Below are 115343 nucleotides of genomic sequence, written 5' to 3'. Positions count from 1 at the left end.
AATGAGGACATGAACCCCCGGTCGGGTCTCTCCGGGGCCTGGGGCAGTGCGACCGCAACGCCCTGCGAAGTCAGGGCCAAAGCGAAGGCGGTCGTCGACACGACCGCCGAACCCCATCTGTACCGAGCTTTCCGCTGCATCAACGGGTACCCTCCCTGCGCAGTGGACAACGTTGTCACCTTCAATGCGCAAGGACCAGTAGTTGCTCAAGTGCCGGGGTGTGTCAAGGGTGTTGCCTGTGGCATTCGGGGGCGACGACCGGGATTTTTCCGCCGTGAAACACACAGGCCGCGCATACTTCCGCTAGGTCTCAACTCGGATAAGACCCGCGGCCAACCTTGTGTTCGATCTTGATCCGCTGGCGGGAAGTGGACTATACCTGTCGGGCGCTTCACACGATCCGCACGTCACCACCCGCACTTTCCTGCACGACCCAGCGTGACCCGATCGCGGTGCCGGCAAGGATCCGGTTCACCGCCTGAGTCCTGGAGAAGGCGAGGACTTGAGCATGGGATCCACTTCCGCCGAGAACCGCGGCACCGAGGGTGTCGGCCGCCGTGACCTGATCAAACGATCCGCCGCGCTCGGGCTGATCTCCGTCCCCACCATGAGCTTCCTGTCCGCCTGTGCGAGCAGCGGCGGCGACGACAGCGGGGACAAGGCCAAGGCGGGCAAGAAGACCGCGAAGAACCCGCTCGCCGTCAACGACACGGCCGGCATGGAATTCGTCCTGTTCGACGGCGGTTTCGGCAAGGAGTACGCCGAGGACGCCGTGAAGATCTACGAGAAGAACTTCCCCAAGGCCTCGGTGAAGTTCTCCGCCACCCAGAAGATCCAGTCCACGCTCCAGCCCCGCTTCAACCAGGGCACCCCGCCGGACCTCATCGACAACTCCGGCGCCGAGCAGATGGACATGGGCGTCCTGGTCGGCAAGAACCAGCTCACCGACCTCACCCCGCTGCTGGACGCGCCGTCCTACGACGACCCGGCCAAGAAGGTCCGCGACACACTGCGCCCCGGCATCGTGGAGATGGGCCAGTTCGACGGCGAGAAGGTCTGGATCCTGTACTACGCCTACACGGTGTACGGCGTCTGGTACTCGCAGAAGGCCCTGGACTCGCTCGACGAGCAGTACCCGGAGACCTGGGACCAGATGCTCGCGGTCTGCGCCAAGGCCAAGAAGAAGGGCATGGCGGGCTGGACGTACGCGGGCAAGTACCCGTACTACATCCCCTTCTCGCTGTACCCGATGATCGGCAAGGTCGGCGGGCGCGAAGTCCTCGACGCCATCGACAACCTGGAGCCGAACGCCTGGAAGCACCCGGCCGTCAAGGCCTGTTTCGAGGCCTACTACGAGCTCTACAAGAAGGGCTACGTCCTCAAGGGCACCCCGGGCCTGGACCACATCCAGTCGCAGACCGCCTGGGCCGAGGGCAAGGCGCTGTTCATCCCGAACGGCTCCTGGGTGGAGAACGAGTCGGCGAACGTCATCCCGAAGGACTTCGACCTGGCGGTCTCCGCGCCGACCGGCCTGGACTCCTCGGACAAGCTGCCCTTCGGCACGATCTGGGCCTCCGGCGGCGAGCCGTTCATCGTCCCGGCCAAGGCGAAGAACGCCCCCGGCGGCATGGAGCAGCTGCGCATCATGCTCAGCGAGGCCTCCTCGAAGAACTTCACCAGCAAGGTGAAGTCGCTGACCGCGTACAACGGCGGCACCGACGGCATCGCGCTCACCCCCGGTCTCAAGTCGGGCGTCGCGGCGCTGGAGAAGGCCGGCGAGAACGTGGTGAACCCCCGACTGCAGGACTGGTACGTGCAGTTGCAGAAGGAGAAGATCGGTGTCTCCGGCCTCGGCGAGATGATGGCCGGCCGCCTCACTCCCGCCGAAGCCATCAACAAGATCCAGGGCTTCGCCGACGAGGCCGCCAAGGACGACTCCATCAAGCACTACAAGCACCAGTAACGGCACCGGAAACCCAATTTCCGCAACGGCACCGGAGTGGCGATGCAGCACGGCAAGTACCGGTTCATCGTGGGCTTCCTCGCGCTGCCCCTGGGACTGTACGCGCTCTTCGTGATCTGGCCGTTCATCCAGTCCATCTATTACTCGTTCACGGACTGGACCGGCCTGAGTCCCGAATTCAAGATGGTCGGTTTCGACAACTACAGCCGGATGCTGGACGACGACATCTTCTGGAAGTCGTTGCAGCACAGCCTGCTGTTCGCCCTCCTGCTGCCGGTGGTGACGATCGGCCTCGCGCTGTTCTTCGCCTTCATGATCAACGTGGGCGGCAGAAAGAGAAAGAACGGCCCGGTCGTCACCGGTGTCCGCGGCTCCTCCTTCTACAAGATCGTCTACTTCTTCCCGCAGGTCCTCTCGATCGCCATCGTCGCGCTGCTGTTCGCGTTCGCGTACAACCCGGACAGTGGCGCGATCAACTCGGTCCTGCGCGGCATCGGCCTCGGCGACGTCCAGCCGCTCTGGCTGGGCGACCCCGATCTGGCCCTCTGGGCGGTGATGGCGGTCCTCGTCTGGTCCACGGTCGGCTTCTTCGTGGTCCTCTTCTCCGCGGGCATGGCCTCCATCCCGGCGGACATGTACGAGGCGGCCCTGCTGGACGGCGCGAACCGCTTCACCACGTTCTTCCGGATCACCCTGCCCCTGTTGTGGGACACGGTGCAGTCCGGCTGGGTCTACATGGGCATCCTCGCCCTGGGCGCCGAGTCGTTCGCGGTCGTGCAGATCATGACGACCGGGCCGGGCGGCCCCGACTACTCGACCACCGTCATGGTCCTGTACGTCTACCAGAAGGCGTTCCGGGACGGGCAGGCCGCCTACGCCACCACCATCGGCGTCGCCCTGCTCGTCGTCACGCTGGCCTTCGCCGCCGTGGTGATGCGGCTGGGCCGTCGCGAGCGGCTGGAGTACTGATGAAGACCACCGAGACCCCCGCTCCGCTCCCGGCCGAGTCCGGCGCCCCCCTGGCCAAGGAGGACCTCCCGCCGGCCGCGCCGCCCGAGGAGAAGAAGGAGGGCACGGTCCTCAACGTCTTCTCCCACGGCGTCCTGGTCCTCTGGGCGATCATGGTGGTCATGCCGCTGCTCTGGGCGGTCATGACGTCGTTCAAGGACGACCGCTCCATCTTCAGCTCGCCCTGGTCGCTCCCGGACTCGCTGCACTTCGACAACTGGTCGCGGGCGTGGACCGAGGCCAACATGAGCGACTACTTCCTCAACACGGTCCTCGTGGTCGGCGGATCGCTCATCGGCACGCTCGTCCTGGGCTCCATGGCGGCCTACGTCCTGGCCCGCTTCGACTTCCCGGGCAACCGCTTCATCTACTACCTGTTCATCGGCGGCATGAGCTTCCCGATCATGCTGGCCCTGGTCCCGCTGTTCTACGTCGTGAACAACATGGGCCTGCTGAACACCATCCACGGCCTGATCCTGGTCTACATCGCCTACTCGCTGCCGTTCACCGTCTTCTTCCTGACGGCGTTCTTCCGCACCCTGCCCACGTCGATCGCCGAGGCGGCCTTCGTCGACGGCGCCTCCCACAGCCGCACGTTCTTCCAGATCATGCTGCCCATGGCCAAGCCGGGCCTGATCAGCGTCGGCATCTTCAACTTCCTGGGCCAGTGGAACCAGTACATGCTCCCCACGGTCCTGAACACCGACCCCGACAAGCGGGTCCTCACCCAGGGCCTGGTGCAGCTGGCGGTGAGCCAGGGCTACAAGGGCGACTGGTCGGGCCTGTTCGCGGGCCTGGTCATGGCGATGCTGCCGGTACTCGCCGCGTACATCGTCTTCCAGCGGCAGGTGGTGCAGGGACTCACCGCCGGGGCGCTGAAGTAACCCGGACCGCAGCCGGCATGGCCCGGCGCCCGCGGCGGCACGCCCGTGTGGCGTCAGCCGGGACGGACCCGCACCCGCCGACGCACGGAAGGGGCCGTGCCGGGGGGTGTCCGCCCGCAGCGGTTGGCGCGTCAACGGACAGTGAGTCGGCACGCACGTCGATCGCGCCGTTCCGAGGACGGACACCCCCCGGCGCGGCCCCGACCCACCGCCCGGCGTCACGCGCCACGCGCACCCCCGGAGCAGCCGCGCAGGCCGCCGCAGGCAGAAAGCGCGTACCCCCGCATAGCGCTCCGCAACGACCCGCGTACGGCCCGGAATCAGTTCAACCTCTTGACGGGAGGCAACCCGAACGGCTCAGCTTAGAGTTCACTAGTTGGACATAGACGGGGCCTCATCGATGCGGCCCCGTGCGCAGGAGGTCGTCGTGGAGACTCCGGGGTCGCAGTCGTCGCTGCACCGAGCCAACCTGGAGCGGGTCGTACGAGCCGTGCGCCTGGCGGGCTCCCTCACCCAGGCCGAGATCGCGCGGACGACGGGCCTGTCCGCGGCGACGGTGTCCAACATCGTCCGGGAGTTGAAGGACGGCGGCACGGTCGAGGTCACCCCGACCTCCGCCGGCGGCCGCCGCGCCCGCAGCGTGTCGCTCAGCGGCGACGCCGGCATCGTCATCGGCGTCGACTTCGGCCACACCCACCTCCGCGTCGCCATCGGCAACCTCGCCCACCAGGTGCTGGCCGAGGAGTCCGAGCCCCTCGACGTCGACGCCTCGTCGACCCAGGGCTTCGACCGCGCGGAACAGCTGGTCACCCGTCTGGTCGAAGCCACCGGCGTCGACCGTTCCAAGATCGCCGGGATCGGCCTCGGCGTGCCCGGCCCCATCGACGTGGAGTCCGGCACGCTCGGCTCCACCGCCATCCTCCCGGGCTGGACCGGCACCAAACCCGCCGAGGAGCTGCGCGACCGCCTCGGCGTCCCCGTCCACGTCGACAACGACGCCAATCTCGGCGCCCTCGGCGAGATGGTCTGGGGCAGCGGCCGGGGCGTGCGGGACCTGGCGTACATCAAGGTCGCCAGCGGTGTCGGAGCCGGCCTGGTGATCAGCGGGAAGATCTACCGGGGCCCCGGAGGCACCGCCGGAGAAATCGGACATATTACACTCGACGAATCCGGCCCGGTCTGCCGCTGCGGCAACCGCGGCTGCCTGGAGACCTTCGCGGCCGCGCGCTACGTGCTCCCGCTCCTCCAGTCCAGCCACGGCACCGATCTGACCATGGAGCGCGTCGTGCGGCTCGCCCGGGACGGAGACCCTGGCTGCCGTCGGGTGATCGCCGACGTCGGCCGCCACATCGGCAGTGGAGTCGCCAATCTCTGCAACCTGCTGAACCCGAGCCGGGTGGTCCTCGGCGGTGATCTCGCCGAGGCCGGTGAGCTGGTGCTCGGGCCCATCCGGGAGTCCGTCGGCCGCTATGCCATCCCCAGTGCGGCGCGCCAGCTGTCCGTTCTCCCCGGGGCCCTCGGCGGCCGTGCGGAGGTGCTCGGAGCGCTCGCTCTCGCGCTCAGCGAGATGGGCGATTCGACCCTTTTGGACGGGACGGTCGCAGGCCCTCTGAAGGCCGTCACCCCTGCCTTCACTTAGAGAACGGATGGCACCGTTGCCATCTCGTTAAGGATTTACTTCTTGACGTCGCACGTGCGGCCGAGTTGACTTCCAGCCACCTCGGCCGCAATGTCGCGGCCTCGTCAGGGAGGTTTCTGAAGTGAACACGCGTATGCGTCGCGCCGCCGTTGCTGTGGCCGCCGGTGTGATGGCTGTTTCGCTTGCTGCCTGTGGCAGCGCCAAGGAGTCCGGCGACAACGCCGACTCCACCGCGGGGTCCGCCAAGAAGGGCGACGACATCAAGGTCGGTCTGCTCCTTCCCGAGAACGCGACCGCCCGTTACGAGAAGTTCGACCGGCCGCTCATCGAGAAGAAGGTCAAGGAACTCACCAACGGCAAGGGCGAGGTCGTCTACGCCAACGCCAAGCAGGACGCCAGCACGCAGAACCAGCAGGTCGACACGATGGTGACCAACAAGGTCGACGTGCTGATCGTGGACGCGGTGGACTCCAAGGCCATCGCCGGCTCGGTGAAGAAGGCCAAGGACGCGGGCATCCCCGTCGTCGCCTACGACCGCCTGGCCGAGGGCCCGATCGACGCCTACACCTCGTTCGACAACGAGACGGTCGGCAAGACCCAGGGCGAGGCCCTGCTGAAGGCGCTGGGCGACAAGGCCAAGGACGGCCAGATCGTCATGATGAACGGGTCCTCCACCGACCCGAACGCCGCCCAGTTCAAGAAGGGCGCGCACTCCGTGCTCGACGGCAAGGTGAAGATCGGCCGCGAGTACGACACCAAGGAGTGGAAGCCGGAGAACGCCAACGCCAACATGGAGGGCGCCATCTCGGCCCTCGGCAAGGACAAGATCGTCGGCGTCTACTCCGCCAACGACGGCATGGCGGGCGGCATCATCACCGCCCTGAAGGCCGCCGGCATCGCCGACATCCCGGTCACCGGCCAGGACGCCGAGCTCGCGGGCGTGCAGCGCATCGTCACCGGTGAGCAGTACATGAGCGTCTACAAGCCCTACCCCCAGGAGGCGGACGTCGCGGCCGAGATGGCCGTCGCCCTCGCCCAGGGCAAGTCGCTCGACTCGATCGCCAAGGACAAGGTCGACAGCCCGACCACCAAGGCCATCCCGTCCGTCCTGGTCCCGGTCGTCTCGCTGACCAAGGACAACATCAAGGACACCGTCATCAAGGACGGCATCTACACCGTGAACGAGATCTGCGCGGGCAAGTTCAAGGCCGCCTGCGACAAGGCCGGTCTCAACTAAGCAGCCGTCAGGTCCGCCGGGGCGCGGGAGTCCACCCGGACTCCCGTGAACCCGGCCCCGGACCGGCTGTCCCCGAGTTCCTCCGGCGCCTCGCCACACCAGCCCCGCAAGCTCCGCGGGGCGCCGGAGTGATCACTCCTCCCACACTTCTGCACAACCTCCCGCCGGGTCAGGCGGCGAAGGAGATGGTTCACGTGTCCGCTACGCCCGTGCTGGCGTTGCGCGGGGTCTCCAAGCGGTTCGGTGCCGTACAGGCGCTCACCGACGTAGAGCTTGAGGTCCACGCCGGTGAGGTGGTCGCCCTGGTGGGCGACAACGGCGCCGGAAAGTCCACGCTGGTCAAGACGATCGCCGGCGTGCACCCCATCGATGAGGGCGTCATCGAATGGGACGGCAGGTCCGTCCAGATCAACAAGCCGCACGACGCCCAGAACCTCGGCATCGCGACCGTCTACCAGGACCTCGCGCTGTGCGACAACATCGACGTCGTCGGCAACCTCTACCTGGGCCGGGAGCTGCGCAAGCGCGGTGTCCTGGACGAGGTGGAGATGGAGCGCCGCTCGCGCGAGCTCCTCGACACGCTGTCGATCCGCATCCCCAGCGTGCGCATCCCGATCGCCTCGCTCTCCGGCGGCCAGCGCCAGACCGTGGCCATCGCCCGGTCCATGCTCGGAGAGCCCAAGCTGGTCATCCTCGACGAGCCCACCGCCGCGCTCGGCGTCGAGCAGACCGCCCAGGTCCTCGACCTGGTCGAGCGGCTGCGCGAACGCGGCCACGCCGTGATCCTGATCAGCCACAACATGGCCGACGTCAAGGCCGTGGCGGACAAGGTCGCCGTGCTGCGCCTCGGGCGCAACAACGGCGTCTTCGAGGTCAAGTCGACCTCGCAGGAAGAGATCATCTCCGCCATCACCGGCGCCACCGACAACGCCGTGACCCGCCGTGCGGCGCGCACGAACGGGGAGGTTTCCAAGTGAGCATCGACAAGACCTCCGCGGCTCCGGGATCCGAAGAGCACGTCGTGGAGAACCCCGAGGCGGCCAAGGCCGCCGTCACGGTGGTCGACCCGCGGCTGCTGGTGCGCGAGCAGGGCCTCGCGGGCTACGTCACCGAGTTCAAGCGCAAGATGAAGTCCGGTGACCTGGGGTCCATCCCGGTCGTCATCGGCCTGGCGATCATCTGGCTCATCTTCACGAGCCTGAACTCCAACTTCCTCACCGCGGGCAACCTGTCCGACATGTCCGTCGCCATGGTCGGCACGGGCATGATCGCCGTCGGCATCGTCTTCGTGCTGCTGCTCGGCGAGATCGACCTGTCGGTCGGCTCGGTGTCCGGTGTCGCCGGTGCGACCTTCGCGGTGCTGAACGTCACCAACGGCATGAACGAGTGGCTCGCCTTCGTGCTGGCCATCCTCACCGGCACGGTCGCCGGCGTGCTGCACGGCTTCTTCTTCGCGAAGATCGGCGTCCCCGCCTTCGCCGTGACCCTGGCCGGTCTGCTGTTCTGGAACGGCTTCATGCTCCAGATCCTGGGCGACAACGGCACCATCAACCTCGACCCGGACGGGGTCGTGGCCCAGCTGACCAGCTACTACTTCTCCGACGTGGCCGCCGCGTACGCGCTGGCCGCGGTGGTGACCGCCGGGTACTTCCTCAGCTCCTTCTACGGCAACCGCCGCCGCGAGGCCGCGGGTGTGCCGTCCCGGCCGCTGAGCGAGACCATCGTGCGCACGGTGCTGCTGGCGGTCCTCGCCTTCGCCGTCGCCATCGTCTTCAACCAGTACAAGGGCCTGCCGCTCGCCGTGGTGATCTTCATCGCGGTGCTGCTGGTCACGGACTTCGTGCTGCGGCGCACGGCCTACGGCCGCAAGGTGTTCGCGCTCGGCGGCAGCGTCGAGGCCTCGCGCCGGGCCGGCATCAACGTGGAGATGGTCCGGATCTCGGTCTTCGCGATCTCCGGCACCTTCGCCGCGGTGGGCGGTCTGTTCATCGCCTCGAAGATCGCGGCGGCCAATCAGGGCGCCGGTGGCGGTGACCTGCTGATGAACGCGATCGCCGCCGCGGTGATCGGCGGCACGTCCCTCTTCGGCGGCCGCGGCCGCACGTGGAACGCGCTGCTCGGTGTGCTGGTGATCGTCTCGATCCAGTACGGCCTCGCCCTGGAGGGCATCGCCTCCCCGGTGCAGTACATGATCACCGGTGGTGTGCTCCTCGCCACGGTCGTCATCGACGCGGTGACGCGCAAGACGCAGAAGACCGCGGGTCGCGCGTAGCGCCGAAGACCCACCCTGTGCCCGGCACCGGCAGGTGCCGGGCACAGTCGTGTCGTAGGCGGGGCCCAAGTTGGGTACAGCCGAATGCGTGACGTATGACGCACGGCCTCGGCGCAGTCCTCCAGGGCGGAACATTAGACTCGACACGCCCGGCAACAGCTCGATCAGCTCTACTGCAAGGAGGCACGGGTGCCGCTGCTGACCCGCATCACGGGACCGCGCGATCTGGACCGGCTCAGCCTGGAGGAGCTGAACCAGCTGGCGGAGGAGATCCGCACCTTCCTCGTCGAAGCGGTCTCCAAGACCGGCGGTCACCTGGGCCCCAACCTCGGCGTGGTGGAGCTCACCATCGCCCTGCACCGGGTCTTCGAATCGCCCCGGGACAAGGTGCTCTGGGACACCGGCCACCAGTCCTACGTCCACAAGCTGCTCACCGGCCGTCAGGACTTCTCCCGGCTGAAGATGAAGGGCGGCCTGTCCGGCTACCCCTCGCAGGCCGAGTCCGAGCACGACGTCATCGAGAACTCGCACGCCTCGACCGTCCTCGGCTGGGCCGACGGCATCGCCAAGGCCAACCAGCTGATGAAACGCGACGACCACGTCGTGGCCGTCATCGGCGACGGCGCCCTGACCGGCGGCATGGCCTGGGAGGCGCTCAACAACATCGCCGACGCCAAGGACCGCCCGCTCGTCATCGTCGTCAACGACAACGAGCGCTCCTACGCGCCCACCATCGGCGGCCTCGCCAACCACCTGGCGACCCTGCGCACCACCGACGGCTACGAGCGCTTCCTGGCCCGCACCAAGGAGGTCCTGGAGCGCACCCCGGTCGTCGGCCGGCCGCTCTACGACACCCTGCACGGCGCGAAGAAGGGCCTGAAGGACTTCATCGCCCCGCAGGGCATGTTCGAGGACCTGGGCCTGAAGTACGTCGGCCCCATCGACGGCCACGACATCGAGGCCCTGGAGTCCGCCCTGGCCCGGGCCAAGCGGTTCGGCGGGCCGGTCATCGTGCACTGCCTCACCGAGAAGGGCCGCGGCTACCAGCCCGCCCTCCAGGACGAGGCGGACCGCTTCCACGCCGTCGGCAAGATCCACCCCGACACGGGCCTGCCGATCGCCAGCTCCGGCGCCGACTGGACCTCGGTCTTCGGCGAGGAGATGGTGAAGCTCGGCGAGGAGCGCGAGGACATCGTCGCCATCACCGCCGCCATGCTCCAGCCGGTCGGCCTGGACAAGTTCGCCAAGCGCTTCCCGGAGCGGGTCTACGACGTCGGCATCGCCGAGCAGCACGGCGCGGTCTCCGCGGCCGGCCTCGCCACGGGCGGCGTGCACCCGGTGTTCGCCGTCTACGCCACGTTCCTCAACCGCGCCTTCGACCAGGTGCTGATGGACGTGGCGCTGCACAAGTGCGGTGTCACCTTCGTCCTGGACCGGGCCGGGATCACCGGCACCGACGGGGCCTCCCACAACGGCATGTGGGACATGTCGATCCTGCAGGTGGTGCCCGGGCTGCGGCTGGCCGCGCCGCGCGACGCCGACCAGGTCCGCGCCCAGCTGCGCGAGGCCGTCGCCGTCGAGGACGCGCCGACCGTGGTCCGCTTCTCCAAGGGCGCCGTCGGCCCCGCCGTACCGGCCGTGCGCCGCGTCGGCGGGATGGACGTGCTGCGCGAGCCCGGCACCGACCGGCCGGACGTGCTGCTGGTCTCCGTCGGCGCCCTGGCGCCGATGTGCCTGGAGATCGCCGGACTGCTGGACAAGCAGGGCATCTCCACGACCGTCGTCGACCCGCGCTGGGTCAAGCCCGTCGACGAGGCCATGGCCCCGCTCGCCGAGCGGCACCGCGTGGTCGTCACCGTCGAGGACAACAGCCGGGTCGGCGGGGTCGGCTCGGCGATCGCGCAGGCGCTGCGCGACGCGGGCGTCGACGTGCCGCTGCGCGACTTCGGCATCCCGCCGCGCTTCCTCGACCACGCCTCGCGCGCCGAGGTGCTCGCCGAGATCGGCCTGACCGCGCCGGACATCGCCCGGCAGGTGACCGGCCTGGTCGCCAAGCTGGACGGACGCTACGAGCGGGCCACGGTCGACTCCGTGGAGTCCGCGCGCGACTGACGCCCACCCCGGTACCGCTGAATGGGCCGGTTTCACCCCCGTCAAGGGTGGTGAAATCGGCCCATTGGCGTGATTCCATCGCTGTCGGGGCATATGGAGGACGCCCCCTCTCGATCATGTCGAGGACGACAAGCGTGGGAGGTACCCCGTGAGCAGCACCCTCTTCCGGACGAAGAAGGTCGAGCAGTCCATCCTCGATACCGAGGAGCCAGAGCACGCGCTCAAGAAGTCCTTGTCCGCGCTGGATCTGACCGTCTTCGGCGTCGGTGTCATCATCGGCACCGGCATCTTCGTCCTCACCGGCACCGTCGCCAAGGACAACGCCGGGCCGGCGGTGGCCCTGGCGTTCGTGGCGGCCGGCATCGCCTGTGCGCTGGCCGCGCTCTGCTACGCCGAGTTCGCCTCCACGGTCCCGGTCGCCGGGTCCGCCTACACGTTCTCGTACGCCTCCCTCGGGGAACTGCCCGCCTGGATCATCGGCTGGGACCTGGTCCTGGAGTTCGCGCTCGGGACGGCGGTGGTGGCCGTCGGCTGGTCCGGGTACATCCAGTCGCTCATGGACAACGCCGGCTGGCAGATGCCGGCGGCGCTGGGCAGCCGGGAGGGCGCCGACGGCTTCGGCTTCGACATCCTCGCCGCGGTGCTGGTCCTGGTCCTCACGGTCATCCTCGTCCTCGGCATGAAACTGTCGGCGCGCATCACCTCGCTCGTCGTCGCCATCAAGGTCACGGTCGTGCTCGTGGTGATCATCGCGGGCGCGTTCCTCATCAAGGGCGAGAACTACGACCCGTTCATCCCGAAGGCGAAGCCGGTGGAGGCCGGGGCGAGTCTCGACTCGCCGCTGATCCAGCTGATGTTCGGCTGGGCGCCGTCGAACTTCGGCGTGATGGGCATCTTCACCGCCGCCTCGGTCGTGTTCTTCGCCTTCATCGGCTTCGACGTCGTGGCCACGGCCGCCGAGGAGACGCGCAACCCGCAGCGCGACATGCCGCGCGGCATCCTCGGCTCCCTGCTGATCTGCACCACGCTGTACGTGCTCGTCTCGATCGTGGTCACCGGCATGCAGCACTACACCCGGCTGTCCGTGGACGCGCCGCTGGCCGACGCGTTCAAGGAGACCGGACACCCCTGGTACGCGGGCTTCATCAGCTTCGGGGCCGCGGTCGGTCTGACGACGGTGTGCATGATCCTGCTGCTGGGCCAGACCCGGGTGTTCTTCGCGATGAGCCGGGACGGGCTGCTGCCGCGGTTCTTCTCCCGCGTCCACCCCCGGTTCAAGACGCCGCACCGGCCGACCATCCTGCTCGGTGTGATCATCGCGATCCTGGCCGGGTTCACGCCGCTGACGGAACTCGCCGCCCTGGTGAACATCGGCACGCTGTTCGCCTTCGTGGTCGTCGCGATCGGCGTGATCATCCTGCGCCGGACCCGCCCCGACCTGCCCCGGTCCTTCCGCACCCCGTGGGTCCCGGTCATCCCGATCCTGTCGGTGTGCGCCTCGCTGTGGCTGATGATCAACCTGCCGGCCGAGACCTGGGTCCGGTTCGGCATCTGGATGGCGGCCGGCTTCCTCGTGTACTTCCTCTACGGCCGCACCCACAGCCGCCTGGCCCGCGCCTCGGCGGCCGAGGAACGACCGACCGCGGGCGGCACCCCGACGCCCTGACCCCCGCCGGCACACCGGGCCGCGCAGGCCGGCCCGGCCACCACGACCGCCCGAGCCACACCGGCCCGTGACCCACACCGCACGGGCCGGTCCCGGACCGCGGGCCGGCGCGCCTCGCCGGCCGGGGCGGGAGGGCGAGCCGGGGCGCTACGGGCGTACCGTGCGCGGGCCGGCCACCTCGGCGCCCAGGGTGCCGACCCGGTCGCGGAGTTCGCGGTCGGCCGTGACCACCAGGACGGCGCGGTCGCCGGCCGACGCCACCACCTCGACGATCTGGTCGTCCCCGCTGCCCGGCGCCGACGACACCCGGACCCCGGGCACCGACTCCACCCCCCGGGCCGCCCCCTCCACGACGAGGACGATCTCCACCGGCCCGGACACGCCCGGCACCCCGTCCGCCGCCAGCCGGTCCCGCAGCCGCTCCGCGGCCCCCCGCCGGTCCCGCCACCATCCGTCCGGCACCGATCCGACGACATTCGCGGCGTCCACCACGACGAGGAGAGGCTCAGCGGCGTTCATGCGGCCAGGGTCGCACGACGGGCGCCCGGCACGCGGGGGTGGGCCGCGGCGGGTCACCGCGCCCGCATAAAGTGAACTGGTGAACGGCGACTGGCTCCTGCGCGGCCGTGACGGCCGCCTCACCGTCTACCTGCCCTCCGGCGAAGCCGTCCTGTGCCGGGCGGAACGCGGCCCCGGCGGCCCCTGGGAGGCGACCCCGCGCACCGTCGGCGGCACCCAGAAGCTGCACCCCGGCGCGGCGGTCGGCCAGGGCGCCGACCGCTACGCCCACCTGGCGGCCTGGCGGCCCACCGTGCCGGGGGAGTCGGGGCTGGTGCACACCACCCACTTCCGGCCCCTGCTGGCCCCCCTGGACTGGGTGCCGATCGGGCACCCCGACAAGAAGGGCGACCGGACCGGGCCACCGGCCGTGGCCGTCGACGGCCCGGGGCGCGGCTACGTCTTCGTCCGCAACGCGGGCGGCGGGGTGAGCCTGCGCAACCAGAAGGTGAAGGGCGGCTGGGGCGGCTGGCTGGACCTCGGGGGCCAGGACGTCGCGGAGCAGCTGGCTCCGGTGGCGGCGGAGTCGGGGCGGGTCGAGCTGTACGCCTGCGCGCCCGGCGCGCTCCTGCACTGGCATCAGGAGGGCGACGGGAAGAAGCCGGTGCGGGCCGGCGAGGTGGAGGCCGCCGTGCGGCCCGGCACCCTGCGCGCGCTCGCCACGTCCGCCGAGCACACCACCGTCTTCTTCACGGACCTGTCCGGGGACCTGTGCGCCTGGCGGCCCGGTGAGAAGCCGGTGCCCCTCCTGGCGGCCGCCGGGCCCGGGCCGGTCGCCGCGGTGCGCTGTGTCATCGAGGGGCACGACTGCACCGTGCTCGCCCAGCGCTCCTCGAGCGGCCGGGTCGCCTTCGCCGCGTACCCGACCGAGCAGGAGTCGGCGGGGGCCTGGTGGACGGAGTCCGGCCCGCAGCTGCCGTCCGACGCCCTGGTCGCGCTGGCGCTGGACGAGCACGGGGAGGTCGTCGCGGCCTCGCTCTCGCCGTCCAGCGGAACCCTGCTCCTGACCCGCCGCAAGGACGAGCCCGGGCTCGCGCTGGAGGCCTGGCGGGAGATCTGACGCCAGGGACGCCCGGCCGGAAACGGAAGGGAGCCCTTCATTCCGAGGCTCCTGACGCACCAGACACATGAAGTGTGCCGAGGGTTGTACTGATGCGTGCGTGACAAGGCGCACCTCGGATGAACATGGTCAAAAAGTGAAGATCTTGTTAGCCTCCTTTGACTTGTTCGATTTTGCTCGGGGGGCCGGTTGCTGCTGCGTCTGGCCGACGCCGTGGCAACGGGGTTGGGGAATGATGTCGTGAGCAGATCCTCCACGGTGGATCTTGTCGTTGTCGGGCTCGGTTACGTGGGACTGCCGCTGGCCAGATCCGCCGCCGCGGCGGGTCTGAAGGTGGTCGGTCTCGACCGCAGCCGGCGCGTGGTCGACGGACTGAACGCGGGCCGTTCGCACGTCGACGACATCACCGACGCCGATGTGCGCACCATGCTGGAGCAGGGCTTCCGGGCCGTCGACGAGGCGGGCGTCATCGCCGACGCCGCCGCGGTGGTCGTGTGCGTGCCGACCCCGCTCACCGACCACGGCGCCCCCGACCTCGGCGCGGTGCACGCCGCCGTCGACGACATCGCCGCCCACCTCACGGCCGGCACGCTCGTCGTGCTGGAGTCGACGACGTACCCGGGCACGACCGACGAGGTCGTCCGCCCGCGCCTGGAGGCCGGCGGACTGCGCGTCGGCGTCGACTTCCACCTCGCCTTCTCCCCGGAGCGCATCGACCCGGGCAACGCCTCCTTCGGCCTGGAGAACACCCCCAAGGTCGTCGGCGGCGTCACGGCCGACTGCACCAAGGCCGCCCGTGCCCTGTACGAGCGTTTCGTGCAGCGCGTCGTCGAAGCCAAGGGCACCCGCGAGGCCGAGATGGCCAAGCTGCTGGAGAACACCTACCGGCACGTCAACATCGCGCTCGTCAACGAGATGTCGATGTTCTGCCGGGAGATCGGCGTCGACCTGTGGGACGCCATCCGCTGCGCCTCGACGAAGCCGTTCGGGTTCGCGCCCTTCTACCCCGGCCCCGGAGTCGGCGGGCACTGCATCCCGATCGACCCCAACTACCTGTCGTACAAGGTGCGTTCGCTGGGCATCCCGTTCCGGTTCGTGGAGCTGGCGCAGGAGATCAACCAGCGCATGCCCGTGCATGTCGTCAACCGCGCGGCGGACCTGCTGAACGACCAGGGCAAGGCCGTGCGCGGCTCCCGGGTGCTGCTGCTCGGCGTGACGTACAAGCCGGACATCTCCGACCAGCGGGAGAGCCCCGCGCTGGCCGTCGCCGAGAACCTCCTCGCGCGCGGCGCCGAACTCGTCTACTTCGACCCGCGGGTCGAGGACTGGCGGGTCGGGGGCGCGTCCGTCGAGCGGGCCGGGGACTACCTCGCCGCCGCCGAGGCCGCCGACCTCACCATCCTGCTCCAGCCGCACCGCGAGATCGACCTGGACGCGCTCGCCGACCGCGCCCGGTCGCTGTTCGACACCCGGGGCAAGTCCGCCGACCATCCGCGGGTGGTCAAGCTGTGACTGCCGACGATACGTACATACCGGGAGCCGTCGACTCCGGTGGCCGTCGGGCCCACCGCAAGCGGCGGCACCTGAAGGTCTCGTACTTCGTCTTCCTGGGCCTGGCCGCGCTGATCGCCACCCGGCTCGACGCCGGCTCCCTCCACCTGTACTCGATGGGCGCCATGGGCCTGCTGGCCCTGAAGATGTTCGGCGCCCTGTTCTACCGTCCGGCCAAGGCCGGGCGGGAGGAACTGGAGTACCTGGAGAACGCCTGGGTCACCGCGGTCATCCCGATCTACAACGAGGACCCGGTGATGTTCGAGCAGGGCATGCGCAGCCTCCTCGCGCAGAGCCGCCTGCCGAACGAGATCCACATCATCGACGACGCCAGCGCCAACGACTCCGGCATCCGCGCGGCCAAGAAGCTGCGCCGCGAGTTCGAGGCCAAGGGCGTCAAGTACACCGTCAGCGTCCAGCCCGAGAACAAGGGCAAGCGCGAGGCGCTGGCGCTGGGCTTCGAGGCCGCGCCGTACTCCGACATCTTCCTGTGCGTCGACTCGGACACCGTGCTGTCCCGGGACACCGTGCGCGAGCTGCTGCTGCCGCTGGCCGACGAGAAGATCATGGCCTCGACCGGCATGGTGCTGGCGCTCAACCACGACAGCAACATCTTCACGCGCCTGCAGGACCTGCGCTACGGCAACTCGTTCCTCTTCGAGCGGGCCGCCTACTCGCGGCTGAAGTCGGTGCTGTGCTGCTGCGGCGCGCTCTCCGCCTACCGCGGCACGCTGGTGCGCAAGTACCTGCCGGACTTCCTCAACCAGCAGTTCCTGGGCAAGCCGGCCGTCTTCGGCGACGACCGCCGCATGACCAACTACTGCCTGATGGAAGGCCAGGTCGTCTTCCAGGAGACCGCCGTCGGCTACACGGCCGTCCCCGAGAAGCTGCCGCACTTCCTGCGCCAGCAGGTGCGCTGGAACAAGTCCTTCTTCCGCGAGTCCCTGTGGGCCTTCCGCCACCAGAAGAAGTACCGCCCGGCCTTCTGGCTGACCTGCATGGAGCTCGCGCTCTGGCTGGTCTTCGGCTCGGCGATGTTCTACTCGATGGTCATCCTGCCCATCATGAAGCCGCAGCAGTTCCTGAACCACATCGGGGACTACCTGATCTTCATGGTCCTCATGGGCTACCTGCGCAACGTCCGCTACCTGGACTTCCCGCGCCGCGGCATGGGCTTCGTCAAGCGCTTCGGCATGTTCCTGCTCGCGCCGATCTACGGCGTGATCCAGCTGACGCTGCTCACCCCGCTGCGCTTCTACGCCCTGTTCACCCTGCACAAGGGCAGCTGGGGCACCCGCCAGGGCGGTGTCGAGGTGTCCGTGGCCGGTGACCACGAGCACGACGTGACGGAGATCTTCGAGGAAGAGGACCCGTACTCGGACAAGAAGGTCACCGAGACGCTCCAGCTGATGCGCCTGGAGGGCGTGGCCCTGCGCACCCGCCCCCGCCCCGCGGGCGGCATCCCCTCCCAGCCGCAGCCGATCCCGGGCTACGACGAGCAGCACCACCCGGCGGTCCCGCAGCAGCGGGTGTCGTGGGGAGCCCCGGCACCGGCCGGCCAGCAGCAGTGGCAGGGCGGCCACCCCGGTCACCCCGACCCGTACCAGCAGCAGTACCCGGGCCAGGGCTACGACCCGCAGCACGGCGGCCATCCGTACCCGGACCCCTCCTGGCCGCAGGGCCAGGGACAAGGCCAGGGCCAGGGCTACGGGCAGGGCGGCGGCTGGTAGCGCCGCGACGGCACGAAGAGACGAAGAGAGGGGCGGCCGGGGGGCCGCCCCTTACTCGTGTGTCCGTGGTTCCGGGCCTCAGGTGTAGGAGGCCATCGCTTCCTCGACCGTCAGTACCGGGATGTCCCGTTCGTCGATCGCCTTCATCAGGGTCTCCAGACCGGCCTTGCCGATCTCGGTGCTGGTCGCCGGGGGACCCTCGGTGACCTTGTGCAGGCAGAGGATCAGCCAGTCGCCGCTGTTCACGCACCGGTCGAGCTTGCCGCCCGCGCCCGTGAGCTTCGACAGCGCCGTGCCGCCGATGCCCGTGCCGTCGTTGATGCCGGTCAGCGCCTTGAGGCGGTAGGGCATCGCCGGGGCGAACGACTCGATGGTCTCGGAGATGATCGACCGGGCGGTGGTGAAGTGCCGGCTGGCGATCTGGTCGACCGGCACGCCGTCGGACGTCTTCTGGAACGCGCCGTGCGGGTAGGCGAAGTGCTCGCTGGTGAAGCCGTTGGACACCAGCCACTCGCGCAGCTTGCGGAAGTCGTCGTCGGCCTGCTCGGCGGTCAGTTTGGGGTAGCTGGCCGTGTGCACGGCGTTGGCGTACGAGTGGCCCGCCATCTCCCAGCCGGAGAAGTCCTGCATGGAACGCATCTGACCCAGCGTCAGGAAGCTGCCGGTGCCGATGGCGTCGGCGATGTTGTAGACCGTGCCGGGGAAGCCGAAGCGGTCCATGACCGGCCGGGCCAGGTCGTGGATCGACTTGTGGGAGTCGTCGAAGGTGATGGAGACGACGCCCTTGGGGAAGACCGAGACGGTGTCCGGGATCAGCTCCACCGCCTGCAGCCGGTAGGTCACCGGCCCGCCCGCGTTGTCGTAGACCGCGAACGACATGTCGGTGAAGCCGGTCTTCGTCGACGGCTTGCCGTCGGCGCCGATGGAGTACGTCCCGGCCGCCGCGCTGACGTCCGCCCACTGGAGGTGGACCGTGACCCACTCGCCGGACTGCACGTAGTTGGCCGACGTCTTGGAGTGGACGTGGAAGCTCCAGGCGAAGTGGTTCGCCAGCGAGCCGCTGCCCAGGTAGAAGACCATCTTGGCCAGGTTGGTGACGTCGTCCACGCGGAAGACGAGCCGGATCATCTTGCCGCTCAGGCTCATCGCGGTCATGCCGGTCCTGCGGACGTAGGACTGCTTGCCGGTGCCGTTGGTGGTCACCCGGACCGCCTGCGTGCCGCGGACGAACTGGGCCGTGTCGTTCGCCTCGGCCGAGGCCGTGCCCGCCCCGCCGGGCGTCCAGCCGTGGCCCGACTGGAACTGCTGGGACCAACTGGCCCGGCGGTACTTGGGGCGGCGCCCGGAGGGGGCGTACAGGGGAGGCGTGGTGAGGCCTCCGATGGCGCCCTCGGCGGCGGGGGCGGCGGCCGGCTGGGCCATCACCTTGCCCATCCACGCGCCGGCCCCGGCCATCGCGACGCCCCCCGCGCCGCCCATCAGCAGCGCGGAACGCCTGCTCACCACCGGTTTGTCCTCCGTTGCCTCGGCAGCGTGCCTGTGGGCGCCGGACCGCCTGTTCCTCACCGGGTCTCCCGAACCGTGTCGAAGTAGTTCCTGCCCTCGCCGGTGAAGCCGGCCACCTGGGCCTGGACCTCCGCCGCCGACAGCGTGTCGTTCGCGTTGTAGTAGAGCCAGTCGACCTTCATGTCCCAGGCGCGTTCGCCCTTGAACGGCAGGTCGATGAACCAGTGGTTGAAGTTCACGGACATGTCCGCGCGCGGCGCGTACTTGCCGTTGCTCAGGAAGAGCTTCTTGCCGTCGAGCCAGTAGGCGACCACGCCGTCCTTCACCCGGATCAGCACGGTGTGCCAGGCGTCGAGGCTCTTGTTGGTCGTCTCGTAGACCCGGTCGTTGCTCTCGTGGTCGTACCAGGTGACCGTGTCGAGCTTGGGGCCGGGCCGGCCCCAGCCGCCGTTGGGCATGTACTCGTTGTCCAGCTCGCTGTACGTCGGGCCCTTGCCGCCGATGGTGTAGAAGGTCTGGTTGACGTGATCGCCGGCGTCGCCGGTGGACGGCCCGTCGCTGAAGTGGATGCGGGCCGCGTAGGTGCCGTCGCGGAACTTGCTCGCGGCCGTGCCGAGACTCGCCTGCTTCGTCCCGGCCTTCGTGCCGTCCGTGCTCGCCCGCAGGTTGAGCACCTGGCCGTCGGCGTGGGAGCCCTCGGCGGTGGGGAAGCTGACGCCCTGGGCCGACCAGGTGTTCTCGATGCCGGGGCCGCCCTTGCTGGTGCGCACCAGCCAGCCGTGCTTGAACAGGGCGGGGTCCTTGGGCCCCAGGTAGCTGAAGTCGTCGAACAGCACCCCGGACGGCGGGGCGGGCAGCGCCTCGGGCGCCGTCTTCGCCGTGGCCTTCTCCTCGTCGCTCGCCTTCGAGCCGTCCGGCTCCTCACCCCAGGCGAGGACGCCCCGCTTGTACGCGGTGACCTCCTCGGCCTCCTTGTAGGACGTCTTCTCCGCGTCGAAGGAGCGGTCGTCGGACTGCTGCAGCTTCTCGTGGTCGGTGCGGAACAGCTGGACGTCGATGCCCTTGCTGTTGGCACCGGGCTTCAGGTCGCCGGCGCCCTCGGTGAACCTCAGCTCCAGGTAGTGGTCGGCGGTGTCGGTGGGCTTGTCCATCGCGACGATCCGCCCGGCCACGTTCGAGCAGCCGAAGACGGCGTTCACACAGTTGTAGGCATAGGCGGCACCGTCCTCGGCGGTGAACCAGTACCGGAGCGTGACATCGCTCAACGGCAGGGGCCTGCCGGTGTCGTTGAAGACCTCCAGCGACGGCTTCGCCACCGCGGCCGTGGCCGGGGTGTCGGTGCGGTAGCGGACCTTCAGCTCGGGCGGGTCCGGGTTGGCCGCCTTCCACACCGGGTAGAGCGCGGTTCCGCCGGCCGCCACCACGGCCACCAGGAGCAGGAGCCTGATCTTGGGCCACACCCGTCGTCCGGACGGTCGGCGGCGGGAGGACGCCACGGAAGACTCCTTCGAAGACACCGGCGGCCCTGGTGGAGACCGCCGGAGCCGGGTAAACAATGGTCGGATTGTGTGAGGATCCTATCCGTGCAGGCATACGCAGAGGGGGGCGGGTGCACGGATTGTTACCGTACGCCCCACCCCCCTCAGGGGTAACGCCTTACGCCGGGACGCTCGCCACGCCCGGAGCCAGGAACCTCTTGCCGTTGACGCGCTCGGAGACGCCCTCGCGGTCCAGGTACGGCGTGATGCCGCCCAGGTGGAACGGCCAGCCGGCGCCCGTGATCAGGCACAGGTCGATGTCCTGCGCCTCGGCGACGACGCCCTCGTCGAGCATCAGCCCGATCTCCTGCGCGACCGCGTCGAGCACCCGCTCGCGCACCTGCTCCTCCGTCAGGACGGTGTCGCCCTGCTTCAGCAGCGCGGCGACCTCCGGGTCCAGCTCCGGCTTGCCGGAGTCGTAGACGTAGAAGCCGCGCTTGCCGGCCTCGACGACCGCCTTGAGGTTCGGGGAGACCGTGAAGCGGTCCGGGAAGGCCCGGTTGAGCGTCTCGGAGACGTGCAGACCGATGGCCGGGCCGACCAGCTCCAGCAGGACCAGCGGCGACATCGGCAGGCCGAGCGGCTCGACGGCCTTCTCGGCGACCTCGACGGGGGTGCCCTCGTCGATGACGTTCTGGATCTCGCCCATGAAGCGGGTCAGGATGCGGTTCACGACGAACGCCGGGGCGTCCTTGACCAGCACCGCGGTCTTCTTCAGCTTCTTGGCGACGCCGAACGCCGTGGCCAGGGAGGCGTCGTCGGTCCGCTCACCGCGGACGATCTCCAGCAGCGGCAGCACGGCGACCGGGTTGAAGAAGTGGAAGCCGACGACCCGCTCGGGGTGCTTCAGCTTCGACGCCATCTCCGACACCGACAGCGAGGAGGTGTTGGTGGCGAGGATCGCGTGCGCCGGGGCGACCGCCTCGACCTCCGCGAACACCTTCTGCTTGACGCCCATCTCCTCGAACACGGCCTCGATGATGAAGTCCGCGTCCGCGAAGCCCTCGGCCTTGTCCAGGACACCGGTCACCAGCGCCTTGAGGCGGTTGGCCTTGTCCTGGTTGATGCGGCCCTTGCCGAGCAGCTTGTCGATCTCGGCGTGGACGTAGCCCACACCCTTGTCGACGCGCTCCTGGTCGATGTCGGTCAGCACGACCGGCACCTCCAGGCGGCGCAGGAACAGCAGCGCGAGCTGGGAGGCCATCAGACCGGCGCCGACGACACCGACCTTGGTGACCGGGCGGGCCAGGGACTTGTCCGGGGCGCCGGCGGGGCGCTTGCCGCGCTTCTGCACCAGGTTGAAGGCGTAGATGCCGGCGCGCAGTTCGCCGCCCATGATCAGGTCGGCGAGCGCCTGGTCCTCGGCGTCGTAGCCCTGCTGCAGGTCGCCGTTCTTGGCGGCGGCGATGATGTCCAGGGCGCGGTAGGCGGCCGGGGCGGCGCCGTGCACCTTGGAGTCGGCGATGAAGCGGCCCTTGGCGACGGCCTGGTCCCAGGCCTCGCCGCGGTCGATCACCGGACGCTCGATCTTCAGCTCGCCCTTGAGGACGGTCGCGGTCCAGATCAGCGACTGCTCCAGGAAGTCCGCGCCCTCGAAGATCGCGTCGGCGATCCCGAGCTCGTAGACCTGCTTGCCCTTGAGCTGCTTGTTCTGGTTGAGGCTGTTCTCGATGATCACCGAGACGGCCTTCTCCGGGCCGATCAGGTTCGGCAGCAGCGTGCAGCCGCCCCAGCCGGGGACCAGGCCGAGGAAGACCTCGGGCAGGGAGAACGCCGGCACGGCCGCGGAGACGGTGCGGTAGGTGCAGTGCAGGCCGACCTCGACACCGCCGCCCATGGCGGCGCCGTTGTAGTACGCGAAGGTCGGCACGGCCAGCTGCGACAGCCGCTTGAAGACCTCGTGGCCGCCCTTGCCGATGGCGAGGGCGTGCTCGTGCTCCTTGAGGATCTCCACGCCCTTGAGGTCGGCGCCGACCGCGAAGATGAACGGCTTGCCGGTGATGCCGGCGCCGACGATCTCGCCGTCCGCCGCCTCCTTCTCGACCTGGTCGATCGCGGCGTTCAGGTTCGCCAGCGAGGCCGGGCCGAAGGTGGTCGGCTTGGTGTGGTCGTGGCCGTTGTCCAGGGTGATCAGGGCGAAGCGCCCGGCACCGAGGGGGAGGTCGAAGTGGCGCACGTGCGCGGTGGTGACGACCTCGTCCGGGAACAGTTCGGAAGCCTGCTTCAGAAGCTCGGCGGTGGTGCTCACTTGTCCCCCTCGAAGTGCGGGTTCTCCCAGATGACCGTCGCGCCCATGCCGAAGCCGACGCACATGGTGGTCAGGCCGTAGCGGACGTGCGGCTGCTCCTCGAACTGGCGGGCCAGCTGCGTCATCAGGCGGACGCCGGAGGAGGCCAGCGGGTGGCCGAACGCGATGGCGCCGCCGTACTGGTTGACGCGCTCGTCGTCGTCGGCGATGCCGTAGTGGTCGAGGAAGGCCAGCACCTGGACGGCGAAGGCCTCGTTGATCTCGAACAGGCCGATGTCGGAGATCGACAGACCGGCCTGGGCCAGCGCCTTCTCCGTGGCCGGGATCGGGCCGTAGCCCATGACCTCCGGCTCCACGCCCGCGAAGGAGTAGGAGACCAGGCGCATCTTCACCGGGAGGCCGTTCTCCCGGGCGAAGTCCTCGGAGGCGATCAGCGAGGCGGTGGCGCCGTCGTTCAGACCGGCCGCGTTGCCCGCGGTGACCCGGCCGTGGACACGGAACGGGGTCTTCAGGTTCTGCAGGTTCTCCAGGGTCGTGCCCGGGCGCATCGGCTCGTCGGCGGTGACCAGGCCCCAGCCCGTCTCACCGGCCTCGGCGTTGGTGCGGCGGACCGAGATCGGCACCAGGTCGGCCTGGATCTTGCCGTTGGCGTACGCCTTGGCGGCCTTCTCCTGGGAGCGCACGGCGTACTCGTCGGCGCGCAGCTTGGTGATCTGCGGGTAACGGTCGTGCAGGTTCTCGGCGGTCATGCCCATGAAGAGGGCGGACTCGTCGACCAGCTTCTCGGAGACGAACCGCGGGTTGGGGTCGACGCCCTCACCCATGGGGTGGCGGCCCATGTGCTCCACACCGCCGGCGATGGCGATGTCGTAGGCGCCGAAGGCGACGGAACCGGCGACCGTGGTGACGGCGGTCAGGGCGCCGGCGCACATGCGGTCGATGCTGTAGCCCGGTACGGACTGCGGCAGGCCCGCGAGGATCCCGGCGGTGCGGCCGATGGTCAGGCCCTGGTCACCGATCTGCGTGGTCGCGGCGATGGCGACCTCGTCGATCTTCTTCGGGTCCAGGCCGGGGTTGCGGCGCAGCAGCTCCCGGATCGCCTTCACGACGAGGTCGTCGGCGCGGGTCTCGTGGTAGATGCCCTTCGGGCCCGCCTTGCCGAACGGGGTGCGGACGCCGTCGACGAAGACGACGTCCCTGACGGTACGAGGCACGATGGCTCTCCTCCAGGGTCAGGATTGCGGTGCTGCTGCGACGCGCTGAGCGCGCGCTCAGTCCCCATGCTACTTATGAGTAACGTGGCTGCACAGTCCTGACAGGCACAGCGGTGAAGGTCACACCTTCGGCGGCGCCGTGGACCCCCGGGGCGTCAGGACGGGCGTGGGCACCGGATGCGAGACCACCCCTTCCCCGCCGGCGATCACCGAGAACAGCGTCCGGGCCACCTCCGCCCCGAATCCGTGCACGTCATGGCTCATCGCGGACAGCGTCGGATGCGTCAGCCGGCACAGCTGCGAGTCGTCCCACGCCAGCAGCGACACGTCCTGCGGCACCCGCAGCCCCATCTCCGCCGCCACCGAAAGACCGGCCACCGCCATGATGTCGTTGTCGTACACGATCGCCGTCGGCCGGTCCGGCGGCGCGGCCGCCAGCAGCGACCGGGTGGCCCGCGCCCCCGCGTCCCCCGAGAAGTCCGTCGCCACCTGCCACGCCCCGGCCAGCGCCAGCGAGCCCGCCGCCTCGTCGAACGCCGCCGTCCGGATCGAGGTGTGCCCGAGGTCAGCCGCCCCGCCCACCCGGGCGATCCGCCGGTGCCCCAGCGCGGCCAGATACCGCACCGCCTCCGTCACGGCCGAGGCGTCGTCCGTCCACACCGAGGTGAGACCCCCGGTCAGCGAGGGGTGCCCGACCGCGACGGCCGGCAGCCCGAGCCGCTGCACCAGGCCCATCCGGGGATCGTCGGCCCGGAAGTCGACCAGGATCGACCCGCCGACCTGCCGCCCTCGCCACCACCCCTCCTGGACGCCCACCTCCTCGTCCAGGCTCCGCACGAGGCGCAGCAGCAGCGAGCAGGAGTGCTCGGCCAGCACGCTCTCCACGCCCGACACGAACTCCATGTACCAGGGCTCGAGACCGAGCATCCGGGCCGGCCGGCACACCGCGAGCCCCACCACGTCCACCCGCGACCCGGCCAGCGTCCGGGCCGTGAGACTCGGCGCCCAGCCGAGCTCCCGCGCCGCCCGGAAGATCCGCTCCCGGGTCGCCTCGGACAGCCCCGGCTTGCGGTTGAAGGCCAGGGACACGGCACCCTTGGACACGCCGGCGCGCGCGGCGACGTCCTTGATGGTGACGCGGGGGGTCGGCGTTGCCGTCATCGGGTGGGCTCCACGCAGTACAGGGCCGATCGAGCACGTTCCGCGTCCGGAGTCTTCCAGCCGCGCACCCCGATGGTCACCTCCTCGCCCGGCAGCAGCGTGACCAGCCCCCGGTCGGCCCGCGCCGACGGATCGAGCCGGTCGGCCTGCAGGAGCAGGTCCCGCACCAGCGTACGGGCGGTCACCGTGATCCCCTCCGGGGCGAGCGCGACCTCGAACTGCGGCCGCGGATAGGCGACTTCCCAGTCGGGCACCGGGAAGTGCACCGCCCGCAGCCCGTCCGCGTCGGCGACCAGGAACTCACCGGGGCCCGCCGGCACCAGTGAGTCGGGCACCCCGACCCGTGCCACGCTGCGCGCCCCGGCCGCCAGGGACACGGAGCGCCGCCCCAGCACCTCGCCCCCGACGGACATCCGCCGCAGGGTCAGCGTCCCCGTCCAGTCCCCGGCCGCCTGGTTCACCGCGGCCAGCTCCAGCCGCCCGTCCCGCGTCCGCAGGATCACCGGCAACCGGTCCGCGTAGAGCCGTTTCAGCTCGTGGAACAGCGGCTTCTCGCGCCCGTCCCCGTCGATCGCCGCCCAGGAGGTCACCGGCCAGCAGTCGTTGAGCTGCCAGAGGACCGTGCCCGCGCACACCGGCCAGTGCGCGCGCCAGTGCTCGATCCCGGCCGCGACCGCCCGGGCCTGGTTGACCTGGGTGAGGTAGTGCCAGCGGTCGAAGTCGCCCTGCGGCACCGTGAAGTGCCGGGCCAGGCCGCGCTCCAGCTTGCCGTTGCCGTCGTCGGCCTTCTGGTGGTGCAGCATGCCGGGGGAGTCCGGCGCGAGATCCTCGCCGGGCAGCGCGCGGCGCAGCGTGGCGTACGCGGGCGGCGCCTGCCAGCCGAACTCGGCGACGAACCGGGGCACGCTGCGCCGGTAGCCGGCGTAGTCCTCGCGGTTCCACACCTCCCACGAGTGGTGCGTGCCGTGCGCCGGGTCGTTCGGATGGTGCCGCCACGACCCGGACCAGGGGCTGCCCGCCGTGTAGGGCCGGGTCGGGTCCAGCTCGGCCACCACCCGCGGGAGCAGGCCCAGGTAGTAGCCCTCGCCCCAGGAGTCCCCGGCCAGTTGCGGCTCCCACCCCCAGTCGCGAAAGCCCCACAGGTTCTCGTTGTTGCCGTTCCACAGCACCAGCGACGGGTGCGGCATCAGCCGGACGACGTTCTCCCGCGCCTCGGCCTCCACCTCCCCGCGCAGCGGCTGCTCCTCCGGGTAGGCCGCGCAGGCGAACGGGAAGTCCTGCCAGACCAGCAGGCCGAGTTCGTCGCAGGCGTCGTAGAAGTCCGCGCTCTCGTACAGGCCGCCGCCCCAGACGCGTACGAGGTCCACGCCCGCGTCGGCGGCCTGCTCCAGCCGCTCCCGGTAGCGGGCGCGGGTGATCCGGGACGGGAAGACGTCGTCCGGGATCCAGTTGACGCCCCGGGCGAAGAGCCGCTCGCCGTTCACGACGAGGGTGAAACCGGTGCCGTGCGCATCGACCCGCCGGTCCAGCCCGACGGTTCTGAAGCCGATCCGCCGCCGCCACACGTCCAGCTCCTCGTCGCCGTGCAGCAGCGTCAACTCCACGTCGTACAAGGGCTGCTCGCCGTAGCCGCGGGGCCACCACAGCGCCGGGTCCGGCACCCGCAGACGAACCGTCCCGCCCGTCCCCCCGATCTCCGCACGGGCCCGCACCCCGGCCACGGACGCCCGCACGGCGAGCGGTGCCTCCACCCGCGTCCGCTCGACGTCCACGGCCAGCTCGACGACCCCGGTGCCCTCCTCGACGGTCACCAGGGGCCGCACCCGGGCGATCCGGGCCGTCGACCAGTGCTCCAGGCGCACCGGCCGCCAGATCCCGGCCGTGACCAGGGCCGGCCCCCAGTCCCAGCCGAAGGAGCAGGCCATCTTGCGCACGTACTGGTACGGCTCGGCGTAGGCGGCCGGCCGCTCGCCCAGCCGGTTCCGCACGGTCTCGGCCTCCGCGTAAGCGGAGCGGAACCGCACCGACAGCCGCCCGGACAGGCCCGTGACGTCGAACCGGTGGGAGCGGTGCATGTTCCGCACGGTCCCCAGCGGCCGCCCGTCCAGGGAGATCTCGGCGACCGTGTCGAGCCCGTCGAAGACCAGGTCGGTCTGCTCCTGCGCCGACGAGCCGTCCAGTTCCCGCTCGTAGGTCCAGTCCCGGCGCCCCACCCAGGCCACCTCGGTCTCGTTCCGGCCGAGGAACGGGTCCGGGATCACCCCTGCCGCCATCAGGTCGGTGTGCACGCAGCCCGGCACGGCGGCCGGCAGCGCGTCCGGGCCGTGCCGCAGGATCCATCCCTCGCCGAGCGGTGTGACCTCCAGCATGCGCACTCCCTTTACCGGTTGAGTCCAGAGCCGATCGTCGGTTTCGCATCGTTGGCGGGATTGGGACTTTACCGGTTGAGCAAGCGCTGCCAGAGTGCCGAACCAGCCATACCGCACGTGCTCGTCCGTCCCGAGTCCCCCTCCGCGAACGGAGCTGATGCACATGAACCGCCGTACCGTCCTCGCCCTCACCGTCGGAGCGGCCCTGCTGGCCTCCGGCTGCACCGGCACCGGAGGCAGCGCGCAAGGCGCGGATGCCGAGGCGCCCGACGACCCCTCCGAGGTCTCCGGGACCATCACGGTCCTCACCCACCGCACCGACCTCGTGCAGGACGGGACGATGAAGAAGTACGCCGCCGAGTTCCGCAGGACGTACCCCGGTGTGCGGGTCGAGTTCGACGCCGTGACCGACTACGAGGGCGAAGTGAAGATCCGGATGAACACGGAGAACTACGGCGACGTCCTGATGATCCCGGGCGTGATCGAGAAGAAGGACTACCCGAGGTTCTTCGCGTCCCTGGGCAGCCGGGCCGAGCGCAGCGAGAAGTACCGCTTCACCGACTACACCACCGTCGGCGGCAAGGTCTACGGCCAGAGCCCGCTCGGCGCGGTCCCCGGGTTCGTCTACAACAAGAGGGTCTGGCAACGCGCCGGCGTCACCGGCTGGCCGAAGACCCCGGCCGAGTTCCTCGCCGGCCTGGAGGCGATCAAGGAGAGGACCGACGCCGTCCCGTACTACACCAACTTCAAGGACGGGTGGCCGCTCACCCAGTGGACCCAGGTCAACGGCTCGGTCAGCTGCGACGAGCGGGCCACCACCCGGCTCGCCGAGGGCAACCCCTGGGCCGAGGGCTCCGACCTGCGGACCGCCGACACCCTGCTGTACGACGTCGTGCGCCGGGGACTCGCCGAGAAGGACCCGACCACCACCAACTGGGAGGCCTCCAAGGCCCGGCTGGCCAAGGGCGAGATCGCCACCATGTGGCTCGGCTCCTGGGCCGTCATCCAGCTGCGGGGCGCCGCGCGGCAGGCGGGCGCGAACCCCGACGACATCGGGTTCATGCCCTTCCCGGCGCAGCGCGACGGCAGGTTCTGCGCGGTCGCGCTGCCCGACTACAACCAGGCCGTCAACATCCACTCCGACCACAAGGCCGCGGCCCGCGCCTGGATCGACTGGTTCACCGACGAGTCCGGCTACGCCGAGGACAACCTGGCCCTGTCCCCGCTGAAGGACGACCCGCTGCCCGGCGTCCTCGAACCCTACGAGCAGGCCGGCGTGAAGCTCCTCGACCTCGACGACTCCAAGGGCGCCGAGGTGAAGTCCATCGACAACGCGTCCGAGGTCGGCATCAACAAGCCCGACTACCGCCAGGACCTCGTCGACCTGGCCCGCGGCGCCACCGAGGGCAGCCTGGACGACTTCCTGGACGGCCTGGCGAGGAAGTGGACCGAGACCCGGAAGTCGCTGGGGTCCTGATGACGGACACCACCGAGAAGGCGGCCGCCCGGCCCGTCCCCGGCCCGGCCGCCCCACGACCGGCCCCGGCCCCGCGCGCGGCACGCCTGTGGGGCGGGATCACCCCCTGGCTGTTCCTGCTCGCCCCGCTCACGCTCCTGATCGTCTTCACCTACGCGCCGATCGCCAACATGATCGCGTACAGCTTCACCGACTGGGACGGCGTCAGCCCCGGGCTGCGCTACACGGGCGCCGGGAACTACACCGAACTGTTCACCCGCTCCGACCTGTTCGAGGTCTTCTGGGTCAGCGGCTACTACCTGGCCGCCTCCGTCTTCCAGATCGCCGCCGCGCTGTACTTCGCCACCGTCCTGAGCTTCGACGTCCGCTTCCGGAACTTCTTCAAGGGCGTGCTGTTCTTCCCGTACCTGATCAACGGGGTGGCGATCGGCTTCGTCTTCCTCTACTTCTTCCAGGACGGCGGCACCCTCGACTCGCTCCTCGGCCTGTTCGGCGCGGAGACCGATCGCGCCTGGCTGGGCACCCCGGAGTCGGCGAACACCTCCCTGGCGGCCGTCTCGGTCTGGCGCCACCTGGGCCTGAACTTCGTCCTCTTCCTCGGCGCGATCCAGTCGATCCCCGCGGACCTCTACGAGGCGGCCGAACTGGACGGCGCCAACCGCTGGCACCAGTTCCGCCACATCATCGCGCCCGGCATCAAGCCGGTCCTGTCGCTGACCGTGATCCTGTCGATCTCCGGCTCCCTGTCGGTCTTCGAGATCCCGTACATCATGACCGGCGGCGCGACCGGCACCGAGACCTTCGTGATCCAGACCGTGAAGCTGGCCTTCCAGTTCAACAAGACGGGGCTCGCCTCGGCGGCCGCGGTCGTGCTGCTGCTGATCGTCCTGGCCGTGACCTGGCTGCAGCGGCGCCTCGTCCCCGACGACAAGGTGGACCTCACATGACGCGCCGCGCAGTCGCCCGCGCCCTGATGTACGCGTCGCTGCTCACCGCGACCGCGGTGGTGCTGCTCCCGCCGGCGGCCGTCCTGCTGACGTCCCTGAAGTCCGAGCGGGAGATGGCCAACGGCAGCGAAGCCCTGGCGCTTCCCGACGACCCGTTCCACCTCGGCAACTACGCGACCGCGTTCCAGGACGGCCGGATGCTCGCCGCGTTCGCCAACACCGCGTTCATCCTGGTCTTCGCCATCGGCGGCACGGTCCTGATCGGCTCCATGACGGCCTATGCGATCGACCGCTTCAGCTTCCGCTGCAAGAGGCCGGTCCTGGCCCTGTTTTTGATCGCCGCCCTGGTCCCCGGCGTCACGACGCAGGTGGCGACCTTCCAGATCGTGAACAGCTTCGGCATGTTCGACAGCCTCTGGGCGCCGATCGCCCTCTACATGGGCACGGACATCGTCTCGATCTACATCTTCCTGCAGTTCGTGCGGTCCATCCCCACCTCCCTGGACGAGGCGGCCCGGCTGGACGGCGCCAACGCCTTCACGATCTACCGCAGGATCATCTTCCCGCTGCTGAAACCGGCGATCGCGACGGTGGTGATCGTGAAGGGCATCACGACCTACAACGACTTCTACATCCCGTTCCTGTACATGCCGTCGGAAGATCTTGGCGTGATCTCGACGTCCCTGTTCCGCTTCAAGGGTCCGTTCGGAGCCCACTGGGAGACGATCTCGGCGGGGACGATCCTGGTGATCCTCCCGACCCTGATCGTCTTCCTGAGCCTCCAGCGGTACATCTACAACGGCTTCACCCAGGGGGCGACCCGGTGAGGAGGCACCCGCCGGCTACGGCGCCTCGGCGGACAGGGCGGTCACCAGCACCGGCGTGACCTGCTCCACCTGCCACGGGCGGGCCCCGTACCCGGCCAGCGCCGCCGCGACGGACTCCGCGTCCACCACCGCCGGCGGCTCCCAGCACACCCGCCGCACCGTGTCCGGCGTGATCAGGTTCTCCTGCGGCATGGTGAGTTCCTCGGCGAGCGCGGACACCCCGGCCCGGGCGGCGGACAGCCGCGCCGCCGCCGCGGGGTCCTTGTCGGCCCAGGCCCGGGGCGGCGGCGGCCCGGTCACCGGCTGCCCCGGCTGCGGCAGCTGCGCCTCGCTCAGCGCCTTCGCCCGGTCCACCGCCGCCTGCCACTGCTCCAGCTGCCGCTTGCCCATCCGGTGCCCGAAGCCGTTCAGCGCGGCCAGCGCGTGCACGTTGGCCGGAAGGGCGAGCGCGGCCTCCACGATGGCCGCGTCCCCGAGCACCTTGCCGGGCGAGACGTCCCGCCGCTGCGCGATCCGGTCCCGCGTCTGCCACAGCTCGCGCACGACCGCCAGCTGCCGCCGCCGGCGCACCTTGTGCATGCCGGACGTGCGCCGCCAGGGGTCCTTGCGGGGTTCGGGCGGCGGGGCGGAGGCGATCGCGTCGAACTCCTGGCGGGCCCAGTCCAGCTTGCCCTGCCGGTCCAGCTCCTTCTCCAGCGCGTCGCGCAGGTCGACCAGCAGCTCCACGTCCAGCGCCGCGTAGCGCAGCCAGGGCTCGGGCAGCGGCCGGGTGGACCAGTCGACGGCGGAGTGGCCCTTCTCCAGGACGAAGCCCAGCACGCTCTCGACCATCGCGCCGAGGCCGACCCGCGGGAACCCGGCGAGCCGCCCGGCCAGCTCCGTGTCGAACAGCCGCGTCGGCACCATGCCTATCTCGCGCAGACACGGCAGGTCCTGCGTGGCCGCGTGCAGCACCCACTCCACGCCGGACAGGGCCTCGCCCAGCGCCGACAGGTCGGGGCAGGCCACGGGGTCGATCAGCGCCGTGCCGGCACCCTCGCGGCGCAGCTGCACCAGGTAGGCGCGCTGGCCGTAGCGGTAGCCGGACGCCCGCTCGGCGTCGACGGCGACCGGGCCGGAGCCCGCCTCGAAGGCGGCGATGACCCGGGCCAGGGCGGCCTCGTCCGCGACGACGGGCGGAATGCCCTCGCGCGGCTCCAGCAGGGGGATCGGCGCCTCCGCAGCAGAAGATCCGCCGTCGTCCGGAGGGGCGCCTCCGGTGGTTCGCAGTGGGCTGTCTGCTGCGGTGTCGTGGGCGTCGGTCACCTGTCAAGGGTATCCATGTATGGACAGCGCCCGCCGACGGAACGTTCCGTCGACGGGCGCTCGAGGGTCGCAAACCAGTCATGTCGGGGAAGTGACGGGTCGGCGAGCCGCGTGGGAAGGGAAGGGACCGAGCGGCCGGTCCCGTTCACGTGAGTGAAGGATCACTGAGGGTCGATCACCGAGGGTCGATCACCGAGGGTCGGTCACGGAGTCGGGGCGGAGCGGATCGGGTGATCCGCGGGCGGCCGGCGGGCGGGGTCAGTGGATGATGCCGGTGCGCAGGGCCACCGCCACCATCCCGGCGCGGTCGCCCGTGCCGAGCTTGCGGGCGATGCGGGCGAGGTGGCTCTTGACGGTCAGCGCGGACAGGCCCATCGAGACGCCGATCGCCTTGTTCGACTGGCCTTCGGCGACCAGCCGCAGCACCTCGACCTCGCGGCCGGACAGTTCGCGGTAGCCGCCCGGGTGGCTCGGGGCACCCGGGGGGCGGCGGTGCAGACGCGCGGCGGCGGCGCCGATGGGGGCGGCGCCCGGCCGGGTGGGGAGCCCGACGTTGGTGCGGGTGCCGGTGACCACGTAGCCCTTCACACCGCCGGCGAGCGCGTTGCGCACGGCGCCGATGTCGTCGGCCGCGGAGAGGGCGAGGCCGTTGGGCCAGCCCGCGGCGCGGGTCTCGGACAGCAGGGTGAGGCCGGAGCCATCCGGCAGGTGGACGTCGGCGACGCAGATGTCGCGGGGGTTGCCGATGCGGGGACGAGCCTCCGCGATGGACGAGGCCTCGATGACATCGCGCACACCGAGCGCCCACAGGTGGCGGGTGACGGTGGAACGGACGCGCGGGTCGGCCACGACCACCATGGCGGTCGGCTTGTTCGGGCGGTAGGCGACCAGGCTTGCGGGCTGCTCGAGGAGAACGGACACCAGGCCTCCTGGGGTGCGGGACGGGGCCGGCTCGTGGGGATGAAGCCGGGACGAACCGTGCTTTCAAGGTCACTGAGGTCTTCGGCAGCCGCCCCGTCCGCCTTTAGAGAATGATCACGATTCAGTGATAACAATCAGTGCAATTCGGACAGGCGGTCGATCATTCGAAGGCCGGACGGTTTCGGTCTGCGTCGGTACGCGGTCGAAAGTGGCCGTATCGACAAAGTGATTCGGCCAAGAGGGGGACGCAGGTGTGATCGTCGGCAGGGCAGCGTTGACCACCCCGTACAAGTTCGATCAGTACGGGGTGGGAAGGGGTTCGATCAGTGGGACTGGGGCCCGCGCCGCTGGGGCAGCGTCACCACGGACGCGTCGCCGGGCCCGGCCGGGGGCAGCCCCGCGACCTGGGCCAGCAGGTCGCACCAGGACGCCAGGTGCGCGGCCGTGTCCGGCACCCCGCCCAGGCCCTCGCGCGGCGTCCACGAAGCGCGGATCTCGATCTGCGAGGCGGCGGGGCGGGCGGACAGCCCGCCGAAGTAGTGGGAGCTCGCCCGCGTGACCGTGCCGCTCGGCTCCCCGTAGGTGAGCCCGCGCGTCTGCAGCGCGCCGGTCAGCCAGGACCAGCACACCTCCGGCAGCAGCGGGTCCGCGGCCATCTCCGGCTCCAGCTCGGCGCGCACCAGCGTCACCAGCCGGAAGGTACCCCGCCAGGCGTCGTGCCCGGCCGGATCGTGCAGCAGCACCAGGCGGCCGTCCGCCAGGTCCTGGTCGCCGTCGACGACCGCGGCCTCCAGGGCGTAGGAGTACGGGGCGAGCCGCTTGGGCGCCGGCGTCGGCTCCACCTCGATCTGGGGTCGCAGCCGCGCCGTCCTGAGCGCGTCGACAGCGGCCCGGAAGGGCAGCGGGGAAGAGTCCGCCTCCCGCCGGTCGTCCTCGGTGTCCTTCGCTTCGTCCATTCCGCCAGCGCCGTCCGACAGTCGTCCCTGAGCCGCAGCCATGCGGGAAGATTACGGGGACCGGAGCCCGGGTGCCGGGCTAGACACCCCGCGCCCGTCCAGGGGCTGGATCGCGCTGTCCGGCGGCGTGCGAAACTTGGCCCGTGAGTGCCAACGACGCCCCCCGGGCCCCGCAGCCGTCCGCCCCGTACGACTCCGCCTTCCTCAGGGCGTGCCGGCGCGAGCCCGTGCCGCACACGCCGGTGTGGTTCATGCGGCAGGCCGGGCGTTCGCTGCCGGAGTACCGCAAGGTGCGCGAGGGCATCCCCATGCTGGAGTCCTGCATGCGGCCCGAGCTGGTCACCGAGATCACGCTCCAGCCGGTCCGCCGGCACGGCGTGGACGCGGCGATCTACTTCAGCGACATCGTCGTCCCGCTCAAGGCCATCGGCATCGACCTCGACATCAAGCCCGGCGTCGGCCCGGTGGTGGAGAGCCCGGTCCGCACCCGCGCCGACCTCGCCCGGCTGCGCGACCTCACCCCCGAGGACGTCTCCTACGTCACCGAGGCCATCGGCCTGCTCACCGCCGAACTCGGCGCGACCCCGCTCATCGGGTTCGCGGGCGCCCCCTTCACCCTCGCCAGCTACCTCGTCGAGGGCGGCCCGTCCCGCACCTACGAGAACGCCAAGGCGATGATGTACGGCGACCCGGAGCTGTGGGCCGACCTGCTCGACCGCCTCGCGGACATCACGGCCGCCTTCCTGAAGGTGCAGATCGAGGCGGGCGCCTCGGCCGTCCAGCTGTTCGACTCCTGGGCCGGTGCGCTGGCCCCCGTCGACTACCGGCGCTCGGTGCTGCCGGCATCGGCGAAGGTCTTCCAGGCCGTGGCCGGCTACGGCGTCCCGCGCATCCACTTCGGCGTCGGCACCGGCGAGCTGCTGGGCCTCATGGGCGAGGCCGGCGCGGACGTCGTCGGCGTCGACTGGCGCGTCCCGATGGACGAGGCCGCCCGCCGCGTCGGCCCCGGCAAGGCGCTCCAGGGCAACCTCGACCCGACCGTGCTGTTCGCCCCCACCGAGGCCGTCGAGGCCAAGACCCGGGAGGTCCTGGAGTCGGCCGCGGGCCTGGAGGGCCACGTGTTCAACCTCGGCCACGGCGTCATGCCGGCCACGGACCCCGACGCGCTGACCCGGCTCGTGGAGTACGTCCACACGCACACCGCCCGCTGAGCCCGTCCGGCCCGGGAGTCACCACCCGGGCCGGGCCCGCCTGCCGAACAGGATGCCGCGCGGCTGTGGAGGGGGCGGTGTGCCGGGGCGCAGCGGCAGGGCGATCAGCAGGCCGACGACGAACCCGGCGACGTGCGCCGCGTACGCCACCGTGCCGGCGTCGGAGACGCCCGCGCCGGAGGAGTACACCGCCTGCAGCACGAACCACAGGCCCAGCACGATCCAGGCCGGCAGCCGCAGCGGCAGGAAGACCAGGAACGGGACCAGCACCCACACCCGGGCCTTCGGGTACAGCACCAGATAGGCACCCAGAACGCCGGCGATCGCCCCCGAGGCGCCGATCAGCGGGGCGCCGGAGCCGGCGTTGAGGAGCGCGAAGGCGTAGGCGGCGGCGATGCCGCAGACGCCGTAGAAGAGCAGGAAGCGCAGGTGGCCCATGCGGTCCTCGATGTTGTTGCCGAAGATCCACAGGAACAGCATGTTGCCCAGCAGGTGCAGCCAGCCGCCGTGCAGGAACATCGCCGTCAGCACGCTGAGCTCGGGCGACTTGTCGTAGGACGGCGGGCCGACCACACAGCCCGGCCCCTGCGGGCCCACGCCCACGTCGCCGGTGGGCACCAGACGCGGCATCCGATGGTGGATCAGCTCCTGCGGCACGGCCGCCCAGTGGTCGAGGAACGCCTGGAGGTGGCACAGCTGGGCCAGGCTGCTCCCGCCCGTGAGGGAGCCGGCCATGCCGGGGGTGAGCAGGAACACGACGACGTTGGCCGCCAGCAGCGCGTACGTGACCCAGGGGGTGCGCCGCACCGGGTTCACGTCATGGACGGGGATCACCACACCGCCCGTGTGCCCGGAGCGCCGCCGGTGAATCGGTGACGCGTGTGAACGCGGCCGCACGGGCGTGCGTATGTGTCGGCAACCGCCCGCGGCGCGGGGAAGGCGGGTCGCGGGGCCGACGTGAGGAACAGGCGATGAACGACCGAGTGACTCCTCCGATGCACGCCCTGCCCGACGGCGAGGCGGAGCTGACGCTGGTGGTGAGGCTGCCCTGGGAGGACGTGGCGCGCCTCGGCCAGGACGCGGGGCGGCTGGCCGCGCAGTGGCGGCGGCCGGTGACGCTGGAGGAGGCGGTGAGCCACCGGCTGCGGTCCTCGCGGCCGGCCGCGCACGCCAAGCCGGCGGGGGAGCAGCCGCCGGCGGTGACCGCGGGGGCCGCGTCGGTGTCGTCCTTGCCGTCGAGGCCGCCGGCCGAGCAGGCACGGCAGGCCATCGACCGGATCAACGGGACGGCCGGGACCGCGTAGGGCCGCAGGGCCGCCGGGTGCGGGCGGGCCGCCGGGCGCGGGTCCGGCGTGGTTCCCCGCGCCCACGCGGCGCGGACGCGCGGCGGCACGGCCCCGCGTCCCGTCGGTGCGCGGTCAACCGCGCACCTTCGCCGCCGCCTTGCGGGCCGCCACCAGGACCGGGTCCCAGACCGGGGAGAACGGCGGGGCGTAGCCCAGGTCCAGGGTCGTCATCTGCTCCACCGTCATGCCCGCCGTGAGCGCGACCGCCGCGATGTCGACGCGTTTGCCCGCGCCCTCCCGGCCGACGATCTGCACGCCGAGCAGGCGGCCGGTGCGCAGTTCGGCGAGCATCTTGACCGTCATGGGAGAGGCGTTCGGGTAGTAGCCGGCGCGGCTGGTCGACTCGATGGTGACCGCCTCGAACCGGAGCCCCACGCGGTGGGCGTCCTTCTCGCGCAGGCCGGTGCGGGCGATCTCCAGGTCGCAGACCTTGCTGACCGCCGTCCCGACCACGCCCGGGAACGTGGCGTAGCCGCCGCCGGCGTTGGTGCCGATGACCTGGCCGTGCTTGTTGGCGTGGGTGCCGAGCGGGATGTGCCGCAACTGGCCCGAGACCAGGTCGAGGACCTCCACGCAGTCGCCGCCGGCCCAGACGTCCTCGTGGCCGCGCACCCGCATCGAACGGTCCGTGAGCAGGCCGCCGTGGATGCCGAGGGGGAGCCCGGCCGCCCTCGCGAGCTGCGTCTCGGGGCGCACGCCGATGCCGAGCACGACCACGTCCGCGGGGAACTCCCGGTCCTGTGTGGCCACCGCCCGGACCCGGCCGTCGTCCCCGGTCAGGATCTTCGTGACCTCGGCGTCGTTCACCATCGTGATGCCCAGGCCCTCCATGGCCTCGTGCACCAGGCGCCCCATGTCGGGGTCGAGGGTCGACATGGGCTCGCTGCCCCGGTTGACCACCGTGACCTCGTAGCCGCGGTTGATGAGCGCCTCGGCCATCTCCACGCCGATGTACCCCGCCCCGACCACCACCGCCCGCCGGCCGCGCGTGCCCGCCAGCGTGTCGAGCAGGGCCTGGCCGTCGTCCAGCGTCTGCACGCCGTGCACCCCGGGCGCGTCGGCCCCGGGCAGGTCGGGACGGATCGGCCGGGCCCCGGTCGCGATCACCAGCTTGTCGTACGGCGTCCAGGACTCGTCGCCCGTATCGAGGTCCCGGGCGCGCACCCGCCGCCCGTCCAGGTCCAGCTCGGTGACCTCGGTGCGCAGCCGCAGGTCGATGTCGCGCGCGCGGTGCTCCTGCGGGGTGCGGGCGATGAGCCGGTCCCGGTCGGTGACCTCGCCGCCCACCCAGTAGGGGATGCCGCACGCCGAGTACGACGTGAAGTGACCCCGTTCGAACGCCACGATCTCCAGCTCGCCGGGGCCCTTCAGGCGGCGGGCCTGCGACGCCGCGGACATGCCCGCGGCGTCGCCGCCGATGACGACCAGTCGCTCCCTGCGCGTACGGCTCAAGTTCATGCGAACACGCTACGGGAGCAGGGCATTTCAGTCCCGCTCGCCCGGGGTCCGCGGCTGCGCCGCCTCCGGCGCCGGGCGGGCCGTCGGCAGCGGGCCCGGCGTGGCCGCCGCGGGCGCCGGCCGGGGCCGGCGCGGCAGCCGGGGACGCACGACGCGCAGCCACAGCAGCGCCAGCAGGGCCGCCACCGCCGCGAACGGCAGGACGGCGCCCAGCACGACCGCGAGCCAGCGCAGCATCGTCACGAAGGCGTGCCAGCCGCCCGCGAGCGCGTCCAGGAACCCCGGGTCGTCGTCCTTGGCCTCCTTCTCCACCGGCGTCTCGGACAGCGTCAGGGTGATGGTGGCCAGGCTCGTGCGCTCCTTCAGGGACGCCTGCCGGGCGAGCAGCGCCTCCAGGTCGGCCTGCCGGGTGCTCAGCTCGCCCTCCAGGGTCACCACGTCGCTCAGCCGGGTCGCCCGGTCCATCAGCTCCCGGATCCGGGCCACGCTGGCCCGCTGCGAGGTGATCCGGCTCTCCACGTCCACCACCTGGTCGGTGACGTCCTCGGCCTTCGCGCTGCGGTCCAGGAGCTTGCCGGCGCCCTCCAGGCCGGCCAGGACGGCGTCGTACTTCTCGGCCGGCACGCGCAGCACGACCCGGGTGCGCTCGCGGCCCTCCTCGTCCCGGGTGGTGGTCTCGTCGCCGATGTAGCCGCCCGCGTTCTCGGTGCTCGCGCGGGCGTGGTCCAGGGCCTTGGGGACGTCCTTGACCTGCACGGTCAGCGAGGCGGTGCGGATGATGCGCTGCGTGGGCAGCTTCGCCGGCGCGGTCGCCCGGGCGCCGCTTCCGGTGCCGCCGGGCGCGGCCTCCTTCGCCCCGCCACCGTCATGGGCGAGACCGCGGTCGGCGGCCGTGCTCCCGGCGGAGTCGTCGCCGGCGCCGCTGCACCCGGTGAGCGCGAGGGCGGCGGCCAGCAGGAGGGCCGCCACGGCCGGGGCGGGGCGGCGGGTGGATCGTCGTGTGCGCATGCGGGCATCCCCCGAGGGTCGATTCTGCTGACGCTTCTTCGACGCGCGAACCGCGCCGGACGTTTGGCCCGGGACGGTTCCGATGCGGTCACGGTCGGGACTCGCGACGGACACCGGGGCGCGGCGGCGCCGCCCGCGGGGTCTGAGAGGCTGGGGCCATGCGCGAAGTTCAGGGTCGTGGGGGCACGGGGCAGGTCGTCGTCGTAGGGGCGGGCATCGCGGGGCTGGCCGCCGCGCACCGGCTGCTGGAGCGGGGGGCACGGGTGACCGTGCTGGAGGCCTCCGGCCGGGTCGGCGGCAAGCTGCTGCCCGGGGAGATCGCGGGCGCCCGGGTGGACCTCGGCGCCGAGTCGATGCTCGCCCGCCGGCCCGAGGCGGTGGGGCTCGCGCGCGAGGTGGGCCTCGCCGACCGCCTGCAGCCGCCCGCGACCGCGACGGCCTCCCTGTGGACCCGCGGCGCCCTGCGCCCCATGCCCAAGGGCCATGTGATGGGCGTGCCCGGTACCGCGGCCGCCCTGTCCGGGGTGCTGTCCGAGGAGGGCCTCGCCCGGATCGAACGCGACGCCGAGCTGGCGCGCACACCGGTCGGGGACGACGTGGCCGTCGGGGAGTACGTGGCCGCGCGCCTCGGGCGGGAGGTCGTCGACCGGCTGGTGGAGCCCCTGCTGGGCGGGGTGTACGCGGGCGACGCCTACCGCATCTCGATGCGCTCGGCCGTCCCGCAGCTCTTCGAGGCCGCCCGCACCCACGCCTCCCTCACCGAGGGCGTCCGCGAGATCCAGGCCCGGGCCGCCGCCGCGCGGCAGACCGGCCCGGTGTTCATGGGCATCCGCGGCGGTGTCGGCAGCCTGCCCCTGGCGGTTGCCGAGTCGGTCCGGGCCCGCGGCGGCGAGATCGTCACCGGCGCCGAGGTGACGGAGCTGCGCAGGCAGGCACCGCGGCCGGGCGGTCACGGGCCGGGCGGGGGCGCGTCGCCCGGGCTGTGGCGGGTGGTCGCCGGTGACCGGGTGCTGGAGGCCGACGCGGTGGTGCTCGCCGTGCCCGCCCCCGCCGCCGCCCGGCTGCTGCGGGCCGAGAGCCCCGGGGCCGCCGCCGGGCTCGACACCGTCGAGTACGCCTCCATGGCCCTGGTCACCCTCGCCTACCGCCGTGCCGACACGGACCTGCCCGAGGGCAGCGGCTTCCTCGTGCCGCCGGTGGACGGGCGCACCGTCAAGGCGTCCACGTTCGCCTCGCAGAAGTGGGGCTGGATCGCCGAGGAGAACCCGGACCTGGTCGTCCTGCGCACCTCCGTGGGCCGCCACGGCGAGACGGAGATCCTCCGGCGCGACGACGGCGAGCTGGCCGAGGTCTCCCGGCACGACCTGAAGGCCGCGACCGGCCTGGACGCCACTCCCGTCGCCACGCTCGTCACCCGCTGGGACGACGGCCTGCCGCAGTACCCGGTCGGCCACCACGCGCGCGTGGCCCGCATCCGCGAGCACGTCGCCCGGCTGCCCGGGCTCGCCGTCTGCGGCGCCCCGTACGACGGCGTCGGCATCCCGGCCTGCGTCGCGAGCGCCTACGCGGCCGTCGACCAGATCCACGGCGACCTGCGGGGTGTGCAGGAGCTCACCGCCCACCCGGTGCAGAGCCTGCACGGCGGAGCGGGAGAATGAGGAGCATGAGTGACGACGCCTCCACCACGCCCTCCGGCACCGCGCCCGACCGCATCCCGAACAAGGGCAAGCTGGCCAAGGACCTCAACGAGGTCATCCGCTACACGCTCTGGTCCGTCTTCAGACTGAAGGACGTGCTACCCGAGGACCGCTCCGGGTACGCCGACGAGGTCCAGGAGCTGTTCGACCAGCTCGCCGCGAAGGACGTGACCGTCCGCGGCACGTACGACGTCTCCGGCCTGCGCGCCGACGCCGACCTGATGATCTGGTGGCACGCGGAGACCAGCGACGCGCTGCAGGAGGCGTACAACCTCTTCCGCCGCACGAGGCTCGGCCGCGCCCTGGAGCCGGTCTGGTCGAACATGGCGCTGCACCGCCCCGCCGAGTTCAACCGCTCGCACATCCCGGCGTTCCTCGCCGACGAGACGCCCCGCGACTACGTGAGCGTCTACCCCTTCGTGCGCTCCTACGACTGGTACCTGCTGCCCGACGAGGACCGCCGCCGCATGCTCGCCGACCACGGCAAGATGGCCCGCGGCTACCCGGACGTGCGCGCCAACACCGTCGCCTCGTTCTCCCTCGGCGACTACGAGTGGATCCTCGCCTTCGAGGCCGACGAGCTGTACCGCATCGTCGACCTCATGCGTCACCTGCGCGCCTCGGAGGCCCGCCGGCACGTCCGCGAGGAGGTGCCGTTCTTCACCGGCCGCCGCAAGGACGTCGCCGAGCTGGTCGCCGGTCTGGCCTGATCAGCGGACGCGCTCGCCGGCCCTGGCTCCGCCCGGGGCCGCCGGCCCGGGCTCGGCGTGCGGCGCGCAGTGCGCACGCCGTCCGGGCAGCCGCCCGTCCAGCAGGTACGCCTCCATGTGCCCGTTGACGCAGGCGTTCGGCCCGCCCGCGAGGCCGTGGGCCCCGGCGTCCCGCTCGGTCACCAGCACCGAACCGGCCAGCCGCCGGCGCAGTTCGAGGGCACCGCGGTACGGCGTGGCCGCGTCCCGCTCGGCGGCCAGGATCAGGGTCGGCGGCAGCTCGCCCGGCCCGGCCCCGACGTCCAGCGGCCGCTGCCGGGGCGCCGGCCAGGAGGCGCAGGGCAGGTTGGTCCACACGTTGTCCCAGGTCTCGAAGGGCGCCACCCGGGCGAGCCGGGTGTTGTCCCGGTCCCACACCTCCCAGTCCGTCGGCCAGGACGCGTCGTTGCACTCCACGGCCACGTACACCGCCCGGGAGTTCTCCGCCTCCACGGCCGCCTCGGGGTGCTGTTCCGCCTGCTCGACCAGGGGGCGCGGGTCGCCCGCGAGATACGCCGACAGCGCGCGCGCCCGGTGCGGCCACAGGTCGTCGTAGTACCCGGCCTGCAGGAACGCCCCCTGCAACTGCCCCGGTCCGACCTTGCCGCCCGCGGGCTCGGCGGCCAGGCGCGCGCTCGCCCGCTCGTAGCTGCGCAGCACCTCCCGCGCGGTCCGGCCCAGTCCGTACACGCCGTGGTGGCGGGCGATCCACTCCCGGAAGTCGCGCCAGCGGTGCTCGAACGCGGCCGACTGGGCGAGGTTGTTGCGGTACCAGATCCGCTCCGGGTCGGGATCGACCACCGAGTCGAACACCATGCGCCGCACGTGCCCGGGGAACAGCGTCGCGTACAGGGCCCCGAAGTACGTGCCGTACGAGGAGCCCAGGAACGTCAGCCGCGGCTCGCCGAGCGCGGCGCGCAGCACGTCAAGGTCGCGGGCGTTGTTCAGCGAGTGGTAGTGGCGCAGCGCGTCGCCGGCGCGCTCGGCACAGCCCCGGGCGTACGCCTCCGCCTGGACGCGGCGTTCCTTCTTGTAGGCCTCGGTGGGGTGCGTCGGCGCCTGCGTGGGCCCCTTGAGGAACTTCTCCGGGTCCTTGCACGACAGAGGAGCCGAGGGGGCGACCCCGCGCGGGGCGTAGCCGACGAGGTCGTAGGCGGCCGCGATGCGCTTCCACTCGGGGAGCAGGCCGATGAGCGGGAAGTACAGGCCGGTGGCGCCGGGCCCGCCGGGGTTGTACACCAGGCTGCCCTGGCGCAGCACCTCCCGTGCGCCGTGCGGGTCCTTGCGGGTGGCCCGGGCGCGGCTGACGGTGAGTTCGATCTGCCGGCCGTCCGGCCGGGCGTAGTCCAGCGGCACCTTCACCGTGCCGCACCGCATGCCGCCGGGCAGGTCCTCCGCGTCGGGGCACGGGCCGAAGTCGATCCCGGCCGCCTGGGCCCGGGCCGCGGCCACCGCCGTGCCGCGCAGCTCGGCGGCCCCGGTCCGGTCCTCGGTGTCCGGGACGGCGGTGAGGGCGCTCAGCAGCAGGGACCCCGCGGCCGAGTAGAGGAGGGCGGCTCGCATCGGGTGTCCCTTCGCTGCACGGTGGCGACGCAAGGGATGTTTCGTGCGCGGCGCGGGGAAGGCAAGCACCGTCCGCCGGTGTCGGCGCCGATGCCCCCGGCGCGCCCCCGCCGGCTCAGTCGCGCGCCCCGCGCCGGGTGAAGGCGGCGCGCAGACCGGGCTCGCCGATCGCGCTGACACCGCGCACCGCCACCGAGGTGAGGTACGTACGGTCGTCGGCGTCGCCGTCCGCGGTGCGGGCCAGGGAGCCGAGCAGCCGCTGGCCGGCCGGGGAGGCCCAGCGCGAGTACGGGTGGACCTCGATGCGTGCCACGGCCAGGCAGCTCAGCACCAGCGCGAGCGGCAGCGCGAACCACAGGGCGACCAGGTGGCGCGGCATGTCCGGCGGGAGCGGGGTCAGCAGGGCGGCCACGCCGAGGACCAGCACGGCGACGGCCGCCCCGCGCACCTGACGGACCGCCGCCGCGACCGTCGTACGGGCGCTGTCGGGCACGGCGAGCCCCGCGCGCACCAGCCCGTCGGCGATCCCGCGCACCGCGTCCGCGGCGGCGGCGGTGGAGCGCACCGGCGCGATACGGCACTGCCCCTCGGGACCGATGGCCCCGATCACCGACCGTTCCATCTCGTCGCGTCCGCGCGGATCGACGACCGTCGCCCAGCCGGTGTGCGCCAGCAGCAGGCGCCGCTGGCGTGCCATGGCCACCAGGGTGACGTCGGCGACCCGCCGGGGTCCGCCCGAGAGGAACGCGGCCTCGTACAGCGTGAGTTCACGGATCCGGCCGGTGTCGGTGTCACCGGCCGCGGCCCGTACGGCGGCCAGGCACAGACGGGTGCACGCCGTACCGGCCACGGCCCAGGCCGCCAGGAGGAAAAGAACCCAGAGCATATGTTGTTTGTATGTGACACGGTTGCGCGAGCACCATGCCCCGGTCACGATCCGCACGGAGTGTTGTCGGTATGTGACGTTCCGTTTCACTGCCCGGGGCCTCAGCGCCGGAGCAGCACCCTGCGTGTCGCGCGGGCCAGCCGGCGGACGGGCCGCGCGGAGCGCGGTGCTGGGCCCGAGCGCTCCAGCCACCACTCCCTCAGCTCCCGCCGGGCCTGCGCGTCCCCGGGCCGGCCGGCGGTCAGCAGGTGCTCGGCGAAGGTGAGGGCGTCGCGCCGGTAGCCGCCGGTCAGGGGGGTCGTCTGGGCGTAGCCGAGGAAGGCCGGGCGGTACTCCGGGCCCAGGATCACCGGCAGTTCGGGCGCGACCTTCGCGACGACGTCCGCCCGCTTCGCCGCGAGCGCCCGGGCCTGCACGCCGATCCGCACCCGGTCGAACCCCTCCGGCACGGGCGTCCCGGCCACCAGCGCCGACAGCAGCGCCGCCTGAGCGAGCCCGACCCGCTGCCGCGCGTCCCGGGGGTGGGGCAGGCCGAAGGCGCCCCGTGTCGCCTCGGCCGCCCCGGTCTCGTCGCCCGGCCGCAGGACGGCCGCGCCCGCAGCCGTGCCTGCCCCGGGCACCTCCGCACCCGCCTCGGGCCTCTCGGCCCCGGCCCCGGCGAGGTCGTGCAGGGCGACGGTCGGGTTCCCGGTGCGCCCCGGCGCCGGGTGGAGCGTCTTGCGGATCTCCGTCTTCACGCGTTCCACCGCCCCCGTCTCCAGGGCCCTGCGGATCGCGGCCAGCTCGGACCGCAGTTCCGCCGGTTCCGGGAAGTTCTCGTCCCGTTCCAGCAGGACGCCCGGAGGCCGGACGCGGGAGGCCAGGTCGGTCAGGATGTCGAGGACCGGCCGCGGCACGGGGTGGGCGTGGCTGTCGTGCCAGACGCCGTCGCGCTCGAAACCGCCCGCGACATGGACGTAGGCGATGGCCTCCAGGGGCAGCTCCGCCAGGGCCTTGGCGGGGTCCTCGCCGCGGTTGACGTGGTTGGTGTGCAGGTTCGCGACGTCGATGAGCAGCCGCACACCCGTACGGTCCGCCAGCTCGTACAGGAACTGGCCCTCCGTCATCTCCTCGGCCGGCCACGAGATCAGCGCCGCGATGTTCTCCACGGCCAGCGGCACCGGCAGCGCGTCCTGCGCGATCCGCACGTTCTCGCACAGCACGTCCAGCGCGTCCCGGGTGCGCGGCACCGGCAGCAGATGGCCCGCCTCCAGCCGCGGGGACGCCGTCAGCGCGCCGCCCGCCCGGACGAACGCGATGTGCTCGGTGACCAGCGGCGAGCCCAGGAGCGCCACCCGCTCCGCCAGTGCGGCCAGCCGGCCCTCGTCGGGCCGCTCCGCACCGCCGAGGCCCAGGGATACCCCGTGCGGCACCACGGTGACCCCGCGCTCGCGCAGCCGCCGCAGCGAGTCGGGCAGGTGCCCGGGGCAGATGTTCTCGGCCACGGCCTCGACCCAGTCGATCCCGGGCATGTGCTCCACGGCGTCCGCGATCTCCGGCCGCCATCCGATGCCCGTCCCCAGTCGCTCCATCGTCCCCTCCTCCACCCGGTCCGCTCCCCGAAGGTGAGGGGGGTATGGCCCAGCCGCCCGCCGCCGAACCCCGCACGGGCCGCCTTCAGAGCAACATTTGAGGTTCGCGCCCACCGGCGGAGCCCGCGGCGTCGCGCCGCCCCGCGAGGCGTCGTGGGCCGGAGCGGCCGCGGGCCGGAGCCGGTGCCCTGGTGGGGGACGTCGGCACGGCCCGCTTCCCGCCGCCGGTCGCCGAGCGGGACCCGCGCCCGCCGGCCCCTGAGCCCGGGGAGGCCGGGGAGGCTCTAGACGGCGCGAGTGGAGCGGTAGTTGAACACCGACCACAGGACGAACAGACCGGTCACGATCATGATGATCGACCAGAAGGGCTGGTACGGCAGCCACATGAAGTTCGCGATCAGCGCGAGCCCGACCACGACCGCGCCCACCATCCGGGCCCAGGTGGCACCGGTGAACAGGCCGAACCCGGCCGCCACCACCAGCACGCCGACGATCAGGTGGATCCAGCCCCACGCGGTCAGGTCGAACTCGAAGACGTAGTCGCCGAAGCTCGTGTACACCTCGTCGTCGGCTATCGCCGCGATGCCCTGCAGCACGGCGAAGAGGCCGTAGACGACCATCAGGGTGCCGCCGAGGGCGAGGCCCCCGGAGGCCCACGAGTCAGCGGAACCGCCCGGGCCGCCCCCGCCGGATCTGCGGTCGTCGTGGGCGGGCGGGGCGGGGGGAGGGGGCGCGGTGCTGGACATGGCTGCCTCCTGGGGTCGGGGTTGTCTGGTAACCCCACTGGAGCACTCGTCCGTGACCGCCGCGCCCGCGGTTACTCCGAACGGGTGGACGCCGGGCCGCCGGCCGCGTACGGCTCCCGGCGCAGCGCCGGGTGGTCCGCGACGACCGTGCAGGAGCCGGGCGCGATCTCCGTGAACCCGGCGTCCCGCACCAACGGCAGTCCGCTGCCGGTGAGGTGCGGCCAGCGGGCCGGGTCGGCCGTCCGCACGGCGAGCGGGAAGCCCGACTCGCGCCAGGCGGTGCGCTGCGCGTCGGACAGCTCCCACCAGGCCAGCTGGGCGGCGTGCCCGGCCTGGGCCATCGCCTTGCCCGCCGACATGCCGAGCTCGGGGTTGAGCCAGAGCACGGGCGCGGCCGGGTCGGCGTCCCCCGGCTCCTGCGGGTCGTCCAGGTCGGTGCCGGAGACCTGGAGCCGGGCCAGGTCCTTGGGCCAGCCGTCCAGCGGCACCGGCGGGAAGACCCGCACCTCGGCCGACGTGCCGGTGAGCGTGATGCCGGGCAGGGCCTCGGCCCGCCGCCACTCGGCGCCGCGCGCCCGGCGCACCACCTTGCGGATCCGCGCGTCCTGCCAGTCCCGCATCGCCTGTGCCCACGCGCCGTCGCCGGCCGAGCGCTCGTCGGCCAGGATCGTCAGGACGGCCCGCGCGGCCGTCTCCAGCGCGTCGGTCCGCGCCGGCGGGTCCGCCCGCTCGATCCGCACCACCAGCGGCAGCACGAACTGCTGTGCCGCGTCGCGCGCCGAGGGGTCGGACCGGAAGGGGCTGTCGTGCACGGGCGTCTGGTCTTCGCTCACGCGTCCCAGTGTGCCAGCCGGAAGATCGCGGCGGTCCGGCCCGGGCGGCCGCGGGCCACGGCCGTCACCGGTCCCGCGTTCTCTCAGCCCGAGCAGGCCCGCGTTCTCTCAGCCCGAGCAGGCCGTGCGCTGGGCCTCCTGCCACTCGCAGACCGGGCAGAGCGTGATGCCCTTGTACGACTCGGGATACTCCGTCGGCTCCCGGCACAGCACACACTCCGCGTACGGCGGCCCCTCCGCCCGGGGCGGCCTGGCCGCGTCGATCAGGCAGTAGTCGTCCTCGCTCATGTCTCCAGCCTAGGCCGGTCGGGGCCGTGCGCCCACGGCCCGCTCAGATGTCCCGCCGTTCCAGCGGCTTGGTCGCCGGGCCCTGGATCACCTTGCCGTCGGTGTCGAAGCGGGAGCCGTGGCAGGGGCACTCCCAGGCGCGCTCGGCGGCGTTGAAGTCGACCAGGCAGCCCAGGTGGGTGCAGCGGGCGGAGACGGCGTGCAGGGCCCCGTCGTCGTCCCGGTAGACGGCGACGCGGTGGCCGTCGGCACGGACCACGGCACCCTCGCCCGGCGGCAGCGACTCCAGCGGCGGCGAGGGCCGCAGCCGGTCGCCCACGAAGTGCCCGGCCACCTTGGCCTGCGTCTTGAGGAACGACGGCGCCTCGCGCACGGCCGGCTTCACCCGGCGCGGGTCGTACAGCCCGCTCCACTCGCACTCCTCGCCGGTGATCTGCGCGGCGAGCAGGCGGCCCGCCATGATGCCGCCGGTCATGCCCCAGCCGCCGAACCCGGTGGCCACGTAGGAGTGCCGGGCGCCCGGGTGCAGCGGGCCGACCATCGGGACGGTGTCGGTGGGGGTGTTGTCCTGCGTGGCCCACCGGTGGGTGACGTCCAGGCCGGGGAAGTGCCCGGTGGCCCAGGCGGTGAGGCGTTCCAGCCGCTCCCGGGTGTCGCCCGTGCCCGGAGTGAAGTGCTCACCGGTGACGATCAGCAGGCGCCGGTCCCCGTCGTAGGGCGCCGTGCGCACCGAGCGGGTGTTCTCGTCGGGCGTGATGAACATGCCGCCCGGGTCCTGGCCGGCGGGGATGGTCCCGGCGACGACCAGCTCGCGCTTCGGCGTGAGCCGGGCGAACAGCAGGGCCCGGTCGAAGATCGGGTAGTGCGTGGCGACGACGACGTCCCGGGCCCGGACCGTCGCCCCGGCCGCGGTCGACAGCCGGCAGGGCTCGCCCTCGTCCAGGCCGAGGACGGTGGTGTCCTCGAAGATCCGGCCGCCGCCCTCGACCAGGTCGGCGGCGAGGGCCAGCAGGTACTTGCGGGGATGGAACTGGGCCTGCCCGGTGACCCGGACCGCGCCCGCCACTTCGAAGGGCAGCCCGGTCTCGGTCACGAACTCGGCGGGCAGCCCGGCCTCGGCGGCCGCCCGGGCCTCGGCCCGCAGCTCCTCGACCTTGCCGGGGTCGCGGGCGTACGTGTACGCGCTCCTGGCCTCCCAGTCGCAGTCGATGCCGAGCTCCGTGGCGATCCCCGCCGCGCGCTCGATCGCCTCGGACTGGGAACGGGCGTACAGCCGCGCGCCCTCGGGGCCGCGGGTGCGGCGCAGTTTGTCGTAGACGAGGGAGTGCAGGGCGGTCACCTTGGCGGTGGTGTGCCCGGTGACGCCGGCCGCGACCCGGCCCGCCTCCAGCACCGCCACGCTCCGGCCCGCGCGCGTCAGCTCCCACGCCGTGCACAGTCCGGCGATTCCGGCGCCGATCACCGCCACGTCGACGTCCAGGTCCTCCGCCAGCGCCGGATGGCGGGCGTCCGGTGCCGTGTCGAGCCAGTACGAGCTGCTGACCTGCTGCTTCTCGCTCATGTGATCCCGAGTACCCCGGCGCGCCCGCGTCAGTGCCGGGGCGGGCGCTTTACAGCGGGAGCCGGCAAGGCTAACGTACAACCAAATGGTTGTAGATGAGTCGGGTGACGAGACGGTGGACCGGCTGTTCCACGCCCTGGCCGACACCACGCGCCGGGACATCGTGCGCCGCTGCGTGAGCGGCGAGCTGTCGGTGTCCCGGCTGGCCGAGGCCTATCCGATGAGCTTCGCGGCGGTGCAGAAGCACGTGGCGGTGCTGGAACGGGCGGGGCTGGTCACCAAGCGGCGCAGCGGACGCGAGCAGCTCGTGCGCACCGACCCCGGCGCGGTGGACCGCGCCCGCCGGGCGCTCGACGCGCTGGAGGCCGCCTGGCGCGGGCGGGTGGACCGGATGGCCCGGCTGCTCGCCGAGGACCCCGGCACCGGCGGCTCCCGCCCCGGGCCGTCCGCGACCGCACCGAACGACACGACGGAAGGGCCCGAGAGATGAGTGTCACCAGTGTCGACAAGGACCTCGACCACCTGACCCTGACCCTGGTCGCCGACTTCGCCGCGCCCGTGGAGCGGGTGTGGCGGCTGTGGGCCGACCCCCGGCAGCTGGAGCGCTGGTGGGGCCCGCCCACCTACCCGGCCACGGTGGAGGAGCACGACCTGACCCCCGGCGGCGAGGTCACCTACTTCATGACCGGACCGGAGGGCGACCGGCACCGCGGCTGGTGGCGGATCACCTCGGTCACCGAACCGACGGCCCTGGAGTTCACCGACGGCTTCGCCGACGACGACGGCAAGCCCAAGGACGACATGCCGACCATGACCGTCTCCGTCCGGCTCACCGAGGGCGAGGGCGGCACCCGCATGGAGATGCGCTCCCTCTTCGACTCACGCGAGCAGATGGAGCAGCTGGTCGCGATGGGCATGGAGGAGGGCCTGACGCAGGCCGTCGGCCAGATCGACGCCCTGCTGGCCGCCTGAGGCGGCCCGGTCAGGAGCGAAGCAGCCGCCTCCGGCACTCCGCCACGTCCAGCTCCGTCTCCGGACAGCGCGGATCCAGCTCCCGGACGTGCTCAGGAGCAGCGTGCGCCGACGGGCGGGCGCAGCCGGTCCCGCAGCGAGGTGCTCCCCCTGTGTGTCACCGGGCCCCCTCGCGGTCGTGTGCCTCGATGATCCGGCGGGGCGCCGGGCCGCGCACCCCGGCCGGATCCTGAGCGCCGGCTACCGGCGCCAGGGGCCCGTCACCGCGAACGTGGTGCCGGGCGTGTAGCAGTTGACGTACATCGTGTCGCCGTCGGGCGAGAAGGTCACCCCGGCGAACTCGCCGAACTCGGGCTCCCCGGGGGTGCCGATGTTCTGGCGGTTGCGGGCCATCGCGTAGACCTCGCCGCGCCGGGTCACGCCGTACACGTGCTGGGCGCCGTTGCCGTCCTCGCAGACCATGAGACCGCCGCCGGCCGCCAGGCAGATGTTGTCCGGGGACTCGCCCGGCAGTTGCACGTCGGTGTCCGGGCCGAACACGACGACCAGGGTCAGCCGCCGGCGCTCGGGGTCGTAGCGCCAGACCTGCCCGAAGTGGTCGGCCGCCGAACCGTCGCCGGTGCGCGCGAAGGACGACACGAAGTACACCGACCGGCCGCCCCAGTAGCAGCCCTCCAGCTTCTGGGCGTGGGTGATGCCCCCGCGGCCGAAGTCCTGCAACCGGATCGGCGTCTGCGCGGCCTGCGGATCGGGGACGTCCACCCACTCGACGCGGTCGAACGCCGCGCCGATGTCCTGGACCGCGGACAGGTCGGGCACCCCGGGCACGCGCATGGCCTGCAGCCGGCCGCCCGCGCGCAGCGAACCCCGGCCGCCCAGCGGGCGGTCCGGCAGGAAACGGTAGAAGAGGCCGAAGGGCCGCTCGAAGGCGTCCTCGGTCTCGTAGACCACGCCGCGCCCGGGATCGACGGCGATCGCCTCGTGCTGGAAGCGGCCCATCGCGGTCAGCGGCACGGCCCCGGTGCGGTGCGGGTCGACCGGATCGACCTCGAAGATGAAGCCGTGGTCCTTGGCGTACCCGTTGGTGCCGGCCTTGTCCTCGGTCTCCTCGCAGGTCAGCCAGGTGCCCCAGGGGGTGGGCCCGCCCGCGCAGTTGACGGCCGTGCCGGCGATCGCGACGCGCTCGGCCACCACGTGGTTGCGGGAGTCCAGGGTCAGGGCCGTACAGCCGCCCTTGCCGGCCGGGTCGTAGGTGAGGCCCTCGACGGCGGGCACCGGGATTCTGCCGTTGTGGCGGTTCTCGTGGTTGCGGACGAGGTGGACCCGGCCGCCCCTGCCCCCGAAGGCCGACATGCCGTCGTGGTTGGAGGGGACCGCGCCCTCCCCGGAGCGGAGCGGGTCGCCCTCGCGGGAGAGGATCCGGTAGCGGAAACCTTCCGGCAGATCGAGGACGCCCTTCGGGTCGGGGACCAGCGGGCCGTAGCCGGTACGGCCGGTGGTCTGCGCGGCGGCGGTGCCGGCGAAGAGTTCGGACAGGGCGCCGGAGAACGCGATCCCGAGGCCCAGGGCCCCGGTGGTGGCGAGCACCTGGCGTCGGGTGGTGGCGGTACGGCCGGTTCCGGTCATGGGACAACCTTCCTGCTGGCGGACAGGAACTGTGATCCCGCTGTGTCTACCACCTGGTGCCGGTGGCGGGAACCACGCGCGTAGCGCGCGTCACTGCTCGACCGCGTGCCGCAACTCCTCCATGGCGTCCCGCGCCTGCTCCGCCCGGCCGACGGCCTGCTCCACCGGTGCCGGTGCGCCCTGGCCGCCCGCCTCGCGCCCGCCCCGCTCCAGGAAGCGCAGCAGCTCCACCGGGATGGGCAGCACCAGCGTGGAGTTCTTCTCCGCCGCCACCGCCATCACGGTCTGCAGCAGCCGCAGCTGGAGCGCCGAAGGCGTGTCGGCCATCTGGTGGGCGGCCTGGGCCAGCTTCTTGGACGCCTGGTACTCGGCGTCGGCGTTGATCAGCCGGGCCCGCCGCTCCCGGTCGGCCTCGGCCTGGCGGGCCATGGAGCGCTTCATGGTGTCCGGCAGGGAGACGTCCTTGATCTCGACGCGGTCGATGGTCACGCCCCACTCCACGGCCGGACTGTCGATCATCAGCTCCAGGCCCTGGTTGAGCTTCTCCCGGTCGGACAGCAGGTCGTCCAGCTCGCTCTTGCCGATGATCGAACGCAGCGAGGTCTGGGCCATCTGCGAGACCGCGAAGCGGTAGTCCTCGACGTTGACGATCGCGGCCGCCGGGTCCACGACCTTGAAGTACACGACCGCGTCCACCCGCACGGTCACGTTGTCGCGGGTGATGCCCTCCTGGGCCGGGACCGGCATGGTCACGATCTGCAGGTTGACCTTGCGCATCCGGTCCACCCCCGGGATCACGGTGGTGAATCCGGGCCGCCGCACGTCCCCGTGCAGACGCCCGAGCCGGAAGACCACCCCGCGCTCGTACTGCTTGACGACCCGCGCCGCCGCGGCCAGATAGACCACGCCGCCGGCACAGACCGCCGCCACCGCCCCGATCAGCTCCTCGACCATGCCGACCTCCCCGCTCAGAGGCCCCGTTGTGGATACTTCTGTCACGATATGCCGGGAGCGGGGTCCGGGGCCATGCCCGGGCGGACGGGTGCCGGACGCACCGGGTCCGGGGCGCGCCGGCCGCGCGCCCCGGACCGGGTACCGTCCGCGTGCGGCTAGGCCGCGGCGACCTTCTCGCTCTCCGGCGACGCCTCGGTCTCCTTGACCTTCACCGGTTCGGTGCCCGCCGCGCTGTGGCGTGCGGCCCAGTTCTCCAGGGCCGTGCGGCAGGCGTGGTCGAGGTGGTGCAGACCCGACAGGTCGAGTTCCACCGGGCGGTCCTGTGGCAGCGCCTCCAGGCTGTCCATGATCTTCGGCAGCCGCAGGAAGGTCGCGTTGCCCGTCAGGTACACCTGGATCGGGCCGGCGCCCTTGTCGATGACCTCCAGCTTGAGGTGCGAGGCCTCCCAGGCGGTCTTGACGACCGACAGGGCCAGACCGATGAGCACACCCTCGAACATGTTCACCGCGACGATCGACACGGCCGTGACGACGAGGATCAGCGCCTCGCCCTTGTGCGCCCGCCACAGCGCCGTGATCTGGCGGAACGGGATCAGCTTCCAGCCGGCGTGCACGAGGATGCCGGCCAGGGCGGGAATCGGGATCAGCGCCAGCGCCCACGGCATCGCGGCGGCGAACAGCAGCAGCCACACGCCGTGCAGCACCCGGGACGCCTTGGTCCGGGCGCCCGCGCTCACGTTGGCGGAGCTGCGCACGATGACCGCGGTCATCGGCAGCGCGCCCAGCAGACCGCACAGGGTGTTGCCCGCGCCCTGGGCGATCATCTCCTTGTTGTACTCGGTGCGCGGACCGTTGTGCAGCCGGTCCACGGCGGCCGCGCTGAACAGGCTCTCCGCGGAGGCGATCAGCGCGAAGGCGATGATCGTCCCCCAGATGGCCGGGCTCGCCAGCTCGCCGAAGGCGTCCGCCCCGGGCGGCTGGACCACGCCGAGCAGGCCCTCCACCTGGACGGTGGCGACGGGCAGGCCGAAGGCGAGCGTGACGGCCGTGGCCAGGACGACCGCGGCGAGGGCGCCGGGCACGGTCCGCACCGCCTTCGGCATCCTCGTCCACAGCACGATGACGGCGATGGTGCCCGCGCCGATCGCGAGGGAGGTCAGCGCCTTCGTGCTGCCGAACGCGTCGACGAACGCCCCCGGCAGGCCCGCGATCTTGCCGAGGCCGGAGTCCGGTGCCTTCAGGCCCGCCGCCGCGTAGATCTGACCGGCGATGATCACCAGTCCGATGCCGCAGAGCATGCCCTCGACGACCGAGACGGATATCGCCCGGAACCAGCGGCCTATGCCGAGGAAGCCCATGGCGAGCTGGAGCAGCCCGGCGAGCAGCACGATCACGCCGAGCGCGGCCACGCCGAACTCGGTGACCGCCTCGAAGACGAGCACGGTGAGGCCGGCGGCGGGCCCGGACACCTGCAGACTGCTGCCGGGCAGCAGCCCGGTGACGATCCCGCCCACGATGCCCGTGACGAGACCGAGTTCGGCGGGGACACCGGAGGCGACGGCCACGCCGACGCACAGCGGCACCGCGACCAGGAAGACGACGATGGAGGCGAGGAAGTCCTGCCTCAGGTGAGGGAACTTGGACAGCATGGTCTTCGGCCCCCTCAGAGCGTCTCGAACGTGTCGGACTGCGCGCGGTGTTCCCGCACGACGCCGGTGTGGACCTCGTAGTACCAGCCGTGCAGCTGGAGTTCGCCCGCTGCCAGGCGCTTGTCGACGCACGGGTAGGACCGCAGCCGCAGCAACTGCGTGAGCACATGGTGCTGTACGGCCTCGGCGACCGTCGGGTCGCCGGGGTCGGAGCACTTCGGCTCGTCCGCCGCGTGGGCCAGCCAGTCGCGCACGGCGGGCACGGCGGTGAGGTCGTCGTGGCGCACCACCGCGCCGACGGCGCCGCAGTGGGAGTGGCCGCAGACCACGATGTGCCGGACGCCGAGCACCTGCACGGCGTATTCGATGGTGGCCGCCTCGCCGGTGGGGGTGCCGGAGGCGTAGGGGGGAACGACGTTGCCCGCGGTGCGCAGCTCGAACAGCTCGCCGGGGCGGGCGCCCGTGATCAGGGCCGGTACGACCCTGGAGTCGGAGCACGTGATGAACAGGACGTCGGGGGACTGGCCCTCGGCGAGGCGGGCGAACTCCTCAGGGCGCTGTCCGAACTTGCGGGCGTTGTCGATGAGGGGCTGCATGAGTGAGTGACTCCTCCTGGCGCGCAGTGGGGGCGCGTCGGACGGGCATGACAGAGGTGGGGGGGGGTGCTGCTCTGCTGCTCAGCAGCGGAAGACCTGCAGGACCGCAGGGGTGTGCGACGCCGGGGATCTCGACGTCTGCCGGTGCGTGGTACCGGGTCCGGCCGGTTCGGCCGCCGCCGGCCGGGTGTGCCGGGACAGCGGCCGATCGGGCGCCGAGGGCGCGGAGTCGGCGGCGTGGGACCGGTCGCGGGTCCGACGGGGACCGGTCGGGTCCCCGTGGTGCCCGGCGCGGCAGGTGACGATCTCGTCGCGCAGCGCCGGGCCGGAGAACGTGATGCCGGGGCGCGAGGCCGTACCGGAGGGCTTGGTTCCGGAGTGAGCCTTGGCCTCGGCCTTACTCGATGTGTGCGCGGCTGCGAAGGATGCGGCCGGTGCGAAGAACTGGAGGGCGAGCAGGACGGCGGCGAGGAGCGAGACCACGGTCCGTGCCGTCGTACCTCGATGCATGCGCCCCCCTTCAGCCGCCGCGCACGTTTAATGTTGACCAAGCGTTGGTCAACGGCTGGTCAAGAAACACGTTAACCCTGCAAAGTCCTTTGCAGGGTTAACTTAACGTTTCGAGCTGAAGAGAGCCTGAAAACCGTGGGTGCGCTGGCCGGAACCAGCCCTTCCCGTACGGCTGTCGAGGCGATGACGGAAGCGGGGTCACCGACCCGTCGGCAACGTGCCCGCGTCGCGGGCCAGCGCGGTGAGACGCGAGATGGCCCGGAAGTACTTCTTGCGGTAGCCGCCGTTGAGCATCTCGTCACTGAACAGCTGGTCGAACGGCACGCCCGAGGCCATCACGGGCACCTCGCGGTCGTAGAGCCGGTCCGCGAGAACGACCAGCCTGAGGGCGGTCGACTGGTCCGGAACGGGCCGCACGCCGGTGAGGCACACCGCCTTGATCCCGTCCGTCAGGGCCCCGTACCGGCTGGGGTGGACCCGGGCCAGGTGCTCCAGGAGGGTCGAGAACGAGTCGAGGGAGGCGCCCTCGGTGGCGCGGGCCGTCGCGGTCACCTGTGCGTCGGAGTACGGCGGCGGCGCCTCGGGCAGGCCGCGGTGGCGGTAGTCCTCGCCGTCGATGCGCAGGGCGCGGAAGTGCGCCGACAGGCCCTGGATCTCGCGCAGGAAGTCCGCCGCGGCGAACCGGCCCTCGCCGAGCTTGCCGGGCAGCGTGTTGGAGGTGGCGGCGAGGGCGACGCCCGCGTCGACCAGCTTGCCGAGCAGCGTGGACACCAGGACCGTGTCGCCGGGGTCGTCGAGCTCGAACTCGTCGATGCACAGCAGGCGGTGGCCGGAGAGCGTCCGGACGGTCTGCTGGAAGCCCAGGGCGCCGACCAGGTTGGTCAGCTCCACGAACGTGCCGAACGCCTTCAGCGCGGGCTCGGCCGGGGTGGCGTGCCAGAGGGAGGCCAGCAGGTGTGTCTTGCCGACGCCGTAACCGCCGTCCAGGTAGACACCGCGCGGACCGGCCGGGGCCTTCTTCGCCGCCCTGCCGAACCCGAACAGCCGCCGCCTGCCCGCGCCGCCGTCCCCGCCCAGGCCGGCCGCGAAGCCCTCCAGGGCCCGGACGGCCTCGGTCTGGCTGGGCTGGTTCGGGTCCGGTATGTACGTGCTGAACCGGACGGAGTCGAACCGCGGCGGCGGCACCATCTCGGCGACCAGGCGGTCCGCGGGCACGTGCGGCTCACGGGCGCACAGCGACAGCGGGGCCGGGTCGGTCACGGGGCCGGTTCCGGACGGGGAGGGGGAAGAGGACACGGTTCACCATGCTACGGCGCGTGGAACACTGCACCGCATGCGACGCCTGTTCCCTGTGACCGATGAAACAGCAGCTCCGGCCCCGGACGGCCCGTCCGGTGAGGGCGCCGGGCGGGAGTGGAGCCTGGCCGAACTGGCCGCCGCGTACGCCTATCCCGGGGCGGGCACCGGACGGGCGGTGCCGTACCTGCGGGCGAACATGGTGTCCACGCTGGACGGCGCCGCCCAGCACGACGGACGTTCGCAGCCCATCTCCAGCGCGGCCGACATGCGGATCTTCGGCACGCTGCGGGCCCTGGCCGACGTGGTGGTCGTCGGGGCCGAGACCGTCCGGCGGGAGGGCTACCGCCCGGCCCGCGCCCGGGCCGAGTTCGCGGCGCTGCGCGAGGCGGCCGGGCAGGCGCCCGCGCCCGCGATCGCGGTGGTCTCCGCCGGCCTGGACCTGGACTTCTCGCTGCCGCTGTTCACCTCGCCCCTGGTGCCCACCCTGATCCTCACCGGAGCCGCGGCCGCCCCGGACCGCGTCGCCGCCGCGCAGGAGGCCGGGGCGCGGGTGGTGGTCGCCGGGGACGGCATGGGCGTGGACCCCGCCCGTGCCGTGGCGGCCCTGGCCGAACTCGGCCACACCCGCCTGCTGACCGAGGGCGGGCCCCGGCTGCTGGGGCAGCTGGTCGCGGCCGGCGTCCTCGACGAGCTGTGCCTGACCCTCTCCCCGATGCTCACCGCGGGCGACGCCCAGCGCATCGCCGGCGGGCCCGCCGTCACCGTCCCGCACCGCTTCTCGCTGCTGTCGATGCTGGAGGAGGACGGCTTCCTGTTCACCCGGTACGGCAGGGCCTGACGTACTGAAGGGCCGGACCCGGGGTACAAGGGGGCGGCGGCCGGTGCATCCGGTTCCCCGGCGGGACCCGAAGAGGACGCGGTGGCCTCCGGGCCCGCTCAGCGGCGGCATATGCCGTTCCGCTGCGGGTCCGGAGGGCACACTGGTTGCGGCAGAACCCGTGCGTGCACGGGCAGGATGGTTTCCGCGGGGCCCGGCGCGGCCCACGGAGGAGTGGGGCCGAGGCCCCCGGAGCAGAAGGGGCGTCTGGTGTTCACTAGCGTTTTGATGATCGAGAAGGCCCTGACGTCCGCCGACGTGGAGTTCGTCACGACCTTGCACGGGGAGGAGGAGGTCTCCTTCCAGGTGCTGCTCCAGCCGCGCGGTGAACAGGCCGACCGTCTGCTGCGGGCCATCGACGACGTGGCGCTCGGTGAACTCGACGAGGCCGTGCGGGAGGGGGAGACGCCGGAGGGCGAGGAGGCCCTGAGCGTCGGGCAGCGGGCCCTGGAGGTCTCCCTGGCGGCGCTGCGGGCCTCGGGCAGCGCGGCGGAGGGCCGGCTGATCGAGGACCATCCGCTGGACGCGCTGAAGTCCCTGGTCGAGGAGGTCCGGGCCGACGAGGTCATCGTGCTGACCGACCCCCACTACGTGGAGGAGTTCTTCCACCGGGACTGGGCCTCGCGCGCCCGGCACAAGGTCGGGGTGCCGGTGCTGAAGCTGTTCTCGCACAGCAAGGCCTAGCTCCCCCCGGGGGGAGACCGGGTGCCGGGTTGGCGCGGCCCGCTGCGCCACTGAAATAAGGTGGGGGCGCCCACAGACGTCACGCCGTACTTGGAGAACCGCATGGCACCCGGCCTTCCCACCGCCATGGACCGACCGCACTTCATCGGCATCGGTGGGGCGGGGATGTCGGGGATCGCCAAGATCCTCGCCCAGCGCGGGGCCGTCGTCGCGGGCAGCGACGCCAAGGAGTCGGCCACGGCCGAGGCGCTGCGCGCGCTGGGCGTGACCGTGCACATCGGGCACGCCGCCGCGCACCTGGCCGACGACGCCAGCTGCGTCGTCGTCTCCTCGGCGATCCGGCAGGACAACCCCGAGCTGGCCCGCGCCGCCGAGCTGGGCATCCCCGTCGTGCACCGCTCCGACGCGCTGGCCGCCCTGATGGACGGGCTGCGCCCGATCGCGGTCGCCGGCACGCACGGCAAGACGACCACCACCTCGATGCTGGCCGTCTCGCTGAGCGAACTGGGCCTGAAGCCCTCCTACGCCATCGGCGGCGACCTGGACGCGCCCGGCTCCAACGCGCTGCACGGCGAGGGCGAGATCTTCGTCGCCGAGGCCGACGAGTCGGACCGCAGCTTCCACACGTACGCGCCCGAGGTCGCCATCGTCCTCAACGTCGAGCTCGACCACCACGCCAACTACGCGTCGATGGACGAGATCTACGAGTCCTTCGAGACCTTCGTGGACCGGATCACCGAGGGCGGCACGCTGGTGATCGCCGCCGACCACGAGGGCGCCCGCGAGCTGACCCGGCGGGTCGCCGGACGCGGTGTGAAGGTGGTGACCTACGGCGAGTCCGCGGACGCCTCCGTGCGGATCCTGTCCGTGGTGCCGCAAGGCCTCAGGAGCGAGGTCACCGTCGACCTCGACGGCGAGCGGCTGACCTTCGCGGTCTCCGTACCCGGACGGCACTACGCGCACAACGCGGTCGCGGCCCTGGCCGCGGGCGTGGCCCTCGGTGTCCCGGCCGCAGAGCTGGCCGGGGCCATCGCGGCGTACACCGGCGTCAAGCGCCGGCTGCAGCTCAAGGGCGAGGCCGCGGGCGTGCAGGTGATCGACTCCTACGCCCACCACCCCACCGAGATGACCGCCGACCTGGAGGCCATGCGCGGGGCGGCGGGCGACTCGCGCATCCTGGTCGTCTTCCAGCCGCACCTGTTCTCGCGGACGCGGGAGCTCGGCACGGAGATGGGGCAGGCGCTGGCCCTCGCGGACGCCTCGGTCGTGCTCGACATCTACCCGGCCCGCGAGGACCCGATCCCCGGCGTCACCAGCGAGCTGATCATCGAGGCGGCCCGGGCCGCGGGCGCGGACGTGACGCCGGTGCACGACACGGCGGAGGTCCCCTCGGTCGTCGCGGGAATGGCGAAGCCCGGTGATCTCGTTCTCACCATGGGAGCGGGCGACGTCACCGACCTCGGCCCGCGGATCCTGGACCGTCTGTCGAACTGAGGGGCTGGAGGCTCATGCCGTACGACGTCGAGAAGCCGGACGAGCAGTGGCGCGCGGAGCTGAGCCCGGGCGAGTACGCCGTGCTGCGCCAGGCGGCCACCGAGCCCGCCTTCACCGGTGAGTACACGGACACCAAGACCCGGGGCGTCTACTCCTGCCGCGCCTGCGGAGCAGAGCTGTTCACCTCGGACACCAAGTTCGAGTCGCACTGCGGCTGGCCGTCCTTCTTCGACCCGAAGGACACCGACGCGGTGGAGCTGATCGAGGACCGTTCGCACGGCATGGTGCGGACCGAGGTGCGGTGCGCGCGCTGCGGCTCGCACCTCGGGCACGTCTTCGAGGGCGAGGGCTACCCCACGCCCACGGACCAGCGGTACTGCATCAACAGCATCGCGCTGCGGCTGACGCCCGACGCCGGCTGAGCGCGCTCAGCGGATCCGGCACTCCTCGCGGGTGAGGGGTGCCGTGTCCCCGGCCGTGCGGCGGCACAGCACGTGGACCTCGGAGGTGCCGTCGCGGGAGCGGCGCACCTGCTTCAGCACGATGCTGTGCCCGGTGCGGTCGCCGTAGAGCGGGGCGCGGGTGAAGTCGATGGTGCCGGTGGCCATGCCCTCGATCTTGACGTTGCGCAGGTCGACCCAGGTCGAGGCGCGGCTCTGCGGCCGGTCGTCGCGGGTGGCCGCCCAGAACAGGGCCCGGGTCGCGTCATGGGCCAGGGCCGTCTGGCCGCTGGCCAGGGCCGGGCTGTCGTAGCGCAGCCGGCGGCCCGCGAGGCCCGGCAGGTGCTCGGCGGCGTCCAGGTAGAAGGCCGTCCCGGTGGCGGCCTTCTCCAGTTCGGCGAGGGCCGCGTGGTACAGCGTGACCTTCGGCGCCACGGACTGCCCGCCGGATGTGAAGTCGGCCTTGGACAGGTCGTCGCCGGTGAGGATGGCCAGGGGCCTGCGGGCGCAGCCGGGCTCGGTGCCCAGCTGGGTCATCAGCGGATCGACGTCCTCCACCCGGCCGGCGAAGTAGATCACCGACGGAACCCGCTCGCCTCGGCAGATCTCCTGGGCGTGCGAGCGCAGTTCCGGCGTGCCGCCGCTGAGCTCGTAGCGGCGGCGGTCGAGCAGGGTGAAGCCCTGCCGGCGCAGCATCTCCCCGCCGTAGCGGGCCTGTTCGTCGGTGTACAGATCGTCGGTCCGTGCCGTGTCGCGGGCCAGCACCAGGGCGTACTGCCTACGCCCGGGGGTGCGCAACTGGGCGGCTATCAGGCCCAGTTGGCGGGTCTGCCACTCGTCGGTCGCGGCCAGGCTGAACCAGTTGGCGAACTCGCGGGGCAGATACGTGGCGGAGTTCGTGCCGGAGACGACCGGCAGGCCGGCCTCCATCAGGGTGCGGGTGGTGGCCCTGCTCGACTTCAGATCGCGGCCGGTGCCGATCACGCCCACCACGGTCGGGTCGTGCGCGGCGTACGCGGCGATCGCCTCGGCCATCCGCTCCTGGTGCCGCAGGTCCACACCGCCGTTGGCGATCAGCACGCGCAGCTTCACGCTGGAGTTCTCGTTGACGACGGCCTGCGCGAGGTACACGCCGGCCAGCTCCTCGGCGCCCTTCACGAGCGAGGAACCGTCGGCCGGGTCGGCGCTGAGCGGCCCGGCGTAGACGACGGTGACGTACCGGCCGGGGTGCCGGGCCAGGACGTCCGCGTTCTGCCGGGCGATGCGGTCCTCCAGTTCGGCCACCGTCCAGGGTCTGTCCTCGCCGGCGGCCGTCTGGGCCCCCACCTCGTCGCCGGGCGCGGGCTCCGGCAGCCAGTCGGCGAAGCGGACCCCGTCGGTCGCTATGCCGATGCACTCCGTGCCGCCGCCGGGCGCCGTCGCGCGCCGGGTGTCGCGGTTGGCGGTGAGCAGGGATGCCGAGCAGTACCGGTCGTGCAGGGCGTCGGACCGCATCACCGTGCCGGTGGCCAGCACGGCGATCACCAGGACCAGGGTGTGCAGGGCCCACACCAGCCGGGCGAGCGTCGGCCGGGTGGAGGCGCGCAGATGCCGGCGGCGCTCCTCGACGGGGCCGAGCTGGTCGTGCGGCAGCGGGATCTTCATCACCCAGGGCAGGACGGACCGCTCCCGGCTGGGGGACTGCTCGGCGCGCAGGTTGTGCGCCCACTCCCGGTACCAGGTGCGCAGCCGCTCGCCGAACTTCGGCGGCACTGGGTCCGGGTCGGGCGCCGTCTGGACCACGCTGCGCTCCAGGCGCGGCACGTCGAGCGCGCGCACCGCGGCCACCACCAGCAGCGGGTCGAGTTCGCTGCGCCGGCTGCGGACGTCGCTGACGGCGCGGATCAGCTCGATGCCGCCGTTGCGGGCGTCGGCGTGCGGCAGGAACAGCATCGGCGGGCGGGGCCGTTTGAAGCCGCGCAGGTCCCAGCTCCAGCGGCGGTGGTTGTCGCGCAGGTCCTCCCGCAGCGCCAGCACGCACAGCTGGAGGTGGAAGTCGCCGCCCGCCTTGAGGGCCTCGGCGACGTCGTAGGCCCGGGCGGCGATGGCCTTCCAGGACCGCACCGGGCGCAGCAGCGAGACCTCGGTGGGCTCGTCCTGGTCCGCCGCGCGCAGGAAGGTCGTCGTCATGAACCAGCGGCTCTCGCGGCGCAGCCACAGGAAGATGGGCGCCCGGCCGGGCAGCACGTAGTTGAGGACGGTCAGCAGCAGCAGGAAGACCAGGCCGGCGCCCACCGCCACGTACCACTCGCTGCGGGCCAGCAGCGCGGCCAGCACGGTGACGAGGCTCGCCGGGAGGATGTGCGCCATGTCGAACAGCGGCAGACCGGAGTGCCAGCGCGCGGCGTTCCGCGGCCGCCAGCGCTGCTGGGCCAGCTGGTTCAGCAGCAGCTGCCGCTGGTCCTGGCCGGCCTCGGGGCTGCCCGGGGCGGGCGCGGGCCAGCTGTCGCCGAGTGCCGCGACCGCGTCGTCGATGGCGTGCACCAGCCGCAGCCGCGGGAACGCGTAGCGCCGGTAGACCGCCCTCGGGCCGCCCCACTTCTTCGGGTCGCTCAGGGCCCGCACCAGGGCCGCTGCCCGGCGCACCTCCGTGGGCCCCTCGTAGGCGTCCTGCACCACCGCGCAGCGCGTGCCGTGCGCCTCCTGACCGGTGTACAGCTGCCGGACCAGCCCGGCCACCGCGTCGTCGTCGGCGCTCTCCTGCGCGTGCACGACGAACACCGGCATGGGCGGCTCGGTGCTCGTGCGGAAGTCCTGGATGAGCACTTCGAGCTGGTCCTGGAGATGCGCCCCGGCGCTGCTCTCCGGCATGCCGTCATGTCCCCCAGGGCAGTCCGGCGGCGTGCGATCGGCGTTCACCATGGGCAACCCCCGTTCACCTTCGGTGACTTACGAGGCTAACCGCTGCGGCTGGGGTGGGAGTGGGTGACGCGGGAACCAGCGGAACGTTTCCGCCGGTCGCCCGCCGCGGCCGGGATGGCGTACGACGGGTTCGGCCGGCTGCGCGACCCGGTGCCCGTCACCGGTGCGGACGCGCTCCCCCCTGCCGCCGGACGCGCGCGCCCCGCACCGGGCGGACGTGCGGCGTCCGCAGGGCGCCGCGACTCCGCCGGCCCGCCGCACGTCGGCCCGCCGGCACCCGTACTCCGGCCGCCCGGCGTCCGGCGTCAGGAGTCCGGCGGACGTCAAGGTGCCGTGGGAGACAGGCTGCCCGGCAACTGCCCGCCCAGCGGCGGGAGTTCCGCCCGACCGCCGGCTGGGCATCGTGTCAGGGGCGCGGGCCGCGCCGCCCCGGAGGGGGAGCGGGCGGGCCGTACCGGCCGGCGAAGGGATGGGAGAGCCATGACGTCACCGCTGCCCTCGGGAGAGCCGCTGCCGCAGCCGCTGCCGAACCCGCCGGCCTCGGTCGCGATGTTCCTGGTCGCCACGATCGACCCCGGCGGGCAGAGCGCCGTACGGGAGGTGCTGGGCTCGCTCGCGGGCCTGGTGCGCTCCGTCGGCTTCCCCCGCCCCGACGGCGGGCTGGGCTGTGTCGCCGGGATCGGCTCGCGGGCCTGGAGCCGGGTCTTCGGCGGTCCGCGGCCCGCCGAGCTGCACCCGTTCCGTGAACTGGCCGGGCCCCGGCACCACGCCCCGGCCACCCCGGGCGACCTGTTCTTCCATCTCAGGGCCGCCCGCACCGACCTGTGCTTCACCCTCGCCGCCGAGCTCCTGCGGCGGCTGCGCGGGGCGGTCACCGTGCGCGACGAGACACAGGCGTTCTCCTCCGTCGACTCGCGCAACCTGCTCGGCTTCGTCGACGGCACCGAGAACCCCGTCGGCCCGGCCGCCGCCGACGCGGCCCTCGTCGGGGACGAGGACCCGGCCTTCCGCGGCGGCGCGTACGCGCTCGTGCAGAAGTACCTGCACGACGTGGACGCCTGGGAGGCCCTCGCCGTCGAGGCGCAGGAGAAGATCATCGGCCGCACCAAGCTCACCAACCTGGAACTCGACGCGCCCGGCTCCCACAAGGACGTCAACACCGTCCTCGGCCCGGACGGGGCGGAGCGGAGGATCCTGCGCTCGGCGATGCCGTTCGGCAGGCCCGGGCACGGCGAGTTCGGCACGTACTTCGTGGCCTACGCGCGCACGCCGGAGATACCCGAGACGATGCTGCGCAAGATGTTCCTGGGCGGGCCGGGTGCCGGGCCCGACCCGCTGCTCGACTACTCCCGGGCGGTGACCGGCAGTCTGTTCTTCGTGCCGCCGGCCGCCTTCCTCCAGGCCCTGCCGGGCGGCTGATCCCCGTGGCCTGGCTCCCCCCGGCCCTGCGCCGCCACCGGGAACCCCTCGCTGCGCAGCACCCTCCGCCGCGCGTCCACCGCGAACACCTCGCAGCCGGGCCGGGACGCCGCCCAGGAGACGCCCTGCGCGCCCAGGGCGAAGGCCGCCGTGGCCACCGCGTCCGCCTCGGTCAGGGTCGGGGCCACCACCGTCATGCTGAGCAGGCCGGTCGCCGGGCGGCCGGTGCGGGCGTCCAGGATGTGGTCGCCGCGTTCGTAGCGGGCGGACGTGGCGACCGCGCGGTCCGTGAGGTCCAGCACCGCGCACAGCCGCCCGGCGTCCTCGGGGTGGCGGACGCCCACGCGCCAGGGGCCACCGGCCGTGACCACGTCACCGCCCGCGTTGAGGCAGAAGCGCCGCGCCCCGGCCGCCGAGAGCAGCTCCGCCCCCCGCTGCACCGACCAGCCCTTCACCACGGCGCAGGGGTCCAGCCGCCCACCGGGCGGACGGACGTCGAAGGCGCCCCCGGTGGCCACCCGGTACTCCTCGCACAGCTCCAGGACCTCGCGCAGGTCCGGGCCGGGCCCGGACAACTCGCCCCGGTCCAGCCGGGACACCTCGCTGTCCGGGCGGAACGGGCTGAACCGCGCGTCGGCCTCCCGCAGCCACGCGAACAGCTCCTCCACCGGTTGCTCGGGGAAGTCCTCGTCGTCGATCCGCACCGACACCGGGAAGCCCATGACGTGCTCCACGCGCCGCATCCGTCAGCCCTTCGCGTCGAGGGCGGCCTGGAGCGACTCCCGGTAGCCGTCGCTGGTGACGGTGGCGCCGGAGACCGTGTCGATGTCGGCGCTCTGGGCCCGCAGCGTCTCCTCGATCAGCTTGGGCACGGCGGCGGTGGTCTGCGGGTGGTCCGGCTGCCGCAGCATCCGCACCGAGGAGATCCGGTCCCCCTCGAAGGTGACCTCGACCTGCACCGGACCCTTCTCGGTGTCGACCGTGGATCCCGCCACGACCGCGGACGTCGCACCGCCGGGCCCCGCGGACGACGACACCGAGGGTGCCGGCGCCGGGGCCGCGGTCTCGGCGCCGGTGTCCTGGGAGGGCGCGTAGCGCCAGACGGGGATGAGTCCCGCGACGCTGAGGACGAGGACGGGCAAGGCTCGCTTCACGACAGTCTCCTCGTCATCCGGCCAGGCTGAAGCGTTCGAAGTGGATCTGCGGCCGGGGCACGCCCAGCTCGCGCAGGCTGCCCAGCACGGCGTTCATCATCGGCGGCGGGCCGCACAGGTAGACGTCCCGCTCGGTGAGGTCCGGCACCAGCCGCGCCAGCTCGGCGGGCGCCAGCCGGTCGGGCACCGGCGGGCCCGTCACCAGGTGCAGCTCGGCGCCCCGGGCGAGCGCGAGGTCACGCAGTTCGTCGTAGAGCACGGCGTCCCGGTCGGTGGCGACCCGGTAGATCACCACCGCGTGGCCGTGCAGTTCCTCCAGCAGGGCCCGGACGGGCGTGACACCGACGCCGCCCGCGATGAGCACGGCGTCGGGCCGGGCGCGGTGCAGGGCGGTGAAGGCGCCGTAGGGGCCCTCGGCGAAGACCCGGGTGCCGGGCTTGAGGTGCCGCAGGGCCGCGCTGCCGTCGCCCGCCCGCTTGACGGTCAGCCGCAGGGTGCGGCCGTCGGGCGCGGCGGACAGCGAGAACGGGTTCGCCTGCCACCAGCGGTCCTTCGTCAGGAACCGCCACAGGAAGAACTGACCGGCCCGCGCCGGCAGCCGGTCCAGGTCGCGGCCGGTGACGTAGACCGAGACCACGTCGTCGTTCTCGGGGACGACGGCCGTCACCCGCAGCCGGTGGCGCAGGTTCCGCCACAGCGGCAGCACCAGCCGGCCGGCGCCCACCGCGGCGAGGGCCGCGCCCCACAGCGTGTACCAGTACGCCGTCGCCACCGGTGAGGCGGTGAACGTCGTCCCGGCCGCGACCTGGTGCGTGAACGCCAGCACCACCGCCACGTAGGTGTACAGGTGGATGAAGTGCCAGGTCTCGTACGCCAGCCGCCGCCGGGCCGAGCGGGCCGAGACGACCCCGACCACGACGATGATCGCCAGCGCGACGATCGCCCGCAGTACGCCCTCGACCGTCTCGGCGAGGTCCACCAGCTGGTTCACCGGGTCCAGCGAGGACGACGCGGCGTAGCCGAGGACGACGAACACGGCGTGCGCCAGCAGCAGCCACAGCACCGAGAAGCCCGTCCAGCGGTGCCAGGACGTCAGCCGGTCCATGCCGATCCGCCGGTCGAACCACGGCAGCCGCGCCACCAGCAGCAGCTGGAACGCCATCAGCAGCGCCGCGTACAGCCCGGTCAGCCGGCCCAGCACGATCAGCGCGTTCGAGGCGAAACCGGCCCGGACGAAGAAGACGGCCACCACGGCCGCGTTGGCGAACAGCACCGCGTACAGGCCGGTGCGGCCCACCACGTTCGGCCGCACACCGGGGCGGGTCGCCACGGGAGGTTGTCGGAGGGTCGTCACGGTCGGCAGCTCCTTGATCGGATCCTGGGATTCGAGCTTGGCGCCGGGGAGCTGTCGGGAAGCTGTCGCTCAACTTTCAAGTTTTTATCGATCCGGCCTCGGGAGGGCGGGCGGCTGGGGCGGCGCGGGGCCGGTGCAGCACTATGAGGGCGTGGAGAAAGTACGACTTCTCGTCGTCGACGACGACCCGCCCATCGCCGACCTCGTCGCGACCGTCGCCCGCTACGAGGGCTGGGAGGCGGTCACCGCGTACACCGGCGAGGACGCGCTGCGGCGGGCCGCCGAGTTCCACCCGGACATCGTGGTGCTGGATCTGATGCTGCCCGGCGTGGACGGCTTCGGCGTCCTGGACCGGCTGCGCGCCTCCGGCACGATGGTGCCGGTGGTGTTCCTGACCGCGCGCGACGGCGTCGCCGACCGGGTCGCCGGCCTCACCCGGGGCGGCGACGACTACCTGGTCAAGCCGTTCGCCGTGGAGGAGCTGATGGCCCGGCTGCGGACCGTGCTGCGGCGCAGCGCCGGCCCGTCCTTCCAGCGGTCCGTGCTGCGGGTCGGCGACCTCACCATGGACGAGGACACGCGCGAGGTGCGGCGCGGCGAGCGGCTGCTGTCGCTGACCCCGACCGAGTACGAGGTGCTGCGCTACCTCCTGCGCAAGTCGCCCACCGTGCTCACCAAGGCGCAGATCCTCGACCACGTGTGGGAGTACGGCTTCGGCGGCCGGTCCAACGTCGTCGAGCTGGTCGTCAGCAGGCTGCGCCGCAAGCTCGACGAGGCCGGCGAGGGCGCCCCGGAGCTGATCCACACCGTGCGCGGCTTCGGCTACGTGCTGCGGCAGGCCGCCGAGTGATCGCCCGGCTGCGGCGGGCCTACCGCAGGATGCGCCTGGGCACCCGGCTCGCCCTGGGCCTCGGTGCCCTGTCGCTGGTGGTGTTCGCGGTGGTCGGCACCGCCCTGACCACCTACATGCGCGACTACCTGTCGGCCCAGCTCGACACCCAGCTCGCCCAGGCCCAGATCGCCCAGTCCAAGAGCATCGCCGACTACGGCACCCTGTCGGGCAAGAAGTACTACAGCTGGTTCTACGCCGTGTACGACGTCAAGGACGGCGGGCCCGAACTGCGCAGGCCCGAGGACCCGGCGGACCTGCCGGAGGACGTCGACGACTTCACCGCGCTGGCCTCGGCGCAGTCCGCCGCCCACGAGGAACTGCTGCGCACCGAGCACCTCAGGGGCGCGGGCACCTACCGGCTGCGCGCCTGCGAGGTCGAGCCCGGCGTGGTCCTGGTCAGCGCCGCGCCCATGGACGAGATCCAGGACACCGTCGGGCAGCTGATCACCATCCAGGTCGTCACCTTCGCGCTCGCCCTGCTCGCCCTGGTCGTCTTCGGCCGGCGGATGCTGCGCCGCGGCCTGAAACCGCTCAGCGACATGGCCACCACCGCCCACGGCATCGCCTCGCACGACCTGACCGAGTCGGCGGCCCGGCTGCCGCTGCGCGCCGACGGCCGGGACGGCGGGCCGGAGGTGGACGAGCTGCGGACCGCCTTCAACACCATGCTGGAGCACATCGACGACTCCCTCGCCGTGCGCGCGGAGGCCGAGCAGCGGCTGCGCCGGTTCGTCGCGGACGCCTCCCACGAACTGCGCACCCCGCTGATGTCGGTGCGCGGCTACGCCGACCTCTTCCAGTACGCGGCCGCCAACGCCCCCGGCGAACGCGACCGGCACCTGGCCCGGCTGCGCGCCGAGGCCGCCCGCATGGGGGTGCTCCTGGACGACCTGCTGCTGCTCGCCCGGCTCGACGCGGCCGAGGTGGAGACCCCGCTGCGGCTGCAGGACGCCGATCTGACGGAGCTGGTCGGCCAGGCCGCCGACGCCTTCCGGGCGGGCCACCCCGGTCACCCGCTGACCGTGCTCGCGGGTCCCGGCCCGGTACGGCTGCGGATGGACCCGCTGCGCATCCGCCAGGTCGTCGACAACCTCCTCACCAACGCCGCCGTGCACACCCCCGCCGGCACGGAGGTCTCCGTCGCGGTGCGCGTCACGCCCGGCACCGCCGAGGTGCGGGTCGCCGACACCGGCCCCGGCATCCCGCCCGACGACCGGGCCCGGGTCTTCGACCGCTTCTACCGCGTCGACAAGGCCCGCAGCCGCGACCGCGGCGGCAGCGGACTCGGCCTGGCGGTGGCCCGGTCCCTGGTCCGGGCGCACGGTGGCCGGATCGAGCTGGACAGCGCGCCCGGAGCGACGGTGTTCACCGTGTCCCTGCCGCTCGGCGGCGCGGGCCCCGCGGGCCGCTGAACACGGGCCCTTTAGACTCGACCGGCAACAGCCCGTACGACCATGGCCAGAACTCTCCGCCAACCCGAAGGGCCCCGGCGTCTTGATACGGATGGAATCAGTCACCAAGCGGTACCCGGACGGCACGGTGGCGGTCGACCGGCTCTCGCTGGAGATACCCGACCGCTCGATCACCGTCCTGGTCGGACCGTCGGGCTGCGGCAAGACGACCACCCTGCGGATGATCAACCGGATGGTCGAACCCAGCGAGGGAACGATCCTGCTCGACGGCGAGGACATCCAGCACCGGCCCGTCACCACCCTGCGCCGGTCGATGGGTTACGTCATCCAGAACGCCGGCCTCTTCCAGCACCGCACGATCCTCGACAACATCGCGACCGTGCCGCGCATGCTCGGCTGGGGCAAGCAGAAGGCCCGCGCCCGGGCGGCCGAACTCATGGAACGGGTCGGCCTCGACGCCGCCCTCGCCAAGCGCTACCCCTACCAGCTCTCCGGCGGCCAGCAGCAGCGCGTCGGTGTGGCCCGGGCACTGGCCGCCGACCCGCCGGTGCTGCTCATGGACGAGCCGTTCTCGGCGGTCGACCCGGTGGTCCGCAAGGGACTCCAGGACGAACTGCTGCGCATCCAGGACGAGCTGGGCAAGACCATCGTCTTCGTCACCCACGACATCGACGAGGCCATCAAGCTCGGCTCCATGGTCGCCGTGCTGCGCGAGGGCGGCCGGCTCGCCCAGTACGCGCCGCCCGCCGAACTGCTGGCCGCCCCCGCCGACGCCTTCGTCGAGGACTTCCTCGGCGCCGACCGCGGCATCCGGCGGCTGTCGTTCTTCCCCTCCGCCGAACTCGCGCCCACGACCGGCCCGGTGATCGGGCTCGACGCCACCGCCGAGCAGATCGCCGCCGCCGGCGCACCCTGGCTGCTGGTCACCGACGCCGACGGCCGCCCGCTCGGCTGGGGCGAGCCGCACACCCTGACGGCCGGCGCGATCCGGCCCGCCGAACTCCTCCCGTACGGACGGCCGTTCACGCCGGGCACCGACTCGCTGCGGACCGCCCTCGACAGCGCCGTGCTCTCCCCGTCCGGCCACGCCGTCGCCGTGGACGACACCGGGCGGGTGACCGGGGTGGTCTCGCAGGCGGCCATCGGCGAGGCCATCCGCGGCGTCCACGCCGCCGACCGGGCCGACGAGGCCAAGGTCGCCTCGTGAACCTCGACCGCTTCTTCGACATCCCGAGCGACCTCCAGCACAGCTGGGCCGGCCTGATCGGACTGCATCTGCGCGAGGCCCTGCTGCCGGTCCTGGCGGGACTGCTGCTCGCGCTGCCCCTCGCCCAGCTGTGCGTCCGCTTCCGCTGGCTGTACCCGCCCGTGCTCGGCGCCACCACCGTCCTGTACGCGGTGCCCTCGCTGGCCTTCTTCGTCGTCCTGATCGACTACACCGGCCAGACCGAGCTGACCGTGATGATCCCGCTGGCCGTGTACAGCCTGGTGGTGCTCGTCCCGGCCATCGTCGACGGGGTGCGCTCGGTGCCGCGGGAGACCCTGGCCGCCGCCACCGCCATGGGCGTCGGACCCGTACGCCGGTACCTCCAGGTGCAGTTGCCGATCGCCGTGCCCGCCATCATGGCCGGGCTGCGGGTCGCCACCGTCTCCAGCATCTCCCTGGTCAGCGTCGGCGCCCTGATCGGCAACCAGGGCGCGCTCGGCAACCTGCTGGCCGCCGCGCAGAAGTACGACCGCCCCGAACTGGCCCTGAACTCCGTGCTCACCACCGCCGCCCTGGCCATCGTGTGCGACGCCCTGCTGGTCCTGCTGCGCCTCGCGCTGACCCCGTGGATGCCCCGGGGCGGCCGCGCGAAGACGGCCGGGCGGCAGCGGCCCCTGCCCCGGGAGGCGATCCGGTGAACGTGCTCTCCTTCGTCCAGGCCTTCTTCAGCGACGGCGCCCACTGGCACGGCTACGACGGCATCCCGCAACGCCTGCTGGAACACGTCCAGTACTCGCTGCTGGCGCTGGCCCTGGCCGCCGCGATCGGCCTGCCGGTGGGGCTGCTGACCGGGCACACCGGGCGGGGCGGCAACGCCCTCGCGTTCCTGGCCACCGCCGCCCGCGCGCTGCCCAGCTTCGGTCTGCTGGTGCTCATCGTCATCATGATGGGATTCGGCCTGCTGCCCGTGATGATCCCGCTGGTCGTCCTCGCCGTCCCGCCGATCCTGGTGACGACCTACGAGGCGGTCCGCTCCGTCGACCCGTCCCCGGTGGACGCCGCCCGCGGCATGGGCATGCGCGAGTCGCGGATCCTCTTCCAGGTCGAACTGCCCGTCGCCCTGCCCCTGATCCTCAGCGGCCTGCGCTCGGCGGCCATCCAGATCGTCTCCACGGCCACCATCGCCGCGTACGTGAGCCTGGGCGGGCTCGGCCGGTACATCGTCGACGGCCTCTACCAGCGAAACTACGAGAAGGTCGTCGGCGGGGCCACCCTCGTGGCCGTGCTGGCCCTGGTCACCCTGGCGGTGTTCTGGGCGGCGGGCCGGCTGGCCGTGTCACCGGGCGTACGCAGACGGTGATCGACTGACGATCCGTCAGGAAACGTAACAAGGCCGCCCTTGACTGATCACAAAGCGGCTGGATTGGATCGGTGGATGACTTCTACCGCGAAGAACAGCTGGTCCAGGACGAGGCACACCGGGGCGGCGGCCGTCGCGCTCACCGCCGCCGCGGCGCTGCTCGCGGGCTGTTCGTCCGGCGACACCTCCGACGACCCCCTGGCGGGCGAGAAGGCGAAGGCGGGCACCGTCGTCGTCGGCTCCAACAACTTCGCCGAGAGCACCCTGCTCGCCGACCTCTACGGCGAGGCGCTCAAGGCCAAGGGCATCAAGGTCACGTACAAGCACAACATCGGCAGCCGGGAGACCACCTACGGCCTGATGAAGAACGGCTCCGTCACCGTGCTGCCCGAGTACAACGGCTCCCTGCTCGCCTACCTGGACCCCAAGGCGGAGCAGAAGTCCGCCGAGGCCGTGAACGAGGCGGTCAAGGCCGAGCTCGACGAGAAGCTGACCCTGCTGGAGTCCTCGCCCGCCGAGGACAAGGACTCGGTCACCGTCAACGCGCAGACCGCGAAGAAGTACAAGCTGACGTCCTCCTCCACCCTCGCCGACCTCAAGGACGCCGCGCCGGAGCTGGTGATCGGCGGTTCGCCCGAGTTCCAGACCCGGCACCAGGGCCTGGAGGGCCTGAAGTCCGTGTACGGCCTGGAGTTCAAGTCCTTCAAGGCGCTCGACGCGGGCGGTCCGCTGACCCAGGCGGCGCTGACCCGCAACACCGTCCAGGCCGCGGACATCTTCACCACGGACCCCACCATCGTGAAGGAGAAGTTCGTCGTCCTGAAGGACCCGGAGAACCTCTTCGGCTTCGCCAATGTGACCCCGCTGGTGCGCAAGGACGCCCTGTCGAAGGAGGGCGTCGACGCCCTGAACGCCGTCTCCGCCGAGCTGGACACCGAGACGCTGCTGAAGCTGGACGCGCAGGTGCAGCTGGAGAAGAAGGACCCGCTGGAGGTCGCCACGGCGTGGCTGAAGTCGGCGGGCCTGGCCTGAGCCGGCCGCCCGTCACGACGCGACGGCGGCGGGCGGATCCCGGCGGGACCGAACGCGGCCCGGGGGGCGGGGCGTCACAGGAACGGCGACCGTCCCCGGTCACCGCGAACCCCTGGGAGAGCGTCATGCGTATCGCCGTGCCCCGCCCCGTCCGCCTGCTCCTCGCCCTCGCCCTGTCCGCCGTCGTGGGCTGCGGCACGACCGACGCCGGCGGCACGGAACCGGCCCCGACGGACGGCACCACCCCCCGCCCGGCGGACCGCGCCCGGCAGGTCGCCGAAGCGTGGGACGGCTCCCCGGCCGCCGCGCGGTGGCGCGAGGGCTACCACCCCGTGGCGCCGGCCGTCCGGCCGCCCGGGCCCGGCCTCCTCCGTGACGACGCCGACCGGCGCGCCTACGCGACCGGGAACTTCACCCTGCGCGGGACACTCCTCGCGGCACCGGCCCGCGAGGGCCGGGTGACCTGGCCGGGCGGGGACGCGCTCACCCTGCCGCTCCTGAACGCCGAGCAGGCCTACCGCGACCTGGACCGGGCCGACGCCCCCGGGCCGCGCCTGACCGTGACCGGGGCGCGGCTGGGCTCGATGACCGTGGCCACCGGCCGCGGCCCCGCCACCGTCCCCGCCTGGCTGTTCACGCTGGAGGGCTACGACCGGCCCCTCGCCCGCGCCGCGGTGCAGCCGTCCGAGGTGCCCGCCTCGCCGGTGGGGCCGCTCGGGCAGGACGTGGACGCGAGTGTGCCGGCGCCGCTCGGCGGATTGACCGGCATCGCCGGAGACGGACGGTCCGTCACCGTCGTGGCCCACCACGGCTCCTGCGACGACGGCCCCGTCGTGACGGCGCACGAGACGGACGGCAGCGTCGTGCTGTCCGCCGCCGTGCGGAACGTCCAGGACGGCCCCTGCACCACCGAACTGCGCGGCGAGCGGGTGACGGTGGAGCTGCGGCGGCCGGTCGGCGACCGGGTCGTCCTGGACGCCTTCACCGGCCGGCCCGTGCCGTACACCGAGTGGCCGGGCGCCGCGCCCGTCCCGAACTGACCCGCCTTCGGCCTCAGGCCCGCACCGCCGAGGCGATCAGCTGGTCGATCAGCGCGATCAGCACGTCCCGGGACGACTCCCGGTCCCGCGCGTCGCACAGCAGCACCTGCACGTGCTCCGGCACCGCGAGCGCCTCGCGGATGTCCTCGGCCGGGTACGGGTGTTCGCCGTAGAAGCCGTTGACGCCCACGACGAACGGGATGCCCCGGCGTTCGAAGAAGTCGATCGCGGCGAAGCTCGACTCGGGTCTGCGCACGTCCACCAGGACCACGGCGCCCAGCGCGCCGAGGGCCAGGTCGTTCCACATGAACCAGAACCGCTGCTGCCCCGGCGTGCCGAACAGGTACAGCACCAGGTCCCGGCTGATGGTGATGCGGCCGAAGTCCAGGGCCACGGTCGTGGCCCGCTTCTCCTCGATGCCGTCGAGGTCGTCGACGCCCAGACCGGCCATGGTCAGGGGTTCCTCGGTGCGCAGCGGGACGATCTCGCTGACCGACCCGACCATGGTGGTCTTGCCCACGCCGAAGCCCCCGGCGATGAGGATCTTGACCGTGTCGGGTGCCGAGGACGCGTCGGTGGCAAGGTCAGAGCCGGCCAAGGCCGTCCCTCACTTTCTGCAGCAGGTCCAGGTCCGGAGAGGTACGGGAGACGGGGCGCGGCGGGCGGACGGTGATCCGGCCCGCCTCCAGCAGGTCGCACAGCAGGATGGCGACCACGCTCACCGGCAGATCGAGCCGGGCGGCCAGCTCCGCCACGGCGACCGGCTCGGCGCACAGCCGCAGGATCCGGGTGTGCTCGGGCTGCGGCCGGACCGCGTTGGCCGGGGGCGGGTCGACCGCGGTGACCGTCGCGATGAGCGTGAAGTCGGCGCAGCTGGGCCGCGTCCGTCCTCCGGTCAGGGCGAACGGCCGTACGAGCCGGCCCGCCGTATCGCCTCCGCCCACCTCACACGCCGGGGTCGACGGCGGGTCCGGCCACGCCCCGCGGGGCCGCGCTGAGGTGCTCGCCGATCTTCTTCACCAGCATGTTCATCTGGTACGCGACCACCCCGACGTCCGCACCCGGCCCGGTCAGCACCACCAGGTGCGCGCCGGGTCCGGCCGAGGTCAGGATCAGGTAGCTGTTGGCCATCTCGATGAGCGCCTGGCGCACCGGACCGCCGCGGAAGTCCATGCTGACGCCCTTGCTGAGGCTCATCAGCCCGGACGCGGTCGCCGCGAGCCGCTCGGCGTCGTCGCGCAGGAACCCGGTGGACTTGCTGACCACCAGGCCGTCCTCGGAGAGCACCACGGCCTGGTTCACGTCGGCGACCCGCTCCACGAGTCCGGTCAGCAGCTGGTCGAGCTGGGTGTGCGTGGCGGGGATGGGGCGTGTCATTGCGGTGTCCTTCGTCAGCGGTCGGCGGGCGGAGTCGAGGGGACGGGATCGGCGGCGGCCCGCCGGGGCGGTGCGGCCGCCTCCTCGCGGTCCGGCCGCTCGGCGTCGTCGTCGCGGGCGCGGAGCGTGCCCCGCTGGAAGCCGGCCAGGGAGGAGGCGGCGGCCTCCGCGGTGAACTCGTCGTGGGAGGCGTCCTCGCCGGGGGGCGCGGCCTCCTCGCGCAGCTCCTCCACGAGGCTGGTCTGCGGCACCCGGCGGGGCAGCGGCGCGAGGCCGTCCCGGCGGGGGACGACCTCGCGGGCGGCGGACCCGGGCGCGGGGGCGGCGGCCGCGGTACGGGCGGTGACGAGCGGGCGGGGCTCCCTCGGGGAGGTCCCCCCGAAGCGGGCGGCTCCGGGGCCCGCGGACGCTCCCGTGCCCCCGGGCGTCCCCGCGCCCTGCGCGGTAGCGTCGGTCCCGGCCCGCGCGGGAGCGCGGCCGTTCGCCGCCGCGGGTCCGTCTGCCGGCATCCGCCCGTCCTCGGGGGTGTGGGGGGCGCCGTCCGCGCGGCCCTTCGCGCCGCCCTCGGTGCCCGGCGGCTCCGGCACCCCGTCGTCCGGGGCCCGGCGCACGACGATCTCGTGCGGGACCAGCACGATGGCCGTGGTCCCGCCGTACGGCGAGGGCCGCAGGGTGACCGCGATCCCGTGCCGGTGGGCCAGCTGGGCGATCACGAACATGCCCAGCCGCAGGTCGTCGGCGAGCGCCACCACGTCGAACTGCGGGGGCACCGCCAGCTGTTCGTTGAAGGACGCGTAGTCCTCCTCCGACATGCCCAGGCCCCGGTCCTCCACCTCGACGGCCAGGCCCTTGGCCACCATCGCGGCCCGTACGGTGACGGGGCTCGGCGCGGGCGAGTAGGCGGTCGCGTTGTCGATGAGCTCGGCCAGCAGGTGGATGACGTCGGCCACCGCGGGCGGGGCGAGGGAGACCTCCTCCTCGGTGTGCACCTCCACCCGCTGGTACTCGGCGACCTCCCCGATGGCGCTGCGCAGGATGTCGATCAGCGCCACCGGCTCGCTCCAGCTGCGCCCCGGCCGCTCCCCGCTGACGATGACCAGGTTCTCCTCGTAGCGGCGCAACTGGCTGGCCGTGGAGTCCAGTTCGTACAGGCCCTTGAGGATGTCGGGGTCGGTGTGCTCGCGTTCCAGCGTGTCCAGCTTGCTCAGCTGGAGGTTGACCAGGTTCTGGCTCTGCCGGGCGATGCCGAGGATGACCTTCTGGAAACCGCGCCGGGTGTCGGCCAGTTCGACCGCCGTGTGCACGGCCGTGCGCTGGGCGGTGTTGAAGGCCTGCGCCACCTGGCCCAGTTCGTCGTGGCCGTAGTCCAGCTCGGGCGTGGCCGACGCCGGGTCGACCGTCTCGCCCCGCTCCAGCCGCGCCACCACGTCCGGCAGCCGCTCCTGCGCCAGGCTCACCGCGGCCCGGCGCAGCCCGCGCAGCCGCCGGGACAGCGAGCGGGTGATCCGCCAGGACATGCCCACGCACACCAGCAGCGCGAGCAGCCCCCCGGCGCTCAGCAGCGCCGCCTTGAGCAGCAGGGCGTCCGCCTTGCCGGCGCTGCGCTCCAGCAGCTCCGTCGTCTGCTGCTGGATGAGCCCCGCGTACTGCTCGGACAGCGTGTCCATGGCGGCGTTCCACCGCTTCTGGGAGTCCGGCAGGGCGATCTCACCGGGCGCGGCGGTGGAGTTCCGGGCCGCCAGCACCCGGTCCTCGATCGACTGCAGGGTCTGCCACTGGGGGCCCGCCAGGATCCGCTCGGTCTGCGTCTTGGCGTCGCCGGTCAGCTGCGGCACGACCTGGTCCTGCACCAGCCAGCGCCGGGTGTTCACCAGCTCCGCGAACTGCCTCCAGGCCGCGTCGTCCAGATGCCCCGACGGCCAGGCCAGGGTCAGCTGCGCGTCCTCCCGGGAGACCAGCTCCGCCGTGTGCTCCAGCGCCACGAGCGGACCGGCCTGCGAGGTGAGGTCGCCGTCGTCGACCTGGGACAGCTCCTGGAAGGCGTGGATCTGGTCGTCGATGATCGACGAGTACTGGTCGAGCGCCTGCTGCGGGGTGATGTCCGTGGTGTTGTCGACCTGGTCGCGGTAGTACTCCAGGCTGCCCAACGAGCCGAGCACCGAGTACAGCCGGTCGGAGATGCGGGAGGGCGCCTTCTCGATCGCGTCGGCCTGCCCCACCAGCTTCGCGACCGCCTCGTCCGTCTCCTCGCGCTGCGCGTCCAGGGCGGCCCGGGAGCCGCGCGGCGAGGCCAGCCAGGCGGCCGACAGGCTGCGCTCGCGCTGCAGGGCCAGCGTCGCGTCGGTGCCCATGGCACCCGTCGACCGGCTCAGCTCGGTCTGGTCGCGCAGCCGCAGCCCCTCCGAGAACATCTGGATGGTCGTCACGCCCCACATGGCGGCGAGGGTGACGCCCGGCACCAGGGCCAGCAGCACCAGGGAGAGGCGTATGGAACCGAGACGGCGCCGGGCACCTGTCCGTCGAGACATCGTCGTCCTAGGGCGATCAGCGGGGGGCGGGGAACGGGAAGGCGGTGCGGTCGGGGAGGGCGGGGGAGGGGCGCGGAGGGGGCGGGGTGCCGGGCACGGCACATGGGATGCGCAGGATGTTATCCGTACAAGTGGACGTACGGGCCCGGCCTGACCGAATCTTAGGCGTGAGTGTCACGGCAGGGGGCCGGTCACCGGGTCCCGGCGGCGGCGAACCGCGCCACGGCGGAGACGTTCGCCTTGGTCACGAAGGCCGGCCCGGTGAGCACCGGGGCCACCCCGCCGCCGCTGACGTTGCCGTTGGTCCGGTACAGCCACAGGGCGTCCACCGCGAGATAGCCCTGCAGGTACGGCTGCTGGTCCACGGCGAACTGCACCGAGCCGTCCCGCACCGCGCGGACCAGGTCCTTGTTGAGGTCGAAGGTGGCCACCTCGGCTCTGCTCCCGGCCTGCCGCACGGCCTTGACGGCGGTGAGCGCGTACTGCGCGCCGTTGGTGACGACCTCGTCGATGCTGGTGTCCTGCCGCAGCCGGGCGGCGATCGTGGCGCTCACCGCGTTCATGTCGGTGCCGTCCACGTACAGGTTGTCGGTGTCGCCGCCGAAGGTCTTCTTCACCCCGGCGCAGCGGGCCTCCAGCGCGACGTTGCCCCGCTCGTGCACCACGCACAGGGCGTGCTTGGCCTTGAGGTCGTCCAGCTTGTCGCCGACGGCCCGGCCCGCGACGGACTCGTCCTGGCCGAAGTACTCCAGCAGGCCGGTCGGCCGCCAGGCGTCGATGCCGGAGTTGAGTCCGACGACGGGTATGCCGGCCGCCCTGGCCTGCGCGACCGGGCCCCGCATCGCCGCCGGCTTGGCCAGCGTCACCGCGATGCCGTCGACCTCGTCGCGGACCGCGTCGCGCACCAGGTCGGCCTGCGCGGCGGGGTCGGCGTCGCTGACGTACGTCAGGTCGATGCCGTGCTTGGCGGCGGCCGCCTCGGCACCCCGGCGCACCCGGTCCCAGAAGGCGTCGCCCTGGCCGCCGTGCGTGACGAGGGCGACCTTCATCCCCGCGCCGGACCCCGCCCCCGCGTCCCCGTCCGAGGTGTCGCCGGCCGTGCCGAGGACGGAGCAGCCGGACACCAGCAGACACAGGGCGGACGCCAGGGCCGCGGCCCGGGCGGCTCTGCGGGGGGTGTGCGGCGGGGGTGGAGTGTTCATGGGGGCGGAACCTCGCTGTGCGGCCGAGCTGGAGCAGGGTGAGAGCGCAGGCGGGCCGCGGGGTGTGCACCGGCCGGATGACTCTCGCTGGCCCGGAGCCAACCGTGTGTGACCACACCCCGTCAAGTGAGCAGCCACAAGCCGTGAGTTGATGCTGCCGCATCGTGATGATCTGTCCGACCTGTCGAACAGGGGTGTTCCGCCTGCGGCCGGCGCGCCACCGCCCCGTGCAGCGCCGGGTCCGCGTCGCGGACGCCCTCACCTCCGCTTCCCGTACCGTCCGCGCGGTTCGGCCGCCCTCGGCCGGGGTCAGCCCGAGGTCAGGGCCGTGCCGCCGCCGGTGCCGGCCGCCCGGGCCGCACGAGCCGCCCGGGCTTCCTTCCGGCGCCGCCGGCGGCTGACGCGCGGCTCCTGGTCCGGCAGCCAGCCGAAGGCGAGGCAGCTGCCGGTCACGCCCAGGAGCAGGCCCACGAAGAAGCCGCCCAGGTTGGAGGTCAGCCAGGAGCCCAGCGAGACCAGCACCCCGATGACCGAGTAGAACAGGCGCTGGGTGGGGTTGACGAGGATCAGCACCCCGCACAGCAGCATCACGGCGGGGAGCAGATAACCGGCCAGGCCCTGCATGCCGACGTGCAGGACGACGTCCAGCGACGCCCTGAGGGTGAGCAGGATCTCCGCCCCGCCCAGGGTGAGCAGCAGCCCGCCCCAGAACGGACGGCCGGCCCGCCATCGCCGGAAGGCGGGCCGGAGCTTTCCGCGCGGGGCCATCAGCAACCCGACTCGCTGAAGCCGAGCTTGAGCCCGGGCAGCTTGAACACACCCGCCGTCGTCGCGTAGTTGGTCTGCCGCAGGTTGGCGATGTGCACGGTGTCGGACTGCTGGCTGAACACGCCCTTGGGCCCACGGCCCTTCGGCCCGGCCTTGTCGAGGGTGCTCGCGTCGTTGCCGATCTCGATGTTGTTGAACGCGGCGTCGCCGGAGAGCTGCGTCGAGTCGGTCGTCAGATCGCTGGCGGTGACCTTCTGCGCACCCTCGCCCGCCCGGATGATCAGGTTCGTGCCGCCCAGGTCCACGCTCTGGCACAGCTTGGTGAGCGTCGCGTTCTTGATCACGGAGGTGACGACCAGTACCTGGCCGCCGGTGTCGCCGGCGTTCGGGCTGCCCTCGGCCATCTCGTCCAGGCCGCCGAACTGGGCGAAGCCGGTGCCGTTCAGCTCGGTCGCGGTGACCGTGAACGGCATGCCCGAGATGGCGAACTGCACGCCCAGCGCTCCTTCGGCGGTGAGGATCGCGAGGCCCGCGGCGACCGCGGCGGCCGGCACCGCCATCACCGCGGCGCGGCGCGCCCGGACACGCCCGCGGCGCGCGGGGGCGTCGCCGGTGTCCGGGGCGGCGGAGCCGTCCGGTCTGTCGGAGGTGTGCTCGGCGGAGTCGGTCATCTCTGCTCCCGGTGCTGTCGGTGCGGATCGGACATCGGTGGCACGTTGCCCTGGCGCGGACACCGACCGCGTGCGTACGGCTCCCCGCAACTCCCGGCGGTTGCAAGGGCTTTCTCGTTACGCCGCGGTAGCCGAGCAGGAAGTTACCGGGGGTTACATGAAGGGTCAAGGTAAGTGTGAACAAAGAGTGTCGATCATGTGACGCAGGTGAGCCGCGGTGTCCCGGAAACACTCATGCGCTGCACAACTTGCTTGCGGTGCCTTGACGTTGACGGATCGCCAGGTCTACAACCTTGCTCGTCCCACCGGATCCGTGGCGCCGGGTCCGGCTGCTCGGCACCGTCCGCGCGTCCCGGACCGCCCGTGGTGCACGGGCGTCTCGCCGCCCGGTGATCCAGAACGGGCTTTCCCTCGCCCGAGCCCCACGTTTTCCGGCACGGCCGCTTCCGCTGACGCCGTGTCCGCAGCCACCCCGACCGGTCCCGGCCGCAGGCCTGCCCCCGCGCACGCCTCCGACCGGCCCCAACCCGCCGTTGCCGGCCCGTCACGTACGGAGAAGGCGTGCCGGGCAGGCGACGGCGGGTACCGGGCGGCTCCTCACCCCCGCTGACGAAAGAGGTACCCGCATGCGTACGCGCACCCTCCTCAGCCTCACCGCCGCCGTGGCCGCCCTGGGCCTGGCCGCCCCCGCCTCGGCGGCCGACACCCCGGTCCTGACCACCGCCGACGGTGCCGCCGTCGCGGTCGGCGACGTGCTCGACGCGTCCCTCGCGAGCGGCACGGCCGCCACCTTCTACTCCAGCGCGACCGGCACCAGCGGCATCTCCTGCACCAAGTCGGCCTTCGCCGCCACCGTCACCGACAACCCGGCCGCTCCCGGCGTCGCCACCGAGTCCCTGACCTCGCACACCTTCGACAGCAGCGGCTGCACCACCAACGTCGTCGGCGTCCTCGGCGTCAGCGGCATCACCGTCGACAACCTGCCCTACACCACCAGCGTGTCCTCCGACGGCACCGTGTCCGTGACCCCGGCCGCCGGCTCCACCGTCCAGTCCACGGTCAAGCTGCGCACCCTGCTCGGCACGATCACCTGCGTCTACCAGGCCCCCGGCCTGACCGGCACGGCGAGCAACGCCGACCACGGCATCTCCTTCACCAACCAGCAGTTCACCAAGGTGTCCGGCTCCTCGCTGTGCTTCGCCAACGCGTTCTTCACCGCCAAGTACGCGCCGGTGACGAAGGGCGGTGTCGCGGTCAACGTCAACTAACGCACCCCGCAGGGGCGTTCAGCGCCGTCGCAGCCGTAGGGCCAGGGCGGCGCCGCCGGTGAGCACCAGCACCGCGGCGGCGCCGCCCGCCAGCACGGCCGTGTCCGGCCCGGCGGCGCTCTCGAGCGCCCGCGGCGTCCCGGCGGACCCGGGCCGCCGCGAACGCGCCTGTCCGTGCGGCGCCCCCTCGCTCTCCGGAGCCTTCTTTTTGCCCGCCCCGGCCCGCGCCGGCTCCTTCTCACGCTCCGGGAACACCACGTCGGAACACGAGTAATAGGTGTCCGGCGTACTGCTGTTGCGCCAGACCGTGTACAGCACGTGCCGCCCGGCCCGGTCGGAGGGCAGCGTCACCTTCATGCGGTACGCGCCGCCCGTCAGCTCCGGGTCCGTCACCCGCGCGAACGGCTCACCGGGCAGGTCCGCCCAGGACAGCGGCCCGGTGGGGTCGTAGCCGGGCTTGGTCAGGTACATCAGGAACGTGCCCGCGTGCGGGATCGTCGACGCGTAGCGCACCGTGAGCGTCGCGCCCGGCGTCACGCGGGTCGCCGGCCAGTCCGCGCGGGCCACGTCCAGGCCCCGGTAGCCGGGCAGACCGCCGCTGCACAGCCTGCCGTCCGGGACGACCTGCCGGTCCCGGCCGTCCACGTCCGCCAGCCGCAGGTTGTCCCAGGCCGCGAGCGGCCCGCCGTTCGCGGCCGCGGCCGCCCGGCACGCCGCCGAGCCCGCCCGCTCGCCGCCCTGCGGGGAGCAGGCCACGGTCCGGCTCACCGGATCGACCGGCGCCCCGTGCGCCCGCGCCGGACCGGCCACCCACAGCGGCAGCAGCAGCGAGGTCATGAGGGCGGCCGCGAGCGCGGCGCGGCGGGTGCTCGTCGGGGGCATGCGGCTGCGTCTCCTCGTGCCGGGGCGGTGACGTCCGGTGTGCAGTACGGGACACCGGCCCGACGCGTTCACCTCGTCACCAGCCGTTCGAAAAGGGGCACATGAGCCGGCGGCGCCCGGCCATAGAGGGTGTGTTTCCGGCCGGATCGAGGGTTTCCCCCGTATCCCGATGACCAGCCCTTTGCCTATCGTTCCTGCACAGCTGACCCACAGGTGACCCCGAACGGTCCGCTTCTGTCTCGCGCCTGGCCGGCCACCGCGTCGCTCCCGCTTTTCGAACGACCCCCCCTCCGCTTCGACGACGAAGCGACTCCACCGCCGCTCCGCCCAGCCCGGAGTCCGGCCACGAAAGGCAGACTGTGCGTACCTCCCCAACGCTCAGACGGAAGCTGATATCCGTCGCCGCCGTCTCCGCCGCCCTGCTGACCGCCGCCCCCGCCACGGTCGCCGTCGCCCAGGAGTCCGCCCCCACCCCGGCGGCCGTCCCCGCCGCCCAGACCGAGGCCGCCCCGGGCACCCCGGCCGAGCGCCTCATCGTCGGCTACAAGTCCGGCGCCAGCGAGGCCGAGTCCAACAAGGCGGCCGCCGCCGACGCCGCGGCCAAGGCCGAGAAGACCGGCGAGGACGTCGACTTCCAGCGCCGCCTCGGCACCGGTGCCGCCCTCGTCGACCTGGGCACCGCCCCCACGCGGGCCTCCGTCGCCGACGTCGTCGCCGCCTACCGCGCCGACCCGCAGGTCGCCTACGTCGTGCCGGACCGTCTGAACAAGCCGACGGCCGTGACCCCGAACGACACCGAGTACGCCAAGCAGTGGGACCTGTTCGAGTCCACCGCGGGCATGAACGTCCCGGCCGCCTGGGACACCAGCACCGGCTCCGGCGTGACCGTCGCCGTCATCGACACCGGCTACGTCGCCCACTCCGACCTGGCCGCGAACATCGTCGGCGGCTACGACTTCATCTCCGACACCGCCGTCTCCGTCGACGGCAACGGCCGCGACAGCAACCCGGCCGACCCGGGCGACTGGTACAACGCCGGCGAGTGCGGCGCGGGCATCCCGGCCTCGAACTCCTCCTGGCACGGCACCCACGTGGCCGGGACCATCGCCGCCGCCACCCACAACGGCAAGGGCGTCGCCGGCATCGCCTACGGCGCGAAGATCTCCCCGGTCCGCGTGCTGGGCAAGTGCGGCGGCTACGACTCCGACATCATCGACGCCATCACCTGGGCGTCCGGCGGCACCGTCTCCGGCGTGCCCGCCAACACCAACGTCGCCAAGGTCATCAACATGAGCCTCGGCGGGGGCGGCGCCTGCTCCACCGCCACCCAGAGCGCCATCAACGGCGCGGTGAACCGCGGCACCACGGTCGTCGTCGCGGCCGGCAACGAGAACACCAACGCCTCCAGCTCGTCCCCGGCGAACTGCGGCAACGTCATCACCGTCGCCGCCACCAACCGCGCCGGCAGCCGCGCCTCGTACTCCAACTACGGCACGGTCGTGGACATCTCCGCCCCCGGCGGCGAGATCCGCACCACCACCGCCAACGGCATCCTGTCCACGCTGAACTCCGGCACGAAGACGCCGTCGACCGAGAGCTACGCCTTCTACCAGGGCACCAGCATGGCCACCCCGCACGTCGCGGGCCTGGCCGCCCTGATGAAGTCGGCGAACTCCGCCCTCACCCCGGCGCAGATCGAGTCGGCCATCAAGGCCAACGCCCGTCCGCTGCCCGGCACCTGCTCCGGCGGCTGCGGCGCCGGCCTCGCGGACGCGGCCAGGACGGTCCAGGCCGTCAAGGGCGGCACGTCCACCGGCACGACCTTCACCAGCACCACCGCCGTCGCCATCCCGGACAACGGCGCCGCGATCGAGTCGCCGATCAGTGTCACGGGCCGCAGCGGCAACGCCCCGTCGGCCCTCCAGGTCGGCGTCGACATCACCCACACCTACCGCGGCGACCTCGTCATCGACCTGGTCGCGCCGGACGGCTCGACCTACCGTCTGAAGTCGGCCGCGTCGGACTCCGCCGACAACGTGAACACCACCTACACCGTGAACGCCTCGGCCGAGGTCGCCAACGGCACCTGGAAGCTGCGCGTCCAGGACACCGCGGCGCAGGACACGGGCACGCTGAACAGCTGGAGGCTGACCTTCTGATCCTCCCTCGGGAACGCTGAGACGAGGCAGGGCCCAAGCGGGCGGGCCGGCCGGTGCGGATGGGGCACCGGCCGGCCCGCCTTTTTCGCGCGGTCCTCACCGTTAGAAACCGAACCCGCTGTTTTCTTTGACCAGTTGCGCTGGTTTTGCCGGATGTGCGCCCGCACTCCGGCACACTGCTGTGATGAGCGTCCTCTGAGGGTGAGTTATCGTGTACGGGGGGTAAAAACAAACGGCATGACCCGTTCATTTCCGTCCCGGGAGAGTTCAGTCGATGGCGAGGCAGTTGCGAGCCGAGCAGACCCGCTCGACGATCATCACGGCCGCCGCTGACCTGTTCGACCGTCGCGGCTACGAATCGACCAGTCTCAGCGACATCGTGGAGCACGCCCATGTCACCAAGGGCGCCCTGTACTTCCACTTCGCCGCCAAGGAGGATCTCGCCCACGCGATCCTCGAACTCCAGTCGCACACCGCCCGGCGGCTCGCGGCCGAGACCGACCAGCGCGGCCACACCTCCCTGGAGGCGCTGATGCGCCTCACCTTCGGCATCACCCGCATGTCCGTCGAGGACCCGGTCCTGCGGGCCGGACTGCGGCTCGCCACCGGCGGGATCCGTCCCCGGCCGCCCCTGAGCCACCCGTTCACGGAGTGGCTGGACATCGTCACGGCCCGGCTGGTCGGGGCCGTCAAGGAGTCGGACGTCCACCCCGACATCGACATCGACGTCGTGGCCCACTCCCTGGTCTGCTTCTTCGTCGGCACCCGGGTCGTGGGCCGCTCCCGCGAACCGGTCGCCCGCCAGCCCCGCCGCACCGCGGAGATGTGGAACATACTCATCCGCGGCCTGGTCCCGGTGACCCGCCGCGCCCGCTACCTGAGCCTGGCGGCCCGCCTGGAACGGGAGATCGTGCCGGTGTGACCGCGGCGCCGCGCTCGGCACCCGGCGCGGCGCACCCGCGCGTTACGGTGAGCCCCATGCCCGACACCCCCACCGCGCCCCTGCTCCTCGGCAACCGGCCGGGCTCGTTCCCGCACAGCGTGCTCGCCGAACGGCACCCCGCCATCATCCGGCAGGTCCGCGAGGCCTTCCCCTACGAACCGGCGCAGCACCGCGCCCTCGACGCGCTGCTGGCCAACTGCACCGCGGGCACGATCGAACCCCTCCCCGCCGACGCCCACGACCGGGACGACTGGGACGCCTGGGGGCTGCCCGCCCACACCGGCCGCTCCTGGTTCGACGTGCCGTGGCTCTGGTCCGAGAGCTGGTTCTACCGCCGGCTGCTGGAGGCCGTCGGCTACTTCGGCCCCGGACCCTGGCAGGGCATCGACCCCTTCCGCCCCTTCAAGCGGGCCGAACTCGACGCCCCCGAGACCGACGAGGAACTCGCCGCCCTCGACGACCTCGCCGGCCGGCCCGCCGAGGAACGGGCCCGGGCGCTGCTGCACGGCTCCCTCTGGGGCAACCGCGCCGACCTCGGCTTCCGCCTGTCCGCCGAAGGCGCCCGGGAGACGCAGGCCGTGCCCGGCCTGGTGGCCGACGACAGCGACCGGCTGTGGTCCCTGCTGGACAGCGCCCGCCCGGGCACGCTCTGCCTGGTCGCCGACAACGCCGGACGCGAACTCGTCCCCGATCTGCTGCTGATCGCCCACCTTCTGGCCGAAGGGCGCGTCGAGCGGGCGGTCCTGCACGTCAAGCCCACCCCCTACTACGTCTCCGACGCCACCACCGCCGACGTCGTCGACGCCCTGCGCCGCCTGACCGGGGCCGGGGGAGCGGCCGCCGGGTACGGGCGGACGCTGTGGTCGGCCCTGTCCGACGGCCGGCTCGCCCTGCGCGCCCACGCCTTCTCCTGCGCCCCGCTGCCGTACGCGCAGATGCCCGCCGACCTGCGTGCCGAGTTCGCCGCGGCCACGCTCACCCTCGTCAAGGGCGACCTCAACTACCGCCGCCTGGTGGGCGACCGGCTCTGGGACCCGACCACGCCCTTCACGGACGTCACCGCGTACTTCCCCGGCCCGGTCGCCGCCCTGCGCACCCTGAAGTCCGAGGTGATCACCGGCCTCGACGCGCGCACCGTGGCCGCCCTGGACGCCGCGGAGGGCGGACGCTGGCGCACCGCCGGCACGCACGCGCTGATCCAGGCCGGACAGGTGGGGTCCGGCCCCCGCGACAGCGGCCCGATTCACGCGATGGTGTGATCATGTCCTGCCTCGCGGATGCCGCCGTGGGGCGCCGGGTAGGGCCCCGGCCATGACGCAGCCGTTCACACTCCCGCACTTCTACATGCCGCACCCCGCGCGGCTGAACCCCCATCTCGAGGAGGCCCGGGCGCACTCGACGGAGTGGGCGCGCGAGATGGGCATGCTGGAGGGATCCGGAGTCTGGGACCGAGCCGACCTCGACGCGCACGACTACGGCCTGCTCTGCGCCTACACCCACCCCGACTGCGACGGGCCCGCGCTGTCCCTGATCACCGACTGGTACGTGTGGGTCTTCTTCTTCGACGACCACTTCCTGGAGATGTACAAACGCAGCCAGGACCGCGCCGCCGGCAAGGAGCACCTGGACCGGCTGCCCCTGTTCATGCCGCTGGACCTCGCGACCCCCGTACCGGAGCCGCGGAACCCGGTCGAGGCGGGCCTCGCCGACCTGTGGGCGCGCACGGTGCCCGCCATGTCCGAGGACTGGCGCCGCCGCTTCGCCGTGGCCACCGAGCACCTGCTGAACGAGTCGATGTGGGAGCTGTCCAACATCAACGAGGGGCGGATCGCCAACCCCGTCGAGTACATCGAGATGCGCCGCAAGGTCGGCGGCGCCCCCTGGTCGGCGGGGCTCGTCGAGTACGCCACCGCCGAGGTCCCCGCCTCCGTCGCCGGGTCCAGGCCGCTCCGGGTGCTGATGGAGACGTTCTCCGACGCCGTCCACCTGCGCAACGACCTGTTCTCCTACCAGCGCGAGGTGGAGGAGGAGGGCGAGAACAGCAACGGCGTGCTCGTCCTGGAGACCTTCTTCGGCTGCAGCACCCAGGAGGCCGCCGACACCGTCAACGACGTCCTCACCTCCCGGCTGCACCAGTTCGAGCACACGGCGTTCACCGAAGTGCCCGCGCTGGCCCTGGAGAAGGGCCTGACGCCGGACGAGGTCGCGGCCGTGGCGGCGTACACCAAGGGCCTGCAGGACTGGCAGTCCGGCGGCCACGAGTGGCACCTGCGCTCCAGCCGCTACATGAACGACAACGCGGTGCGCGGGGGCAGCCCCTGGCCGGGGTGCAGCGGCATGGGCACCTCCGCCGCCGACGTGCGCTCCCTGCTCGCCGCGACCGGCGCCGAGCGCGTGCGCTCCTCCACGCACGTGCCGTACCAGAAGGTCGGGCCGTCGCGGATCCCCGACATCCGGATGCCGTTCCCGCTGGAGCTCAGCCCGCACCTGGACCGTTCCCGGCGCAACCTCACCGACTGGGTGAACCGGATGGGCATCCTCGCCGAGGGCGTCTGGGACGCGGACAAGCTCAGGGCCTACGACCTGCCCCTGTGCGCCGCGGGCCTGGACCCGGACGCCACCCCGGAGGCCCTCGACCTCAGTTCGCAGTGGCTCGCCTGGGGCACCTACGGCGACGACTACTACCCGCTGGTTTACGGCCACCGCCGCGACCTGGCCGCCGCCCGGCTGACCACGGCCCGGCTGTCCGACTGCATGCCGGTCGACGGCGGACAGCCGCCGGTCCCGGCCAACGCCATGGAACGCGGTCTGATCGACCTGTGGCTGCGCACCACGGCGGACATGACGCCGCAGGCGCGGCGCACCCTCAAGGCCGCCATCGACGTCATGACCGAGAGCTGGGTGTGGGAGCTGTCCAACCAGCTCCAGAACCGCATCCCCGACCCGGTCGACTACCTGGAGATGCGCCGGGCCACCTTCGGCTCCGACCTCACCCTGAGCCTGTGCCGGCTGGGACACGGCCCGGCCGTCCCGCCCGAGGTCTACCGCAGCGGCCCGGTCCGGTCGCTGGAGAACGCCGCGATGGACTTCGCGTGCCTGGTCAACGACGTCTTCTCGTACCAGAAGGAGATCGAGTTCGAGGGCGAGATCCACAACGCGATCCTCGTCGTGCAGAACTTCTTCGGCTGCGACTACCCGACCGGCCTCGGCATCGTGCACGACCTGATGAGCCAGCGCATGCGGCAGTTCGAGCACGTCGTCGAGCACGAACTGCCCGTCCTGTACGACGACTTCCGGCTCGGCCGGGAGGCGCGTGCCGCCATGGCGACCTATGTGGCGGACCTGCGGAACTGGCTGTCCGGCATCCTGAACTGGCACCGCCAGGTGGACCGCTACAAGGACGAGTGGCTCTCCCGGCGGGCCCACGGCTTCCTCCCCGGCCGGCTGCCGGCCGTGCCCGTGCCCGCCCTGGGCTGAGGGCGGCGTTTTCCGGCCAGATCCTCCCGCACCGGGACATGACGGAACCCCCGGCGGTGCGTCGGGGGTCTTCCAGGGTGCAAGGAAAACGACAGGCACCACACGGGGGATTCACCTTGACCGACATCATCGAAAGGCCCGGCGCCCGCACCGAGCCCGGGGCGCAGGACCCGGCACCCGCGCCCGCCGAGCTGACGCCGTACCTCGCACCGCTGCCCGTCCCGCCCGTCCTGCGTCCGGCGGGCGGCGACGTGCTGCGCGAGACCGAGATCGCCCTGCGCCCCGCCTGGGTGCGCCTGCACCCGCAGCTGCCGCCCACGCTGATGTGGGGCTACGACGGCCAGGTGCCCGGCCCGACCATCGAGGTGCGGCGCGGACAGCGGGTGCGCATCGCCTGGACCAACCGCATCCCGGAGGACAGCGAGTACCCGGTGACCTCCGTGGAGGTGAAGCTGCGCCGGGACGGCCGCCCCCAGTCGAGCACCGAGCCGGGCCGCGACGGGGCCGCACCGAACCAGGACGTCGCCGCCCTGCCCGCCTGGTCCGTGACGCACCTGCACGGCGCGCAGACGGGCGGCGGCAACGACGGCTGGGCGGACAACGCGGTCGCCACCGGCGACGCCCAGCTCTCCGAGTACCCGAACGACCACCCGGCGGTGCAGTGGTGGTACCACGACCACGCCATGAACATCACCCGGTGGAACGTGATGGCGGGCCTGTACGGCACCTACCTCGTGCGCGACGACGAGGAGGACGCCCTGCACCTGCCGTCCGGCGAGCGGGAGATCCCGCTGCTGCTGGCCGACCGCAACCTCGACACCGACGAGGACGGCCGGCTCAACGGCCGGCTGCTGCACAAGACGGTCATCGTCCAGGACGCGAACCCGGAGACGGGCAAGCCGGTCTCCCTCCCGTTCACCGGCCCGTACTCCACGGTCAACGGACGGATCTGGCCGTACCTCGACGCGGACGCCGCCTGGTACCGGTTCCGGCTGGTCAACGCCTCCAACGCGCGCATCTACAACCTCGTCCTGGTCGACGAGGACGACAACCCGGTGCCGGGCGTGCTGCACCAGATCGGCAGCGACGGCGGGCTCCTGCCGCGTCCCGTCCCCGTCGACTTCGACGCAGGCCTGCCGACGCTGACCGCGGCCCCGGCCGAGCGCTTCGACCTGCTGGCCGACTTCCGGGGGCTCGCGGGCCGGACGCTGCGGCTGGTCGACAAGGGCCGCAACCAGCCGCCGGGCGTGCCGGACCCGGCCGGTGACGTGCCGTACCCGGACGTGATGGAGTTCCGGATCCGGCAGACCTGCGAACCGGACACCTTCGAGCTGCCGACGGTCCTCTCCGGCTCCTTCCGCCGGCTCACCCACGACATCGGGCACGGCCACCGCCTGGTCGTCCTCACCCCGCCCGCCACCAAGGGCGCGGGCGGGCACCCCGAGATGTGGGAGATGGCCGAGGCCGGACACCCGCACGACATCCAGGTCCCGTCCGACGGCGTCATCCAGATCACCGGCCCGGACGGCACGACCAGGACGTACCGGCGCACGGCACGGACGTTCAACGACGCCCTCGGCTACACCATCGCCGAGGGCAGCCACGAGCAGTGGAGCTTCCTCAACCTCGCGCCGATCGTCCACCCGATGCACATCCACCTGGCCGACTTCCAGCTGCTCGGCCGGGACGCCTACGACGTGTCGGGCTTCGACCCGGCGGTGGGCGGCACCCGCACGCCGATCCGGTACGACGCCGGCACGAGCATCCCGCTCGCGCCCAACGAGCACGGCTGGAAAGACGTGTTCCGGGTGCCGGGAGACCAGATGCTGCGCGTCATGGGGAAGTTCGACGGCGCGCACGGCCGGTTCATGTACCACTGCCACCTGCTGGAGCACGAGGACATGGGCATGATGCGGCCTTTCGTCGTGATGCCCGCCCCGGTGCTGAAGTTCGACCACGGCGGGGGCCACGGCGGTCACGGGGAGGGCCGCACCGGCTGACGCGCCGGGGCCGTGCCGGGGCCGTGAGGGGCAGTCTCACTCGTTCGTGGCTCGTGGGCCGCCGACGGGCCGGGTAGAGCACCTGCCGAGATCGCTCCGGCATCCGCCGGAGCGATCGGCACCACCCGGAGGCGACCCATGGAACGAACCGCGCTGCGACCCAAGCCGATGCCGGGACAGGAGCCCGAGCCGTCACCGGCCACGGCGTCCGGACCGCCGCGCCGCCGCCCGCACGCCGCCCGGCGGCGCGGGCGGCGGCTGCTCAACGTGCTGCTGGCCGGGTTCGTCGGCGCCGTCCTGGTGCTGTCCGGGATCGGCCTGGGGGCGATGGGCGCCACGGTCGCCGGGCAGAGCGGGGTGCTCGACCCGCGCGGGCGGCACACACCCCCGCCCGCCCGTCCCTCGCCGGCGACGGCCGCCTCCGCGCACGCGCCCGCCGTGACCCTCGGTGTGCAGGTCATGGACGCGCGCAGGCCCGGGGCCGTGGTCGTCGGGCTCCATGTGCCCGGGCCGGCCCAGCAGGCGGGCCTGGTGCGCGGCGACGTCCTGCTGAACTTCGGCCCCACCCGCATCGACACGGCCGCCGACCTGGTACGGGCCGTCGCCCGGGCCCGCCCGGGGCGGGAGGTGACACTGACGGTGCGGCATCGCGGCGGCGGCTACGAACAGGTGACGGTCGTACCGGCCCTGGTCACATGAGCCACGAGCGAGGCGGGCCAGGGCGGGGTGCCGCCCGTGGGGCGCACGGAGTCGAGGCACCCTGCGCCGGGGCAAGCCCGCGCAGGGCAGGGTGGCCGGGGCGGGGCGGGGGTGTGCACGGGGTCGGCGGCCGGGGCAGGGGGTCCGTTGCCGGGTGGGGTGTGCACGGGCCCGGGGGCCGGGCAGGGGACTGGCTCACGGGCTCGGTGGCCGGACAGGGCGCTTACGTACTCGGCGGCGGGCAGGGGGTCCGTTGCCGGGTGGGGGGTGTACGGGCAGGGGGCCGGCTCACGGGTTTCGGTGGCCGGGCAGGGTGCCGCGGTCGGCGTGGTCGCCCGGGGGAAAGCCCGCAGACGGCTCGCGCCGCCCCCTTCGGCCGGGCAGGATGCTGCCCGTAGCCCCTTCGTCCGTCCTGGGAGGCCCGGATGACCGCGAGCACGGCCGCGTCCTTCACCGCCGACGACTACCGGGCCCGCATGGAGCGCGCCGCGCGGGCCGCCGCGGAGGCCGGGCTCGCCGGCCTGCTCGTCGCCCCCGGGCCGGATCTGGTGTGGCTCACCGGATACACGCCCCCGGCCGTCACCGAGCGGCTCACCCTGCTGGTGCTGGCCGCCGGGCAGGACCCCGTCCTCGTCGTCCCCGCGCTGGAGGCGCCGGACGCGCTCCGGGCCGCCGGCGCGCCCGCCCTGACGCTGCGCGACTGGACCGACGGCAAGGACCCCTACGCCGCCACCGCCGCGCTCCTGGACCCGGCGGGCCGCTTCGGCATCAGCGACAACGCCTGGGCGCTGCACCTGCTGGCGCTGCTGCGGGCCCTGCCGGGCGGCTCCTTCGCCTCGCTCACCGAGGCCCTGCCGATGCTGCGCGCCGTCAAGGACGCGGCCGAACTGGAGCTCATGGCGGCCGCGGGGGCCGCCGCCGACGCCGCGTTCGAGGAGATCCGCGCCGTTCCCTTCGCCGGCCGCCGGGAGTCCGAGGTGGCGGCGGACCTCGACCGGCTGCTGCGCCGGCACGGCCATGAGCAGGTCGACTTCACCATCGTCGCCTCGGGCCCCAACGGCGCCGACCCCCACCACGAGGCCGGCGACCGGGTCATCGCCCGCGGCGACATGGTCGTCCTCGACTTCGGCGGCCTGAGGAACGGCTACGGCTCCGACACCTCCCGCACGGTCCACGTCGGCGCGCCCACCGACGAGGAGCGCCGGGTCCACGACGTGGTGCGCGCGGCCCAGGAGGCCGGTTTCCGCGCGGTGCGGCCGGGGGCCGCCTGCCAGGACGTCGACCGGGCCGCCCGCGCCGTGATCGCCGACGCCGGGTACGGCGACCACTTCATCCACCGCACCGGCCACGGCATCGGCGTCACCACCCACGAGCCGCCCTACATGATCGAGGGCGAGGAGCAGCCCCTGGTGCCCGGCATGTGCTTCTCCGTGGAGCCCGGCATCTATCTGCCGGGCCGGTTCGGCGTGCGCATCGAGGACATCGTCACCGTCACCGAGGACGGCGGGCGGCGCCTGAACGACACCACCCGCGAGCTGGTCATAGTGGAGTGAGGCCACCGATGTCCCCCGCACGCCTCACGAACGGCAACGGCGCGACCATGACCCAGGCACCCACCCCCACCGCGGAGACCGTCCGCCGGCTGGTCCTGTCCCTGCTGAAGGACGGCAGCCAGGCGAACGCCGGCGCGCGGGACGAGCGCGGCGGGGACACCGCGCGCCACGGCGGCCCCGACGTCCGGCCCGCCACCGAGGGCACCGAACCCACCACCTGGTGGGTCGGCACGCGCCACGTGCTGCGCCTCGCCGCCGACCGCGAGGCCACCGCGCGCCGGCGCCGCGAACTGCGCCTGCGCGACCTCGTCCGCCCGCACGTCCCGGTCGCCGTCCCGGCCAGCGTCGCGCACGGCGAATGGGCCCCCGGGCTGGTCTACACGCTGGACACCAGGCTGCCCGGCGGGTCGGGCGAACGGCACGACGTGTCCGCCGTCGGCGAGGCCGACCTCGCCGGGCTGCTCACCGGACTGCGCGAGGTGCCGGTCCGGCAGGCCGAGACCCTCGGTGTGCCGCGCCTGGCGCCCCGCTCCCTGGAGTCGCTGCGCCGGGCCGCCGTACGCGCCGCCCAGCGCCTGGACGAGGCCGACGAGTTCGACGCCGCCCGGCTGCACCAGCTGACCCCGCCCGCCGCGGCCCAGCTGGCCGCCCAGCCCCATGCGGCCGTCCTCACCCACCACGCCCTGAGCGCGGGGCACCTGGTGGTCGGCTCGGACGGCCGGGTGCGCGGCGTGCTCGGCTGGTCCGCGGCCGTGATCGGCGACCCGGCCGAGGACATCGCGGGCCTCGCGCTCGCCGTCGGCGCGCCGGCCGCCGTGCGCGCCGCCACCCTCGCCGGCTACGGCGCACGGCCCTGCCTGCGCGGGCTGTGGCTCGCCCGCTGCGACGCCGTCGTCGGCCTCGCCGGGGCCCTCACCGGCACGGACACCACCCTGCCGCGCATCCGGCTGCGCCACGCCTGGGAGCCGATCCTGCTGGAACGGGTGACGGACCTGGGCGCCACGGACGACGCCCTGTGACCCGCCCCGGGTGAGTCAGTCCTGGAGCAGCACCACGCCCGACTCGCCGGGCAGCCGTACCACCCCGTCCTCCCCGGGCGCCTCCACCGGCTCCCAGGCGGCCAGCACGCGCGCGTGGGGCACCCCGAGCGGCAGTTCGGCCGGCTCCGGGGCCAGGTTCACCGCCACGAGGACATCCCCGCGCCGGAACGCCAGCCAGCGCCGCTCCTCGTCGTAGGCCACCTTCGTGTCGGCGAGGTCCGGATCGGTCAGGTCGGGCTGCTCGCGGCGCAGGGTCAGGAGCCGGCGGTACCAGGCCAGCACGCGCGCGTGCGGCTCGCGTTCCGGCTCGGACCAGTCCAGGCAGGAACGGTCCCGGGTCGCCGGGTCCTGCGGGTCGGGCACGTCCTCCTCCTTCCACCCGTGCGCGGCGAACTCCCGCCGCCTGCCCCGGCGTACGGCGTCCGCCAGCTCCGGGTCGGTGTGGTCGGTGAAGAACTGCCAGGGCGTGCCCGCGGCCCACTCCTCGCCCATGAAGAGCATCGGCGTGAACGGCGCCGTCAGCACCAGCGTGGCGGCACAGGCGAGCAGCCCGGGCGAGAGCAGCGCCGAAAGGCGGTCGCCCTGGGCGCGGTTGCCGACCTGGTCGTGGGTCTGGCTGTAGCCGAGCAGCCGGTGCCCGGCCACCCGGGTGCGGTCCAGGGGACGCCCGTGGTGGCGCTCGCGGAAGCTGGAGTAGGAACCGTCGTGGAAGTAGCCGCCGCCGAGGGTCTTGGCGAGCCCGCCGAGGGAGGCCCGTGCGAAGTCGGCGTAGTAGCCCTGCGCCTCGCCGGTCAGCACGGTGTGCAGGGCGTGGTGGAAGTCGTCGTTCCACTGCGCGTGCAGCCCGAGGCCCCCCTCGGCGCGGGCGGTGATGAGCCGCGGGTCGTTCAGATCCGACTCGGCGACCAGGAACAGCGGCCGCTCCACCTCGGCGGCCAGGGCGTCCACGGCCGTCGACAGCTCCTCCAGGAAGTGCAGCGCGCGCGTGTCCACCAGGGCGTGCACCGCGTCCAGCCGCAGCCCGTCCAGCCGGTAGTCCCGCAGCCACGCCAGCGCACTGCCGATCAGGAACGCGCGCACCTCGTCCGAGCCGGGCGCGTCCAGGTTCACCGCCGCGCCCCACGGCGTGTGGTGCGTGTCCGTGAGGTACGGCCCGAAGACGGGCAGGTAGTTGCCGGACGGGCCGAAGTGGTTGTGCACCACGTCGAGAACCACGCCCAGGCCGAGTTCGTGGGCGCGGTCCACGAAGCGTTTCAGCGCCTCGGGCCCGCCGTACGGCTCGTGCACCGCCCACAGGCTGACGCCCTCGTAGCCCCAGCCGTGGGTGCCCGGGAAGGGGGTGAGCGGCATCAGTTCCACGTGGGTGACGCCCAGTTCGGCGAGATGGCCGAGCCGCTCGGCGGCCGCGTCCAGGGTGCCCTCGGGGGTGTACGTGCCCACGTGCAGTTCGTAGAGCACCGCCCCGGGCAGCGGGCGCCCGCGCCAGGGCACGCGCCAGGTGTAGCGCTCGTGCTCGACGACGGCGCTCAGCCCGTCCGGGCCGTCCGGCTGACGGCGCGAGCGCGGGTCGGGCAGCACCGGCCCGTCGTCCAGCGCGAAGCCGTACCGGGAGCCCTCGCGCGCCTCCGCCTCGCCCCACCACCATCCCGCCCGTTCCGGATCGCGCTCCAACGCGCGCGTGACGCCGTCGCACTGGAGCGTCACTCGGCCGGCCTGCGGTGCCCACACCTCGAACTGCACGGACGGTTCCCCTTCGTCTGCTCACCGTGATGTAGCCCGTCCATGGTGCGTCAAACGCGATCAATCCGCTGGTGCATCCACCCTTTTGCGGCGGGTCCCGCCGGGTACGCGCGCGCGGCGGGCGTTCACCCGTTTCCTGGACAGCCCGGCCGCACTGCCCGACAATCACGACGTGACGTCGTCCTTCGAGTTCAACACGTACCCCGCGCGGCTCTCCGACGCGGAGCGCGACAGGGCGCTGCGGGTACTGCGTGACGGCGTCGCCATGGGCCGCCTGTCCCACGACACGTTCATCCACCGCATGGAGCTGGCGCTCGCCGCCCGCCGCCCGGACGAGCTCGCGGTGCTCACCGCCGACCTCCCCACGGAGAACAGGTTCGCCCGCCTGCTGTTCGGCTCCGTCGAGGCGGTCTCCGGATTCACCGTGCGACTGCGCCGGGCCTGGCAGGCCGAGCGGCTGCCCAAGCTGCTGCTGCCACACCCGGCGCACGGCCATCCGCTGCGCATAGGACGCGACCCCGCCAGCGGGCTGCGCCTCAACCACGAGACGGTCTCCCGCGTCCACGCCGAACTGCGCCACCAGGGCGGCATGTGGGTCCTGCGCGACCTCGGCTCCACCAACGGCACGACGGTGAACGGCCGGCGCGTGGTCGGCGCGGCCGTCGTCCGCGAGGGCGACCAGGTGGGCTTCGGGCACATGCTGTTCCGGCTGTCCGCCACCTGACCGAAAACCGCGCCGCGGCCGGGCCCCGACCTCGGCCCGCCCGGCCGCCGGTCCTTCCGGAATGGCCGAAACCCTCTTGTGGGCCGCGGTGTTGACGTACCCCCGAAGTCGTGACTGACTGTGCGTACGCCATGCACTCCTGGTGAACCGTCGGCGCCGCATCGGAGGTGTGCCCTGCCGCCCCTCCCGCGCTACCCGACCGTCGACGAACTGGGCTCCCGGGCCGCCGCGCTCGTCGCCCGCCATCCCCGGCACGCCCGGCTGCGCCGGGTCGGAACGTCCCGCGCGGGCACGCCCCTGTGGCTGCTGTCCGTCGGGCACGGCGACCGCCAGGCCCTGGTCGTCGCCGGACCCCACGCCAACGAACCCGTGGGCGGCGCCACCGTGCTGCGCCTGGCCGAGCGTGCCCTGGCCGACCCGCGGCTGACCGAGGGCGCGGACGCCACCTGGAACCTGCTGCTCAGCCTCGACCCGGACGGCCTGCGCCGCAACGAGGGCTGGCTGACCGGCCCCTACAGCCTCGGCCGGTACTTCCGGAACTTCTTCCGGCCCGGCTTCCTGGAACAGCCCGAATGGCTGCCCGACGGCGCGGCCGCCGCCGTCCTGCCGGAGACCCGCGCCCTCCTCGACGTCCAGGACGAACTGCGGCCCTTCCTCCAGTGCTCCCTGCACGGCGTCGACGTCGGCGGCGGCTTCGTCGAACTCACCCACGACCTGCCCGGCCTCGACCGGCGCCTGGCCCACATCGCCGCCCGGCTCGGCATCCCCCGCGAACTCGGCGCCTACGACGCGCTGTACTGGCCCGGTCTCGGGCCCGCCGTCTACCGCATCCCGCCGCCGCGCCGGGCCGATCTGGCCGCCGCCATCACGGAGGCCGCCGTCGAGTCGACGTGGTTCCACCCGTACCGCCACGGCACGGTGACCGCGGTCGTGGAGGCGCCCATGTGGGGTGTGACGGCCGTGTCGGACGCGGCGCCGCCCGGCGACCCGGACGCGGTGCTGCGCGCCGTCAGCGGCACGCTGCGCCACGACACGGGCCTCCTGCGGCACCTGCTGGCCCGGATCCGGCCGCACCTGGCCGGGGCGCGCGACGCGGCGCGCCTGCTCGCCCCGGTCGACGACTACCTGCTGGTCTGCCCCGGCCTGGCCGACGCCTGGGACCCCGACACCGGCACCGGCGCGGCCCACCCCCTGCCCTCCCTCAGCACCGCCCACCTGGCGGCCCTGCGCATCTCCGGACGGCGGCTGGCCCTGCGCACCGCCGGGCTGCTCCACCAGCTGGTGCGGGCCGCCGGCCACGATCCGGCCGGGGCGCTGCCGGAGCTGGACCGGCTGATCGACGCGTGGTGCGCCGACTACCGCGACGGCTGCGGGGCACGCTGGATCCCGGTCGCCCGCCAGGCGGAGTACCAGGCACGGGTGGTGCTGTCGGCGTTCGAACTCGCCGGACGGCTGCCGCGCGCGCACGCGGGCCCGGGCGCGGGGGAGGGCGGGGTGACGGTGCGCGGCGGGGGCGCCGGCGCGGCGGGGACGACCCCCTGACGCCGGCGCCCTAGCCGGTCTCCTCGCGCGCGTGCAGCGCCGCCGCGACCACGGTCCGCGACTGGTGCTCGACCTGGTTCTCCAAGGGCACCCAGCGGGCGCGGAAACGTTCCGCGAAGGCGTCGCTCCAGGTCGCCACGAGGTGTTCCAGCTGCTGCGCGGCCCGCTCGTCCGTCCCGCGCAGCACCCGCCGCAGCATGGCCGCCGCCCGCAGCGGCACGCGCCGTGCGAAGGCGTCCACACTGCCGACGTACGCCATCGTCCGGTCGGCGGGCGGGGTGTGCACCAGGTCGGAGGCCAGCCCCGGCACCAGCTCCAGGCCCCACCGGGCGGCCCGCAGCAACGGCCCGTCCAGCTCGCCGAGCCGGGGCAGCGCGCCCTCCAGCACGCGCGTCACCTCCAGGGCGTCGCGCTGCAGCCGGCGCGCGAGCCGCCCGATCGCCGCGGCCGGGGCCGGATGCGGAGCCGGGTCGTCCACCAGGTCGCTCGCCCACATCGGCACCTCGACCACGGCGGTGAGGCCGCCGTAGCGGTGGGCGTGGAACCAGGTGCTGTGCCGTGCGTCGTCCGGCAGGCTCGGGTACGCCGGGCCGATCCCCGGCGCGGGCATCACGTGCACGCCGGGCCCGGACGCCGGCCAGCCCGCGGCGTCCGAGGCGCCGGTCTCCACGGGTATGTGCAGCTCCGCGGCGGACTTGGCGAACGGCTCGGCGAGGCCGGGCACGTCCTTCGTCAGCTGCACCCAGCTGCCGCCCAGGTCGGTGCCGTGCAGGGTCACCTGGAGGTAGGGACGCAGCTCGTCGATGACGCCGGTCAGCGCGCGCGTCTCGGGCGGCAGCCGGTCGGGCGGCAGCACGGACGGCGCCCACTCCGGCTGCTCCGGGCCCGCGGGCCGGAAGAAGCCGAGGTGGTAGTCGAACAGGCTGCGCGGCGCCGGCGTCACGTGCAGACTCGCCCCGTCGGGGTCGGCGCACAGCAGGAAGTGCCAGGAGATGCCGTCGCGCAGCTCCCGCTGCTCCAGCACCCGCCGGGCGAGCGCGAGGAGTGTGCAGGAGCCGGTCGGCTCGTTGGCGTGGGCGCCCGCCACCACCAGCACGGCGCGGCGGGCCCGGCCCACGGACAGCAGGTGCAGCGGCCGGCCGGCCCGTGAGGCGCCCACCTGCCGCAGGGTGCACACGCCGGGGCGTTGGGTGCTCAACGCGCGGGCGGCACTGACCTGTTCGGTCACCGTCGGGTAGCGCAGCTCCGGCAGGACACTCACCCCCGTCACATCCGCCCGAGTTCGCAATCGCAGTACCCCACGGCCTCGGTGCGGTGTCAAGGGCGCCATGGGGGAGCCATGGGGGCGGCTCCAGGGGGCGCCCGGAAGCACTGGCCCCCCGGCCGGAGGCCGAGGACGGCCACGGACCCAGCCGCCCCCGAGCCCCCGGCCGCCGCCCGTCCGGCCCCCACGCCCACCACCACGACACGCGCCCCGGCCGCGATCGCGAGGCCCTAGTCGTCCAGGCGTTCCAGCAGGGCCACCGGCAGGCTCGTGAACAGTTCCGCCGCCCGGGCGTGCCCCGTGAACGCGCGGCCCGGCTCCAGCACGTCCGCCCAGCGGCCCGGCGGCAGCGGCAGCCGGGTGTCCCGCCAGCCGCCCGCCTCGGCGAGCCGCAGCGGCAGGCGCGTCACGGCCGTCACCACCTCACCGGACCGGGCGAACGCCAGGCAGTGCCCGGCGGCCGGGCCCTCGGCCGGCAGTGCCGTGTAGGTGGCCGTGTCGCCGAACGCGCCGGGCCGCCGGGCCCGCAGCCCCAGCGCCGCCCGGGTCACCGCGGCCTTCTCGCCGGACGTGCCGCCGGAGTCCGCGGGCGGGAAGTCCACCGCCCGCCGGTTGTCGGGGTCCACCAGGGCCCGGTACTCGGCCTCCGTGCCCTGGTAGACGTCCGGGACGCCCGGCATCGTCAGCTGCACCAGGGCCGTGCCCAGCACATTGGCCCGGATGTGCGGGGCGAGCGACGCGCGGAACGCGGCGATGCGCTCACCCGGCGCCCCGCACGGCCCGTCCGCCACGAACCGCGCGACCGCCTCCTCGTACGCCGGCTCCTGCTCCGTCCAGCTGGTGAACAGGCCCGCCTCCCGCACATGCTTCAGCAGCGCGCCCTGCACCCGCTCCGGCTCCGCCGGCCCCAGCCCGAACACCGTCTGCCAGGCCGCCCACGCCAGCTGCGCGTCCGGCACGCCCTCGCCGGAGCGGGTCACCTCCGCGAGGACGTCCGCCCAGCGGTCCGGGCACTCGGTGAGCACGTGCAGCGCCGCCCGGACGTCCGCACTGCGCTTGGTGTCGTGCGTCGAGGCCACCGTGCCGGTCAGCGGCCAGTCCCGCTGCAGACGCGCGCAGTAGGCGTGGAACTCCTCCGGCGACAGCGCGGGCGCTCCCGGGTTCCCGCCCACCTCGGTCGCCGACAGCAGCGGCACGTACCGGTAGAACGCGGTGTCCTCGACGGACTTCGCCCGCAGCGCCGACGAGGTCTGCGCGAACCGGGTGCGGAACTCCACCTGGGCCGGCCCGTCGCCGTAGCGCCCCAGTACCAGGTCGCGCACGACGTCCACCGCCCCGGCCTCCTCCGGCACCGCGAAGGCGGCCCGGGCCCCGGCCGCGGCCTCCTCGGTGACCACGGACGCCGCGTCGACCGACTCGTACGGCCGGTACACCTCCATGCGCACCAGCAGCTCCCGCAGGGCCGTGCGCAGTGCCCAGGGCGCGCGGTCGCGCAGCGCCGGCTCCGGCGAGGTCGCGCACAGCCGGGTCGCCACCCGCGTCAGACGCTCCGTCTCGGTCGCCAGCTCGTGCGTGAGCACCTTGTACGCCGCCCGCCGCACCGTCGCGTCCCACTGCCCGCCCCGGTCCGTCTGCGGGGCCGCGAACTGCCGGTACCGGCCGAGCAGCTCCCCGAAGCCGGCCGGGTCGGTGAAGACCCCGTCCACGTGCCGCAGGGCGTCGTAGCCGGTCGTGCCCGCCACGGGCCAGGAGGCCGGCAGGTGCTCGCCGTCGGCCAGGATCTTCTCCACGACCGTCCAGCGCCCGCCGGTCGCCTCGTGCAGCCGGGTGAGGTAGCCGTCGGGGTCGGCGAGCCCGTCGGGGTGGTCGATGCGCAGCCCGTCGATCACGCCCTCGTGCAGCACCTCCAGGATCTTGCCGTGGGTGGCCTCGAAGACCTCGGGGTCCTCCACCCGCACCCCGATGAGCTCGGAGATGCTGAAGAAGCGCCGGTAGTTGAGCTCGGTCCGGGCCAGCCGCCACCACACCGGCCGGTACCACTGCGCGTCCAGCAGATGCGGCAGGGGCAGGTCCTCGGTGCCCTCGCGCAGCGGGAACACGTGGTCGTGGTAGCGCAGGACGTCCCCGTCGACGCGCAGGTCGTCGAGCACCTCGCCCACGGGCCCGCCGAGCACCGGCAGCAGCACCTGGCCGTCCTGGGCCTCCCAGTCGATGTCGAACCAGCGCGCGTACGGCGACTTCGGGCCCTCGCGCAGCACCTCCCACAGGGCCCGGTTGTGGCGCGGGGACATGGCCATGTGGTTCGGGACGATGTCCACCACCAGGCCGAGCCCGTGCTCGCGCGCCGTGCGCGCCAGCGCCCGCAGCCCGTCCTCGCCGCCCAGCTCCTCGCGCACGCGCGCGTGGTCGACGACGTCGTAGCCGTGCGTCGAGCCGGGCACCGCCTCCAGGACGGGGGACAGGTGCAGGTGCGAGACCCCCAGCGAGGCCAGGTACGGCACGACGGCCGCGGCTGCTCCGAACGGGAAGTCGGGCTGCAGTTGCAGCCGGTACGTGGCCGTGGGCACCACCGGGTCAGGTCGCTCAGGTGTCATGGAGACGTACGTACCCGTCCCGGGCCGGTTCGTGCCCCCCGGTCCCTCCGGGTGCGCCGCGCGTCGCCCGGACGAGTGGCTCTCGCCGGGCGACACGGTGCCGCGCCGGGGCGGCGGGGGCGCGTGCGCGCGGGGCGGCTACACGGGCCGCTGGAGCACGGTCATGCTCCGGTCGGCCAGGGTCAGCCGGTCCCCGGCCTGCACCTTCGGGCCGGTGTCCGACGGCACGCCCCGCGGGAGCGCCGTGTCGACCACGACCTCCCACTGCCGCCCGTGGTTGACCGGGACGACGAATTCCAGCGGCTTGGGCGAGGCGTTGAACATCAGCAGGAACGAGTCGTCCGTGATGCGTTCGCCGCGCGCTCCCGGCTCCGAGATCGCGTTGCCGTTGAGAAACACGGTCAGCGCCGACGCCTGCGCCGAGTCCCAGTCCCGCTGGGTCATCTCCCGGCCGTCCGGGGTGAACCAGGCGATGTCGGACAGGTCGTCGTGCGTGCCTTCCACGGGCCGCCCGTGGAAGAAGCGCCGGCGGCGGAAGACCGGGTGGTTGCGGCGCAGCCACACCATCGCGCGCGTGAAGCCCAGCAGCTCGCTGCTCAGGCCCCCCTCGGCGTCCTCCGTCTCCTCGGGCCACTCCACCCAGGCCAGCTCGTTGTCCTGGCAGTAGGCGTTGTTGTTGCCGCGCTGGGTGCGGGCGAACTCGTCACCGTGGCTGATCATGGGCACGCCCTGGGACAGCATCAGCGTCGCGATGAAGTTCCGCATCTGCCGGGCCCGCAGCGCCAGCACGTCCGGGTCGTCCGTCTCGCCCTCGGCGCCGCAGTTCCACGACCGGTTGTGGCTCTCGCCGTCCCGGTTGTCCTCGCCGTTGGCCTCGTTGTGCTTGTCGTTGTAGGCCACCAGGTCGTGCAGGGTGAAGCCGTCGTGGCAGGTCACGAAGTTGATCGAGGCCAGCGGACGGCGCCCGTCGTCCTGGTAGAGGTCGGAGGAGCCGGTCAGCCGTGAGGCGAACTCCGCGAGGGTGCGCTGCTCGCCCCGCCACAGGTCCCGCACGGTGTCCCGGTACTTGCCGTTCCACTCGGTCCACAGCGGCGGGAAGTTCCCCACCTGGTAGCCGCCCTCGCCGACGTCCCACGGCTCGGCGATCAGCTTCACCTGGGAGACCACCGGGTCCTGCTGGACCAGGTCGAAGAACGACGACAGCCGGTCCACCTCGTGGAACTGCCGGGCCAGTGTCGCGGCCAGGTCGAAGCGGAACCCGTCCACGTGCATGTCCGTGACCCAGTACCGCAGCGAGTCCATGATCAGCTGGAGCACGTGCGGGGACCGCATGAGCAGGGAGTTTCCGGTCCCTGTCGTGTCCATGTAGTAGCGGGGGTCGTCGGTCAGCCGGTAGTAGCGCGGGTTGTCCAGGCCCTTGAAGGACAGGGTCGGGCCCAGGTGGTTGCCCTCGGCGGTGTGGTTGTAGACCACGTCGAGGATCACCTCGATCCCGGCCTCGTGCAGCGCCTTGACCGCCGACTTGAACTCCAGCACCTGCTGGCCCCGGTCGCCCCAGGACGCGTAGGCGTTGTGCGGGGCGAAGAAGCCGATCGTGTTGTAGCCCCAGTAGTTGTTCAGGCCCATGTCGACCAGGCGGTGATCGTTCACGAACTGGTGCACGGGCATCAGCTCCAGGGCGGTGACCCCGAGCTCGGTGAGGTGCTCGATGATCGCCGGGTGCGCCAGGGCCGCGTAGGTGCCGCGCAGCTCCTCCGGGAGCCCCGGGTGGCGCATGGTGAGGCCCTTGACGTGGGCCTCGTACAGCACGGTGTGGTGGTACTCGGTGCGCGGACGCCGGTCGTCGCCCCAGTCGAAGTAGGGGTTCACGACGACCGAGGTCATCATGTGCGGCGCCGAGTCGAGATCGTTGCGCCGGTCGGGATCGTCGAAGTGGTAGCCGTAGACCTCCTCGCCCCAGCGGATGGAACCGCTGATCGCACGCGCGTACGGATCGAGCAGCAGCTTCGCGGAATTGCACCGCAGCCCGTGCTCCGGTGCGTACGGACCGTGCACGCGGAAGCCGTACCGCTGTCCGGGCATGATGCCCGGCAGGTACGCGTGCCGCACGAACGCGTCGCTCTCGCGGAGCTCGATCGCCGTCTCCGAGCCGTCGTCGTGCAGCAGACACAGCTCTACTCGGTCCGCGGCCTCCGTGAAGACCGCGAAGTTGGTACCGGCGCCGTCGTACGTGGCACCGAGTGGATACGCCTCGCCAGGCCAGACCTGCATGGATAGGACTCTTTCAGGTGTGCGGCGCCGGTGGGGACGCCTTGGTCCCCGAGTCTCCCCGAATGTGGGGGGACCCCCTATGACTTATCTCCCTCCTGCCGAGTGACCACTACGGACGAGGTATGCCGAACCGATGGGGCCAGGACGTACTCCCGGGGCTGTGGGGGAGCAGGGGGAAGATGTGCGCACCATAGTGCACCGCCACCTGGGCAGGGCCGCGACGGCGACGGCCGGGGGCAACGAGGACGGACACGCGCGCTCCTACGAGATCGTCCGGGACGTACCACCAGGTACCCGGGACGCGGCCGAACCAAGCACGATCCCCGCAGCACGCAGCACGCAGCACGCAGCACGCAGCACGCAGCACGCAGCACGCAGCACGCAGCACGCGGCACGCGGCACGCGGCTGCGTCAGGCGGTCACGTCCCGAGGTCACCTCACGCGCAGCGGCGCGCGCGCCCCGCTCCACCGCCATGAATCCGCTCACGGGGGACGGGCCCCGGCGGCGGAACGGACGGCGGCGGCCGCTCCGTTGAGAACGATGCTGCCCATCGGGCTGCACCGCCGACCGCTCCCGGAGTACCCTTCCTTGATCGTTGACAAGGGGAGTGCTCAGGGGAGCGGAAGGCGGTGCGCGGGTGGGCTCGGGAGGGCTGGAGCTGCCCCCTGGTGACGAGGGTCACGAGGGGAACTCCGCAGACGTCCCGACCGGTGCCGTGTCCCTGGCACGGCCGATGGACGCGTCGGGCTCGATCGGTCCGGAGCTGGACTGGGGCGCCGACGCCTGGCGCGAGGTGCGCACCCGCGCCCAGCGGGCCGGCCGGGCCTACATCTGGCTGAACCTCGTCGAGCAGCGGCTGCGCGCGGTCGTGGCCGCGGTGCTGCGGCCCGTCTACGAACCCGTTCACGGCGACGACTGGGTGGTGGCCGCCGCCGGGCCCGCCGGGCAGGAATGGGTGCAGCGCGCGGTCGCCGTGCGCGAGGTCAGCCGCCGCAAGGGCTATCTGCTGGACCCGGCCGACGACAACGTGCTGTCCTTCCTCACCCTGCCGCAGCTGCGCGAGCTGATGGTGCAGCACTGGCCCTGCTTCGAGCCCTACTTCGACGACCGCCGGGACGTCGAGCTCGCCCTGGACGAGCTGGAGGTCACCCGGAACGTGGTCTCCCGCAACCGGGCCCTGTCCGAGGCCGTGCTGAACCAGGCCGAGCGGGCCTCGGCCCGGCTGCTGGAGATGCTGGGCGCCGGCGGAGACGTGCCGTCCGCGCGCCGGCTGCCCGTCGACGCGGTCGAGGACCTGGTCGGCGACCGGTACGCCGACGTGGTCGCCGTCCATCCCGACCGGGTGCGGCTGATGCGGCAGTTCCCCGCCGAGGACATCTTCGGCGGCGCCCGCCGCCTCGACGCCATCGGCATCGGCCTCAACCTGCTCGTGCAGAACTTCTCCGGCCGCCGCCTGGTCCGGCTCGCCGAGTCCGGCTGCCGGGTGCGGCTGCTGTTCCTCAACCCCGCCTCCAGCGCGGTCAAGCGGCGCGAGCGGGAGCTGGGCATCAAGCGCGGCGAGCTCAGCCGGGCCGTCGAGATGAACATCCTGCACATGCGCCGGGTGCGGGCCCGGCTGCGCGACCCGGGGGCCTTCGAGATCCAGGTCTTCGACGAGACGCCCCGCTTCACGGCCTACCTGGTCGACGGCGACGGCGCGGACGGCATCGCGGTCGTGCAGAACTACCTGCGCCGCACGCGCGGCATGGAGGCCCCGGTGTTCGTCCTGCGCAACGGCGGCAAGGTGGTCAAGTCGGGTGAGTCCGACGAAAGCGGCCTCTTCCCCACGTACCGCGAGGAGTTCGAGGTGATGTGGGCGGATTCGCGGCCGGTGTCGTGAACGGCGCTCCGCCCCGCGGCGGTTCGGCGGCCGGCGCCGGGCGGAGCGGAACGCGGTCCTCTGATTGTCAGTGGTGCGTGGGAAGGTGGGGACCACTGGGGGAACGCACCACAAGAAGGGGGGCCCGCCCATGGGCTGGCACCGGGAGCTGCTGATCGGCTTCGACCTGGAGACGACGGGCACGGATCCGCGCGAGGCGCGCATCGTCACGGCGGCCGTGATCGAGGTCAGAGGCGGGGAGCCGATGGGGCGCCGGGAGTGGCTGGCCGACCCCGGGGTGCCGATCCCCGAGGACGCGGTGGCGGTGCACGGCATCAGCAGCGAACGGGCCGCCGCCGAGGGCAGACCGGCCGACCGGGTCGCCGACGCCCTCGCCGACGTCCTGACCTCCTACTGGAAGACGGGCGTGCCGGTCGTCGCCTACAACGCCGCCTTCGACCTGACCCTGCTCTCCGCCGAGCTGCGCCGCCACGGCCTGCCGTCCCTGCGCGACCGCCTGGGCGGCGTGGACCCGGCCCCGGTCATCGACCCGTACACCATCGACCGTCAGGTCGACCGCTACCGCCGCGGCAAACGCAACCTTGAAGCGGTCTGCGCGGAGTACGGCGTCGTCCTCGACTCGGCGCACGACGCCCTGGCCGACGCCCTGGCGGCGGCCCGACTGGCCTGCGCGATAGCCGACCGCCACCCCAAGATCGCCACCCTCGGCCCGGCGGACCTGCACCACCGCCAGATCGAGTGGTACGCGCAGTGGGCGGCGGACTTCCAGAGCTTCCTGCGCGTCAAGGGCGACGCCACCGCGCTCGTCGACGGGGCGTGGCCGCTGCGGGAGTTGGCGGACGACCGGGTCTGAACCGGCCGCCCCGCCCTCAGAACGGATACCAGCGCACGGTCTCGTCGCCGTCCCTGAGGGACGCCACCCGCCGCTCGAACTCGGCCAGCGCCTTCGGATTGCCCGGCGCGTGCTGCGCCACCCACGCACAACTGGCGGTCTCCCGCGCGCCGCGCAGCACCGAGCAGCCCTCCCACGCCCGGACGTCCCAGCCGTAGGCCCGCGTGAAGGACGCGTACGCCTCGTCCGGGAGCCCGTACCGGTCGTGGGAGAGGGCCATCACGACCAGATCGTGCTCGCGCAGGTCCGAGGAGACCGTCTCCAGGTCGACCAGGACCGGACCCTCCGGCCCGACGTGCACATTGCGCGGCAGCGCGTCGCCGTGGATCACCCCGGGCGGCAGGTGCGGCGTCAGCGCGGCGGCCTGCGCGGCGAACGCGTCCCGCCGCTCGCGCAGATAGGCCGCGTCCGCGGGATCGACCGCGTCCCCCGCGAGCCGCAGCCAGCGCTCCACACCACCGAGCAGATCACGCCCCGGAAGCGCGAAGGGAGGCGGCGGCGTGGCGTGCACGACCCGCAGCAGTTCGGCCAGGTCCCGGGGCTCGGCGGGCCGCACGGCGTCCGGCAGGCGGTGCCACACGGTCACCGGGTGGCCGTCGACCAGCAGCGCCTTCGGGTCGGCCGCCCGGACGGCGGGCACCCCGGCCTCCGCGAGCCAGACCGCGACGTCCAGTTCGCGGCGCGCCCGGTCGAGGAGTTCGGCGTCGCGGCCGACCTTGACGACCAGGTCACCGGCGGCGAACACCGCGTTCTCGCCCAGGGCGAGCAGCCGTGCCTCGCGGGCCGCGCCCGGCAGCACCCGCGCCGCCGCCAGTACGTCCCGTGCCCGTGCCTCGTCCATCGTCCGCCTCCGTCGTGCGCACCACTGCCGTCGGGTTCCGGCCATCCTCCGATCAGTGTCGCATCGGCACAGGTCGCGGGGCATAGGAGGTGCCCCGGCGAGGCAGACCGCCTGCACGGCCACGAGATGGCCGGCCGAGCCGCGAGGGAGTGATTCCGTGACATCGCCGACCGGCACGTCGCCACCGAGGAGACCGGCGGGCCGCCGGCCCGGCGACGGCGGGCCCCGCCGGCTCGCCGACCACGGCGCCTGGTTCCTGGTGCTGCCCGCCCTGCTGCCCATCCTCGTGCTGAGCGTCGGTCCGCTGCTGTACGGGATCCTGCTGGCCTTCACCGACGCCCAGGCGGGCCGGACCGAGCCCACCGAGTGGATCGGCGCGCTCAACTTCCGGGACCTGCTGCACGACAGGCTGTTCTGGGAGTCGTTCCGGATCGGCCTGGTGTGGGCGGTCGGGGTGACCGTGCCGCAGTTCCTGCTCGCCCTCGGTCTGGCCCTGCTGCTCAACCAGGACCTGCGGCTGCGGCGGCTCGCCCGCGCCCTGGCGATCGTCCCGTGGGCCATGCCCGAGGTCGTCGTCGGCATCATGTGGCGGCTCGTCTACAACCCCGACGCGGGCGTGCTGAACGAGACGCTGCGCGACCTGGGGCTCGGCAGCGGCCGGGACTGGCTCAGCGGGCTGGCCACCGCGCTGCCCGCCGTGCTCGTCGTCGGCGTCTGGGCGGGCATGCCCCAGACGACGGTGGCCCTGCTCGCCGGGCTGCAGAACACCCCGCGCGAACTGCACGAGGCGGCGGCGGTCGACGGGGCGGGCGCCTGGCGCCGCTTCCGCACGGTTACCTGGCCAGCCCTCAGGCCCGTCGCCCTGGCCGTCACGGCGCTCAACCTGATCTGGAACTTCAACTCCTTCGCCCTGGTCTACGTGCTCACCGGCGGCGGCCCCGGCGGCCGGACCCGCCTGCCCATGCTGTTCGCCTACGAAGAGGCCTTCCGCTACGGCCAGTTCGGCTATGCGGCGGCCATGGGCTGCGTCATGGTCGCCGGGATCTCGATCGCCCTGGCGGTGTTCCTCGCCGGGCGGCTGCGGGGAGGTGACGACACATGAGGACCGGCATCCCGGCCCGCGTCGGCCAGTACACCGCGCTGCTCGCGTATCTGGTCTTCCTGGCCTTCCCGTTCGTCTGGCTGCTCTCCACCGCGCTCAAGCCGCCGCGCGAACTGGCCGGCCTGCACCCGGCATGGGTTCCGGAGGACCCCACCCTGGCCAACTTCCGGCAGGCCTTCGACGAGCAGCCGCTGCTGCAGGCCGCCCTCAACTCCCTGCTCACCGCGCTCGCGGCGGCCCTCCTCGCGGTGCTGATCGCCACGCCCGCGGCCTGGGCCGCCGCCCGGCGCCGTACCCGGCTCGCCCGCGCGGTGACGGGCTGGGTGGTGGTCAGCCAGGCGTTCCCGTTCGTGCTGCTGATCATTCCGCTGTTCCTCGTGCTGAAGAACCTGAGAATGATCGACTCCCTGCCCGGGCTGGTGCTGGTGTACGTGGTGTGGGCGCTGCCGTTCGCCCTGTGGATGCTCACCGGGTACGTACGGGCCGTGCCGCGCGAGCTGGAGGAGGCCGCCGCGGTCGACGGGGCCGGGCGGGTACGGACCCTGGTGTCGGTGACCGCGCCGCTGCTCGCGCCGGGCATCGTGGCGACCGGGCTGTTCGCGTTCATCACCGCGTGGAACGAGTTCTTCTTCGCGCTCGTGCTGCTCAAGACGCCCGGGAAGCAGACCCTGCCGGTGGTGCTCACGCACTTCGTCGGCGCCGAGGGCGTCGCCGACCTCGGACCGCTCGCGGCGGCCGCGTTCCTCACCACCCTGCCCTCACTGGTCGTCTTCGCGCTCATCCAGCGGCGCCTCACGGGCAATACGCTCACCGGGGCGGTGAAGGGCTGATGCGCGCACGCCTGCTGGCCGTCGTCCTGCTGCTGCTCCTCGCCGGCTGCTCCCCGGACGGCACCCGCGACGACGGCCGGATCACCCTCCGCTTCCAGTCCCTGGCCTGGCAGCGGGAGTCCGTCGAGGCGACCCGGGACCTGGTCGCCGAGTGGAACGCGAGCCACCCGGACGTCCGCGTCGAGTACGTCCAGGGCTCCTGGGACAGCGTCCACGATCAGCTCCTCACCGCCTTCGAGGGCGGTGAGGCACCCGACATCGTCCACGACGCCGCCGACGACCTCGCCGACTTCGCCTACGGCGGCTACCTCGCCGACCTCACCGGCCTGCTGCCCGCCGCGCTCACCGAGGACATCCCCGCGCGCAGTTGGCGCACCACGACGTTCGGCGACGGCGTCTACGGCGTGCCGTTCCTCCAGGAGCCCCGTGTGCTGATCGCCAACGCGACCTGGCTGAGGGAGTCCGGCGTACGCGTCCCGACCCCGCGCAAGCCGTGGAGCTGGGGCGAGTTCCGCATGATCACCGACCGGCTGAGCGGCGACGGGAGGTACGGCGTCGCCTGGCCGCTGAAGGAGCCCGTCTCCGCCACGCTGAACCTCTCCCTGTCGGCGGGCGGGCAGTTGTTCCACCGCGGGGCGGACGGCAAGGTGACGGTCCGGTTCGAGGCGGCCGACCAGGTCGTGCCGCGCACCATCCGCGACCAGGTCGGCACCGACCGCAGCGCCTCGCCCACGACCCTGGGCAGCGGCGGCTCCGACACCCTGCCCGGTCTCTTCGCCGGCCGTTACGCGATGGTGCCGCTGGGGTTCTCCTACCGGCAGCAGATCGTGCAGCAGGCCCCGGAGGGCTTCGACTGGCAGGTGCTGCCCGCTCCGGCCGGTGCCGGCGGACTCGCCCAGGGCGTCAGCCCGCAGACCCTCTCCGTGGCCGCGGACTGCCCGCACAAGAAGGAGGCCGCCGCCTTCCTCGGCTTCCTGCTGCGCCCGCAGAACATGGTCCGTCTCGCGCTCGGCGACTGGATGCTGCCCACCGGCACCCGGGCGCTGAAGGACCCCGCCCTGCACACCGCGCGCCACGGCTGGGCCACCGGCACGGCCCTGGCCGCCCACCTGCGCCCGGCGCCCGCCCGAGCGGTCCGGGGCTACCCCGAGTGGAAGGACAAGGTGGCGACTCCGGCCCTGCAGGAGTACTACAGCGGAGCCATCGGCCGCACCACCCTGCGCGAGCGGCTGGAGGAGGACGGCAACCTGGTCCTCGCCCGCTACCAGCGATGACCCCGGCTGCCGTACGGGGTGGAGGCAACATAGGACGCCAGTTGCACGAGACGTATCGTCTCGCCTAGGGTCGGTGCATGACCACGCGCGCGCACATCGCCATGTTCTCCATCGCCGCCCACGGCCACGTGAACCCGAGCCTGGAGGTGATCCGCGAGCTGGTGGCGCGCGGCCACCGGGTGACGTACGCGATCCCGCCGGTCCTCGCCCAGAAGGTGGCGCGGACCGGCGCCGAGGTGAAGCCCTGGACGTCGACCCTGCCCTCGCCCGACGACGACCCGCAGGCGTGGGGGACCACGCTGCTGGACAACGTGGAGCCGTTCCTCGACGACGCGATCCAGGCCCTCCCGCAGCTGATCGCGGCGTACGAGGGCGACGAGCCGGACCTCGTGCTGCACGACATCGCCTCCTACCCCGGCCGCGTCCTGGCCCACCGCTGGGGCGTGCCCGCCGTCTCCCTCTCCCCGGCGATGGTCGCCTGGGAGGGGTACGAGGAGGAGGTCGCCGAGCCCCTGTGGGCCGAGCCGAGGAAGACCGAGCGCGGCCGCGCCTACTACGCCCGGTTCCGGTCCTGGCTGGAGGAGAACGGCATCACCCTGCACCCGGACGCGTTCGGAGGCCGGCCCGACCGCTCGATCGTCCTGATCCCCAAGGCGCTGCAGCCGAACGCGGACCGGGTCGACGAGCGCGTGTACTCCTTCGTCGGCGCCTGCCGGGGCGACCGGGCGGCCGAGGGCGACTGGCGGCGGCCGCCCGGCGCGGAGAAGGTCGTGCTCGTCTCCCTCGGCTCCGCCTTCACCAAGCAGCCGGACTTCTACCGGGAGTGCGTGAAGGCCTTCGGTGACCTGCCCGGCTGGCATCTGGTGCTCTCGATCGGCAAGCACGTCGACCCGGCCTCGTTCGCGGACGTCCCCGCCAACGTCGAGGTGCACTCCTGGGTGCCGCAACAGGCCGTCCTGCGGCAGGCCGACCTGTTCGTCACGCACGCCGGCGCGGGCGGCAGCCAGGAGGGCCTGGTCACGGCCACGCCGTTGATCGCCGTACCGCAGGCCGCCGATCAGTTCGGCAACGCCGAGACGCTGCAGGGTCTCGGTGTCGCCCGGCACCTTTCGACGCAGCAGGCGACCGGCGAGGCCCTGCGCGAGGCGGCGCTCGCCCTGGTCGACGACCCGGAGGTCGCGCGCCGCCTGAAGGAGATCCAGGCGCAGACGGCCCGGGAGGGCGGCACCCGCCGCGCGGCGGACCTCATCGAGGCCGAACTCGGGGGACGGACCGCGGCATGACCGCGACGGGGCCCGCCGATCGGTGCGACCGGCGGGCCCCGTCGCGCGGGGTGGTGCTCAGACCCGGACGGGCTCGCCCTCGCCGTCGCGGGCCGCCGGGTCCGCGATCGCCTGCGGCGTCTCGTCGTGGGTGAGGTCCGGCAGCCGGTGCAGCCACCTCGGCAGGTACCAGTTGCGCTCGCCGAGCAGCGCCATCACCGCCGGCAGCAGCACACCGCGGATGATCGTCGCGTCGATGAGCACCGCGGCCGCCAGGCCGACGCCCATCTGCTTCATGGACTGCATCGACAGCGTCCCGAAGATCGCGAACACGGCGACCATGATGACCGCGGCGCTGGTGACGACCCCGGCCGTGGTGACCACGCCGTGCCGGATCGCGTCGCCCGTCTCCAGGCCCCGCAGCCGGGCCTCGCGGATCCGGGACACCACGAACACGTGGTAGTCCATCGACAGTCCGAAAAGGATCACGAACAGGAACAGCGGCAGCCAGGTGATGATCGCGCCGACGCCCTCCGCGCCCACCAGGGACGCGCCCCAGCCGTGCTGGAAGACCGCGACGAGGATGCCGTAGGCCGCGCCCACCGACAGCAGGTTCAGCACGATCGAGGTGAGCGCGATGGTCAGCGAGCGGAACGACAGCAGCATCAGGGCGAAGGCGAACACCACGACGAACGCGAACACCGGCACGACCGCACCGGCCAGCTGGTCGTTGAAGTCCTTCGACCCGGCCACCTGCCCGGTGATCGGCGCCTGAAGGCCGTCGACCTCGCCGAGCGTGGCCGGACGCACCTCGTCGCGCAGCTTGTCCAGGCTCACCCCGGCCTTGTCCAGGTCCGAGCCGCCCACCAGCGGCACGTAGACGAACGCCACGTTCTGCGCGTCGTGCAGCTTGATCTCCACCGGACCGCGCGAGGCACCCGAACTGATCGCCCGGTCACGGAAGTCGGCGAGCGCGGCCTGCACCCGCGGCGCGTTGATGTCGTCCGCCTTGACGACCACCTCGGCGGGCTCCGAGCCGCCCGGGAACGCCTCGTTGAGCCGGTTGTACGTCTGCACGATCGGCAGCGAGTCCCCGAACTCCTGGTCCAGCGTGAGCTGCTGGGTCTTCATGCCGAGCGCGGGCGCCGCGACGGCCAGCAGCGCACCGGCGGCCACCACCACCGAGATCACCGGCCGGGCCAGGACGCGCCGCAGCACGGCCGTCCAGAACCGGCTGTCCTGCCCCGTGCCCCGCTTGCGCCGGCGCAGGAACGGTATGCGGCCCTTCTCCACGCGCTCGCCCAGCAGCGACAGCAGCGCGGGCAGGACCGTCACCGAGCCCACCATCGCCACCGCGACGACCATCAGCGAGGCCAGGCCCATCGCCTCGAACTCGGCGAGCCCGGTGAACAGCATGCCCGCCATGGCCACGCACACCGTGACACCGGAGACGACGATCGCCCGGCCGCTGGTCGCGGCGGCGATCCTGAGCGCCGTCTGCGCGTCCCGCCCGGCCTCGCGCTCCTCACGCTCACGGCGCAGGTAGAACAGGCAGTAGTCGACACCGACCGCCAGACCCACCAGCAGCATCACGGAGTTGGCGGTGTCGCTCATCGGCATGACATGGCTGACGACGCCCATCAGGCCCATCGTCGCCATGATCGCGGTGACCGCCAGCGCCACCGGCAGCAGCGCCGCGACCAGCGCGCCGAACGCGATCAGCAGGATGCCCAGGGCCACCGGCACCGCGGAGTACTCGGCCTTCTTGAAGTCGTCCCCGAACGCGTCGTCGAACGTCTTCATCATGCTGGCGCCGCCGATCTCCTCGATCAGCAGCGCCCGGTGCTCCCGCTGGACGCCCTCGACGGCCTTCAGCACCGGCTCGACCCGCTCGCCCGCGGTGTCGGAGTCACCCCGCATGTCGAACTGCACGAGCGCGCTGCGCCCGTCCTTCGAGATCGTCTTCGCGTCGTACGGCGAGGTCACGTCGGTGACCCGGCCCGTCTTCCCCACGGCCCGGACGACCGCGGTGACGGCGTCCCGGAACTCGGGGTCCGTCGCCTTCAGCCCGTCCTTCCTGGCCTGGATCAGGACCGTCTCGCCGGCCGGCTCGTCGATCCCGGCGTCCTCGATGATCCGGGCGGCGGTGTGCGTCTCCCCCTTGAGCTGGTCGCTGTCCTTGACGTCGACCCGGCCCGCCGCCGAACCGAGCCCCATCGCCAGGACGACGAACAGTACCCAGATGCCGACGGCAGCCCATCGGTGCCGGGCGCTCCAGCCGCCGGCCCGGGCGGCGAGGCCCCGCACCCGTGTTTCTCGGTTCCCCATGACGGGCTTGCCCCCTCGTGACGCGGCGGCGGCCCCCTGCCGCCCCCTCTCCTGTCGAAGGTAGGGGCCGGATAAAGCCATCTCGTCGTGCTGCCCGGTGAAGCCGCGCGGCCGGAACTCATCCGCACGGACCCGGTCCCCTCCCCACTGGGGAGGACACCCACCGACCGTGGTCCCCTACACCTATCGGGAGACGGGCCCGGTTCCCCGGGTGTGTGGATCCTGAGCAGACGGTTGTGCGCCACGGTGACCGGTGAGTAATTTACGGGGCCGGGCAGCCGCCCGCCGCGGCCG

General features: G+C 72.7%; 95 protein-coding genes (1 of these 95 cut by a window edge). 50 read left to right on the top strand and 45 right to left on the bottom strand.

Going from position 1 to position 115343, the window contains the following annotated elements; translation table 11 throughout:
- A protein-coding gene (locus tag ACIGAN_RS02560; RefSeq protein WP_399854515.1) for a GH92 family glycosyl hydrolase crosses the window boundary here: on the bottom strand, window positions 1–140 show its beginning. It extends 3661 nt beyond the left edge of the window; the window shows 140 of its 3801 coding nt (coding positions 1–140); the start codon lies at window positions 138–140; the stop codon falls past the left edge of the window.
- A gap of 368 nt (window positions 141–508) precedes the next feature.
- On the opposite strand from ACIGAN_RS02560, the gene ngcE reads away from it, so the two are divergent.
- The 9 genes from ngcE (at window position 509) to ACIGAN_RS02515 (ending at window position 12781) form a co-directional block, all read left to right on the top strand.
- Entirely contained in the window at window positions 509–1963 is a 1455-nt protein-coding gene (ngcE, locus tag ACIGAN_RS02555; RefSeq protein WP_365099625.1) for an N-acetylglucosamine/diacetylchitobiose ABC transporter substrate-binding protein, read from the top strand.
- A 42-nt stretch (window positions 1964–2005) separates the two neighbouring features.
- The gene (locus ACIGAN_RS02550) at window positions 2006–2932 is read left to right on the top strand and encodes a carbohydrate ABC transporter permease (protein ID WP_365099623.1); all 927 of its coding nucleotides are present in this window, start codon (window positions 2006–2008) and stop codon (window positions 2930–2932) included.
- Window positions 2932–3855 carry a carbohydrate ABC transporter permease gene (locus ACIGAN_RS02545; RefSeq protein ID WP_399854514.1) on the top strand — a complete coding sequence of 308 codons (924 nt, stop codon included), beginning with the start codon at window positions 2932–2934 and terminating at the stop codon, window positions 3853–3855. Before ACIGAN_RS02550 ends, ACIGAN_RS02545 begins: the two co-directional genes overlap by 1 nt.
- Before the next feature lie 427 nt (window positions 3856–4282).
- Window positions 4283–5494, top strand: a complete 1212-nt coding sequence (locus tag ACIGAN_RS02540) for an ROK family transcriptional regulator (protein WP_365099782.1) — start codon at window positions 4283–4285, stop codon at window positions 5492–5494.
- 133 nt (window positions 5495–5627) lie between these two features.
- Window positions 5628–6731, top strand: coding sequence for an ABC transporter substrate-binding protein (locus ACIGAN_RS02535; RefSeq protein WP_311683382.1), 1104 nt, complete (start codon window positions 5628–5630; stop codon window positions 6729–6731).
- A gap of 185 nt (window positions 6732–6916) precedes the next feature.
- Window positions 6917–7708 carry an ATP-binding cassette domain-containing protein gene (locus ACIGAN_RS02530; protein WP_031109031.1) on the top strand — a complete coding sequence of 264 codons (792 nt, stop codon included), beginning with the start codon at window positions 6917–6919 and terminating at the stop codon, window positions 7706–7708.
- Window positions 7705–9003, top strand: coding sequence for a sugar ABC transporter permease (locus tag ACIGAN_RS02525; protein ID WP_365099779.1), 1299 nt, complete (start codon window positions 7705–7707; stop codon window positions 9001–9003). The genes ACIGAN_RS02530 and ACIGAN_RS02525 overlap by 4 nt, the downstream gene beginning before the upstream one ends.
- A gap of 189 nt (window positions 9004–9192) precedes the next feature.
- A complete protein-coding gene (gene dxs, locus ACIGAN_RS02520; RefSeq protein ID WP_399854513.1) occupies window positions 9193–11115 on the top strand; it encodes a 1-deoxy-D-xylulose-5-phosphate synthase in 1923 nt (640 codons plus the stop codon).
- A 148-nt stretch (window positions 11116–11263) separates the two neighbouring features.
- Window positions 11264–12781: an amino acid permease gene (locus ACIGAN_RS02515; RefSeq protein WP_365099775.1), complete on the top strand. Its 1518-nt coding sequence runs from the start codon at window positions 11264–11266 to the stop codon at window positions 12779–12781.
- A 147-nt stretch (window positions 12782–12928) separates the two neighbouring features.
- Here ACIGAN_RS02515 and ACIGAN_RS02510 read toward each other — a convergent pair whose 3' ends face one another.
- On the bottom strand, window positions 12929–13300 hold the full coding sequence (locus tag ACIGAN_RS02510; RefSeq protein ID WP_365738557.1) for an NTP pyrophosphohydrolase: 372 nt from the start codon (window positions 13298–13300) through the stop codon (window positions 12929–12931).
- Window positions 13301–13379: 79 nt separating this feature from the next.
- On the opposite strand from ACIGAN_RS02510, the gene ACIGAN_RS02505 reads away from it, so the two are divergent.
- The 3 genes from ACIGAN_RS02505 to ACIGAN_RS02495 all read left to right on the top strand — a co-directional run bounded on the left by ACIGAN_RS02505 (window position 13380) and on the right by ACIGAN_RS02495 (window position 17680).
- Complete coding sequence (locus ACIGAN_RS02505; protein ID WP_365099444.1) at window positions 13380–14399, top strand: hypothetical protein; 1020 nt, start codon at window positions 13380–13382, stop codon at window positions 14397–14399.
- Window positions 14400–14639: 240 nt separating this feature from the next.
- Window positions 14640–15911, top strand: coding sequence for a nucleotide sugar dehydrogenase (locus ACIGAN_RS02500; protein WP_365738555.1), 1272 nt, complete (start codon window positions 14640–14642; stop codon window positions 15909–15911).
- Window positions 15908–17680, top strand: a complete 1773-nt coding sequence (locus tag ACIGAN_RS02495) for a glycosyltransferase (protein ID WP_399854512.1) — start codon at window positions 15908–15910, stop codon at window positions 17678–17680. The genes ACIGAN_RS02500 and ACIGAN_RS02495 overlap by 4 nt, the downstream gene beginning before the upstream one ends.
- Window positions 17681–17758: 78 nt before the next feature.
- Here the strand turns inward: ACIGAN_RS02495 and ACIGAN_RS02490 are convergent, their stop codons facing one another.
- The 6 genes from ACIGAN_RS02490 to ACIGAN_RS02465 all read right to left on the bottom strand — a co-directional run bounded on the left by ACIGAN_RS02490 (window position 17759) and on the right by ACIGAN_RS02465 (window position 27716).
- Window positions 17759–19183: a polysaccharide deacetylase family protein gene (locus ACIGAN_RS02490; protein ID WP_365738551.1), complete on the bottom strand. Its 1425-nt coding sequence runs from the start codon at window positions 19181–19183 to the stop codon at window positions 17759–17761.
- Between the two features lie 59 nt (window positions 19184–19242).
- On the bottom strand, window positions 19243–20682 hold the full coding sequence (locus tag ACIGAN_RS02485; protein WP_399854511.1) for a cellulose binding domain-containing protein: 1440 nt from the start codon (window positions 20680–20682) through the stop codon (window positions 19243–19245).
- A 160-nt stretch (window positions 20683–20842) separates the two neighbouring features.
- Window positions 20843–22972, bottom strand: coding sequence for a 3-hydroxyacyl-CoA dehydrogenase NAD-binding domain-containing protein (locus tag ACIGAN_RS02480; protein WP_399854510.1), 2130 nt, complete (start codon window positions 22970–22972; stop codon window positions 20843–20845).
- Window positions 22969–24186, bottom strand: coding sequence for a thiolase family protein (locus ACIGAN_RS02475; RefSeq protein WP_365099450.1), 1218 nt, complete (start codon window positions 24184–24186; stop codon window positions 22969–22971). Before ACIGAN_RS02475 ends, ACIGAN_RS02480 begins: the two co-directional genes overlap by 4 nt.
- Window positions 24187–24306: 120 nt before the next feature.
- Window positions 24307–25347 carry a LacI family DNA-binding transcriptional regulator gene (locus ACIGAN_RS02470; protein ID WP_399854509.1) on the bottom strand — a complete coding sequence of 347 codons (1041 nt, stop codon included), beginning with the start codon at window positions 25345–25347 and terminating at the stop codon, window positions 24307–24309.
- Complete coding sequence (locus ACIGAN_RS02465; protein WP_399854508.1) at window positions 25344–27716, bottom strand: glycoside hydrolase family 2 protein; 2373 nt, start codon at window positions 27714–27716, stop codon at window positions 25344–25346. The genes ACIGAN_RS02470 and ACIGAN_RS02465 overlap by 4 nt, the downstream gene beginning before the upstream one ends.
- A gap of 163 nt (window positions 27717–27879) precedes the next feature.
- Between ACIGAN_RS02465 and ACIGAN_RS02460 the strand changes: the two genes are divergently transcribed.
- From ACIGAN_RS02460 to ACIGAN_RS02450, 3 genes are read left to right on the top strand one after another with little or no spacing between them, the layout of a single operon-like run.
- On the top strand, window positions 27880–29193 hold the full coding sequence (locus ACIGAN_RS02460) for an ABC transporter substrate-binding protein (RefSeq protein ID WP_399854507.1): 1314 nt from the start codon (window positions 27880–27882) through the stop codon (window positions 29191–29193).
- Window positions 29193–30140, top strand: coding sequence for a carbohydrate ABC transporter permease (locus ACIGAN_RS02455; RefSeq protein WP_399854506.1), 948 nt, complete (start codon window positions 29193–29195; stop codon window positions 30138–30140). The genes ACIGAN_RS02460 and ACIGAN_RS02455 overlap by 1 nt, the downstream gene beginning before the upstream one ends.
- Window positions 30137–30967 (top strand): carbohydrate ABC transporter permease, encoded by an 831-nt coding sequence (locus tag ACIGAN_RS02450; RefSeq protein ID WP_399854505.1) that lies wholly within the window; start codon window positions 30137–30139, stop codon window positions 30965–30967. The genes ACIGAN_RS02455 and ACIGAN_RS02450 overlap by 4 nt, the downstream gene beginning before the upstream one ends.
- A gap of 15 nt (window positions 30968–30982) precedes the next feature.
- On the opposite strand, the gene ACIGAN_RS02445 is transcribed toward ACIGAN_RS02450, so the two are convergent.
- From ACIGAN_RS02445 to ACIGAN_RS02435, 3 genes are all read right to left on the bottom strand, one after another.
- A complete protein-coding gene (locus tag ACIGAN_RS02445; RefSeq protein ID WP_365738537.1) occupies window positions 30983–32272 on the bottom strand; it encodes a ribonuclease D in 1290 nt (429 codons plus the stop codon).
- A 258-nt stretch (window positions 32273–32530) separates the two neighbouring features.
- The gene (locus tag ACIGAN_RS02440; protein WP_003993737.1) at window positions 32531–33193 is read right to left on the bottom strand and encodes a response regulator transcription factor; all 663 of its coding nucleotides are present in this window, start codon (window positions 33191–33193) and stop codon (window positions 32531–32533) included.
- A 323-nt stretch (window positions 33194–33516) separates the two neighbouring features.
- A complete protein-coding gene (locus ACIGAN_RS02435) occupies window positions 33517–34191 on the bottom strand; it encodes a DUF3000 domain-containing protein (RefSeq protein ID WP_365738535.1) in 675 nt (224 codons plus the stop codon).
- Window positions 34192–34292: 101 nt separating this feature from the next.
- Between ACIGAN_RS02435 and hemE the strand changes: the two genes are divergently transcribed.
- Window positions 34293–35360, top strand: a complete 1068-nt coding sequence (gene hemE / locus ACIGAN_RS02430; protein ID WP_365099940.1) for a uroporphyrinogen decarboxylase — start codon at window positions 34293–34295, stop codon at window positions 35358–35360.
- 18 nt (window positions 35361–35378) lie between these two features.
- On the opposite strand, the gene ACIGAN_RS02425 is transcribed toward hemE, so the two are convergent.
- A complete protein-coding gene (locus ACIGAN_RS02425) occupies window positions 35379–36197 on the bottom strand; it encodes a rhomboid family intramembrane serine protease (protein ID WP_365099937.1) in 819 nt (272 codons plus the stop codon).
- 134 nt (window positions 36198–36331) lie between these two features.
- On the opposite strand from ACIGAN_RS02425, the gene ACIGAN_RS02420 reads away from it, so the two are divergent.
- Window positions 36332–36664, top strand: coding sequence for a hypothetical protein (locus tag ACIGAN_RS02420; RefSeq protein ID WP_365099934.1), 333 nt, complete (start codon window positions 36332–36334; stop codon window positions 36662–36664).
- Window positions 36665–36778: 114 nt separating this feature from the next.
- Here ACIGAN_RS02420 and ACIGAN_RS02415 read toward each other — a convergent pair whose 3' ends face one another.
- On the bottom strand, window positions 36779–38164 hold the full coding sequence (locus ACIGAN_RS02415) for an FAD-dependent oxidoreductase (protein ID WP_365738531.1): 1386 nt from the start codon (window positions 38162–38164) through the stop codon (window positions 36779–36781).
- A 27-nt stretch (window positions 38165–38191) separates the two neighbouring features.
- On the bottom strand, window positions 38192–39172 hold the full coding sequence (locus tag ACIGAN_RS02410) for a DUF4349 domain-containing protein (RefSeq protein ID WP_399854504.1): 981 nt from the start codon (window positions 39170–39172) through the stop codon (window positions 38192–38194).
- A gap of 158 nt (window positions 39173–39330) precedes the next feature.
- On the opposite strand from ACIGAN_RS02410, the gene hemG reads away from it, so the two are divergent.
- Together hemG and hemQ are read left to right on the top strand one after the other, a co-directional pair.
- The gene (hemG, locus tag ACIGAN_RS02405; RefSeq protein ID WP_365738527.1) at window positions 39331–40830 is read left to right on the top strand and encodes a protoporphyrinogen oxidase; all 1500 of its coding nucleotides are present in this window, start codon (window positions 39331–39333) and stop codon (window positions 40828–40830) included.
- 5 nt (window positions 40831–40835) lie between these two features.
- A complete protein-coding gene (gene hemQ, locus ACIGAN_RS02400) occupies window positions 40836–41579 on the top strand; it encodes a hydrogen peroxide-dependent heme synthase (RefSeq protein WP_365088209.1) in 744 nt (247 codons plus the stop codon).
- On the opposite strand, the gene ACIGAN_RS02395 is transcribed toward hemQ, so the two are convergent.
- The 7 genes from ACIGAN_RS02395 to ACIGAN_RS02365 all read right to left on the bottom strand — a co-directional run bounded on the left by ACIGAN_RS02395 (window position 41580) and on the right by ACIGAN_RS02365 (window position 49066).
- The gene (locus ACIGAN_RS02395; RefSeq protein WP_399854503.1) at window positions 41580–43181 is read right to left on the bottom strand and encodes an alpha/beta hydrolase; all 1602 of its coding nucleotides are present in this window, start codon (window positions 43179–43181) and stop codon (window positions 41580–41582) included.
- Window positions 43182–43296: 115 nt separating this feature from the next.
- Window positions 43297–44067 carry a TIGR04222 domain-containing membrane protein gene (locus ACIGAN_RS02390; protein WP_365738521.1) on the bottom strand — a complete coding sequence of 257 codons (771 nt, stop codon included), beginning with the start codon at window positions 44065–44067 and terminating at the stop codon, window positions 43297–43299.
- A gap of 101 nt (window positions 44068–44168) precedes the next feature.
- On the bottom strand, window positions 44169–45638 hold the full coding sequence (locus tag ACIGAN_RS02385; protein ID WP_399854502.1) for a DUF692 domain-containing protein: 1470 nt from the start codon (window positions 45636–45638) through the stop codon (window positions 44169–44171).
- 284 nt (window positions 45639–45922) lie between these two features.
- On the bottom strand, window positions 45923–46384 hold the full coding sequence (locus ACIGAN_RS02380) for a DUF7144 family membrane protein (protein WP_365088204.1): 462 nt from the start codon (window positions 46382–46384) through the stop codon (window positions 45923–45925).
- 71 nt (window positions 46385–46455) lie between these two features.
- Complete coding sequence (locus ACIGAN_RS02375) at window positions 46456–47217, bottom strand: peptidyl-tRNA hydrolase (protein WP_399854501.1); 762 nt, start codon at window positions 47215–47217, stop codon at window positions 46456–46458.
- A gap of 108 nt (window positions 47218–47325) precedes the next feature.
- On the bottom strand, window positions 47326–47505 hold the full coding sequence (locus ACIGAN_RS02370; protein WP_344533922.1) for a hypothetical protein: 180 nt from the start codon (window positions 47503–47505) through the stop codon (window positions 47326–47328).
- Between the two features lie 43 nt (window positions 47506–47548).
- On the bottom strand, window positions 47549–49066 hold the full coding sequence (locus tag ACIGAN_RS02365; protein WP_399854500.1) for an FAD-dependent oxidoreductase: 1518 nt from the start codon (window positions 49064–49066) through the stop codon (window positions 47549–47551).
- Window positions 49067–49151: 85 nt separating this feature from the next.
- Between ACIGAN_RS02365 and ACIGAN_RS02360 the strand changes: the two genes are divergently transcribed.
- Window positions 49152–49556, top strand: a complete 405-nt coding sequence (locus ACIGAN_RS02360) for an ArsR/SmtB family transcription factor (protein WP_399854499.1) — start codon at window positions 49152–49154, stop codon at window positions 49554–49556.
- Window positions 49553–50038 carry an SRPBCC domain-containing protein gene (locus tag ACIGAN_RS02355; RefSeq protein WP_399854498.1) on the top strand — a complete coding sequence of 162 codons (486 nt, stop codon included), beginning with the start codon at window positions 49553–49555 and terminating at the stop codon, window positions 50036–50038. Before ACIGAN_RS02360 ends, ACIGAN_RS02355 begins: the two co-directional genes overlap by 4 nt.
- 240 nt (window positions 50039–50278) lie before the next feature.
- Here the strand turns inward: ACIGAN_RS02355 and ACIGAN_RS02350 are convergent, their stop codons facing one another.
- From ACIGAN_RS02350 to zapE, 6 genes are all read right to left on the bottom strand, one after another.
- Window positions 50279–51664 carry a PhoX family protein gene (locus ACIGAN_RS02350; RefSeq protein ID WP_399854497.1) on the bottom strand — a complete coding sequence of 462 codons (1386 nt, stop codon included), beginning with the start codon at window positions 51662–51664 and terminating at the stop codon, window positions 50279–50281.
- Between the two features lie 90 nt (window positions 51665–51754).
- Window positions 51755–52618, bottom strand: a complete 864-nt coding sequence (locus ACIGAN_RS02345; protein WP_365088196.1) for a slipin family protein — start codon at window positions 52616–52618, stop codon at window positions 51755–51757.
- Between the two features lie 155 nt (window positions 52619–52773).
- Window positions 52774–54267, bottom strand: coding sequence for a SulP family inorganic anion transporter (locus ACIGAN_RS02340; RefSeq protein ID WP_365738510.1), 1494 nt, complete (start codon window positions 54265–54267; stop codon window positions 52774–52776).
- A 14-nt stretch (window positions 54268–54281) separates the two neighbouring features.
- On the bottom strand, window positions 54282–54863 hold the full coding sequence (locus tag ACIGAN_RS02335; RefSeq protein WP_399854496.1) for a carbonic anhydrase: 582 nt from the start codon (window positions 54861–54863) through the stop codon (window positions 54282–54284).
- 81 nt (window positions 54864–54944) lie between these two features.
- The gene (locus ACIGAN_RS02330) at window positions 54945–55373 is read right to left on the bottom strand and encodes a hypothetical protein (protein WP_365738506.1); all 429 of its coding nucleotides are present in this window, start codon (window positions 55371–55373) and stop codon (window positions 54945–54947) included.
- Between the two features lie 198 nt (window positions 55374–55571).
- Window positions 55572–56669 carry a cell division protein ZapE gene (zapE, locus tag ACIGAN_RS02325; RefSeq protein WP_399854495.1) on the bottom strand — a complete coding sequence of 366 codons (1098 nt, stop codon included), beginning with the start codon at window positions 56667–56669 and terminating at the stop codon, window positions 55572–55574.
- A 37-nt stretch (window positions 56670–56706) separates the two neighbouring features.
- Here zapE and ACIGAN_RS02320 point away from each other — a divergent pair, with 37 nt between their 5' ends.
- From ACIGAN_RS02320 to msrB, 4 genes are all read left to right on the top strand, one after another.
- Complete coding sequence (locus ACIGAN_RS02320) at window positions 56707–57510, top strand: pyrimidine reductase family protein (protein ID WP_399854494.1); 804 nt, start codon at window positions 56707–56709, stop codon at window positions 57508–57510.
- Window positions 57511–57759: 249 nt separating this feature from the next.
- A complete protein-coding gene (locus ACIGAN_RS02315) occupies window positions 57760–58233 on the top strand; it encodes an indole-3-glycerol phosphate synthase (protein ID WP_365738500.1) in 474 nt (157 codons plus the stop codon).
- A 102-nt stretch (window positions 58234–58335) separates the two neighbouring features.
- Window positions 58336–59727, top strand: a complete 1392-nt coding sequence (gene murC / locus ACIGAN_RS02310) for a UDP-N-acetylmuramate--L-alanine ligase (protein WP_399854493.1) — start codon at window positions 58336–58338, stop codon at window positions 59725–59727.
- A 14-nt stretch (window positions 59728–59741) separates the two neighbouring features.
- On the top strand, window positions 59742–60149 hold the full coding sequence (msrB, locus tag ACIGAN_RS02305) for a peptide-methionine (R)-S-oxide reductase MsrB (RefSeq protein ID WP_365738496.1): 408 nt from the start codon (window positions 59742–59744) through the stop codon (window positions 60147–60149).
- Between the two features lie 6 nt (window positions 60150–60155).
- Here the strand turns inward: msrB and ACIGAN_RS02300 are convergent, their stop codons facing one another.
- On the bottom strand, window positions 60156–63017 hold the full coding sequence (locus tag ACIGAN_RS02300) for an ABC transporter substrate-binding protein (protein ID WP_399854492.1): 2862 nt from the start codon (window positions 63015–63017) through the stop codon (window positions 60156–60158).
- Between the two features lie 531 nt (window positions 63018–63548).
- Between ACIGAN_RS02300 and ACIGAN_RS02295 the strand changes: the two genes are divergently transcribed.
- The gene (locus ACIGAN_RS02295) at window positions 63549–64487 is read left to right on the top strand and encodes a Dyp-type peroxidase (RefSeq protein ID WP_399854491.1); all 939 of its coding nucleotides are present in this window, start codon (window positions 63549–63551) and stop codon (window positions 64485–64487) included.
- Here ACIGAN_RS02295 and ACIGAN_RS02290 read toward each other — a convergent pair.
- From ACIGAN_RS02290 to ACIGAN_RS02280, 3 genes are read right to left on the bottom strand one after another with little or no spacing between them, the layout of a single operon-like run.
- Window positions 64412–65230: an FAD:protein FMN transferase gene (locus tag ACIGAN_RS02290; protein ID WP_365738490.1), complete on the bottom strand. Its 819-nt coding sequence runs from the start codon at window positions 65228–65230 to the stop codon at window positions 64412–64414. The genes ACIGAN_RS02295 and ACIGAN_RS02290 overlap by 76 nt on opposite strands.
- Window positions 65231–65233: 3 nt before the next feature.
- On the bottom strand, window positions 65234–65641 hold the full coding sequence (locus ACIGAN_RS02285; protein WP_399854490.1) for an FMN-binding protein: 408 nt from the start codon (window positions 65639–65641) through the stop codon (window positions 65234–65236).
- Window positions 65642–65654: 13 nt separating this feature from the next.
- Entirely contained in the window at window positions 65655–66941 is a 1287-nt protein-coding gene (locus ACIGAN_RS02280; RefSeq protein ID WP_399854625.1) for a ferredoxin reductase family protein, read from the bottom strand.
- A gap of 205 nt (window positions 66942–67146) precedes the next feature.
- Between ACIGAN_RS02280 and ACIGAN_RS02275 the strand changes: the two genes are divergently transcribed.
- The 7 genes from ACIGAN_RS02275 (at window position 67147) to ACIGAN_RS02245 (ending at window position 73938) form a co-directional block, all read left to right on the top strand.
- Window positions 67147–67845 (top strand): response regulator transcription factor, encoded by a 699-nt coding sequence (locus ACIGAN_RS02275; RefSeq protein ID WP_309096866.1) that lies wholly within the window; start codon window positions 67147–67149, stop codon window positions 67843–67845.
- Window positions 67842–69299 carry a sensor histidine kinase gene (locus ACIGAN_RS02270; RefSeq protein WP_365738484.1) on the top strand — a complete coding sequence of 486 codons (1458 nt, stop codon included), beginning with the start codon at window positions 67842–67844 and terminating at the stop codon, window positions 69297–69299. The genes ACIGAN_RS02275 and ACIGAN_RS02270 overlap by 4 nt, the downstream gene beginning before the upstream one ends.
- An 82-nt stretch (window positions 69300–69381) precedes the next feature.
- The gene (locus ACIGAN_RS02265; protein ID WP_399854489.1) at window positions 69382–70506 is read left to right on the top strand and encodes an ABC transporter ATP-binding protein; all 1125 of its coding nucleotides are present in this window, start codon (window positions 69382–69384) and stop codon (window positions 70504–70506) included.
- The gene (locus tag ACIGAN_RS02260) at window positions 70503–71204 is read left to right on the top strand and encodes an ABC transporter permease (RefSeq protein ID WP_365738481.1); all 702 of its coding nucleotides are present in this window, start codon (window positions 70503–70505) and stop codon (window positions 71202–71204) included. Before ACIGAN_RS02265 ends, ACIGAN_RS02260 begins: the two co-directional genes overlap by 4 nt.
- A complete protein-coding gene (locus ACIGAN_RS02255; protein WP_365088175.1) occupies window positions 71201–71866 on the top strand; it encodes an ABC transporter permease in 666 nt (221 codons plus the stop codon). Before ACIGAN_RS02260 ends, ACIGAN_RS02255 begins: the two co-directional genes overlap by 4 nt.
- A gap of 75 nt (window positions 71867–71941) precedes the next feature.
- Window positions 71942–72898, top strand: coding sequence for an ABC transporter substrate-binding protein (locus tag ACIGAN_RS02250; RefSeq protein ID WP_365088174.1), 957 nt, complete (start codon window positions 71942–71944; stop codon window positions 72896–72898).
- 125 nt (window positions 72899–73023) lie between these two features.
- Complete coding sequence (locus ACIGAN_RS02245) at window positions 73024–73938, top strand: hypothetical protein (RefSeq protein WP_399854488.1); 915 nt, start codon at window positions 73024–73026, stop codon at window positions 73936–73938.
- A 13-nt stretch (window positions 73939–73951) separates the two neighbouring features.
- Here the strand turns inward: ACIGAN_RS02245 and ACIGAN_RS02240 are convergent, their stop codons facing one another.
- The 7 genes from ACIGAN_RS02240 to ACIGAN_RS02210 form a co-directional block, all read right to left on the bottom strand.
- Window positions 73952–74536 (bottom strand): GTP-binding protein, encoded by a 585-nt coding sequence (locus ACIGAN_RS02240; protein ID WP_365088172.1) that lies wholly within the window; start codon window positions 74534–74536, stop codon window positions 73952–73954.
- On the bottom strand, window positions 74523–74882 hold the full coding sequence (locus ACIGAN_RS02235) for a DUF742 domain-containing protein (protein WP_399854487.1): 360 nt from the start codon (window positions 74880–74882) through the stop codon (window positions 74523–74525). The genes ACIGAN_RS02240 and ACIGAN_RS02235 overlap by 14 nt, the downstream gene beginning before the upstream one ends.
- Before the next feature lies 1 nt (window position 74883).
- Window positions 74884–75315 carry a roadblock/LC7 domain-containing protein gene (locus ACIGAN_RS02230; protein ID WP_114255949.1) on the bottom strand — a complete coding sequence of 144 codons (432 nt, stop codon included), beginning with the start codon at window positions 75313–75315 and terminating at the stop codon, window positions 74884–74886.
- A 14-nt stretch (window positions 75316–75329) separates the two neighbouring features.
- A complete protein-coding gene (locus ACIGAN_RS02225) occupies window positions 75330–77843 on the bottom strand; it encodes a sensor histidine kinase (RefSeq protein ID WP_399854486.1) in 2514 nt (837 codons plus the stop codon).
- Between the two features lie 191 nt (window positions 77844–78034).
- A complete protein-coding gene (locus ACIGAN_RS02220) occupies window positions 78035–79045 on the bottom strand; it encodes a substrate-binding domain-containing protein (RefSeq protein ID WP_365088169.1) in 1011 nt (336 codons plus the stop codon).
- A gap of 309 nt (window positions 79046–79354) precedes the next feature.
- Window positions 79355–79813 (bottom strand): DUF6114 domain-containing protein, encoded by a 459-nt coding sequence (locus ACIGAN_RS02215; RefSeq protein ID WP_365738474.1) that lies wholly within the window; start codon window positions 79811–79813, stop codon window positions 79355–79357.
- A complete protein-coding gene (locus ACIGAN_RS02210; protein ID WP_351349006.1) occupies window positions 79813–80484 on the bottom strand; it encodes a DUF6230 family protein in 672 nt (223 codons plus the stop codon). The genes ACIGAN_RS02215 and ACIGAN_RS02210 overlap by 1 nt, the downstream gene beginning before the upstream one ends.
- A gap of 626 nt (window positions 80485–81110) precedes the next feature.
- On the opposite strand from ACIGAN_RS02210, the gene ACIGAN_RS02205 reads away from it, so the two are divergent.
- Window positions 81111–81752, top strand: a complete 642-nt coding sequence (locus ACIGAN_RS02205) for a Tat pathway signal sequence domain protein (protein ID WP_365088166.1) — start codon at window positions 81111–81113, stop codon at window positions 81750–81752.
- A gap of 18 nt (window positions 81753–81770) precedes the next feature.
- Here the strand turns inward: ACIGAN_RS02205 and ACIGAN_RS02200 are convergent, their stop codons facing one another.
- Window positions 81771–82634 (bottom strand): lytic polysaccharide monooxygenase, encoded by an 864-nt coding sequence (locus ACIGAN_RS02200; protein WP_399854485.1) that lies wholly within the window; start codon window positions 82632–82634, stop codon window positions 81771–81773.
- A gap of 359 nt (window positions 82635–82993) precedes the next feature.
- Between ACIGAN_RS02200 and ACIGAN_RS02195 the strand changes: the two genes are divergently transcribed.
- The 8 genes from ACIGAN_RS02195 to ACIGAN_RS02160 all read left to right on the top strand — a co-directional run bounded on the left by ACIGAN_RS02195 (window position 82994) and on the right by ACIGAN_RS02160 (window position 94484).
- Window positions 82994–84793 (top strand): S8 family peptidase, encoded by a 1800-nt coding sequence (locus ACIGAN_RS02195; protein ID WP_399854484.1) that lies wholly within the window; start codon window positions 82994–82996, stop codon window positions 84791–84793.
- A 274-nt stretch (window positions 84794–85067) separates the two neighbouring features.
- Window positions 85068–85715: a ScbR family autoregulator-binding transcription factor gene (locus ACIGAN_RS02190; RefSeq protein ID WP_309094658.1), complete on the top strand. Its 648-nt coding sequence runs from the start codon at window positions 85068–85070 to the stop codon at window positions 85713–85715.
- A gap of 56 nt (window positions 85716–85771) precedes the next feature.
- Window positions 85772–86995 (top strand): damage-control phosphatase ARMT1 family protein, encoded by a 1224-nt coding sequence (locus tag ACIGAN_RS02185; RefSeq protein ID WP_365738467.1) that lies wholly within the window; start codon window positions 85772–85774, stop codon window positions 86993–86995.
- Window positions 86996–87047: 52 nt separating this feature from the next.
- Entirely contained in the window at window positions 87048–89213 is a 2166-nt protein-coding gene (gene cyc2, locus ACIGAN_RS02180) for a germacradienol/geosmin synthase Cyc2 (RefSeq protein WP_399854483.1), read from the top strand.
- 116 nt (window positions 89214–89329) lie between these two features.
- Window positions 89330–91213 (top strand): O-aminophenol oxidase PhsA, encoded by a 1884-nt coding sequence (gene phsA / locus ACIGAN_RS02175; protein ID WP_399854482.1) that lies wholly within the window; start codon window positions 89330–89332, stop codon window positions 91211–91213.
- 138 nt (window positions 91214–91351) lie between these two features.
- Window positions 91352–91912: a PDZ domain-containing protein gene (locus ACIGAN_RS02170; protein WP_399854481.1), complete on the top strand. Its 561-nt coding sequence runs from the start codon at window positions 91352–91354 to the stop codon at window positions 91910–91912.
- A 425-nt stretch (window positions 91913–92337) separates the two neighbouring features.
- A complete protein-coding gene (locus ACIGAN_RS02165; protein WP_399854480.1) occupies window positions 92338–93465 on the top strand; it encodes a M24 family metallopeptidase in 1128 nt (375 codons plus the stop codon).
- Between the two features lie 47 nt (window positions 93466–93512).
- Complete coding sequence (locus tag ACIGAN_RS02160) at window positions 93513–94484, top strand: aminoglycoside phosphotransferase family protein (RefSeq protein WP_399854624.1); 972 nt, start codon at window positions 93513–93515, stop codon at window positions 94482–94484.
- 15 nt (window positions 94485–94499) lie between these two features.
- Here ACIGAN_RS02160 and treZ read toward each other — a convergent pair whose 3' ends face one another.
- Entirely contained in the window at window positions 94500–96245 is a 1746-nt protein-coding gene (gene treZ / locus ACIGAN_RS02155) for a malto-oligosyltrehalose trehalohydrolase (RefSeq protein WP_399854479.1), read from the bottom strand.
- A gap of 172 nt (window positions 96246–96417) precedes the next feature.
- Here treZ and ACIGAN_RS02150 point away from each other — a divergent pair, with 172 nt between their 5' ends.
- Window positions 96418–96969 (top strand): DUF1707 and FHA domain-containing protein, encoded by a 552-nt coding sequence (locus ACIGAN_RS02150; protein WP_365738458.1) that lies wholly within the window; start codon window positions 96418–96420, stop codon window positions 96967–96969.
- 120 nt (window positions 96970–97089) lie between these two features.
- Window positions 97090–98511, top strand: a complete 1422-nt coding sequence (locus ACIGAN_RS02145) for a M14 family zinc carboxypeptidase (RefSeq protein ID WP_365738456.1) — start codon at window positions 97090–97092, stop codon at window positions 98509–98511.
- Window positions 98512–98521: 10 nt separating this feature from the next.
- Here the strand turns inward: ACIGAN_RS02145 and ACIGAN_RS02140 are convergent, their stop codons facing one another.
- The 3 genes from ACIGAN_RS02140 to glgX all read right to left on the bottom strand — a co-directional run bounded on the left by ACIGAN_RS02140 (window position 98522) and on the right by glgX (window position 104640).
- A complete protein-coding gene (locus ACIGAN_RS02140; RefSeq protein WP_365088157.1) occupies window positions 98522–99772 on the bottom strand; it encodes a M14 family zinc carboxypeptidase in 1251 nt (416 codons plus the stop codon).
- 233 nt (window positions 99773–100005) lie between these two features.
- Window positions 100006–102369 (bottom strand): malto-oligosyltrehalose synthase, encoded by a 2364-nt coding sequence (gene treY, locus ACIGAN_RS02135; RefSeq protein ID WP_399854478.1) that lies wholly within the window; start codon window positions 102367–102369, stop codon window positions 100006–100008.
- 138 nt (window positions 102370–102507) lie between these two features.
- Entirely contained in the window at window positions 102508–104640 is a 2133-nt protein-coding gene (gene glgX, locus ACIGAN_RS02130) for a glycogen debranching protein GlgX (RefSeq protein WP_399854477.1), read from the bottom strand.
- Between the two features lie 608 nt (window positions 104641–105248).
- Here glgX and ACIGAN_RS02125 point away from each other — a divergent pair.
- Both ACIGAN_RS02125 and ACIGAN_RS02120 read left to right on the top strand, forming a co-directional pair.
- Window positions 105249–106520, top strand: coding sequence for an SAV2148 family HEPN domain-containing protein (locus ACIGAN_RS02125; RefSeq protein WP_365088213.1), 1272 nt, complete (start codon window positions 105249–105251; stop codon window positions 106518–106520).
- A 130-nt stretch (window positions 106521–106650) separates the two neighbouring features.
- Window positions 106651–107373 (top strand): 3'-5' exonuclease, encoded by a 723-nt coding sequence (locus ACIGAN_RS02120; protein WP_399854476.1) that lies wholly within the window; start codon window positions 106651–106653, stop codon window positions 107371–107373.
- Between the two features lie 16 nt (window positions 107374–107389).
- Here the strand turns inward: ACIGAN_RS02120 and ACIGAN_RS02115 are convergent, their stop codons facing one another.
- Window positions 107390–108253 carry a phosphotransferase enzyme family protein gene (locus tag ACIGAN_RS02115; RefSeq protein WP_365738449.1) on the bottom strand — a complete coding sequence of 288 codons (864 nt, stop codon included), beginning with the start codon at window positions 108251–108253 and terminating at the stop codon, window positions 107390–107392.
- 157 nt (window positions 108254–108410) lie between these two features.
- Between ACIGAN_RS02115 and ACIGAN_RS02110 the strand changes: the two genes are divergently transcribed.
- The 4 genes from ACIGAN_RS02110 to mgt all read left to right on the top strand — a co-directional run bounded on the left by ACIGAN_RS02110 (window position 108411) and on the right by mgt (window position 112742).
- Window positions 108411–109355 carry a carbohydrate ABC transporter permease gene (locus ACIGAN_RS02110; protein ID WP_365088152.1) on the top strand — a complete coding sequence of 315 codons (945 nt, stop codon included), beginning with the start codon at window positions 108411–108413 and terminating at the stop codon, window positions 109353–109355.
- Complete coding sequence (locus ACIGAN_RS02105) at window positions 109352–110185, top strand: carbohydrate ABC transporter permease (protein ID WP_399854475.1); 834 nt, start codon at window positions 109352–109354, stop codon at window positions 110183–110185. Before ACIGAN_RS02110 ends, ACIGAN_RS02105 begins: the two co-directional genes overlap by 4 nt.
- Entirely contained in the window at window positions 110185–111459 is a 1275-nt protein-coding gene (locus ACIGAN_RS02100; RefSeq protein WP_399854474.1) for an ABC transporter substrate-binding protein, read from the top strand. The genes ACIGAN_RS02105 and ACIGAN_RS02100 overlap by 1 nt, the downstream gene beginning before the upstream one ends.
- A 77-nt stretch (window positions 111460–111536) precedes the next feature.
- Window positions 111537–112742 carry a macrolide-inactivating glycosyltransferase gene (gene mgt, locus ACIGAN_RS02095; RefSeq protein ID WP_399854473.1) on the top strand — a complete coding sequence of 402 codons (1206 nt, stop codon included), beginning with the start codon at window positions 111537–111539 and terminating at the stop codon, window positions 112740–112742.
- 57 nt (window positions 112743–112799) lie between these two features.
- Here the strand turns inward: mgt and ACIGAN_RS02090 are convergent, their stop codons facing one another.
- Entirely contained in the window at window positions 112800–115049 is a 2250-nt protein-coding gene (locus tag ACIGAN_RS02090; RefSeq protein WP_399854472.1) for an MMPL family transporter, read from the bottom strand.
- Between the last annotated feature and the right edge of the window lie 294 nt (window positions 115050–115343).

This window comes from Streptomyces sp. NPDC085931, assembly GCF_044540565.1.
In the GTDB taxonomy this organism is placed as follows: Bacteria; Actinomycetota; Actinomycetes; order Streptomycetales; family Streptomycetaceae; genus Streptomyces.
The sequence above is the reverse complement of the archived record's forward strand: the minus strand, read 5'-3'. Positions and strand labels throughout refer to the sequence as shown.

What these genes read in the sequence shown, in the direction of transcription:
- ACIGAN_RS02320 (WP_399854494.1), top strand. Translation starts at nt 56,707, where the DNA reads ATGCGACGCCTGTTCCCTGTGACCGATGAAACAGCAGCTCCGGCCCCG.
- ACIGAN_RS02465 (WP_399854508.1), bottom strand. Translation starts at nt 27,716, where the DNA reads ATGCTGGAGGTCACACCGCTCGGCGAGGGATGGATCCTGCGGCACGGC.
- murC (WP_399854493.1), top strand. Translation starts at nt 58,336, where the DNA reads ATGGCACCCGGCCTTCCCACCGCCATGGACCGACCGCACTTCATCGGC.
- ACIGAN_RS02415 (WP_365738531.1), bottom strand. Translation starts at nt 38,164, where the DNA reads ATGAACTTGAGCCGTACGCGCAGGGAGCGACTGGTCGTCATCGGCGGC.
- ACIGAN_RS02450 (WP_399854505.1), top strand. Translation starts at nt 30,137, where the DNA reads ATGACGCGCCGCGCAGTCGCCCGCGCCCTGATGTACGCGTCGCTGCTC.
- ACIGAN_RS02190 (WP_309094658.1), top strand. Translation starts at nt 85,068, where the DNA reads ATGGCGAGGCAGTTGCGAGCCGAGCAGACCCGCTCGACGATCATCACG.
- ACIGAN_RS02340 (WP_365738510.1), bottom strand. Translation starts at nt 54,267, where the DNA reads ATGCTGTCCAAGTTCCCTCACCTGAGGCAGGACTTCCTCGCCTCCATC.
- ACIGAN_RS02330 (WP_365738506.1), bottom strand. Translation starts at nt 55,373, where the DNA reads ATGCATCGAGGTACGACGGCACGGACCGTGGTCTCGCTCCTCGCCGCC.
- ACIGAN_RS02295 (WP_399854491.1), top strand. Translation starts at nt 63,549, where the DNA reads ATGACGTCACCGCTGCCCTCGGGAGAGCCGCTGCCGCAGCCGCTGCCG.
- mgt (WP_399854473.1), top strand. Translation starts at nt 111,537, where the DNA reads ATGACCACGCGCGCGCACATCGCCATGTTCTCCATCGCCGCCCACGGC.
- ACIGAN_RS02410 (WP_399854504.1), bottom strand. Translation starts at nt 39,172, where the DNA reads ATGCGCACACGACGATCCACCCGCCGCCCCGCCCCGGCCGTGGCGGCC.
- ACIGAN_RS02510 (WP_365738557.1), bottom strand. Translation starts at nt 13,300, where the DNA reads ATGAACGCCGCTGAGCCTCTCCTCGTCGTGGTGGACGCCGCGAATGTC.
- glgX (WP_399854477.1), bottom strand. Translation starts at nt 104,640, where the DNA reads ATGCAGGTCTGGCCTGGCGAGGCGTATCCACTCGGTGCCACGTACGAC.
- hemQ (WP_365088209.1), top strand. Translation starts at nt 40,836, where the DNA reads ATGAGTGACGACGCCTCCACCACGCCCTCCGGCACCGCGCCCGACCGC.
- ACIGAN_RS02300 (WP_399854492.1), bottom strand. Translation starts at nt 63,017, where the DNA reads ATGCCGGAGAGCAGCGCCGGGGCGCATCTCCAGGACCAGCTCGAAGTG.
- ACIGAN_RS02365 (WP_399854500.1), bottom strand. Translation starts at nt 49,066, where the DNA reads ATGAGCGAGAAGCAGCAGGTCAGCAGCTCGTACTGGCTCGACACGGCA.
- ACIGAN_RS02165 (WP_399854480.1), top strand. Translation starts at nt 92,338, where the DNA reads ATGACCGCGAGCACGGCCGCGTCCTTCACCGCCGACGACTACCGGGCC.
- ACIGAN_RS02100 (WP_399854474.1), top strand. Translation starts at nt 110,185, where the DNA reads ATGCGCGCACGCCTGCTGGCCGTCGTCCTGCTGCTGCTCCTCGCCGGC.
- ACIGAN_RS02530 (WP_031109031.1), top strand. Translation starts at nt 6,917, where the DNA reads ATGGTTCACGTGTCCGCTACGCCCGTGCTGGCGTTGCGCGGGGTCTCC.
- ACIGAN_RS02160 (WP_399854624.1), top strand. Translation starts at nt 93,513, where the DNA reads ATGACCCAGGCACCCACCCCCACCGCGGAGACCGTCCGCCGGCTGGTC.
- ACIGAN_RS02395 (WP_399854503.1), bottom strand. Translation starts at nt 43,181, where the DNA reads ATGCGAGCCGCCCTCCTCTACTCGGCCGCGGGGTCCCTGCTGCTGAGC.
- ACIGAN_RS02225 (WP_399854486.1), bottom strand. Translation starts at nt 77,843, where the DNA reads ATGTCTCGACGGACAGGTGCCCGGCGCCGTCTCGGTTCCATACGCCTC.
- ACIGAN_RS02205 (WP_365088166.1), top strand. Translation starts at nt 81,111, where the DNA reads ATGCGTACGCGCACCCTCCTCAGCCTCACCGCCGCCGTGGCCGCCCTG.
- ACIGAN_RS02550 (WP_365099623.1), top strand. Translation starts at nt 2,006, where the DNA reads ATGCAGCACGGCAAGTACCGGTTCATCGTGGGCTTCCTCGCGCTGCCC.
- ACIGAN_RS02290 (WP_365738490.1), bottom strand. Translation starts at nt 65,230, where the DNA reads ATGCGGCGCGTGGAGCACGTCATGGGCTTCCCGGTGTCGGTGCGGATC.
- ACIGAN_RS02200 (WP_399854485.1), bottom strand. Translation starts at nt 82,634, where the DNA reads ATGCCCCCGACGAGCACCCGCCGCGCCGCGCTCGCGGCCGCCCTCATG.
- ACIGAN_RS02220 (WP_365088169.1), bottom strand. Translation starts at nt 79,045, where the DNA reads ATGAACACTCCACCCCCGCCGCACACCCCCCGCAGAGCCGCCCGGGCC.
- ACIGAN_RS02460 (WP_399854507.1), top strand. Translation starts at nt 27,880, where the DNA reads ATGAACCGCCGTACCGTCCTCGCCCTCACCGTCGGAGCGGCCCTGCTG.
- ACIGAN_RS02360 (WP_399854499.1), top strand. Translation starts at nt 49,152, where the DNA reads ATGGTTGTAGATGAGTCGGGTGACGAGACGGTGGACCGGCTGTTCCAC.
- ACIGAN_RS02435 (WP_365738535.1), bottom strand. Translation starts at nt 34,191, where the DNA reads ATGGCTGCGGCTCAGGGACGACTGTCGGACGGCGCTGGCGGAATGGAC.
- ACIGAN_RS02120 (WP_399854476.1), top strand. Translation starts at nt 106,651, where the DNA reads ATGGGCTGGCACCGGGAGCTGCTGATCGGCTTCGACCTGGAGACGACG.
- ACIGAN_RS02470 (WP_399854509.1), bottom strand. Translation starts at nt 25,347, where the DNA reads ATGACGGCAACGCCGACCCCCCGCGTCACCATCAAGGACGTCGCCGCG.
- cyc2 (WP_399854483.1), top strand. Translation starts at nt 87,048, where the DNA reads ATGACGCAGCCGTTCACACTCCCGCACTTCTACATGCCGCACCCCGCG.
- ACIGAN_RS02105 (WP_399854475.1), top strand. Translation starts at nt 109,352, where the DNA reads ATGAGGACCGGCATCCCGGCCCGCGTCGGCCAGTACACCGCGCTGCTC.
- treY (WP_399854478.1), bottom strand. Translation starts at nt 102,369, where the DNA reads ATGACACCTGAGCGACCTGACCCGGTGGTGCCCACGGCCACGTACCGG.
- ACIGAN_RS02535 (WP_311683382.1), top strand. Translation starts at nt 5,628, where the DNA reads ATGCGTCGCGCCGCCGTTGCTGTGGCCGCCGGTGTGATGGCTGTTTCG.
- ACIGAN_RS02380 (WP_365088204.1), bottom strand. Translation starts at nt 46,384, where the DNA reads ATGTCCAGCACCGCGCCCCCTCCCCCCGCCCCGCCCGCCCACGACGAC.
- ACIGAN_RS02115 (WP_365738449.1), bottom strand. Translation starts at nt 108,253, where the DNA reads ATGGACGAGGCACGGGCACGGGACGTACTGGCGGCGGCGCGGGTGCTG.
- ACIGAN_RS02350 (WP_399854497.1), bottom strand. Translation starts at nt 51,664, where the DNA reads ATGACCGGAACCGGCCGTACCGCCACCACCCGACGCCAGGTGCTCGCC.
- ACIGAN_RS02185 (WP_365738467.1), top strand. Translation starts at nt 85,772, where the DNA reads ATGCCCGACACCCCCACCGCGCCCCTGCTCCTCGGCAACCGGCCGGGC.
- ACIGAN_RS02335 (WP_399854496.1), bottom strand. Translation starts at nt 54,863, where the DNA reads ATGCAGCCCCTCATCGACAACGCCCGCAAGTTCGGACAGCGCCCTGAG.
- ACIGAN_RS02345 (WP_365088196.1), bottom strand. Translation starts at nt 52,618, where the DNA reads ATGGTCGAGGAGCTGATCGGGGCGGTGGCGGCGGTCTGTGCCGGCGGC.
- ACIGAN_RS02090 (WP_399854472.1), bottom strand. Translation starts at nt 115,049, where the DNA reads ATGGGGAACCGAGAAACACGGGTGCGGGGCCTCGCCGCCCGGGCCGGC.
- hemG (WP_365738527.1), top strand. Translation starts at nt 39,331, where the DNA reads ATGCGCGAAGTTCAGGGTCGTGGGGGCACGGGGCAGGTCGTCGTCGTA.
- ngcE (WP_365099625.1), top strand. Translation starts at nt 509, where the DNA reads ATGGGATCCACTTCCGCCGAGAACCGCGGCACCGAGGGTGTCGGCCGC.
- ACIGAN_RS02370 (WP_344533922.1), bottom strand. Translation starts at nt 47,505, where the DNA reads ATGAGCGAGGACGACTACTGCCTGATCGACGCGGCCAGGCCGCCCCGG.
- ACIGAN_RS02420 (WP_365099934.1), top strand. Translation starts at nt 36,332, where the DNA reads ATGAACGACCGAGTGACTCCTCCGATGCACGCCCTGCCCGACGGCGAG.
- ACIGAN_RS02230 (WP_114255949.1), bottom strand. Translation starts at nt 75,315, where the DNA reads ATGACACGCCCCATCCCCGCCACGCACACCCAGCTCGACCAGCTGCTG.
- msrB (WP_365738496.1), top strand. Translation starts at nt 59,742, where the DNA reads ATGCCGTACGACGTCGAGAAGCCGGACGAGCAGTGGCGCGCGGAGCTG.
- ACIGAN_RS02355 (WP_399854498.1), top strand. Translation starts at nt 49,553, where the DNA reads ATGAGTGTCACCAGTGTCGACAAGGACCTCGACCACCTGACCCTGACC.
- ACIGAN_RS02250 (WP_365088174.1), top strand. Translation starts at nt 71,942, where the DNA reads ATGACTTCTACCGCGAAGAACAGCTGGTCCAGGACGAGGCACACCGGG.
- ACIGAN_RS02545 (WP_399854514.1), top strand. Translation starts at nt 2,932, where the DNA reads ATGAAGACCACCGAGACCCCCGCTCCGCTCCCGGCCGAGTCCGGCGCC.
- ACIGAN_RS02390 (WP_365738521.1), bottom strand. Translation starts at nt 44,067, where the DNA reads ATGCTCTGGGTTCTTTTCCTCCTGGCGGCCTGGGCCGTGGCCGGTACG.
- ACIGAN_RS02245 (WP_399854488.1), top strand. Translation starts at nt 73,024, where the DNA reads ATGCGTATCGCCGTGCCCCGCCCCGTCCGCCTGCTCCTCGCCCTCGCC.
- ACIGAN_RS02455 (WP_399854506.1), top strand. Translation starts at nt 29,193, where the DNA reads ATGACGGACACCACCGAGAAGGCGGCCGCCCGGCCCGTCCCCGGCCCG.
- ACIGAN_RS02210 (WP_351349006.1), bottom strand. Translation starts at nt 80,484, where the DNA reads ATGACCGACTCCGCCGAGCACACCTCCGACAGACCGGACGGCTCCGCC.
- ACIGAN_RS02385 (WP_399854502.1), bottom strand. Translation starts at nt 45,638, where the DNA reads ATGGAGCGACTGGGGACGGGCATCGGATGGCGGCCGGAGATCGCGGAC.
- ACIGAN_RS02170 (WP_399854481.1), top strand. Translation starts at nt 91,352, where the DNA reads ATGGAACGAACCGCGCTGCGACCCAAGCCGATGCCGGGACAGGAGCCC.
- ACIGAN_RS02215 (WP_365738474.1), bottom strand. Translation starts at nt 79,813, where the DNA reads ATGGCCCCGCGCGGAAAGCTCCGGCCCGCCTTCCGGCGATGGCGGGCC.